The 95,194-nt window shown below is 65.0% G+C and carries 87 protein-coding genes and 1 tRNA gene (1 of these 88 running past the window's edge); 46 read left to right on the top strand and 42 right to left on the bottom strand.

Annotated features, from left to right (window positions below):
- Positions 1-299: 299 nt before the first annotated feature.
- Positions 300-1,259, bottom strand: a complete 960-nt coding sequence (locus tag AC0L3U_RS20190; RefSeq protein WP_473362931.1) for an N-carbamoyl-D-amino-acid hydrolase — start codon at positions 1,257-1,259, stop codon at positions 300-302.
- A 190-nt stretch (positions 1,260-1,449) separates the two neighbouring features.
- Positions 1,450-1,863, bottom strand: a complete 414-nt coding sequence (locus AC0L3U_RS20185; RefSeq protein ID WP_473362930.1) for a hypothetical protein — start codon at positions 1,861-1,863, stop codon at positions 1,450-1,452.
- 182 nt (positions 1,864-2,045) lie between these two features.
- Here AC0L3U_RS20185 and AC0L3U_RS20180 point away from each other — a divergent pair, with 182 nt between their 5' ends.
- From AC0L3U_RS20180 to AC0L3U_RS20170, 3 genes are all read left to right on the top strand, one after another.
- Positions 2,046-2,306, top strand: a complete 261-nt coding sequence (locus AC0L3U_RS20180) for a hypothetical protein (RefSeq protein WP_027516488.1) — start codon at positions 2,046-2,048, stop codon at positions 2,304-2,306.
- 155 nt (positions 2,307-2,461) lie between these two features.
- The gene (locus AC0L3U_RS20175) at positions 2,462-2,686 is read left to right on the top strand and encodes a hypothetical protein (RefSeq protein ID WP_007594875.1); all 225 of its coding nucleotides are present in this window, start codon (positions 2,462-2,464) and stop codon (positions 2,684-2,686) included.
- A 214-nt stretch (positions 2,687-2,900) separates the two neighbouring features.
- The gene (locus AC0L3U_RS20170) at positions 2,901-3,227 is read left to right on the top strand and encodes a hypothetical protein (protein WP_473362929.1); all 327 of its coding nucleotides are present in this window, start codon (positions 2,901-2,903) and stop codon (positions 3,225-3,227) included.
- 33 nt (positions 3,228-3,260) lie between these two features.
- Here the strand turns inward: AC0L3U_RS20170 and AC0L3U_RS20165 are convergent, their stop codons facing one another.
- A complete protein-coding gene (locus AC0L3U_RS20165; RefSeq protein WP_473362928.1) occupies positions 3,261-4,235 on the bottom strand; it encodes a tripartite tricarboxylate transporter substrate binding protein in 975 nt (324 codons plus the stop codon).
- Between the two features lie 417 nt (positions 4,236-4,652).
- Positions 4,653-4,729: transfer RNA gene (locus AC0L3U_RS20160), tRNA-Pro, on the bottom strand.
- A gap of 68 nt (positions 4,730-4,797) precedes the next feature.
- Here AC0L3U_RS20160 and AC0L3U_RS20155 point away from each other — a divergent pair.
- The 6 genes from AC0L3U_RS20155 (at position 4,798) to AC0L3U_RS20130 (ending at position 10,716) form a co-directional block, all read left to right on the top strand.
- Positions 4,798-5,787, top strand: a complete 990-nt coding sequence (locus AC0L3U_RS20155; protein WP_473362927.1) for an L-threonylcarbamoyladenylate synthase — start codon at positions 4,798-4,800, stop codon at positions 5,785-5,787.
- 22 nt (positions 5,788-5,809) lie between these two features.
- Positions 5,810-7,237 carry an FAD-binding oxidoreductase gene (locus tag AC0L3U_RS20150; protein WP_473362926.1) on the top strand — a complete coding sequence of 476 codons (1,428 nt, stop codon included), beginning with the start codon at positions 5,810-5,812 and terminating at the stop codon, positions 7,235-7,237.
- Positions 7,234-7,677 (top strand): GNAT family acetyltransferase, encoded by a 444-nt coding sequence (locus AC0L3U_RS20145; RefSeq protein ID WP_473362925.1) that lies wholly within the window; start codon positions 7,234-7,236, stop codon positions 7,675-7,677. The genes AC0L3U_RS20150 and AC0L3U_RS20145 overlap by 4 nt, the downstream gene beginning before the upstream one ends.
- 9 nt (positions 7,678-7,686) lie before the next feature.
- Entirely contained in the window at positions 7,687-8,268 is a 582-nt protein-coding gene (locus AC0L3U_RS20140; RefSeq protein WP_473362924.1) for a GDP-mannose pyrophosphatase, read from the top strand.
- 288 nt (positions 8,269-8,556) lie between these two features.
- Entirely contained in the window at positions 8,557-9,486 is a 930-nt protein-coding gene (locus AC0L3U_RS20135) for a glycine reductase (RefSeq protein WP_473362923.1), read from the top strand.
- Positions 9,487-9,522: 36 nt separating this feature from the next.
- Positions 9,523-10,716: a CaiB/BaiF CoA transferase family protein gene (locus AC0L3U_RS20130; protein WP_473362922.1), complete on the top strand. Its 1,194-nt coding sequence runs from the start codon at positions 9,523-9,525 to the stop codon at positions 10,714-10,716.
- Positions 10,717-10,728: 12 nt separating this feature from the next.
- Here AC0L3U_RS20130 and AC0L3U_RS20125 read toward each other — a convergent pair whose 3' ends face one another.
- Positions 10,729-11,493, bottom strand: a complete 765-nt coding sequence (locus tag AC0L3U_RS20125; RefSeq protein ID WP_473362921.1) for an SOS response-associated peptidase — start codon at positions 11,491-11,493, stop codon at positions 10,729-10,731.
- 63 nt (positions 11,494-11,556) lie between these two features.
- Here AC0L3U_RS20125 and AC0L3U_RS20120 point away from each other — a divergent pair, with 63 nt between their 5' ends.
- The 4 genes from AC0L3U_RS20120 to AC0L3U_RS20105 all read left to right on the top strand — a co-directional run bounded on the left by AC0L3U_RS20120 (position 11,557) and on the right by AC0L3U_RS20105 (position 13,490).
- The gene (locus AC0L3U_RS20120; RefSeq protein ID WP_027516476.1) at positions 11,557-12,057 is read left to right on the top strand and encodes a hypothetical protein; all 501 of its coding nucleotides are present in this window, start codon (positions 11,557-11,559) and stop codon (positions 12,055-12,057) included.
- 18 nt (positions 12,058-12,075) lie between these two features.
- Positions 12,076-12,510 (top strand): NUDIX hydrolase, encoded by a 435-nt coding sequence (locus AC0L3U_RS20115; RefSeq protein WP_027516475.1) that lies wholly within the window; start codon positions 12,076-12,078, stop codon positions 12,508-12,510.
- Between the two features lie 48 nt (positions 12,511-12,558).
- On the top strand, positions 12,559-12,936 hold the full coding sequence (locus AC0L3U_RS20110; RefSeq protein ID WP_473362920.1) for a TIGR02301 family protein: 378 nt from the start codon (positions 12,559-12,561) through the stop codon (positions 12,934-12,936).
- A 287-nt stretch (positions 12,937-13,223) separates the two neighbouring features.
- Complete coding sequence (locus AC0L3U_RS20105) at positions 13,224-13,490, top strand: hypothetical protein (RefSeq protein ID WP_007594892.1); 267 nt, start codon at positions 13,224-13,226, stop codon at positions 13,488-13,490.
- Positions 13,491-13,581: 91 nt separating this feature from the next.
- Here AC0L3U_RS20105 and AC0L3U_RS20100 read toward each other — a convergent pair whose 3' ends face one another.
- The 5 genes from AC0L3U_RS20100 to AC0L3U_RS20080 form a co-directional block, all read right to left on the bottom strand.
- The gene (locus AC0L3U_RS20100; RefSeq protein WP_027568641.1) at positions 13,582-13,899 is read right to left on the bottom strand and encodes a cupredoxin domain-containing protein; all 318 of its coding nucleotides are present in this window, start codon (positions 13,897-13,899) and stop codon (positions 13,582-13,584) included.
- A 10-nt stretch (positions 13,900-13,909) separates the two neighbouring features.
- Positions 13,910-14,443 (bottom strand): DUF4142 domain-containing protein, encoded by a 534-nt coding sequence (locus AC0L3U_RS20095; RefSeq protein WP_473294499.1) that lies wholly within the window; start codon positions 14,441-14,443, stop codon positions 13,910-13,912.
- A 91-nt stretch (positions 14,444-14,534) separates the two neighbouring features.
- A complete protein-coding gene (locus AC0L3U_RS20090) occupies positions 14,535-15,239 on the bottom strand; it encodes an RNA polymerase sigma factor (protein ID WP_473362919.1) in 705 nt (234 codons plus the stop codon).
- 86 nt (positions 15,240-15,325) lie between these two features.
- On the bottom strand, positions 15,326-16,195 hold the full coding sequence (locus tag AC0L3U_RS20085; protein ID WP_473362918.1) for a sulfurtransferase: 870 nt from the start codon (positions 16,193-16,195) through the stop codon (positions 15,326-15,328).
- 192 nt (positions 16,196-16,387) lie between these two features.
- Positions 16,388-17,722 carry a dihydroorotase gene (locus tag AC0L3U_RS20080; RefSeq protein ID WP_473362917.1) on the bottom strand — a complete coding sequence of 445 codons (1,335 nt, stop codon included), beginning with the start codon at positions 17,720-17,722 and terminating at the stop codon, positions 16,388-16,390.
- Positions 17,723-17,823: 101 nt separating this feature from the next.
- Here AC0L3U_RS20080 and ygfZ point away from each other — a divergent pair, with 101 nt between their 5' ends.
- The 6 genes from ygfZ (at position 17,824) to AC0L3U_RS20050 (ending at position 24,536) form a co-directional block, all read left to right on the top strand.
- The gene (ygfZ, locus tag AC0L3U_RS20075; RefSeq protein ID WP_473362916.1) at positions 17,824-18,705 is read left to right on the top strand and encodes a CAF17-like 4Fe-4S cluster assembly/insertion protein YgfZ; all 882 of its coding nucleotides are present in this window, start codon (positions 17,824-17,826) and stop codon (positions 18,703-18,705) included.
- Positions 18,702-19,328, top strand: coding sequence for a DNA-3-methyladenine glycosylase I (locus AC0L3U_RS20070; protein ID WP_473362915.1), 627 nt, complete (start codon positions 18,702-18,704; stop codon positions 19,326-19,328). Before ygfZ ends, AC0L3U_RS20070 begins: the two co-directional genes overlap by 4 nt.
- A complete protein-coding gene (locus AC0L3U_RS20065) occupies positions 19,325-19,939 on the top strand; it encodes a YfbR-like 5'-deoxynucleotidase (RefSeq protein WP_473362914.1) in 615 nt (204 codons plus the stop codon). Before AC0L3U_RS20070 ends, AC0L3U_RS20065 begins: the two co-directional genes overlap by 4 nt.
- Before the next feature lie 131 nt (positions 19,940-20,070).
- Positions 20,071-20,577: a tyrosine phosphatase family protein gene (locus AC0L3U_RS20060; protein WP_473362913.1), complete on the top strand. Its 507-nt coding sequence runs from the start codon at positions 20,071-20,073 to the stop codon at positions 20,575-20,577.
- Between the two features lie 220 nt (positions 20,578-20,797).
- A complete protein-coding gene (locus AC0L3U_RS20055) occupies positions 20,798-21,766 on the top strand; it encodes an NUDIX hydrolase (protein WP_473362912.1) in 969 nt (322 codons plus the stop codon).
- Positions 21,767-21,815: 49 nt separating this feature from the next.
- Positions 21,816-24,536: a DUF2339 domain-containing protein gene (locus AC0L3U_RS20050; RefSeq protein WP_473362911.1), complete on the top strand. Its 2,721-nt coding sequence runs from the start codon at positions 21,816-21,818 to the stop codon at positions 24,534-24,536.
- Positions 24,537-24,539: 3 nt separating this feature from the next.
- On the opposite strand, the gene AC0L3U_RS20045 is transcribed toward AC0L3U_RS20050, so the two are convergent.
- The 8 genes from AC0L3U_RS20045 to AC0L3U_RS20010 form a co-directional block, all read right to left on the bottom strand.
- On the bottom strand, positions 24,540-26,228 hold the full coding sequence (locus AC0L3U_RS20045; protein WP_473362910.1) for a methyl-accepting chemotaxis protein: 1,689 nt from the start codon (positions 26,226-26,228) through the stop codon (positions 24,540-24,542).
- Positions 26,229-26,512: 284 nt separating this feature from the next.
- Entirely contained in the window at positions 26,513-28,483 is a 1,971-nt protein-coding gene (locus AC0L3U_RS20040; RefSeq protein ID WP_473362909.1) for a methyl-accepting chemotaxis protein, read from the bottom strand.
- A gap of 199 nt (positions 28,484-28,682) precedes the next feature.
- Positions 28,683-30,839, bottom strand: a complete 2,157-nt coding sequence (locus AC0L3U_RS20035; protein ID WP_473362908.1) for a methyl-accepting chemotaxis protein — start codon at positions 30,837-30,839, stop codon at positions 28,683-28,685.
- A 329-nt stretch (positions 30,840-31,168) separates the two neighbouring features.
- Entirely contained in the window at positions 31,169-32,902 is a 1,734-nt protein-coding gene (locus AC0L3U_RS20030) for a methyl-accepting chemotaxis protein (protein WP_456765554.1), read from the bottom strand.
- Between the two features lie 208 nt (positions 32,903-33,110).
- Positions 33,111-33,362, bottom strand: a complete 252-nt coding sequence (locus AC0L3U_RS20025) for a DUF6894 family protein (protein WP_007594936.1) — start codon at positions 33,360-33,362, stop codon at positions 33,111-33,113.
- A 162-nt stretch (positions 33,363-33,524) separates the two neighbouring features.
- Positions 33,525-34,124 carry a hypothetical protein gene (locus tag AC0L3U_RS20020; RefSeq protein WP_473362907.1) on the bottom strand — a complete coding sequence of 200 codons (600 nt, stop codon included), beginning with the start codon at positions 34,122-34,124 and terminating at the stop codon, positions 33,525-33,527.
- Between the two features lie 112 nt (positions 34,125-34,236).
- Positions 34,237-35,223, bottom strand: a complete 987-nt coding sequence (acuI, locus tag AC0L3U_RS20015; protein WP_473362906.1) for an acrylyl-CoA reductase (NADPH) — start codon at positions 35,221-35,223, stop codon at positions 34,237-34,239.
- 40 nt (positions 35,224-35,263) lie between these two features.
- On the bottom strand, positions 35,264-36,517 hold the full coding sequence (locus AC0L3U_RS20010; RefSeq protein ID WP_473362905.1) for an MFS transporter: 1,254 nt from the start codon (positions 36,515-36,517) through the stop codon (positions 35,264-35,266).
- Between the two features lie 329 nt (positions 36,518-36,846).
- Here AC0L3U_RS20010 and nadA point away from each other — a divergent pair, with 329 nt between their 5' ends.
- The 3 genes from nadA to nadC are packed head-to-tail and all read left to right on the top strand — an operon-like array spanning position 36,847 to position 40,454.
- Positions 36,847-37,953, top strand: coding sequence for a quinolinate synthase NadA (gene nadA / locus AC0L3U_RS20005; protein ID WP_473362904.1), 1,107 nt, complete (start codon positions 36,847-36,849; stop codon positions 37,951-37,953).
- A 9-nt stretch (positions 37,954-37,962) separates the two neighbouring features.
- Positions 37,963-39,564: an L-aspartate oxidase gene (locus AC0L3U_RS20000; RefSeq protein ID WP_473362903.1), complete on the top strand. Its 1,602-nt coding sequence runs from the start codon at positions 37,963-37,965 to the stop codon at positions 39,562-39,564.
- Between the two features lie 11 nt (positions 39,565-39,575).
- A complete protein-coding gene (gene nadC / locus AC0L3U_RS19995) occupies positions 39,576-40,454 on the top strand; it encodes a carboxylating nicotinate-nucleotide diphosphorylase (protein ID WP_473362902.1) in 879 nt (292 codons plus the stop codon).
- Between the two features lie 162 nt (positions 40,455-40,616).
- Here the strand turns inward: nadC and AC0L3U_RS19990 are convergent, their stop codons facing one another.
- The 3 genes from AC0L3U_RS19990 to AC0L3U_RS19980 all read right to left on the bottom strand — a co-directional run bounded on the left by AC0L3U_RS19990 (position 40,617) and on the right by AC0L3U_RS19980 (position 45,748).
- Positions 40,617-42,071, bottom strand: coding sequence for a cell wall hydrolase (locus AC0L3U_RS19990; protein WP_473362901.1), 1,455 nt, complete (start codon positions 42,069-42,071; stop codon positions 40,617-40,619).
- A 446-nt stretch (positions 42,072-42,517) separates the two neighbouring features.
- A complete protein-coding gene (gene ppdK / locus AC0L3U_RS19985; protein ID WP_473362900.1) occupies positions 42,518-45,496 on the bottom strand; it encodes a pyruvate, phosphate dikinase in 2,979 nt (992 codons plus the stop codon).
- Between the two features lie 96 nt (positions 45,497-45,592).
- Positions 45,593-45,748: a DUF3096 domain-containing protein gene (locus tag AC0L3U_RS19980; protein ID WP_007594951.1), complete on the bottom strand. Its 156-nt coding sequence runs from the start codon at positions 45,746-45,748 to the stop codon at positions 45,593-45,595.
- Between the two features lie 222 nt (positions 45,749-45,970).
- On the opposite strand from AC0L3U_RS19980, the gene AC0L3U_RS19975 reads away from it, so the two are divergent.
- Positions 45,971-46,324: a DUF1236 domain-containing protein gene (locus AC0L3U_RS19975; RefSeq protein ID WP_027568617.1), complete on the top strand. Its 354-nt coding sequence runs from the start codon at positions 45,971-45,973 to the stop codon at positions 46,322-46,324.
- Positions 46,325-46,588: 264 nt separating this feature from the next.
- Here the strand turns inward: AC0L3U_RS19975 and glyS are convergent, their stop codons facing one another.
- The 6 genes from glyS to AC0L3U_RS19945 form a co-directional block, all read right to left on the bottom strand.
- Positions 46,589-48,955 carry a glycine--tRNA ligase subunit beta gene (gene glyS, locus AC0L3U_RS19970; RefSeq protein WP_473362899.1) on the bottom strand — a complete coding sequence of 789 codons (2,367 nt, stop codon included), beginning with the start codon at positions 48,953-48,955 and terminating at the stop codon, positions 46,589-46,591.
- Entirely contained in the window at positions 48,955-49,890 is a 936-nt protein-coding gene (locus AC0L3U_RS19965) for a glycine--tRNA ligase subunit alpha (protein ID WP_473362898.1), read from the bottom strand. The genes glyS and AC0L3U_RS19965 overlap by 1 nt, the downstream gene beginning before the upstream one ends.
- A gap of 134 nt (positions 49,891-50,024) precedes the next feature.
- Positions 50,025-50,216, bottom strand: a complete 192-nt coding sequence (locus tag AC0L3U_RS19960; RefSeq protein ID WP_007607173.1) for a hypothetical protein — start codon at positions 50,214-50,216, stop codon at positions 50,025-50,027.
- Positions 50,217-50,334: 118 nt separating this feature from the next.
- Positions 50,335-51,243 (bottom strand): S49 family peptidase, encoded by a 909-nt coding sequence (locus tag AC0L3U_RS19955; protein WP_473362897.1) that lies wholly within the window; start codon positions 51,241-51,243, stop codon positions 50,335-50,337.
- A 211-nt stretch (positions 51,244-51,454) separates the two neighbouring features.
- Positions 51,455-52,225, bottom strand: coding sequence for a tRNA1(Val) (adenine(37)-N6)-methyltransferase (locus tag AC0L3U_RS19950; protein WP_473362896.1), 771 nt, complete (start codon positions 52,223-52,225; stop codon positions 51,455-51,457).
- Complete coding sequence (locus AC0L3U_RS19945; protein ID WP_007607161.1) at positions 52,218-52,445, bottom strand: putative signal transducing protein; 228 nt, start codon at positions 52,443-52,445, stop codon at positions 52,218-52,220. The genes AC0L3U_RS19950 and AC0L3U_RS19945 overlap by 8 nt, the downstream gene beginning before the upstream one ends.
- Before the next feature lie 132 nt (positions 52,446-52,577).
- Here AC0L3U_RS19945 and AC0L3U_RS19940 point away from each other — a divergent pair, with 132 nt between their 5' ends.
- The 5 genes from AC0L3U_RS19940 to AC0L3U_RS19920 all read left to right on the top strand — a co-directional run bounded on the left by AC0L3U_RS19940 (position 52,578) and on the right by AC0L3U_RS19920 (position 57,376).
- Complete coding sequence (locus AC0L3U_RS19940) at positions 52,578-53,585, top strand: polyprenyl synthetase family protein (protein WP_007594965.1); 1,008 nt, start codon at positions 52,578-52,580, stop codon at positions 53,583-53,585.
- A 441-nt stretch (positions 53,586-54,026) separates the two neighbouring features.
- Entirely contained in the window at positions 54,027-54,542 is a 516-nt protein-coding gene (locus AC0L3U_RS19935) for a winged helix-turn-helix transcriptional regulator (protein WP_456765567.1), read from the top strand.
- A 1-nt stretch (position 54,543) separates the two neighbouring features.
- Entirely contained in the window at positions 54,544-55,800 is a 1,257-nt protein-coding gene (fabF, locus tag AC0L3U_RS19930) for a beta-ketoacyl-ACP synthase II (protein WP_473294473.1), read from the top strand.
- Between the two features lie 60 nt (positions 55,801-55,860).
- Positions 55,861-56,493, top strand: a complete 633-nt coding sequence (locus AC0L3U_RS19925; protein WP_473362895.1) for a LysE family translocator — start codon at positions 55,861-55,863, stop codon at positions 56,491-56,493.
- Positions 56,494-56,500: 7 nt separating this feature from the next.
- Entirely contained in the window at positions 56,501-57,376 is an 876-nt protein-coding gene (locus AC0L3U_RS19920) for an alpha/beta fold hydrolase (protein ID WP_473362894.1), read from the top strand.
- Positions 57,377-57,490: 114 nt separating this feature from the next.
- On the opposite strand, the gene AC0L3U_RS19915 is transcribed toward AC0L3U_RS19920, so the two are convergent.
- From AC0L3U_RS19915 to AC0L3U_RS19905, 3 genes are all read right to left on the bottom strand, one after another.
- Entirely contained in the window at positions 57,491-58,375 is an 885-nt protein-coding gene (locus AC0L3U_RS19915; RefSeq protein ID WP_473362893.1) for a 4-(cytidine 5'-diphospho)-2-C-methyl-D-erythritol kinase, read from the bottom strand.
- Between the two features lie 28 nt (positions 58,376-58,403).
- The gene (locus AC0L3U_RS19910) at positions 58,404-60,206 is read right to left on the bottom strand and encodes a tetratricopeptide repeat protein (protein WP_473362892.1); all 1,803 of its coding nucleotides are present in this window, start codon (positions 60,204-60,206) and stop codon (positions 58,404-58,406) included.
- 335 nt (positions 60,207-60,541) lie between these two features.
- On the bottom strand, positions 60,542-62,203 hold the full coding sequence (locus AC0L3U_RS19905) for an electron transfer flavoprotein-ubiquinone oxidoreductase (RefSeq protein WP_473362891.1): 1,662 nt from the start codon (positions 62,201-62,203) through the stop codon (positions 60,542-60,544).
- A 135-nt stretch (positions 62,204-62,338) separates the two neighbouring features.
- Between AC0L3U_RS19905 and AC0L3U_RS19900 the strand changes: the two genes are divergently transcribed.
- Positions 62,339-63,148, top strand: a complete 810-nt coding sequence (locus tag AC0L3U_RS19900) for a uracil-DNA glycosylase (RefSeq protein ID WP_456765572.1) — start codon at positions 62,339-62,341, stop codon at positions 63,146-63,148.
- A gap of 123 nt (positions 63,149-63,271) precedes the next feature.
- Here AC0L3U_RS19900 and AC0L3U_RS19895 read toward each other — a convergent pair whose 3' ends face one another.
- The 4 genes from AC0L3U_RS19895 to AC0L3U_RS19880 form a co-directional block, all read right to left on the bottom strand.
- Positions 63,272-64,780, bottom strand: a complete 1,509-nt coding sequence (locus AC0L3U_RS19895; RefSeq protein ID WP_456765573.1) for a glycosyltransferase family 39 protein — start codon at positions 64,778-64,780, stop codon at positions 63,272-63,274.
- 98 nt (positions 64,781-64,878) lie between these two features.
- On the bottom strand, positions 64,879-65,736 hold the full coding sequence (locus AC0L3U_RS19890; protein WP_473362890.1) for a ribonuclease HII: 858 nt from the start codon (positions 65,734-65,736) through the stop codon (positions 64,879-64,881).
- 77 nt (positions 65,737-65,813) lie between these two features.
- A complete protein-coding gene (locus tag AC0L3U_RS19885) occupies positions 65,814-66,269 on the bottom strand; it encodes a VOC family protein (RefSeq protein ID WP_473362889.1) in 456 nt (151 codons plus the stop codon).
- 24 nt (positions 66,270-66,293) lie between these two features.
- Entirely contained in the window at positions 66,294-67,457 is a 1,164-nt protein-coding gene (locus AC0L3U_RS19880; protein ID WP_247438855.1) for a PA0069 family radical SAM protein, read from the bottom strand.
- Between the two features lie 212 nt (positions 67,458-67,669).
- Between AC0L3U_RS19880 and AC0L3U_RS19875 the strand changes: the two genes are divergently transcribed.
- On the top strand, positions 67,670-70,084 hold the full coding sequence (locus AC0L3U_RS19875) for a phosphoketolase family protein (protein WP_473362888.1): 2,415 nt from the start codon (positions 67,670-67,672) through the stop codon (positions 70,082-70,084).
- 8 nt (positions 70,085-70,092) lie between these two features.
- On the top strand, positions 70,093-71,277 hold the full coding sequence (locus tag AC0L3U_RS19870) for an acetate/propionate family kinase (RefSeq protein ID WP_473362887.1): 1,185 nt from the start codon (positions 70,093-70,095) through the stop codon (positions 71,275-71,277).
- On the opposite strand, the gene AC0L3U_RS19865 is transcribed toward AC0L3U_RS19870, so the two are convergent.
- Positions 71,271-72,110 (bottom strand): RMD1 family protein, encoded by an 840-nt coding sequence (locus tag AC0L3U_RS19865; protein ID WP_473362886.1) that lies wholly within the window; start codon positions 72,108-72,110, stop codon positions 71,271-71,273. The genes AC0L3U_RS19870 and AC0L3U_RS19865 overlap by 7 nt on opposite strands.
- 334 nt (positions 72,111-72,444) lie before the next feature.
- Here AC0L3U_RS19865 and AC0L3U_RS19860 point away from each other — a divergent pair, with 334 nt between their 5' ends.
- A complete protein-coding gene (locus tag AC0L3U_RS19860) occupies positions 72,445-73,020 on the top strand; it encodes a glycosyltransferase family protein (protein ID WP_473294456.1) in 576 nt (191 codons plus the stop codon).
- A gap of 62 nt (positions 73,021-73,082) precedes the next feature.
- On the top strand, positions 73,083-74,009 hold the full coding sequence (locus tag AC0L3U_RS19855) for a bifunctional helix-turn-helix transcriptional regulator/GNAT family N-acetyltransferase (protein WP_473362885.1): 927 nt from the start codon (positions 73,083-73,085) through the stop codon (positions 74,007-74,009).
- Between the two features lie 189 nt (positions 74,010-74,198).
- Here the strand turns inward: AC0L3U_RS19855 and moaB are convergent, their stop codons facing one another.
- Positions 74,199-74,762: a molybdenum cofactor biosynthesis protein B gene (moaB, locus tag AC0L3U_RS19850; RefSeq protein WP_473362884.1), complete on the bottom strand. Its 564-nt coding sequence runs from the start codon at positions 74,760-74,762 to the stop codon at positions 74,199-74,201.
- Between the two features lie 135 nt (positions 74,763-74,897).
- Positions 74,898-75,833 (bottom strand): KPN_02809 family neutral zinc metallopeptidase, encoded by a 936-nt coding sequence (gene ypfJ, locus AC0L3U_RS19845; RefSeq protein WP_027516429.1) that lies wholly within the window; start codon positions 75,831-75,833, stop codon positions 74,898-74,900.
- On the opposite strand from ypfJ, the gene AC0L3U_RS19840 reads away from it, so the two are divergent.
- From AC0L3U_RS19840 to AC0L3U_RS19825, 4 genes are all read left to right on the top strand, one after another.
- The gene (locus tag AC0L3U_RS19840) at positions 75,832-76,122 is read left to right on the top strand and encodes a hypothetical protein (RefSeq protein ID WP_473362883.1); all 291 of its coding nucleotides are present in this window, start codon (positions 75,832-75,834) and stop codon (positions 76,120-76,122) included. The genes ypfJ and AC0L3U_RS19840 overlap by 2 nt on opposite strands.
- 120 nt (positions 76,123-76,242) lie before the next feature.
- Entirely contained in the window at positions 76,243-77,373 is a 1,131-nt protein-coding gene (locus AC0L3U_RS19835) for a site-specific DNA-methyltransferase (RefSeq protein WP_106945123.1), read from the top strand.
- A gap of 177 nt (positions 77,374-77,550) precedes the next feature.
- Positions 77,551-77,877: a hypothetical protein gene (locus tag AC0L3U_RS19830; protein WP_456765584.1), complete on the top strand. Its 327-nt coding sequence runs from the start codon at positions 77,551-77,553 to the stop codon at positions 77,875-77,877.
- Positions 77,878-78,008: 131 nt separating this feature from the next.
- A complete protein-coding gene (locus AC0L3U_RS19825; RefSeq protein WP_456765585.1) occupies positions 78,009-78,695 on the top strand; it encodes a glutathione S-transferase family protein in 687 nt (228 codons plus the stop codon).
- 58 nt (positions 78,696-78,753) lie between these two features.
- On the opposite strand, the gene AC0L3U_RS19820 is transcribed toward AC0L3U_RS19825, so the two are convergent.
- Entirely contained in the window at positions 78,754-80,763 is a 2,010-nt protein-coding gene (locus AC0L3U_RS19820; protein WP_473362882.1) for a HAMP domain-containing methyl-accepting chemotaxis protein, read from the bottom strand.
- Between the two features lie 336 nt (positions 80,764-81,099).
- Positions 81,100-81,543, bottom strand: coding sequence for a nuclear transport factor 2 family protein (locus tag AC0L3U_RS19815; RefSeq protein WP_473362881.1), 444 nt, complete (start codon positions 81,541-81,543; stop codon positions 81,100-81,102).
- Positions 81,544-81,633: 90 nt separating this feature from the next.
- Here AC0L3U_RS19815 and AC0L3U_RS19810 point away from each other — a divergent pair, with 90 nt between their 5' ends.
- Complete coding sequence (locus AC0L3U_RS19810; RefSeq protein WP_473362880.1) at positions 81,634-82,551, top strand: LysR family transcriptional regulator; 918 nt, start codon at positions 81,634-81,636, stop codon at positions 82,549-82,551.
- 125 nt (positions 82,552-82,676) lie between these two features.
- Here the strand turns inward: AC0L3U_RS19810 and AC0L3U_RS19805 are convergent, their stop codons facing one another.
- Positions 82,677-83,297, bottom strand: coding sequence for a glutathione S-transferase family protein (locus AC0L3U_RS19805; RefSeq protein WP_027568589.1), 621 nt, complete (start codon positions 83,295-83,297; stop codon positions 82,677-82,679).
- Positions 83,298-83,422: 125 nt separating this feature from the next.
- Between AC0L3U_RS19805 and AC0L3U_RS19800 the strand changes: the two genes are divergently transcribed.
- Positions 83,423-84,700, top strand: a complete 1,278-nt coding sequence (locus AC0L3U_RS19800; RefSeq protein WP_473362879.1) for a flavin-dependent oxidoreductase — start codon at positions 83,423-83,425, stop codon at positions 84,698-84,700.
- Between the two features lie 191 nt (positions 84,701-84,891).
- Here the strand turns inward: AC0L3U_RS19800 and AC0L3U_RS19795 are convergent, their stop codons facing one another.
- Positions 84,892-85,311 carry a PaaI family thioesterase gene (locus AC0L3U_RS19795; RefSeq protein ID WP_473362878.1) on the bottom strand — a complete coding sequence of 140 codons (420 nt, stop codon included), beginning with the start codon at positions 85,309-85,311 and terminating at the stop codon, positions 84,892-84,894.
- Positions 85,312-85,379: 68 nt separating this feature from the next.
- Positions 85,380-86,480, bottom strand: coding sequence for an A/G-specific adenine glycosylase (gene mutY, locus AC0L3U_RS19790; protein ID WP_473362877.1), 1,101 nt, complete (start codon positions 86,478-86,480; stop codon positions 85,380-85,382).
- A gap of 122 nt (positions 86,481-86,602) precedes the next feature.
- On the opposite strand from mutY, the gene AC0L3U_RS19785 reads away from it, so the two are divergent.
- The 7 genes from AC0L3U_RS19785 to AC0L3U_RS19755 form a co-directional block, all read left to right on the top strand.
- Entirely contained in the window at positions 86,603-87,097 is a 495-nt protein-coding gene (locus AC0L3U_RS19785; RefSeq protein ID WP_106945134.1) for a DUF721 domain-containing protein, read from the top strand.
- Between the two features lie 127 nt (positions 87,098-87,224).
- Entirely contained in the window at positions 87,225-87,899 is a 675-nt protein-coding gene (locus tag AC0L3U_RS19780) for a DsbA family protein (RefSeq protein WP_456769691.1), read from the top strand.
- Between the two features lie 217 nt (positions 87,900-88,116).
- Complete coding sequence (locus AC0L3U_RS19775) at positions 88,117-91,581, top strand: chromosome segregation SMC family protein (RefSeq protein ID WP_473362876.1); 3,465 nt, start codon at positions 88,117-88,119, stop codon at positions 91,579-91,581.
- A gap of 57 nt (positions 91,582-91,638) precedes the next feature.
- Positions 91,639-92,616, top strand: a complete 978-nt coding sequence (locus tag AC0L3U_RS19770; RefSeq protein ID WP_473294435.1) for a small ribosomal subunit Rsm22 family protein — start codon at positions 91,639-91,641, stop codon at positions 92,614-92,616.
- A 137-nt stretch (positions 92,617-92,753) separates the two neighbouring features.
- Positions 92,754-93,314, top strand: coding sequence for a LemA family protein (locus AC0L3U_RS19765; RefSeq protein WP_456765595.1), 561 nt, complete (start codon positions 92,754-92,756; stop codon positions 93,312-93,314).
- A gap of 32 nt (positions 93,315-93,346) precedes the next feature.
- A complete protein-coding gene (locus AC0L3U_RS19760; protein WP_473362875.1) occupies positions 93,347-94,609 on the top strand; it encodes a M48 family metallopeptidase in 1,263 nt (420 codons plus the stop codon).
- Positions 94,610-94,814: 205 nt separating this feature from the next.
- On the top strand, positions 94,815-95,194 hold the 5' portion of the coding sequence (locus AC0L3U_RS19755; RefSeq protein WP_027516412.1) for a P-loop NTPase family protein. Its footprint extends 376 nt past the window's final position; only the first 380 of its 756 coding nucleotides appear in the window; the start codon lies at positions 94,815-94,817; its stop codon lies beyond the right edge, outside the window.

Below are 95,194 nucleotides of genomic sequence, written 5' to 3'. Positions count from 1 at the left end.
ACGGGCTCACAGGGACTACCCGCCCTGCCCGCACCTCTCATGCCGACGCTGCCGCGTCCACCGCAAGCCCGGCTCGCGATCAAGACGACAACGAGATCGCCCCTCAAGGATGAGCCGGGATGACCGACACATACGCCAAAACCGAATTTCGGTAAAGTGGAATATTTTTGCGACGACGGATTGACACCCGCCGGCTGTTTTGCCCGACGGCAAGGTCTTGTAGCCCGGATGAGCGAAGCGACATCCGGGACTCTCGCAGCGGTCCCGGGTATCGCTTCGCTCACCCGGGCTACAGGAGCTCACCCTGTCGTTCGCACCGGCGTTCCGTCCGCCATCAGGGTCACGCCCTTCCGTTCGACAATCATGCCGTAGGCCTGCGGCTGACGGTGAACGTCGAAATTGAAGGTGGTGCGCTTGTAGGAGTTGCAGAGATCGAGATCGCAGCGGGCGAGCGCGATCTCGTCGCCCTTGGTCGTGCATCGCGCCATGATCTCGCCCGAGGGCGCGATCACGCAGCTTCCGCCGATGTGGTCGACGCCCTCCTCGACACCCGCCTTGGCGACGCCGACCACGAAGGTGCCGTTCTGATAGGCGCCGGCCTGCATCACCAGATGATTGTGGAACAGCGAGAGATCGTCATGCTCGGGCGCGGGCGGATTGTGCACCGGCGTGTTGTAGCCGATCATCACCATCTCGACGCCCTGCAGCCCCATCACCCGATAGGTCTCGCTCCAGCGGCGATCGTTGCAGATCGCCATCCCCATCACGCCGCCAAAGGCCTCGGTCACGCCGAAACTGCTGCCCGGATCGAAATAGCGCTTTTCCAGATGCTGGAATTCGCGCCAGGGCTCGTGCTCGGCATGCCCGGGCAGATGGACCTTGCGATATCTGGCGACGATGGCGCCGCTCTTCTCGACCAGGATGGAGGTGTTGTAGCGCCTGACCATTCCGGCCTCGACCGTCAGCTCGGCATAGCCAAGATAAAATCCGATGCCGATCTCGCGCGCGAGATCGAACAGGCCTCTCGTCTCCGGCCCCGGCATCTCGCGCTCGAAGAAGCTGTCGATCTCGGCTTGATCCTCGAAATACCAGCGCGGAAAGAACGTGGTCAGCGCGAGCTCGGGATAGACGATCAGGTCGCAGCCGTTGGCGTGCGCCTGGCGCATCAAGGCCATCAGGCGCGCCACGACCGCGGTTCTGGTCTCTGTCCGCGCCACAGGGCCAAGCTGGCCGGCCGCGATCGTCACAAATCTCGCCACGAATCTTTCCCTCGTCCGCTTCCTGGGTCAGGTCGCGGCAGAGACTATCGCGCGATGCGTCGCGCGCACAGCCTCGCTGTCCGGCACGGTGCCCAACCGAGAGGCAGTTCGACCGTCACGTGGGGAGCGCCGAGGATGAATGGCGATCGACCGCATCACGTCGCGCGAAAACACCGTCGCAGAGCGGCACTCACCATTCTGCGGCGACGGGCTCGTTGAAGAACTGACTGCGCGCCGCCATGCGCGACGGCTGGCGGCGACGATGCCGCTCCGCGACGCGCTTGTTCGGAGCGGCCGCCTTGGCCTGCCTGGGCTCTGCGGCGGGCTGCGCCGCCATGGCAAATGCCTGGCGCGTACCGTCCGGCGCGACTGGCGCCGCCGCATCTGACGTTGACACCACGGTTTTGGTCAACGGAATCTGTCGGACGTTGGTGTCGAAGACGATCTTCTCCGGCCAGGTCTGTGCAGAATGAATTCGGGCGATCGAGAGGTCCGGCCCGGTTTCGGCGGCGGCGCTCATGGGGCCGGCCAGGTAGTAATCAGCAAGGTACAGGAGGGCGAGCAGAGCGCCGCCGGTGAATACGAAATAGCGGATGAGCGGCATGGGTCCCTCGATCGCCTCGTTATCGAGGCCCTGCAGCAACGGGAAAGAGTGGCAATCGTTCCGGCGCAACGTCGTAGCAATCGCGCGAGGAACTCGCTCAGCCGGTGCACTGGCATTCCGCTTGCTGCGAGGGAGTCAAATCCCTCAGACCCGCAGTGGGTCTGTCTCATCGTGAGGCGATCATGCACCCGACGTCCCGTTTCGAAGCGACCATGCCAACCCAACTCCACGCATTGATCTCCGATCTGCGCTGGCGCATGCGAATGATCGACGCCGACATTCTGGAGGAAGAGCGGAAGGCCGGAATCTCCGATCCCCAGAACGTGGCCTACCCCATGCTCGCGCAGAACCTGAGGGCCCGGCGCGACAATATCCGGGTGAGCATCGCGATTCTCGAAAGCCGGCTTGAAAAGCAATCGACCGAGTGGCCGCGCGCGGCCTGATGCGGTGACGGCCGAGCTCCAGACGCACGCTAACGCGAGGGAACTCCCGTTGCCGATCTGCAACGGTTCCCGTCCGTCTGAAGCCGGACAAAAGAAACTCCCATTGCGGCCACGAACCCCTCTCACAACCCCGTGAGACGAGCAGGGGAACTACGATGCGTGCGCAACGAGTCTGGGTGGTGAATGGGGCCGCCAGCGTCGAACAATTGCAAACCAGATTGGACGATCTGAACAAGCGGCTCGGTCAACTCGAGACCCAGCACCCGGAGAGCTGGAAAGTCGAAGAGCTCAGATCGAGCGCCCTCAGCCTGTCGCGCGAGATCGACGACATCCGCTGCGCCGAGGCGACGGCGGCGCTGAGCGAGCTGCTGCGGAAATAGCCGGCGTTCGCCCGTCGGGCAAGGAACCAACGCCGCCTCCCCGCCATTGCCATGCCGAGCATGGAGCAAAATCATGACCAGGCACCTGACGCGGGCCGATCTCGCGCGCGGCGTGGCCGGCGCGGTATCCACGCTGGTCCTGTGCGCGACGATGGCCTTCACCATCGCGCGCCATTTCGCGCTGTAGAGCATTTCGCGCTGTGAGGGATTTCCGATGACGTCCGACCCCGAGGAATCGGTCAGGCTGCAAGGCTACGGCGAGATGACCCTGCGTACGGCCGTCACGACGATGATGTTGCTGGCGCCGCGCGAGCGCGCGGACGCCGCCATCTTCCGCGTCCGCGACGGCGTGCGGCTCGCCTCAAGCGAGATTGCCGAACTCGCCTCCGAATGGGGCATCACGCCAACGCCGGAGATCAGGTCTCCGAACCTCGTCCCGGAGCAAAATTGGACACATGTCGTTCGCGGCATGGTTCGCGAGGCGCCGCTGCCCGCGCTGATGATTGCGTTCATGATCGGCGTGCTGGTGGCGAGGCGGTAGGCCCGCGACAACCGCCGGCGACAGCAGGGTTGATTACTTCTGCTCGTTCGCGCGCATGTCTTCAGCATAAGGACGCAACGCCTCAGACATGCCGTCGAGGCGTTTCTGCCACTCAGCGCCAGTCAGGAAGGCGATCACCGGCTCGTCGCCGGGCGAATTCGTCAGGTACTCGGGATTGCGCAGGCCTTCGGCAATCCCCGCTTCCAGCTTCTTGACGATGTCGTCCGGAACGCCCTTCGGGACCGCGAAGCCGCGTTCTGCCGTCGTGGTGACCGGAAAGCCCACTTCCTCCGCCGTCGGAACTTCGGGCAGCGATGGAAAGCGCTTCTTCGACAGGATCGCGATGACGCGAAGTGGTCCCTTGTTGGTGCCATGCAATTCGGGAATCTCACTGAGGGTGACCATCCCGACTTCCAGGTGCCCACCCAACAGATCGGTCCGCTGCGCGGCCGTTCCTCTATAGGAGATTTCGTTGGGCTCGACCTTCGCGGCTGCTGCCAGCATGCGAATGGCCAAATGACCGTTCGTGCCGGCACCGTTGTGACCAAACGTCACCGAGCCCGGCTTGCTGCGAAGTGCGGCAATGACATCCGGCAGATTCTTGAATCTGCTGTCCGCGGGAACCACCATGACGTTTGGATCTTCAACGATCCGTGCGACCAGCCGGATTTCATCTGTCGTGTATTGGGTTTTGCGCGTCATCGGCAGAAAGTTATAGCCCGGCACATTAACGACGCCGATCGAATAGGCGTCGGGCGCCGCGCGCGCGATCGCAGCAAACGCGATCTCTCCACCAGCGCCAGGCTTGTTCAGGACGACAAACTTCGCCTTGCCGCCCAGCGCGCGCTCAACAAAGGGAAGAAGTTTGCGAGCCATGACATCGGTACCGCCGCCGGGCGCAAAGCCGACGACGACTTCGATTGGCTTGTCTTCCGGCCACGCGGCCCATGCCGATCCGCAAGCAGCGAAACCAAAAGCTGCAACGATCGCGACGATTTTCTTGTTCATGATTTCCTGCCCTGTTTTTTGTTATTGGCCGATTGCGCTGCTTGAAAGCTGCGATCGCGTGCAGGTTCATCTAACCGGCGGCCTGACCGGATGGCAACCGATCGTCCCGAGCGCGAGCGCTTAATGAGCTCCGGCGGTTTCGAGGCAATTGCGGAAGGGTCAGAGGAGGGCCGCGTGGGAGCCGCGCCTGGCGGTGCTTTTGATTGGCTCGCTCGCGGCGAGACGGTAATTCTCTGACCTACCGTGCAACGCCGGATCAGGGATGCCGGCGAAAAGAAAGCCATGCCGCTGCGGCACACGCCTCTGCCCGGCCAAATCGGCCGTGGACCCGCGCCCTAAATCGTTGCAATAAGGCGCTTCCGAGGCCCCGGCGACCGGTCCGCCGAGCCTCAAGAAAAACGTCGACTTTTGGAAGAATGGTCGGAGTGGCAGGATTCGAACCTGCGACCCCTGCGTCCCGAACGCAGTGCTCTACCGGGCTGAGCCACACTCCGACAAGAGGCCGGCTTATAGCGTCGGGTTTGGCGCACCGCAAGCGGCCGAGCTGAGGAATCTTATCCCTGTGAAAACGGGTCTTGAAACGCTGATTTTACCGGCCGGCGAGGCCGGCGCGGAAGCTGCCGCCCGGACATTGGCCGCCGGCGGGCTGGTCGCGTTCCCGACCGAGACGGTCTACGGGCTCGGGGCGGACGCCGGAAATGCCGGCGCGATCGCCCATCTTTACGCCGCCAAGGGGCGGCCGGCCTTCAATCCGCTGATCGCGCATGTCGCCGACCTCGCGGCCGCGCGCAGGATCGGGCGATTCGACGCCTGCGCCTTGCGTCTCGCGGAGGCGTTCTGGCCGGGGCCGCTGACGCTGGTGGTGCCGAAGACGGAGAACTGCCCGGTGGCCGAGCTTGCCACCGCGGGCTTGGACACGGTCGCGATCCGCATTCCGGCCCATCCGGTGGCGCAGGCGATCCTGCGCGCCTTTGGCGGGGCGGTGGTGGCGCCATCCGCCAACCTCTCCGGCCACGTCTCGCCGACGCTAGCCGCCCATGTCGAGGGCGACCTTGCGGGGCGGATCGACCTGATCGTCGACGGCGGGCCGGTTACGGTCGGCGTCGAATCGACCATCGTCGGCTGCTTTGCGGCGCCGATGCTGCTGCGGCCCGGCGGGCTGTCACGCGAGCGGATCGAGGCCGTGCTCGGTGCGCCGCTGGCGCGACTGCCCGCGGAGGCCGACAGCGACGACAGCCAGCCGCTGGCGCCGGGCATGCTGGCCTCGCATTACGCGCCGCGCGCCAATGTGCGGCTCAATGCGCAGGACGTCGCGCCGGGCGAAGCGCTGCTGGCGTTCGGCTCCGCGCGCCTGCCCGGCCTGGAGGCCGCCACCGCGGTCATGAATTTGTCGCCCAGCGGCGATCTCGATGAAGCCGCCGCCAATCTGTTCGGCTATCTTCGCGCCCTCGATGCGAGGGGGCCGCGGGCGATCGCGGTGATGGCGATCCCCGAACAAGATCTGGGCGAAGCGATCAACGACCGGCTGCGCCGGGCGGCTGTCGCGAGGTAAGAGCGAAGCAAGAGACAAGACAATGAACGTCAATCATTCCGCCGCCCCACCGCTTGCGTCCGAGCTGATCGAACAATTCCGCAAGATCGTCGGCGAGAGGCACGCCATCACCGATGCGGCCGACATCGAGGCCTATGTCACCGAGGAGCGCAATCTGTTCCACGGCCGCTCGCCGCTGGTGCTGCGCCCCGGCTCGACCACCGAAGTCGCCGCGATCTGCAAGCTCGCTTCAGAGCACAAAATCGCGCTGGTGCCGCAGGGCGGCAATACCGGGCTCGTCGGCGGCCAGACCCCGCACAATGGCGAGGTGGTGGTGTCGCTGCGCCGGTTGGACAAGATCCGCGAGGTCGACACCGCGTCGAACACCATGACCTGTGAGGCCGGCGTCGTGCTGCAGATCGCGCAGCAGAAGGCCGCGGACGTCGACCGGCTGTTTCCGCTCTCGCTCGGCGCGGAAGGGAGCTGCACCATCGGCGGCAATCTCTCGACCAACGCCGGCGGCACGGCCGCGCTCGCCTATGGCGTCGCGCGCGAGATGGCGCTTGGGCTCGAGGTGGTGCTGGCCGACGGGCGCGTGCTCAACGTGCTCTCCAAGCTGAAGAAGGACAATACCGGCTACAATCTGCACAACCTCTTCATCGGCGCCGAAGGCACGCTCGGTATCATCACCGCGGCGACGCTAAAACTGTTTCCGAAGCCGCGGTCGATCGAGACCGCCTTCGTCGGGCTGAAGTCGCCGGACGCCGCGCTGAAACTGCTGACGATCGCGCAAAGCGAGGCCGCCAATGCGCTGACGAGCTTTGAGCTGCTGTCGGAGATGGCGGTCGATTTCTCGATTCGCCACGGCATCGACGTGCGCGATCCGCTCGCGCAAAAGCATGCCTGGTACGTGCTGATTGAATTGTCCTCGCCCGGCGACGACGCCCGCACGCCACTGGAAACCATCCTCGGCCGCGCCATGGAGGACGAGATCGTCGACGACGCGGTGATCGCGGCCAATCTGACCCAGCGCGCCGGCTTCTGGAAGCTGCGCGACGAGATGTCGTCGGCGCAGAAGCCGGAGGGCGGCTCGATCAAGCACGATATTTCCGTACCGGTGGCCACCGTGCCCGCCTTCATCGCCGAGGCCAATGAAGCCGTGGTGAAGCTGATCCCCGGCGCGCGGCCGGTGCCGTTCGGCCATCTCGGCGACGGCAATCTGCACTACAATGTCAGCCAGCCGATCGGCGCCAACACCGCGGACTATCTGGCGCGCTGGCACGAGATGAACGCGGTCGTGTTCGCCATCGTGCTGCGCATGGGCGGCTCGATCTCGGCGGAGCACGGCATCGGCGTGCTCAAGCGCGACGAACTGCCCGAGGTGAAGGACAAGACCGCAATCGAGCTGATGCGACAGTTCAAGGCGATGCTCGATCCGCTTGGAATTATGAACCCGGGCAAAGTGCTGTGAGTGCGCTCAGGATCGAGGCGATCACCGAGGCCGATGTCGAGCCCGTGGTCGCGCTGTGGCAGCGCTGCGGCCTGACCCGGCCGTGGAACGATCCGCAGGCCGACATCGCGCTGGCGCGGCGGCGCGACAATTCCACGATCCTGCTCGGCCGCGACGGCGGCGCCATCGTCGCCACCGTGATGGTCGGCCATGACGGCCATCGCGGCTGGGTCTATTACGTCGCCGTCGATCCGGACAGCCAGAAGCGTGGCTACGGACGCGTCATCATGGCGGCGGCCGAGGACTGGCTGCGCCAAGCTGGAATTCTGAAGCTCCAGCTGCTGGTCCGGCGCGGCAATGAGCAGGCCAATGCGTTCTACCAGTCGCTGGGCTTCGAGGAATCGACCTCGGTGATGTTCCAGAAGTGGCTCGACGGCCGCACCACAACGCCCAGCAATTGAGATCGAGCCATGACGATTTCCGACCGCGTCCGCATCAAGGACGTCCGCGTGCTCTCGGACGGCTGGACCACGCTGAAGAACACCACGTTCGAGTACCGGCGCGCCAATGGCGAATGGCAGACCCAGCACCGCGAGACCTATGAGCGCGATAACGCCGCCGCCGTGCTGCCGTATAATCTGGCACGCCGTACGGTGATCCTGGTGAAGCAATTCCGCTTGCCGGCGTTCATTCGCGGCTACGACGATTTGCTGATCGAGGCGGCCGCCGGCGTGCTGGACGATGCCTCGCCCGAAATGCGCATCCGCGCCGAAGCGGAGGAAGAAACCGGCTATCGCCTGCACCACGTCCACAAGGTGTTCGAAGCGTTCATGAGCCCCGGCGCCATCACCGAGAAGCTGCATTTCTTCGTCGCCGAATACGAGCCGGAGATGCGGGTCAGCGACGGCGGCGGCCTCGAACATGAAGGCGAGGACATCGAGGTGCTGGAGCTGGACATCGACGAGGCGCTGGCGATGATCGCGGACGGCCGCATCATCGACGCCAAGGCAATCATGCTGCTGCAGCATGTGGCGCTGCATGTGTTTCGGTAGCTCGCGAGCTGCTTTCTTCCCTTCTCCCCTTGCGGGAGAAGGTGGCGCGAAGCGCCGGATGAGGGGTTTCTGTCCGCGCGCGCATCTTATGCAGTCGAGCACGCGGAGAGATACCCCTCACCCGTCTCGCCGCTTCGCGGCGAGCCACCCTCTCCCGCAAGGGGAGAGGGGAAAAAGCGGGACTCGCTGTATCAGCGCTGCAATTCTGACCTGCATTGCCCAGCCCCCCGTTGAGCTCACCCCCGACTATCTCTAGTCTGTCGCCAACAAGAACCAGGAGACGCGCCCATGTCCGCTTCGCGCGACGACGAATTCGGCTTTGCGCCCGACTATGACGCCCCCGTGCCCTATATGCAGCGCACGCGGGACTATTACGCCGCGATTGGCTACACCACGGCGTATCGCTGGGCGCACTACACCGAGGCGCCGTTCCAGCCGCTGAAGAAGCCGCTGTCGCAGTCGCGCGTCACCATCATCACGACGGCCGCGCCGTACGATCCCACCAAGGGCGACCAGGGGCCGGGCGCGGCGTATAATGGTGGCGCGAAATTCTACCAGGTCTATGACGGCGACACGGCGAAGCCACACGACCTTCGCATCTCGCATATCGGCTACGACCGTAAGCACACCACGGCCACCGACAACGGCACCTGGTTTCCGCTGCCGCAGCTTTTGAAGGCAAGCGCTGCGGAGCGCATCGGCGAGGTGGCCCCGCGCTTCTTCGGCGCGCCGACCAACCGCAGCCATCGCGTCACCCTCGACACCGACGCGCCGGAGATTCTGGCGCGCTGCCTTGCCGACGAGGTCGATGTCGCCGTGCTGGTGCCGAACTGTCCGGTCTGCCATCAGACCACGGCTCTGGTGGCGCGGCATCTCGAGGCCAACGGCATTCCGACCGTGATCATGGGTTGCGCCAAGGACATCATCGAGCACGCCGCCGTGCCGCGCTTCCTGTTCTCGGATTTCCCGCTCGGCAATTCTGCCGGCAAGCCGCACGACGTCGCTTCGCAGGCACAGACGCTCGAGCTGGCGCTCCGATTGCTGGAGACCGCAAGCGGCCCACAGACCACGATGCAGTCGCCGCTGCGCTGGAGCGAGGACGCCGCCTGGAAGCTCGACTACAACAACGTCGCGCAGCTCTCAGCCGAAGAGCTGGCGCGCCGCCGTGCGGAATTCGACAAGCAGAAGGAGATCGCGCGCGGCAATCGCGCCGCCTGACGTCCTCCGACAACCAAAACAAACAGGGAGAGCGACGTGACGCGACCGTTCGAGGGCGTGAAGATCCTGGACTTCACGCAAGTGCTGGCCGGCCCCTATGCGAGCTACCAGCTCGCGCTCCTGGGCGCCGACGTCATCAAGATCGAGCGGCGCGAGGGCGAGGACATGCGGCGCACGCCGCTCTCGCGCGAATGGGCTGAGCGCGGTCTCGCGCCGGCGTTCCAGGCCATCAACGGCAACAAGCGCAGCCTGACGCTCGATCTGCAAAAGCCCGATGCGATCGCGATCGTGAAAAAGCTCGCCGCGCAGATCGACGTGGTCATGGAGAATTTCCGCCCCGGCGTGATGGACAAGCTCGGCATCGGCTATGAGGCGCTGTCCGCGATCAATCCGAAGCTGATCTACTGCGCGGTCTCAGGTTTCGGCCAGACCGGTCCGGACCGGCTGCGCCCCGGCTATGACGGCAAGATGCAGGCGCTATCAGGCATCATGGCCATCACGGGTCATCCCGAAACCGGCCCAACGCGTGCGGGCTTTGCCGTGTGCGACGTGCTGTCGGGCGCGACCGCTGCGTTCGGCGTGTCGAGCGCGCTGTACCAGCGCGACCGCACCGGCAAGGGCCAGCTCATTGACGTCTCCATGCTGGAGGCGACGATGGCGTTTCTGTCGGGGCAGATCGCGGACTGGTCGGTCGCCGGCCATCGCCAGCAGCTGTCGGGCAATCAGGCCGTTAGCCGCAGGACCACGGCGAATTTGTTTAGATGCGGCGACGGTCACATCCTGCTCGCCGTCAACAACGAGAAGCAGTATCGCGCGCTGGTGTCTGCGCTCGGCCGCGAGGACACGCTCAGCGATCCGCGCTTTGCCGACTGGTTCGCGCGCAACGAGAACGAGCCGGCGCTGCGCGCCATCATCGAACAGGCGCTCGCGACAAGGCCTGCGCGCGAATGGGAGACCATCCTTGAAGATGCCGGCGCGCCCTGCGCCAGCATCTGGAAAGTCGAAGAAGTGATCGACCATCCGCAGATCAAGGCGCGCGGCGCGATCCAGGAGCTCGATACGCCCTATGGGCGGCTTCGTTTCGCCGGCAGCGGCTTCAAGCTCGCGCATGGCGGCGGCAGGCTCGACCGCATGGCGCCGGAGCTCGGTGCGGATACGGACGCGGTACTGGGCGAGCTGGGATTTGACGCAGCGGAGATTGCGGCGTTGAGGGCGCGGGAGATCGTGTAAGGGTGAAGCCGACTAGAACAACGATCCCTGCCCGTCATCGGCCGGCCCGGCCGCGGCCTTCCGCACCGCCCGCTTCGGTTTCGCGGCCTCTACCTCCGCCTCCATCTCCTCCGCGCTGATCGGAAGCAGCAACTGGTCGTCGTCATTGGCGACGCGGTTGACGCGGGTGGAGACCGGGTGCCATGCGAATTCGCCGATGCGCGGGGCGGTCATCAGCGGCAACACGGCATCGACGTCATCGCTGCGGGAATCGAGCCAGCGCTCGAAATCGCGCGGGCTGATGGTGACGGGCACGCGATCATGCAGCGTGGCGAGATCTTCGCCCGCGGCCGCCGTGACGATCGCGACCGTGTCGAGCTCCTCGCCGTTCGGCCCGACCCAGGTCTCGAACAATGCGGCAAAGCCGAGCGGCGCGCCGTCGGCGCGATGGATGAAGAAGGGCTGCTTGCGGCCATCCTCCGTCTTCCATTCGTAATAGCCGTCGGCCGGAATCAGGCCGCGGCGCCGGCGAATCGCGCGTTTGAAGGCGGGCTTCTCCAGCACCGTCTCGGAACGCGCATTGATCAGGAGCGTAAACCCGCGGGGATCCTTGACCCAGCCCGGCAGCAGTCCCCAGCGCATCAGGCGGAAATGACGCGCGCCGTTCTCGGCCAGCACGACCGGAATCGGTTGCGTCGGGGCCACGTTGAACCGGGGCGGGAAATTCGGCTGCTCAATGTAGCCGAACAGTTGCCGCAAAGCCGCGGGGGCCGAAGTTATGACGAAGCGTCCACACATCCTTGAGGGCCTATATAGGGTCCGTTCAGGTCCTTTTAACCCCGAACGTTAACACTGCGGCAGATGAGCTCAACGGTCTCCCAGCCGGCGCGAATGCATGGACAGACGGCGCCAGAGGCCGCGGCCTGGGCCGAGCGGCTGCGCGTGGCCAACATCAACCCGCGGACCGGGCTTGCCACCGACTATCTCAACCATTTCAATGAAGCCGTAATGCTGCTGGAAATGGTCCCCGACATGCCGGAATGCGCGGAAGATTTTCTGACCTGGTCGCCGCTTTCCTATGCCGAGCATTTCACGGCCTCGAATTTCAAGGCCCGGGATCTGGCGATCGAGGCCTATGAAAAGGCCGACCCGAACGTGCGCGCCCAGTTCGATCACCTCACCGACACCATGACCTCGATCCTGACGGCGGTCGGCTCGGCCATGCGCGAGGTCGAGAAGGACACGACCCGCGTTCGCCTCGCCGAGCAGGCCGCCCACTGGGTCAAGCCGCTGATCGCGGCCTGCGGCGGCATCATCAATGGCGGCGCGGAAGCCGACGTCGACAACATCATGGCGAACTAGGCCCCAGCAGGTGAAGTCATGGCTGCGATCGTTCAGCCCACCCGTCCCCAGATCGCGGTCAGTGCCGCGATTTTTCGTGACGGCAAGGTGCTTCTGACCCGTCGCGCACGCTCGCCGGCAAAGGGGTTCTATTCGCTGCCCGGCGGTCGGGTCGAGTTCGGCGAATCGCTGCACCAGGCGCTGGCGCGCGAGATCGACGAGGAGACCGGGCTCGATATCGACGTCATCGGCCTCGCGGGCTGGCGCGAAGTGCTCCCGGCCGCGGCCGGCGCCGGCCACTATTTGATCATGTCCTTTGCTGCCCGCTGGGTGGCCCGGGAGCCGGTTCTCAACGACGAGCTCGACGACTACCGCTGGATCGCTCCGGAGGCCCTGGCGGGCCTTGGCGACCTCAAGCTGACCGGCGGGCTGGAAGAGGTCATCCAGTCCGCCCACCGGCTGATCGGCCCCTGACCGCCCCCGCCTTGCGTCCACCGCCCCGAGGAGGCATACACCCCGCCGATGTCGACGCGATTTCTGGCCATTTTTGCCGTGATTCTCGCCTGTGCCTCGGTGCCCACGAGGGCTCAGGACGGGGCAGCGCCGTTTGACGGCGATTTGCAGCGGCTGGCGGAGATCCTCGGTGGGCTGCACTATCTGCGCGGCATCTGCGGGTCCAACGAGGGCAACAAATGGCGCAGCGAGATGCAGGCGCTGATCGATGCCGAAACCCCCGCGGGCGAACGCCGCACCCGCATGATCGCCGGCTTCAACCGCGGCTATAACGGTTTTCAGCAGACCTACCGGAGCTGCACGCCGGCCGCGACGGTGGCGATCCGCCGCTACATCGAGGAAGGCGCGAAGATCTCGCGCGATCTCACGGCGCGTTACGCGAACTGAACTACTGCCAATCACATCCAGACTTGTAAATTCCTCATCCTGAGGAGCGCGGAACGCGCGTCTCGGAGGATGAAAGGGCTGGCTGCAGCAGCGGGGCCTCTATGGTTCGAAACGCGTGCTTCGCACGCTCCTCACCATGAGGGTTGGGCATCGGGGAACCCTGTCATCGACTTTGTACACAGCCGTTAACCGTTCCTAAAGATGTGGCCTAGCGGTCGTTAACGCGCGTGCTACACCTCTCGCACAGCGCATCGCCGTGGATCGCGCCCCAGCCCTGATCGAGTTTCATGAGCCATCCAGTGTCCTACGCCCCCGCACGCGCGCCGCTGCCCGATCACGAGCAGAAGCAGGCCGCACTGAGCTATCTCAACGAGGCCTGGGCCGAAGCGCGCCATGACGGCGTCGACGGCGACTGCCTGGCGCAGGCGAGCCTGTTTGCGGCCCTTGCCGAGCTCGTCGGCACCTATGGCGAGGACGCGGTGGCGAAGTTCGTCGAAGGCTTTCCCGGCCGCATCCGCAACGGCGAATTCTCGGTCGATATTTCCAGACAGTAAGTCTTCCTCCAGGCAGTAAGCCTTGCCGAAATGCCCCCGCCACGCGGGCGGGGCCAGTTTCCGCTGCCGTCGGGAGTATGCTCCCCAGCCGTTACGGCTCGATCTTGAGCGTCGCTTTCATGTTGGGGTGATAGCGGCAGTAATAATCGACCGTGCCTGCCTTCTTGAGAACCAACGTCCCTGATTTTTTCGCAGGCAGGTTGACGTCGAAATCGCCGTTCCCAGCAGTCGCGGTGTGGGCGAAGACGTCCTTGTTGATCCATTCAATGGTGTCGCCGACCTTGGCCGAAGCGTCTTTCGGCGACACTTCGAGATTCTCCATCGTGATCTCGATGGTCGCAGCATGCGCCGGGACGGCCAACGCCACGAGCAGGACCGCTGACACGATCGCAGACAATCGTCCCGGCATCATCGCCTCCCTATTTCAGCTCCGCCGCGACATGCTCGGCATGCTGCTGATGCCCCTGGAAGATTTTCAGACCGGTCTGCAGCAGGCTCTTCAGCTCGGCATTGCTGGCGGATGGAATGAGCTGGGTTTCCAGCGCGCCGTTGACTGTCTTGTGGTAGGCGACCTCGTTCGCGACATAGGCCTTGTCGAAGGCAGCACCATTTAGCTTGTCGAGTTCGGCGAGCTTATCGCTCGCCTGCTTTGACAGCGCCTTGCTGGTGTCGTTGTCTTCAGGCGTGACGTTCAGCTTCTTGACCAGCGCGAGCGCCTGCTTGTTGACGGCCTCATGGTCGCGCAGCATGTCCTCGGCAAATGCCTTCACGTCCTTGTTCTTGGCCTTCTTCTGCGCCTGCTTGGCTGCGTTGATGTCGATCACGCCCGCGGTGTAGGCGATGTGGGCGATCTGCGGATCGGTCGGCTTGTCGGCTGCTCTGGCACCTTGCAGCAGCGCGGGGCTCGACAACAAAATTGCAGCGGCGATCGCCGTGGTCCAACGAACGAACATGGTTTGACACTCCTGTGGTGCCGGACGTTTTGCCGGCGCGTTGCTTCACAGGCGTTGGATGGAATTCTCGCGCGAACGTTCCCGAAAAACTTCAGCCGCCGATGCCGAGCCGCTTCAGCACCGACACGGTCAGCCGCTCGCAGCGCCACCCGGCGAACGGGAACGCATCCATCACCACCGGACCGATCTCCTTCTCGACGTTCTCGCGCAGCATGGTCCGCGCACGGTGCAGCCGCGTCTTCACGGTTTCGGGCTTGACGCCGAGCAGCTCGGCAGTCTCCTCGATGTTCATGCCTTCCATGACGCGTGCGACGAAGACCATGCGGAAGACATCCGGCAACTCGTCGATGGCGCGCTCGACGACGCGCTGGATTTCACGTTGGGCCATGGTCCTTTCCGGATCGCCTGCGGAAGAAACGGGAAATTTGATGATCTGCGCCTCGAGCATCGCTTCGGGCACCGAGCCGAGCTCGACATACGGCCTGGCGTTTCGCGCCCGGCCAAGCGCCTCGTTGATGGCGATGCGCGACAGCCAGGTCGACAACCCGGACTCGCCGCGGAAGCTGTCGAGATGGGTGAAGGCGCGGACATAGGTTTCCTGAACGACATCCTCGGCTTCGCTGTCGCTGCGCAGAATTCCGCGCGCCAGACGATAGAGCCTGCGATTGTTGGCCTGCATGATCTCGCGCAGCGCCGCCTCATCACGGCCCCGCGCCCGCTCGACCAGTTCGGCTTCCAAGGTCCGGATTTCCGATGTTTTGGCGCCGGCGGATAGGCCGGCTGCGGTCCGTGGCATGGCGGTCACCTGCTCGTTTGGCTTCGTCCGGACATTGGATGCCTCCCTAAGGGAAAGGTTCCCAACTTTCTGGCCTCCCCGGAGGCCTAATCCGTCTCGATCGGCAGCGCCGGTTCCCTCGCCCACTCGCCCATCGAGGCATCGTACAGCGTCAGCTTGTCGTATCCGAGCTGCGTCAGCAACAGCAGGTCGATCGTCGCCGAGATGCCGCCGCCACAATATAGGATCACATTCTTGTCGCGGGTGACGCCTGCCGCGGCGAATTTGGCTTCGGCATCGGCGAGCGTCGTCAGCGTCTTGTCGGCATTGGTGAGAACCGCCGCGGGAACGTTGACGCTGCCGGGAACACGACCGGGCCGCCCGTAGCGGCTCGGCTCGAGGCCGCGATGAAATTGCGGACCGAGCGCGTTGACGATAACAGTCGTGGGATCGCCGAGCCGTGCCTTCACCGCATTCTTGTCGACGAAGAAGCCCGCACGCGGCGCCGCCTTGAAGGTCGTGGCCGGATAGCCCTTCGGGGCGCCCGTTACGACCGGCCGTCCCTCTTTCTTCCATTTGTCGAGGCCACCGTCGAGCACCCGCGCGTCGACGCCGAGCGAACGCAGCATCCACCAGAACCGCGTCGACCACATCATGGTGCCGATGCTGTAGAGCACGACGGACTTGGATGCATCGAGGCCGTGGCGGCCGAAGGCGGCCTCCAGCTGGGCCACATCAGGCATCATGAAGAATTGCTGCGCGGAGGCGTCGGAGAACTCGCCTTGCAGGTCGAGAAAATCAGCGCCCGGGATGTGGCCGGCCTCGAACGTCTTGTCGCCGGGCACCGCGCGATAGGGCACGTCGCTGCCCGGCGGCACCGGCTCGTTGTAGGTCGTGCAGTCGTAGAGGCGGAGATTGGGATCGCCGAGCTGGGCTGCGAGTTGCTCGGTGGTGATGAGGGGTGTCGGTTGGGTCATTGGTGCACTCCCATGTCCCCCAATGTCGTCCCGGCGAAGGCCGGGACCCATACCCCCGGGAAGAAGTTATGCGGAGGCTAGTCATTCGGTACTGCGACTTTCGCAACCGAGACACCTCGCGGTATGGGTCCCGGCCTTCGCCGGGACGACATCGAGTGTGCTGCGCGCTCGTGCTGCCTAACCGCAAATTACTTACGCCTTCAACGTCTCCAGAAAACGCACCGGCTCACCTTGCGCGGCCGTCACGAGCTCGCCCTGCCACATCACACGGCGGCCGCGGATGAAGGTGCCGACGGGCCAGCCGGTGACGCGCAACCCGTCATAGGGGGTCCAGCCGGCCTTGGAGGCCACCCATTTGTTGGTGATGGTCTCGCTGCGCTTGAGATCCACGACGGTGAAGTCGGCGTCGTAGCCGGAAGCGATGCGGCCCTTGCAGGCCATATTGTAGAGGCGCGCGGGGCCCGAGCTGGTGAGATCGACGAACCTTGCCAGCGACAGGCGGCCGGCATTGACGTGATCGAGCATGAGCGGCACCAGCGTCTGCACGCCGGTCATGCCGGAGGGCGAGGCCGGATAGGTCTTCTGTTTCTCTTCAAGCGTATGCGGGGCGTGGTCGGAGCCGAGCACATCGATAATGCCCTGCTCGATGCCGCGCCAGATCCCGGCGCGGTGATCGGCGCCGCGCACGGGCGGGTTCATCTGCGCCAGCGTGCCGAGCCGCTCGTAGCATTCGGGCGCGACCAGCGTGAGATGATGCGGCGTCGCCTCGCAGGAGGCGACATCCTTGTGGTCGCGCAAAAATTCGATCTCTTCCTTGGTCGAGATGTGCAGCACGTGGATGCGCTTGCCCGTCTCGTGCGCGAGCTTGACCAGCCGCTGCGTCGCCATCAGCGCCGCGGTCTCATCGCGCCACACCGGGTGCGAGCGCGTGTCGCCCTCGATACGCAGCGATTTGCGGTCGTTGAGGCGGTATTCGTCCTCGGCGTGGAACGCCGCGCGGCGACGGATCACCTGGAAGATGCGGCGCAGGCTTTCGTCGTCTTCCACCAAGAGCGCGCCGGTCGAGGAGCCGATGAACACCTTGACGCCTGCGCAACCCGGCGCACGCTCCAGCACCGGCAGGTCCTGCACGTTCTCGCGGGTACCGCCGATGAAGAAGGCGAAGTCGCAATGCATGCGGTGATGAGCTCGCTTCACCTTGTCGGTGAAGGTGGCCTCCGTCACGGTCAATGGCGAGGTGTTCGGCATCTCGAACACGGCGGTGACGCCGCCCATCACGGCGCTGCGCGAGCCGGTCGCGAGGTCTTCCTTCTGCTCCAGCCCGGGCTCGCGGAAATGCACCTGCGTGTCCATCACGCCGGGCAGGATGTGCAGGCCCTTGCAGTCGATCACCTCCGCGGCGGAAGCCTGCGACAGCGCGCCCATCTCGGCAATGCGGCCGTTGACGACGCCGATATCGCGGGCTCCCTCGCCGTCCTGGTTGACGACAGTGCCGCCCTTGAGGATCACGTCGAAACGCTGGGTCATGGCTGAAGGCCCCTCTCGTCCCCAAGCGCAGGGCTTGAGGTCTTGTCGTTTTTGCCTTGCGGGCTTACGTTCCGGAGCAACATGTCGCAAGAGATTTTCGTATGAAATCAGCGTTTCTTCCGGACCGGGGCGTGATCAAGGTCGCGGGCGAGGATGCGCGCAACTTCCTCAATGGCCTCGTCACGACCGACATCGACAAGCTGAAGCCGGGCCTGGGCCGATTCGGCGCGCTGCTGACGCCGCAGGGCAAGATCATCGTGGATTTCCTGATCACGGAAGCGCCTGCCGGCCATGGCGGCGGGTTCCTGATCGATTGCCCGAAGCCGCTTGCCGACGGCCTCGCCACCAAGCTGAAATTCTACAAGCTGCGCGCCAAGGTCACGGTGGAAAACCTGTCCGAGGATCTCGGCGTGCTCGCGGCCTGGGCCGGCAAGCCCGCGGCCCAGCCCGACCTCGCCTTTGCCGATCCGCGCAATGAAGACCTCGGTACCCGCATCCTGATCCCCGAAGATCTCAAACAGAAGCTGTCCGATCTGATCGGCGCCGAGCTCGTCGACGCCGCCGCATACGAGGCCCACCGCATCGCGCTCGGCGTGCCGCGCGGCGGGCTCGATTTCACGTACAGCGATGCGTTCCCGCACGAGACCAACATGGATCGCCTTTCCGGCGTCGATTTCGACAAGGGCTGCTATGTCGGCCAGGAGGTCGTCTCGCGCATGCAGCATCGCGGCACCGCGCGAACCCGCAGCGTCAAGGTGCTGCTCGAGGACTCCTCGCCTGAGCCCGGCGTCAGCATTCTCGCCGGCGACAAGCCGGTCGGCACAATGGGCTCGTCGGCGCAGGGCAAGGGTATCGCGCTGGTGCGCATCGACCGCGTCGCTGATGCGCTCGATGCAGGACAGGCGCTGACTGCCGGTGGCCTCGCTGTGAGGCTTGCGGAACCAGACGTCGTGCGCATTCCAACGAAGCAACCCATCGCATGAGCCGTGCTCCCCGCCTGCATCCCGACGGAAAGACGCGTTGCCCCTGGCCCGGCGAAGATCCGCTCTACGTCGCCTATCACGACACTGAATGGGGCGTGCCGGAATATGACGACCGCGCGCTCTATGAGAAGCTGATCCTCGACGGTTTCCAAGCCGGCCTGTCCTGGATCACCATCCTGCGCAAGCGCGACAATTTTCGCAAAGCCTTCGACGATTTCCAGCCGGAAAAGATCGCACGCTACAACGAGAAGAAAGTTCACGCGCTGATGAACGATGCCGGCATCGTGCGCAACAATGCCAAGATCGACGGCGCGATATCAAGCGCGAAATCCTATCTCGACATCATGGAGAGGGGCCCCGGCTTCTCGAAATTCCTGTGGGACTTCATGGACGGAAGGCCCAAGGTCAATCATTTCAAGACCACCGCGAGCGTACCGGCCTCGACGCCGCTCTCCATGCAGATCTCCAAGGAGCTGTCCTCGCGCGGCTTCAAGTTCGTCGGCCCGACGATCGTCTATGCCTTCATGGAGGCGACCGGCATGGTCAACGATCATCTCGTCGACTGCCATTGTCACGCGAGCTGCGGCAAGACGCAGCGCAAGCCCCGCCTCAAGGCCAAATGAGCGCGAAGAAGACCGAACGCGGCGCCGACACCCGCGCCTGGCAACGCATGCTGTCGGGCCGGCGGCTCGATTTGCTCGATCCCTCCCCGCTCGACATCGAGATCGCCGACGTCGCACATGGGCTGGCGCGTGTCGCCCGCTGGAACGGCCAGACCATTGGCGCGCACATCTTCTCGGTCGCGCAGCACACGCTGCTGGTCGAAACCGTGATGCGGCACGAGAACCCGCGCGTGGATCAGCGCATGCGGCTTGCGGCGATGCTGCATGACGCACCCGAATATGTGATCGGCGACATGATCTCGCCGTTCAAGGCCGTGCTCGACGGTCATTACAAGGCGGTCGAGAAGCGCCTGCTCGGCGCCATCCACATCCGCTTTGGCCTGCCGCCGGTACTGCCGGAGGAGATCACGCTGGCGATCAAGGCCGCCGATCGCGGCGCGGCCTATCTGGAGGCGACGACGCTGGCCGGCTTCAGCGAGAGCGAGGCCAGGCGCCTGTTCGGCAAGGATCCCGGCCTCTCCGACAGCGTCCGGCGCGACTATCTCACCCCCTGGACGGCTGCCCGGGCCGAGAAGCAGTTTCTGGAGCGGTTTGGCGCCCTGTTTGCGTAGGTCCTGCAGGGCGGGCAAAGGGCCCTTGCGCCGCCCCCAACTGATTTTGCGCAATGAGACGAAAGTGGTGGGTACGCTTCGCTTTGCCCACCCCGCCAACGCTCGCTATAATCTGCGGAAAAAGGTCCGCCATGATCCACGTCTGTTCCCTCGCCGCCCTTCCCGAAACCGTCCGCCTCACCAAGGCCAGCCACGTGCTGACCGTGATGGCCAATGTCGAGCAGGTGGCCCGGCCGGTCTCGGTGCTGCCGGCCAACCATCTCAGGGTGTCGATGGACGATATCACCGAGGAGATGGACGGCTTCGTCGCGCCATCGGAAACGCATATCGAGCAGGTGCTGAACTTCGTGCGCGGCTGGGACCGCGACGCGCCGCTGGTGGTGCATTGCTATGCCGGCATCAGCCGCTCCACCGCGAGCGCCTTTGCCGCCGTGTGCGCACTCAATCCGGATCGCGACGAGACCGAGATCGCGAAGAAGATCCGGGCAGCTTCCCCGATCGCCTCGCCGAACCGCCGCATCGTCGGTCTTGCCGACCGTGCGCTGGGGCGCAACGGCCGCATGCTGCGCGCACTCGACGAGATGGGCCCAGGCGCGATGATGGTCGAGGGCCGCCCTTTCGTGATCGAGCTCGAATGACAGTTGCGCACCACAGCACAGGTGCGCTCCCTCTCCCGCTTGCGGGAGAGGGGTGGGGAGAGGGTATCTCCGCATCGGGACAGTCCCCTAGAGGAGAAAGCCCTCACCCGGCGCTGCGCGCCGACCTCTCCCGCAAGCGGGAGAGATTACAGCGAGCCCGCGGCGAGACCGACTCAAACAATTGGTATACCTATCTCATCACTCACGCGACCGCCGTCGCATGAGCGAAAAGCTGCTGACGCCGATCGAGATCGGCCTGACTGCCGCGATCGTCGCGATCGAGAATCATGAGCCACTGATCCTCACCGCGCGCGACAGTGACGGACTGGCGGGCCTGCCGTTCGGCCCGTTCGATGCGCCGAGCCATCGCACTTTCGAGATCGGCCTGCGGGCCTGGGTCGAGCAACAGACGGGGCTGCGGCTCGGCTATGTCGAACAGCTCTACACGTTCGGCGATCGCGGCCGGCATGCCGAGGCCGGCGACACCGGCGCGCACATGGTGTCGATCGGCTATCTCGCACTGACACGCGCTATCGGCGGCGAACTGGCAGCCACGAGTGCGAGCTTCGCGCCATGGTATCGCTTCCTGCCTTGGGAGGACCGGCGCGAGGGCCCGCCTGCGATCATCGCGGACGACATCATCCCGGCATTGACGGAGTGGGCCGAAGAGGAGACGCCGGAGACGACGCGCGCATTGCCGCGCAAGGATCGGGTGCGGTTCTATTTCGGTCTCGACGGCGCGTCCTGGGACGAGGAGCGCGTGCTCGACCGCTACGAGCTCCTGTACGAGGCCGGGCTGGTCGAAGAAGCGCGGCGTGACGGTCGCCCTGCGGCATTAGCGCGCAAGGCACTGCCCGCGCTCGGCACGTCCATGCGCTTCGACCACCGCCGGATTCTTGCGACAGCGATCGCGCGGCTGCGTGCCAAACTGAAGTATCGTCCTGTGGTCTTTGAACTTTTGCCCGCCGAGTTCACACTCACGGAATTGCAGTATACGGTGGAGGCGATCTCCGGCCGACACCTGCACAAACAAAATTTCCGCCGCTTGGTCGAAATGGAAGCCCTGGTCGAACCGACCGGGGTGATGTCGACACAGACGGGCGGACGTCCGGCGGCGCTCTACCGCTTCCGTCGCGACGTGCTCCAGGAGCGGCCCGCGCCGGGCTTGCGCGTACGCTCCCGGCGCTAACCCGAGATATGTGTGATCGGCCCCTGCCCGCCGATTGCCTGGAGGCTTTATGTCTGACGGCCCGTTTGACGTCTTCGCGCTGATCATCGCGGTCATCGCTTTCATCATCGCGATCAAGGCCTCCAGCCAGGCGGCTGAGCTGCGACGACGGCTGAGCTCGCTCGAAGAGACGTTCCGCGCGCAACGGCCCGTGCAGCCGCCGCGGATCCCGGCAGATGTGTGGGCTGAAGCGTCCGCGACGACTTCCGCAGCGCCGCCGCCGCTTGTGCCCCACGCCGAAGCGGAAGCCGAAGCGGAAGCCGAGGCGCCGCCCCCGCTCGTCACCGAGGATGTTTCACCGCCCCCGCTCGCAGCGAGCACCGGGGCCGACGCGACGCCGCCGCTGCCCGCACCCGCGCCCGGCTTCGAGGAACGGCTCGGCACGCGCTGGGTGGTGTGGATCGGCGGCCTTGCGCTCGCGCTCGGCGGCTTCTTCATGGTGCGCTATTCGATCGAGGCCGGCCTCGTCGGCCCCGGCGTGCGCGTGTTCCTTGGCGGCGTATTCGCGCTGGCGCTGCTGGGGGCCGGCGAATGGTCACGCCGCAAAGAGAGCATCTCCAATATCGCCGCGTTGCCGATCGCCAACATTCCCGCGATCCTCACCGCGGCCGGCACGGCGGTGGCGTTTGCGACCATCTACGCGGCTTACGCGCTCTATGGCTTCGTCGTGCCCGCGACCGCCTTCGTGCTGCTCGGCCTCGTCGCGCTCGGCACGTTGGCCGCGGCGCTCTTGCACGGGCCCGCGCTCGCGGGCCTCGGCGTGGTCGGCGCGTTCGTGACGCCGATCCTCGTCTCCAGCGACAAGCCGGACTATTGGGCGCTCTACATTTATCTCGCGATCGTCACCGCCGCGAGCTTCGGCCTCGCCCGTATCCGGCTGTGGCGCTGGCTTGCAGTCACCACCATCGCCTTTGCCGTGCTCTGGATCTTTCCGGGTCTCGACACCAGCGACTTGCAGGTCGCGCCGCACGCTTTCCATGTGATCGCGGGCTTCGTTCTTGCCGCTCTTCTCGTCGTCTGCGGCTTCATGTTCGGCCCGACGATCGAGGACGGCGAGATCGAACCGGTCTCGTCCGGCTCGCTCGGTGCCTATCTGTTCGGCGCGATGCTGATCGTGCTGTCGAGCGCGCATGCGGACCTCGCGCTGATCGCCTTCGCGCTGCTGGTCGGCGCGACGCTGCTTGTCGCCTGGCGCGCGCCGGCGGCCACCGGCGCGCTCGGCGCGGCGGCCGCAACCGTCTTCGTCGTGTTCGCCGAATGGGCGGTGCGCGCCAATCCCGACATGCTGGTGCTGCCGGGCGGCCCCATCGCCGGCATCGCACCGACGGCGATCGACAGTGCGGTGACACTGCATCTGGTGATGGCGGCGATCTTCGCCGCCGGCTTCGGCATCGCGGGCTTCCTCGCGCAGGGCCGTTCGAACTCGGCGATCATTCCGGTGGTGTGGTCGGTCGCCGGTGTCGCGACGCCGATCGCGATCCTGGTCGCGCTCTACGCACGGATCGCGCATCTCGACCGCTCGATTCCGTTCGCCATCCTCGCGGTGCTGCTCGCCGCCGCCTTTGGCGCTGCCACCGAAGCCCTTGCGCGCCGCGAGTCCCGGCCGGGCGCCATGATCTCCACGGCCTTGTTCGCGACCGGCACGCTCGGTGCGTTGGCGCTGGCGCTGACGTTTGCACTGGAGAAGGGCTGGCTCACGATCGCACTGGCGCTGATGTCGCTCGGCACCGCCTGGATCTCGATGCAGCGGCCGATCCCGTTCCTGCGCTGGCTGGCCGCGATCTTCGCAGGCCTCGTCACCGCCCGGATCGGCTACGATCCGCGCATCGTCGGCGACGCCGTCGGAACCACGCCGATCTTCAACTGGCTGTTGTGGGGCTACGGCCTGCCGGCGGCATCGTTCTGGGCGGCGAGCCTGTTCCTGCGCCGCCGCGGCGACGACGCCCCTCTGCGCATGGTCGAGAGCGCCGCGATCCTGTTCACCGCGCTGCTCGCCTTCATGGAGATCCGCCATTTTGCGACCGGCGGCGACGTGACGTCGGCACCGTCGCTGCTCGAATGCGCGCTGCAGGTCTGCGTCATGCTCGCCATGGCGATCGGGTTGGAGCGTCTGCGGCAGCGCAGCCGCAGCATCGTGCACAATGTCGGCGCGGTCGTGCTCACGGCAATCGCTGGGCTCGTCGGCGTGTTCGGCCTCTTGATCCTGGAGAATCCGCTGCTGCGGCGCACCGACGTTGGCGGCGCCGTGTTCAACCTGCTGCTGCTCGGCTACGCGCTGCCGGCGGTGCTGATGCTGCTGCTGTCCTATGCCGTGGCTGGCGAACGCGGCAAGGCCTACGCCAACACGATTGCGGGCGGCGCACTGCTGTTCGCGCTGACCTATGTTACGCTGGAGATCCGCCGCTTCTATCACGGCCCGATCCTCTCCGCCGGGGCGACGACGGGCGCCGAGCAATATACCTATTCGATCGGCTGGCTCGGCTTCGGCGTGGTGCTGCTCGGCGTCGGCATTCTCGTCAATTCCGAGCGGGCGCGACTGGCGTCGGCCGTCGTGATCGCGCTGACGATCCTGAAGGCCTTCGTCATCGACATGTCGACGCTGACGGGCGTCTACCGCGCGCTGTCGTTCATGTGCCTCGGCATCGTGCTGGTCGCGATCGGCTGGCTCTACCAGCGTATCCTGTTCCGGCGGCAGGTCGCACCGCCGCCGGCTCCGCAGACGAGCATTTGAGGATCAGGCCGCGCGAACCGATTCCAGGAATTGCGCGACCTCGACCTTGAGACGGGTGCTGTCCGTCGCCAGCGATTTCGCCGCCGACAGCACCTCGTTCGAGGCCTCGCCGGTCTCGATCGCACCGCGCTGCACGTCGGTGATGTTCGACGAGACCTCCTGCGTGCCGACCGAGGCCTGCTGCACGTTACGCGAGATTTCCTGCGTCGCCGCGCCCTGCTCCTCGACGGCGGCGGCAATGGCCGCAGCCACCTCGGACAGCCGCTCGATGGTGCCGCCGATCTCCTGGATGGCACTGACTGATTCCTGCGTCGCTGCCTGGATGCCCGAGACCTGCGCCCCGATCTCACCGGTCGCCTTTGCCGTCTGCTCGGCCAGCGCCTTGACCTCGGAGGCGACGACCGCGAATCCGCGGCCCGCTTCGCCGGCACGCGCGGCCTCGATGGTCGCGTTCAGCGCCAGCAGATTGGTCTGCCCTGCGATGGTGTTGATGAGCTCGACGACATCGCCGATGCGGGACGCCGCCTGCGACAGTGCGTTGACGCGGTCGTTGGTCCGCGCCGCCTGCTCGACGGCCTCCGCCGCCATCCGCGCCGAATCCTGCACGCGGCGGCTGATCTCGGTGATGGAAGACGACAGCTCCTCGGAAGCGGATGCCACCGCCTGGACGTTGGTCGAGGCTTCCTCGGAGGCGGCTGCGACGACGGTCGCGAGTTCCTGTCCGCGCTGCGCGGTGTTGGTCAGCGTCGAGGCGGAGGCCTCGAGCTCGGTCGAGGCCGAGGACACGGTCCCGACCACCTCGCCGATCATGGCTTCGAACTTGCGGGTGATGGCGTCGACGCGGCGGCCGCGTTCGATCTTGGCTTCGGCGTCGCGCGCAGCGGCCTCGTCGGCGGCTTTCTTGGCGATCAGCGCCTCCTTGAAGATCTGCAGCGCATCCGCCATCGATCCTATCTCGGTCTTCTCGCCGCGATGCGGCACGTCGGCCGAAAGGTCGCCCTCGCCGAGCGACTGCATCGGGCGGATGATTGAGGCAATGCCACGGGAAACGTCGCGCACGAGATAATAGGCGGCGCCGATCGCGATCACGACCGAGAACACGATGATGCCGACCAGCACGCGGAAGATCATGGCGTAGCTGTCGGCGGCCTGCTTGGTCTCCAGCTCGGCGCCGCGATTGTTCATCTCGATGCCCTTCTGAAGCAGAGGGTCGGCGGCCTGGGCCATCTTCGCGACCTTGGTCTGCAACAACTCGTTGGCGTCGGCCGGGAAATGGCCAATACCCTTGCGCGACAGGGCCATCACGTCCTGCACGCCGTTCAGATACTCGGCCCACGCCGTGCTCCATTGCCCATAGAGCGAGCGCTCGTCGGCGGAGGTGATCAGCGGCTCGTAGACCTTGCGCGTCTGGTCGATGCGCGCCCGGAGCGAGGCGAGGCGCTTCTCGGCGGCGTCCTTGCCCTCAACGGTGTCCTGCATCAGATGCAGACGCAGCGCGACGCGCAGCTCGTTGATGTCGGCGCGAAGCGAGCCGAGCGCGCGCACGCTGGGCAGCCAGCTCTCCGCGATCTCGACCGTATGGGAATTGATGTTCTGCATGGTGCCGATCGCCGTCACGCCGACTCCGGCGAGCGAAAGAACGAGGACCGACAGCACGGCCAGAAGCTTGAAGACGATGGACAATTTCGACATCACGACAAATCCCGATGTTACCTGACAACGCGCAAATCACCTGCGCCGTGATCGCCACGACGGTGGCGAGACGGATGTCAGTTCAACAATGCTGGCTGGTTCTTATCCCGTGAGATTGCACACATAATCGCAAGCAGGCGTTAACAGGGACCTACGTAAAATTACGGGACACTTCCGACAGTCGTTATTTCACATGCAACCATCTGTTGCAGCTCACAGCCACCTCATGCTGCCACGCGCAGCCGGTCCGCTTGCGCCGCAACATGCGACCGATGCTGCGGCTGTCACGCCGCCCGTACCGATTCCAGGAAGCGCGCGACCTCGCTCTTCAACCGGTTGCTCTCCTGCGAGAGCGATTGCGCTGCCGAATGCACCTGCGCCGAGGCAGCTCCGGTTTCGCCTGCCCCGCGCTGGACGTGGCCGATGTTCGCCGAGACTTCGGAGGTGCCATTCGCGGCGTGCTGGATATTGCGGGAGATCTCCTGCGTGGCGGCGCCCTGCTCCTCGACCGCGGCGGCAATGGTCGACGAGATCTCCGACATCCGCGCGATGGTGTCGCCGATCTCCTTGATCGCCCCGGCCGAGTCTTGCGTTGCGGTCTGGATCGCACCGATGTGCTGGCTGATCTCGCCGGTCGCTTTCGCAGTCTGCTCGGCGAGCGCCTTCACTTCGGTCGCGACCACGGCAAAACCCTTGCCGGCTTCGCCCGCCCGCGCCGCTTCGATCGTCGCGTTGAGCGCCAGCAGATTGGTCTGGCTGGCGATGGTGTTGATCAGCTCGACCACGTCCCCAATGCGGGAGGCGGCCTTGGTCAGCTCGGCGACGCGCGCATTGGTGCGCTGGGCTTGTTCGACGGCGACATCGGCGACACGCGCCGATTCCTGCACCTGACGGCTGATCTCGGAGATCGAGGAGGTCATTTCCTCGCTCGCTGAAGACACCGACTGCACGTTCGCGGAGGCCTCTTCGGAGGCGGCCGCCACGACGGTGGCAAGCCCGTTGCCGCGCTCGGCGGTCTGCGTCAGCGTGTTCGAGGACGCCTCCAGCTCGGTTGCCGCCGACGAAACAGTATCGATGATCTCGCCGACGGCGCCTTCGAAATTATCGGCGAGCCGGTGCATGTCGGCCTTGCGCTGCTGGCGCCCGCGTGCCTCGGCTTCGATCTGCTCGGTGCGCAGCCGCTCGGCTTCCGCCATGTTGGTCCTGAACACCTCGACGGCACCGGCCATCTCGCCGATCTCGTCCCTGCGCCCGATGCCGGGAACGGAAATCGAAAGCTCGCCGCGCGCAAGCCGCGTCATCGCCCCGACCATGCCGGCAAGCGCCTTCGAGATCGAACGCCCCAGAAGGAAGCCGACCGCGGCGAGGACGACGACGGTAACGCCGAAGGCGACCGCCATCCACAGCCGCACGGAATCGCGGGTTGCAGCCTCTGCAGCTTCGGCTTTCCTGTAGAGGTCTTCGACTGTGTTGCGCACCTCGATCATGCCCGGTTCCAACCCACGGAAGGTTTTCATCATGCTGGCGTCGAGGGCCGCAGTTTGCTGCGCGGTCTCAACCCAGGACGCGAACTCGGACTGGTATTTCTGCAGCTTGGCTGTGATGTCGTTCATCACGGCCGTAGGGACTGCGACGACCTCTATCGCCTTGGAGAATTCGGCTGCGGCCTTCTTCATCTCGGCGATGTATTTTGGATCGCGCCGCAGCATGAAGTCCTTCTCATGCCGGCGCATCATCAGCATCCAGCTCGTGCTCCTGGGATCGTCGATCTCCTTGAGCTTGGCTTCGATGTCGTGCACCGCGGCGCGGAGCGAGCCGGATAGGCCCAGCGTCTCGTTCAGGCCGAGCCGGGTCTCCGCGGCCACCAATTTGCCGAAGTCCGAGGCGTATCGCTTGAAGTCGTCCTGGGCCTGCTTCATCCGGTCGGACAGCGCGCTCATGCCGCCGGCCGCCATCAGACGCTCGATTTCTTCGAAATCGCGATTGATCGGCCCGATCAACTCCGCGTGGGCCTTGGCGTAGCTCTCGTTGCGGCGCTGCTGAAAATTCTTCTCGTTGCGGCGCGCCTCCAGCATCTCGATCGAGAGCTGCTTGTCGAGATCCGCAATCGCGCGAGCCCGGTTGGCAACGTCGCGCGAGGCGTCCTGGGAGAGACTGCCCATCTCATAGATCGCGCCGAAGGCGACGAGACCCAACAATCCGAACAGTCCGATCGCCATGACCTTATGGGTGAGGCGAATGGAAGGGCCACTCATGGGATGTGCTCCAATACGATGGATACGCAATGCAAGGAGGGCGACTCGGCACCCGGAATATTGCGGAGATCATGACTGAATCGGTTTTCCGGAAGGTTAACCGTGCGGCTCTTCGCACCGCGGCATCCAGCTGCGAACGCATGCGAGCCACCGGGCGTCTTCGCACGGCGGTTGCAGTCGGTCGATGACGGCGGCCGCGTCACGCTGCGCGCACGGTATCGAGGAAGTTGCCGACCTCGAGCTTGAGGCGGTTGCTGTCGCCTGACAGCGACTGCGCCGCCGCCAGCACTTGCGACGACGCCGAGCCGGTCTCGCTCGCCCCGCGCTGCACGTCGGTGATGTTGGACGAGACCTGATGGGTGCCTTCCGCCGCCTGCTGCACGTTGCGCGAGATTTCCTGCGTCGCCGCGCCCTGCTCTTCCACGGCAGCCGCGATGGTGGAGGAAATCTCCGAGAGCTTCTCGATAGTGCCGCTGATGTCCTTGATTGCGCCGACCGAATGCTCGGTCGCGGTCTGGATGCTGGCGATCTGCTGCCCGATCTCGCCGGTGGCCTTCGCGGTCTGTTCGGCGAGTGCCTTGACCTCGGAGGCGACGACCGCAAAGCCGCGACCGGCTTCGCCGGCGCGCGCGGCCTCGATGGTCGCGTTGAGCGCCAGGAGATTGGTCTGACCTGCGATAGTGTTGATCAGCTCGACCACGTCGCCGATCCGCGTCGCCGCCCTGGACAATTCGCTGACACGCTCGCTGGTGACACGCGCCTGGCCGACAGCTTCGTTGGCCACGCGGGCCGATTCCTGGACCTGCCTGCTGATCTCGGTGATAGAAGACGACAGCTCCTCGGTCGCCGACGCCACCGCCTGCACGTTGGTGGACGCCTCCTCGGAGGCCGCAGCAACCATGGTCGTGAGCTGCTGCCCGCGCTCCGCGGTCGATGTGAGCGTCGACGCCGAGGCTTCGAGCTCGGTCGCTGCCGAGGACACGGTGTCGACGATCTCCCCGATCGCGGCTTCGAAGCCGTCGGCCAGCTTCCGCATCTCCGCCTTGCGCTGCTCGGCTGCCCGCCGCTCGGCCGCAACGTGATCGCCGCGCATGCGTTCGACTTCGAGGCCGTTTTGCTTGAAGACTTCAACGGTCCGCGCCATCTCGCCGACCTCGTCACCTCGGCGGGTGCCTGGCACGACCGTCGTGAAGTCGCCATTGGCGAGCCCACCCATCGCAATCGAAATGGCTGAAAGCGGCTTGAGGATCCGGCCAAAGGTGATCCAGAAACTGAGGCCAGCGAGCATCACCGAGGCGCAGAGCAACACGACCGTGAAAGCGAAATTACGAGTGCTGCCTTCTGCCTGCATCGTGGCTTCGCGGTCAGCGGCCGCGCCGATGGCTTCACCGAGCTTCAGCACCGCATTGATGCCGGCGGTGGCCCGCGTGAAGTACTCGGGTCCCGTGATCTTGTAGTCCCCGGCTTCGCCACCGGCGAGCACAAGCGCCCGCGTTTCACCGTAGGCTCCAAAATAGGACTTCTCGACCTCCGTCATCGCCTCGCCTATCTGCACGGCGAGGTCCGCGCGCAGCCGCACCGGCAATACCGTGTCCCATGCGAGTTCGACCTTGGCCCGCAGCGCCGAAAGGCGCTCATAGCCCTCCATCCCGAGCTTCGCGCGCGCACCGACGACCCCAGCGAGCAGGGCCCGCTCCCTTCCGGCATTCTCGGCCATCTGAGCTGTCAGATGTCGCAAGCCGATGAGCTGGGCCAGCCTTGCCACAGGCGGGCTGGTGAGCGTCTCGAGCGTCAGCCTCAAGCGGTTGCTCGCGACGTCGATCACCTCCGTAATTGTTGGCGCGAAGCCATCTACGAGGTCAGCCTCGCGTTCGACGCGCGGGCGCGACATTCCCGCGTCGGCTTTCTCACGCAAGAGACGCAGCGCCTCGAATTTCGCCGCGGCGTCCGCAATTTGTCTTTGCCCCGCTGTCATTTCGGGAATCGCGCTGATATCGAGGACGGCTTGGCGAAAGGCCTCGTCGGCCGTCGCGCGCGCCTTTGCGATTTCGGCACGGCGCTCGGCGCTGACGACATCAGGAGACTTCAGCACGGCGTTGGTCAGCCCGCGTTCAATGGCCCAATGTCCTGCGCTGCGCAGCAGCAGATGGGCAACTGCATTGACCTTCAGGAATGCCTCGGACTCTCGCCGCTTGAGGATGGCCTCATAGGCGATGAATCCAGCCGAGGCCAACCCCAGCAAGACCAGGGCAGAGATGATGATCGGCAAGATCGTGCCGATCCGAACATTTCCAAGCCGACTCCACGCGCTGACGGCCTGAGTTCGGACCTGCTGATGATGAGCAGGGCTCAACATGCTACGTTTCCCCCAAAGGAAACACGCAGCCAAGTCCTTGCCGGCTGCATGGACGTTGATCGCCCTTGCCGGAGAATCTAGTCCTCGAGCTTCGCATTCTGGTTAACGGGGGGGGGCCCGGAGAAATACTGGGATTTCAGCCCAAATAATTGAAATGGAAGAGATAATTTCGCGAGCAAGTTGTAAATTTCAGCTTGAGGTCGCCACTGTTTACTTTTGCAGCCGACGTTCGCCGAAGGCATGCGCGAGACGTTCGCGGCGACGATCGGATGCAAAAACGCCCCGCCTAAGGAGGCAGGGCGTCTTCCGAACTGTCTGGAACGAGGTTCTTAGGCGGCGCGCACGGAATCGAGGAACTTGCCGACCTCGAGCTTGAGGCGGTTGCTGTCGCCGGACAGCGACTGCGCTGCTGCCAGCACTTGCGAGGATGCCGATCCAGTTTCGCCCGCACCGCGCTGCACGTCGGTGATGTTGGACGACACTTGATGGGTACCTTCCGCCGCCTGCTGCACGTTGCGCGAGATCTCCTGCGTCGCCGCGCCCTGCTCTTCGACGGCCGCAGCGATCGTGGATGATATCTCGGACAGCTTTTCGATGGTGTTGCTGATGGCGCTGATCGCGCTGACCGAGTCCTGCGTCGCGGCCTGAATGCCGGAAATCTGCTGGCCGATCTCGCCGGTCGCCTTCGCAGTCTGCTCGGCAAGCGCCTTGACTTCGGAGGCGACGACGGCAAAGCCGCGGCCGGCCTCGCCGGCGCGCGCGGCCTCGATGGTGGCATTGAGCGCCAGCAGGTTGGTCTGGCCGGCGATGGTGTTGATCAGCTCGACCACGTCGCCAATGCGAGCCGCCGCCTTGGACAATTCGCCGACACGGTCGGTCGTGGTTCGGGCCTGGGTCACCGCCTCGCTCGCGACCCGCGCCGATTCCTGCACCTGGCGGCTGATCTCGGTGATCGAGGACGACAGCTCTTCGGTCGCGGAGGCAACCGACTGCACGTTGGTCGACGCCTCCTCGGAGGCCGCAGCCACAACTATCGTCAGTTCCTGTGCCCGCTCCGCCGTCGAAGTCAACGTCGAGGCCGAAGCCTCGAGCTCCGTCGCGGCCGAGGAGACGGTATCGACGATCTCGCCGACGGCGCCTTCGAAACTATCGGCAAGCCTGCGCATATCGGCCTTGCGCTGCTCGGCCGCCACCTGGTCCTGCCGCATCTTGGCTTCCGCTTCCCCGCGCGCCTTCTGCTCCGATACGACCTTGAATTTCTCGACAGCCGCAGCGACGCCGCCGACCTCGTCCTTGCGGCCGAGACCCGGCAGGACAACAGAGAAGTCACCACCAGCGAGCTTGTCCATGGCAACCGTGAGCGCGCGGATCGGCCGCGCGATGGTCAGGAAGGACATCAGCCACGAACCAATGAGAACGAGCACGGCGCACGCGCCGACCACCATGCCGAGACGCTCGCTCGCGGCCATCTCCTGTGCCGCGGCCGCGATTTCTTCGTCGCCTTTGTGCTTGGCGAAATCGGCAATCTCGCTGGTCAAATTATCCAGCTGCGTAGCGAGCGGCAGCGTCACCTCACGGATGTGGCGCGCGCCTTCCTCGGAAATCTTGGCGGCGCGGACCGGGTCCGTGGCCGCAACGGCAATGGCCTCGCTGCGAACAGAGGCGTTCTGCTGCGCGCCCTTCAGGTAATCGGCGGACGTAGACTTGAGCTTCTCCATCCGCGCGCGATTTTCCGGTGAGTGCGCCAATCTGAGCATGGAATCGACGACGCCGTTCAGCGCTTTCGACCGCTCCAGCAGAGTCTCGCTCGCCTTTTGCAAGTCACCCTGATTGTTGGCGAGACGCATGTCCCGTACGGCGAGCTGCATGCCGCGTATCCCAAGCTTGGCTTCGGTGGCCTCGCGCACCAATTCCTGCTGCGCAAGCGCGCCTTGGTTGGAATGACGCACGGTGTTGTTGCCGATGACCTGGCTCGCGATCATGGCGCCGACGAGAACAACGCCGAACACCGAAGCGAGCGCGAGCTTGGTACCGATTTGCAGATTCTGGATGAGTCTCGACATGAGGGCGTTTCCCGGGATTGCGCGGCCAAGTCATTGTCGGCCGCCCTCGGCGTTGATCGCCCTTGCCTAAAAACTGAGCTTCAGGTGTGGTTATCCGGTTAACAACCGTCCCCGGACAAATACCGGACTCACCGGAAAATCCCTTGAAAAATGGCACGGTCCGCGCGCTTAACAGGTTAACCACACGCGGCGGTAGGATGCCCGATTTCTAACCAGTACGACCAAGGGCCTTCTGGCTCTCGCCGATCAGGCTGATCCGGAACACCGGCTCCTTGTTCTCGTCGAGCAGCTCCATGCGCCATTCGGCGTCCTGTTTCAGGCCGCGCGAGATGCCGCCGAGCAAATTGGCACAGACTTCGGTCATCTCGGTCCAGGCCGCAGCGCGATCCTCGAACTCATACGGCTGGTCGGCAGCACCGGAATAGCGGCCCGTGCTGATACGGAAGAAGTACAGCGACATCGTTGAACCCTTTTATCGGGCCGCGCCCCCGGCCGTACGCAAACTGGGGTGCGAACAGCTACCAACGCATGAAAGCCGCCGTCCGTATGACTACGGCGCGGCGGCTTCGTGTTTGACGGCAGCTCTCAACGACAAAGTGCGCGGGCTGTCCCGCGACCCAACTCACTGGGTGGAGCGACGAAGCTCCAGTGGAGCGTCGTCCCTGGCGGGCTCCGATTTGGCTTGCGGCTTCACCGGCTCGAGCCGGCTACTCTCGACACGCGGGGTCTCGACACGCGCGGCGACTTCGGTGTTGGGCGTGCCGACCGAACCCGTGTGTTCCGAAGTGCGCAGCGAGCGTGGCCGCGCCACGGCGCGCGCCATCAGCATCTGGTTGCCGCCCTGGTGATGGAAGTCGCAATAGGCGAAGCCCATCCCCGATACCGATCCGCGGAAACTGCGATCGTCGGTCTTTTCAAGGTTGAAACAGGGCTCGAACGGAATGCCCTTGATGGAGGCGCAGACGTTCTGGCCGCGGATCTGAAGCGTGTTGCCCGGCAGGCGGAGATGTTTCACCGGACCTGCACCCGAGAACTGCACGGCCCCGGCGGCGCCGAGGTCGTCCATGATGCGGCCAGCGCCGCGGGTGCCGTCAAAACAGGTGAAAGCAAACACCTTCCCGGCGACGAAGCGGCGCGCCTCATCGGCGTTCATGCTTCCAGCAATGGCCGGCGCAAGCGTCGCTACCGCCGTGACCGCCCCCAACACAATACGCGCAAGCATGCTCAACTCCGAACCAACCCCGCAGCGGGCTATGCCTTATCTCTTTACCCGCTGCTTACCATACTAACCATGGCGACATTGAAGCAGCATGGTTGGTAAAGTCTGAACGCCGTTAGACAATTTTTACAACGGTGCGACCGCGGACCTGGCCGGCCAGGATTTTTGCGCCCCACTCCGGAACGTCGGAAAGCGGAATTTCGTGAGTGATTTCAGCTAGTTTTGACCGATCCAGATCGGACGCCAAGCGTTGCCAGGCGGCTTTCCGCGGCTCGATCGGACACATCACGGAATCGATGCCGAGAAGGCACACCCCGCGCAAAATGAAGGGTGCGACGGAAGACGGCAGGTCCATGCCGGCCGCCAAGCCGCAGGCCGCGATCGCGCCGCCGTACTTCGTCATCGACAGCAGGTTTGCGAGCGTGGTCGAGCCGACGCTGTCGACGCCACCCGCCCAGCGCTCCTTGGCGATGGGCTTGGCGGCCGCCGACAATTCGTTGCGGTCGATCACCTCGGTCGCGCCGATCTCTTTCAGGTAGTCCGCTTCGGACGAACGGCCGGTGGACGCGATGACATGATAGCCGAGCTTCGACAGCACGGCGGTCGCAACCGAGCCGACGCCGCCCGCCGCGCCCGTCACCACCACCGGACCGCTGTTCGGCGACACTCCATGCTTCTCCAGCGCCAGCACGGACAGCATCGCGGTGAAGCCGGCGGTGCCGATCGCCATGGCGTCGCGCGCCGACAGGCCCTGCGGAAGCGCGACCAGCCACTCGCCTTTCACCCGCGCCTTCTCGGCATAGGCGCCGAGATGGGTCTCGCCCATGCCCCAGCCGGTGCAGACGACCTTGTCGCCCGCCTTCCATTGCGGATGCGAGGACTGCTCAACCGTGCCGGCGAAATCGATGCCGGCAATCATCGGGAAACGGCGCACTACCGGCGCCTTGCCGGTGAGCGCGAGGCCGTCCTTGTAGTTCAACGTCGACCATTCCAGGCGGACGGTGACGTCGCCCTCCATCAGCTCGGCTTCGTCGAACTGCGTGAGCTGCGCGGTGGTGCCCTTGTCCGCCTTGTCGATCCGGATCGCCTTGAACGTCGCCACAGCAAAACTCCCTGACTTGTTTCAGGGGATGTTTAGCCGATCAGGCAGGCTGCGCAACCGCCCGCTGGACCGGTTTCTCCACGATCGGAAGATTGATCAGCGCCGAGAGCACGCCGAACAGGATCGAGAGCCACCAGATCGGCGTGTAGGAACCGAACCGCTCGAACACGATGCCGCCGAGCCAGACGCCGAGGAAGCCGCCGACCTGATGGCTGACGAAGGCGAAGCCATAGAGGGTGGCGAACCAGCGCGTGCCGAACATGATCGCGACCAGCGCCGAGGTCGGCGGCACGGTCGACAGCCAGGTCAGGCCGGAGACCGCGCCGAACGCAATCGCCGAGAACGGCGTGATCGGGAACGAGATGAAGGCAAGCGTCGCAAGCGCGCGGGTGAAATAGATGGTCGAGAGGATGTAGCGCTTGGGCAGTGAGTTCTGGAGATAACCGACGCTCAGCGATCCCATGATGTTGAACAGTCCGATCGCCGCGATCACCCAGCCACCGATTTGCGTGGAGATGCCGTTATCGACCAGGAAGGCCGGCAGATGCACCGTGATGAAGGCAAGCTGGAAGCCGCAGGTGAAGAAGCCGAGCACAAGCAGCACGTAGGAGCGATGGCCGAAGGCTTCCGCGAGCGCTTTGGTGAAGGTCTGCTGGTCCGCAGGCGCCGCGTTTGCGGTGCTTGCGACCGGCGGCGTCGAGAGCGCCAGCGCCAGCGGGATGATCAACAGCATCAGGAAGCCGAACACGGTGAGCGCCTGCTGCCAGCCGAAATTGTCGATCAGGGCCACACCGATGGGTGCGAACAGGAACTGCCCGAACGATCCCGCCGCAGTGCCGGCGCCGAGTGCAAGGCCGCGCTTCTCGGCCGGCAAGAGCTTGGTAAAGGCCGACAGCACCAGATTGAACGAGCAGCCGGCGAGACCGAAGCCGACCATGACGCCAGCGCCGATGTTGAGCGACAACGGCGTCGAGGAATAGCGCATCAGGAGCAAGCCGCCGGCATAGAGCAGAGCGCCGACGCACATCACCCGGAACAGGCCGAAGCGATCGGCGACCGCGCCGGCGACCGGCTGGCCCAGTCCCCACAGCAAATTCTGAAACGCGATCGCGAGGCCGAACACGTCGCGGCCCCAGGCATATTCACGACTCATCGGCTGCACGAAGAAGCCGAGCGCCGAGCGCGGGCCGAAGCCGAGCATCCCGATCGCGCAGCCGCAGAGAATGATGATCGCCGGCGTGCGCCAGGAGGAGGAACGGGAGACCGAACCGAACTCGCCCATCTGTGTCGACATGCTGTTCCTCGTGCGTCGTCGCGGATTCGCAAATGGCAGCCGCGAGCCAGCTCGTTTAATGCATCTGCATGAAAACCCCAAGCCAAAAGCGATTGCATTCCACGAAGAGCTGGCGCGGCAGCATTGCATTTCCTCACGGCCTCAGCCGACGCGCCGAGGGGCCGGACTTGACGCAAATGTGTGCGGCGAGATCTGGCGGCTCCAAACACGACGTGCTATTTGTTATTTGCTCATATCGAGCATATTAAATGGATCCCGGCCTGTCGGCCGGATTTCTCAGGCCCGATATATGCTCATATTGGGTATAAGTGACGTGCACGGAGGCTTCGATGCCGCTAACTGGAATTTACGGCCCCGACGACTTTGCCAGCCGGCCCCAAAGCCAGCTCATCCCCCCGGTACGGACCGAGCAGGCGCGAAGCGGACCTCCGCTGCCGATGCCTTCGCTGGAATGGACGCCGGAGGTCGAGCGAGCCACCGCACCGCTTTACGAGCGCGTGAAACACGTCATCCCGCCGATCGAATGGCCGCTGATGGCCCCGACGATCAAGGCGATCAACGAGCTGAAGCAGGCCCGGGGCGCGGTGATCCTCGCGCACAATTACCAGGCGCCGGAGATCTTCCACTGCGTCGCCGATATCGGCGGTGATTCGCTCCAGCTCGCGGTCGAAGCCACCAGGGTGAAGGCCGGCATCATCGTCCAGTGCGGCGTGCACTTCATGGCGGAAACGTCGAAACTGCTCAATCCAGACAAGACGGTGCTGATTCCTGATACGCGCGCCGGCTGCTCGCTCGCTGCCAGCATCACCGGCGCCGACGTCCGCCTGCTCCGCGACAGATTTCCCGGCGTGCCTGTCGTTGCCTATGTCAACACCTCCGCGGAGGTGAAGGCCGAGGTCGACATCTGCTGCACCTCGTCGAACGCGGTGCAGGTGGTCGAGAGCCTCAGAGCGCCCAGCGTGATCTTCCTGCCCGACCGCTATCTCGCCACCTACGTGGCCTCGAAGACCGACGTGAAGATCATCGCCTGGAAGGGCGCCTGCGAGGTGCACGAGCGTTTCACTGGCGCCGAGCTGCGCAGCTATCGCGAGGCCGATCCCTCCGTACAGATCATCGCCCATCCCGAATGCCCACCGGACGTGCTGGCCGAGGCCGACTTCACCGGCTCGACCGCGCACATGATCAACTGGGTGCGCGAGCGGCGGCCGCGTCGGCTGGTGATGATCACGGAATGCTCGATGGCCGACAATGTCCGCGCCGAGCTGCCCGATGTCGAGATGCTGCGTCCCTGCAATATCTGCCCGCACATGAAGCGCATCACACTCGCCAACATTCTGGAGAGCCTGCTGACGCTTCGCGAGGAAGTGACGATCGATCCCGCACTTGCGGACCGCGCAAGGCGCTCGGTTGAACGGATGATCAATTTAAAGAATTGAGATAAAGCCATGACAAACAACATCAACACGCTCACCCGCTCCGACGACGTCATCATCGTCGGCGGCGGCCTTGCCGGATTGTTCTGCGCGCTCAAGCTCGCGCCGCGGCCCGTGACATTGATCTCGGCTGCGCCGCTCGGACAGGGCGCGTCGTCCGCATGGGCGCAAGGCGGTATCGCCGCGGCCGTGGGTGAAGGCGATACGCCGGAAGCGCACGCCGCGGACACGGTTGCCGTTGGCGGCGGCATCGTCGATCAGGCGGTCGCATTGGAAATCGCGCGCGAGGCAGCACCGCGGATTCACGATCTTCTCGCCTACGGCGTGCCGTTCGACCGCGATCTCGAAGGCAGGCTCGCAGTCGGGCGCGAAGCCGCACACTCGGCGCGGCGCATCGTGCATGTGCGCGGCGACGGCGCGGGCGCAGCCATCATCGCGGCGCTGAGCGACGCCGTGCGGCGCACGCCGTCGATCCGACTGATCGAAGGTTTCGTCGCCGAGGCGCTGTTGACCGAGGACGGCGCCGTCACCGGTCTTCAGTTGCGCGAAGCTGGCGACGCGGCAGCACGCCCGGTCCTCATCGCCGCGCGCACCGTGGTGCTGGCCACGGGCGGCATCGGCCATCTCTATGCCGTCACCACCAATCCGCGCGAGGCCAGCGGATCCGGCCTCGCGATTGCCGCACGCGCGGGCGCGGTCATTGCAGATCCCGAGTTCGTGCAGTTTCACCCGACCGCCATCATGGTCGGCCGCGATCCCGCGCCGCTCGCCACGGAAGCGTTGCGCGGCGAAGGCGCGACACTGATCAACGGCCGTGGCGAGCGTTTCATGGCGGCGCGTCATCCGCTCGCCGAGCTTGCACCGCGCGACATCGTGGCCCGCGGCGTGTTCGCGGAGATCTCGGCCGGGCGCGGCGCCTTCCTCGATGCGCGGCAGGCGCTCGGCGCACGCTTTGTCGACAAATTCCCGACCGTTCATGCGAGCTGCATCGCCGCTGGCATCGATCCCGCCACGCAGGTCATCCCGATCGCACCGGCGTCGCACTACCACATGGGCGGCATCGCGGTGGACGATCGCGGCCGCAGCTCGATCGACGGACTGTGGGCCGGCGGCGAAGTGTCGTCCACCGGCGCGCATGGCGCGAACCGGCTTGCGTCGAATTCGCTGCTGGAGGCCGTGGTCTACGCCGCGCGCATCGCCGACGACATCGCCGGCCGCGCCATTCCCTCGCCCGCCCGCCTTGCGGACGTGGCGACGCCGCGGGACGGCGCGCCGGATGCCGCGGCCGTGAAGCGGCTGCGGATGCTGATGAGCACGCATGTCGGCGTGATCCGCGATGGTGACGGGCTTACGGAAGCAGTTCGCGGCTTCGCCGCGCTCGAACGCGAGGCCACGAGCATTGCGGTGCGCAACATGGCAACGGCAGCCCTGCTCGTGGCCGCGTCGGCCTGGAACCGGCGCGAGAGCCGCGGTGCGCATTTCCGCTCCGACCATTCCGCGGACGTTCCCGCGCTCGCGCAACGCACGATGACGACGCTCGCAGCAGTGCGCGAGATCGCAGATGGCCTGACCGAACGCCCGACACCACGCACCACGCAACCCATGATCGCCTGACGGAGTCTGCCATGATCACCCCGATCTCTGTGCTCTATCCCGACGCCTTCCTTTCCCCGCTCGCGCTCGACGAGGCTGTGCACCGCGCGCTCGATGAGGATCTCGGCCGCGCCGGCGACATCACCTCGCTTGCGACGATTCCCGAGGCAACGAAGGCGCAAGCGATCCTGGTCGCACGGCAATCCGGGGTGATCGCCGGCTTGCCGCTGGCGCTCGCCACTCTGCAAAAGCTTTCGCCGGACATCGAGATACGGGCACATGTTCGCGACGCCGCGCGCATCGCCCGCGGGCAGCAGGTGCTGACGATCTCGGGGCCGGCACGCGCCATCCTCACGGCGGAGCGGACCGCGCTGAATTTCGTCGGCCGCCTGTCGGGCGTCGCGACGCTCACGGCGGACTATGTTGCGCGCACCGAGGGCAGCCGGATGCGGATCTGTTGCACGCGAAAAACCACGCCGGGACTGCGGCCGTTGGAGAAATACGCGGTACGTTGCGGCGGCGGCTTCAATCACCGCTTCGGGCTCGACGACGCGATTCTGATCAAGGACAACCACGTCGCGGTCGCCGGCGGTATCCGCCCCGTGCTGGAGCGCGCCCGCGCCCATGCCGGCCATCTCGTCAAGATCGAGATCGAGGTCGACACGCTGACGCAGTTGCGCGAGGTGCTCGACACCGGCCTTGCCGACGCCGTGCTGCTCGACAACATGGACATTGCGACGCTGCGCGAAGCCGTTGGGATCAACGAGGGACGCCTCAAGCTGGAGGCATCCGGCGGCGTCACCCTGGACTCGATCGCAGCCATCGCGGCGACCGGCGTCGACTACGCTTCAGCCGGCGCGCTGACGCATTCGGCACCGAATTTCGACTGCGCGCTGGATATCGAGGCGTGAGGCGGGTCTTCTCCCTCGCCCCGCTTGCAGGGAGAGGGTTGGGGTGAGGGGGAGCCTCCACAGGGAAGGTGAGAGTTGGACTCGTGGAGAGTCCCCCTCACCCAGATTGCATCTTCGATGCAATCTGACCTCTCCCCGCAAGCGGGGCGAGGTAAAGAACGCCTACCGCCGCTCGGTCGCGCCCATCTCGGCGGAGCTCTTGGCTTCCTGGGTGAGTTCGGCGGACAGCGCGGCGGTCTGCGCCGGGGTGCCCCAGCTCGGCTCCTCGCTGCCGTCGCCCCAGGCGCGTGGGCGATAGAAGGTGTGGACGCCGGTCTTGTACATCTTCTTCATCTCGGCGACCCAGGACGGGCGCACCCAATAGGCGTGGTAGTGCGTGGACTTGCCGACCTCGGGCAGCCAGATCTGGCCGTCGAGCATGGCCTTCGAGATCTTTTTCGCACGCTCCCACATCTCGGGCTCGCGGATCACGTCGGCATTGTTGTCGCAGGCAAAGGTGAACTGGCAGGCGAGATGCCGGTGCTTGTTCTGATAGACGGCGCCGCACACCGTGTCCGGATATTTGCCGGAGAACACGCGGTTCATCACCACCTGCGCAACCGCCATCTGACCGCGCACGGCCTCGCCGCGGGACTCGAAATAGACGGCCTCTGCAAGGCATTTTTCGGACTTCGCGCGCGACTTGTCGTCGAGCGCGAGCCGTTCCGCCGGCGATCTGGCGCGCTGATTGTCGACGTTGACCTCACCCTTCGGCGCGACGCTCTCGCCGCTTTCGATATCCTTCGCAATATCCTCCGACGGCGGCGACAGCGAGGCCGTCACCTTCATTTCGGGGTCGGGCATCACGATCAGCGGCTCCGCACCCGGTTGCCAGCTCTCGATGCTCTCGACATTGCCACCAAGCGAGGAACTGCCGAAGAACAGGTTCGAGGTCTTGACGCGGAACGGATCGCGCGGCGGTGCGGCCGGAATGGTGGCCTGCTTCAGGGCTTCGAGCGGTTGGAGCGCGAGCGAACGCGCAGCGTCGCTGGCTTGTGGCGCATTGGTGTATTGCGGCAGCGGCGGTGCGCGCAGCGCTTCCGCAAGTTCGGGATCGAGCGCGGCCGCGGACTCCGGCGACATCGCCGGTGGCAGCGCGACCGTCTTGGCGCCGAACACCGAGCTGTTCGACGTCGCGGGATCTTCCTGCGTCGGCGCTGCCGTCGGCGCGCCCGCTTCGGGAGCCTGCGTTGGTGTGACCGTTGCGAGCCGATCACCCTTCATAGAGCGATCGACCTTGGGAAAATCGGCGGCCTGGTAGCGCGGCGGCGCCTGCAGCGCCGGATTGCGGCTGATCGCGCCGGTGACGTCGCGGCCATCGAGGCTCGCGAGGCGAACCATCGCGCTCTGCGGAGCCGAAGTGCCGATCGGCCGGGAAAAACTGTAGGTGGCGAGCTGTATGGAGGACGCAGCAGAGAACACCTGCTTCTGCCAACGCTCCGCGACGCCGGGTTGCCGCGCCAGCAGCGAGGCAATGTCCTGATAGCCGGTCTCTCTCGGCATCAATGCGAAGATGCAGAGACCGATGCCGAAGGACGCGAACCGCGCGCCCTTCGGATGGGTACGCAACAAAAACATCGATACGCTCACGCTACGCTTACGCTAGAAAAATCGAGCCGCAGTACATCCGTGCAATTCGATCTTTATCGTGAGTATCTAATTTAGGTTGCCGGGGCGTTAATCGGCGTTGCGCATGCGGCACACGCAAGCAATCGCAGGTGTTTTCACGGAGTGATGATGCACCTTGGTAAATGCGCCCTCACGCGACGGGGTAAACAATTGGTCAACGCGAATGGTGAAGGAACTCTTGCGCGCACGTGTCATTACGGGACGCGCGATGGGTTCCCGGTGTTGCAAACGCGTCATTGCGAGCGCAGCGAAGCAATCCAGACTGCCGCCGGGGTAAGATTCTGGATTGCTTCGCTGCGCTCGCAATGACGGCGTGGAAAGAGCGGTGCGTGAAATGAAAGAGGCGGGGTTTGCCCCGCCTCTTTCGCTCTCAACATTTCAACTCGCCGCTCCGCTTACGCCTGGCTTGCAACCGCTTTGCCAAGCGCGGCTTGCGCGGCGGCGAGGCGGGCGATCGGGACACGGTAGGGCGAGCAGGAGACGTAGTCGAGGCCGATCGCGTGGCAGAAGGCGACGGAGGCAGGATCGCCGCCGTGCTCGCCGCAGATGCCGACCTTGAGCGAGGCGCGCGTCTTGCGGCCCCGTGCGACGCCGATCTTGACGAGCTCGCCGACGCCTTCCTGGTCGAGCGCGACGAAGGGATCGATCGGCAGGATGCCCTTGGACACGTAGGTGCCGAGGAAGCTCGCGGCATCGTCACGGCTGATGCCGTAGGTCGTCTGCGTGAGATCGTTGGTGCCGAACGAGAAGAACTCGGCGCTCTCCGCGATCTCGGCCGCGAGCAGGCAGGCGCGCGGCAGCTCGATCATGGTGCCGACCTGATAGGTCAGCTTGGTGTTGGTGTCGCGCATCACCGCCTTCGCGGTGGAATCGATGCGCGCCTTGACGAGGTCGAGCTCCATCTTGGTGGCGATCAGCGGCACCATCACCTCGAGGCCGACGGCCTTGCCGGTGCGCTTCTCGGCCTCGACCGCCGCTTCGAAGATCGCACGCGCCTGCATCTCGGCGATCTCGGGATAGGCGATCGCGATACGGCAGCCGCGGAAGCCGAGCATCGGATTGAACTCCGACAGCTCGCGCGCGCGGTCGGCCAGGCGCCGCGGGTCGGTGTTCATGGCGCGCGCCACTTCCTCGACCTCGGCATGGGTGTGCGGCAGGAACTCGTGCAGCGGCGGATCAAGCAAGCGGATCGTGACGGGGAGGCCCTTCATGATCTCGAACAGCTCGACGAAGTCGGCGCGCTGCATCGGGAGCAGCTTTGCCAGCGCAGCGCGGCGCGACTGCTCGTCCTCGGAGAGGATCATCTCGCGCACCGTGCGGATGCGCGTCTCCTCGAAGAACATGTGCTCGGTACGGCACAGGCCGATGCCTTCCGCGCCGAACTTGATCGCAGTGTGCGCGTCCTCCGGCGTGTCAGCGTTGACGCGCACGCCGATCTTGCGGACTTGGTCGGCCCATTTCATCAGCGTGCCGAACTCGCCGGACAGCTCGGGCTCGATCATCGGCATGCGGCCGGCGAGCACCTGGCCGAGCGAGCCGTCAATGGTGATGACGTCGCCGGTCTTGAAGGTGCGCGAGCCGATGCTCATGGTGCCGCGGCCGTAATCGACGCGGATGGTGCCGCAGCCGGAGACGCAGGGCTTGCCCATGCCACGCGCGACCACCGCAGCATGCGAGGTCATGCCGCCGCGGGTGGTCAAGATGCCTTCGGCGGCGTGCATGCCGTGGATGTCCTCGGGGCTGGTCTCGATCCGGACCAGAATCACCTTGCGGCCGTCGGCCTGAAGCTTGGCCGCCTCGTCCGAGGAGAACACGATCTCGCCGGAGGCCGCACCCGGCGAGGCCGGCAGGCCGGTCGCGATCACGTCGCGCTTGGCATTGGGGTCGATGGTCGGATGCAGCAGCTGGTCGAGCGAGGCGGGGTCGATCCGCGTCACCGCTTCCTTCTTGGTGATCAGGCCTTCATTGGCGAGCTCGACCGCGATGCGCAGCGCCGCTTTCGCGGTGCGCTTGCCGCCGCGGGTCTGGAGCATCCAGAGCTTGCCCTGCTCGACCGTGAACTCCATGTCCTGCATGTCGCGGTAGTGCTTCTCGAGTAGCGTGTAGATCCGGGTCAGCTCCTTGAAGGCCTCCGGCATCGCCGATTCCATCGACGCCTTGTCGGAGCCCGAGTCCTTGCGCGCTTCCTCGGTGATGTCCTGCGGCGTGCGGATGCCCGCCACCACGTCCTCGCCTTGCGCGTTGATCAGGAACTCGCCGTAGAGCTTGCTCTCGCCGGTCGAAGGATTGCGCGTGAAGGCAACGCCGGTCGCCGAGGTCTCGCCCATGTTGCCGAACACCATGGCCTGCACGTTGACCGCGGTGCCCCAGGATTCCGGAATGTCGTGCAGCCTGCGATAGGTCACCGCGCGGGCGTTCATCCAGGATGAAAACACCGCGCCAATCGCGCCCCAGAGCTGGTCGTGCGGATCCTGCGGAAAATCCTTGCCGGTTTCGCGCGCGACTGCGTCCTTGTACTTGCCGACCAGATCGACCCAGTCGTCGGCGGTGAGATCCGTGTCGAGCGTGTAGCCCTGGCTGTCCTTGAAGGTGTCGAGGATTTCCTCGAAATGATGATGCTCGAAGCCGAGCACCACGTCCGAATACATGGTGATGAAGCGGCGATAGCTGTCATAGGCGAAGCGGCGATCGCCCGACAGTTCCGACAGCGCTTCCACGGTCTCGTCGTTGAGGCCGAGATTGAGCACCGTGTCCATCATGCCCGGCATCGAGGCGCGGCCGCCGGAACGTACGGAGACGAGCAGCGGGTTCCTGGAATCGCCGAAGATCTTGCCGGTCAACTTGCCGACATGGTCGAGCGCCTTCTCAACCTGCGACTTCAATTCTTTCGGATAGGATTTGTCGTGCGCGTAGAAGTAGGTGCAGACCGAGGTCGGGATGGTGAAGCCAGGAGGCACCGGCAGCCCGAGATTGGCCATCTCGGCGAGGTTGGCGCCCTTGCCGCCGAGCAGGTCGCGCATCTCCGCTTTGCCCTCGGCCTTGCCGTCGCCGAACGTGAACACCCACTTGCCGGCCTTGGCCGCAACAGGCGCGGCCTTGCTTGAAGCAGCCTTGCTCGGTGCCGGCTTCACGGCAACCTTCGGCGCAACCGGTTTGGTCGGTGCCTTAGCAACAGCCTTGGAAATCGACTTGGCGGCAGGCTTCACAGCCGGCTTGGCAGCAGCCTTGACGACCGGCTTCACAGCGGCCTTGGCCACGGGCTTCGGGGCGCGCTTGGCAAGTGCCTTGCGGGCCGCCGGCGCGGCTTTCGCCTTGGCGGAGGACTTTGATTTCGCTGGCATTTTCGCTGGAGTTTTCGAGGCGGCTTTGGCCATAGCTTGCACACAACCTGCGAGAGGAATGGGTAATTGCGGGCCTTACACCACTTTGGGCAGGTCCGCGCAAGTCGAAGAGTTCCGTAGAATGAAGGCCTAGAGATGGAGCCACTTCAACAATCCGAGCCCGATCGCACCATTTATGATGAGAAAAATCGCGACGATCAGGTTCAGGAGGCGCGGCATGATCAGGATGAGCACACCCGCAAGCAGCGACAGGATCGGCGAGATATGGGCGACGGTGATGTGCATGAATTTTCTTTCCGTGGGTGGGGGCGAATCGCGGCGGGATCATAGCGGACTGGGTTCCGCGGGTAGAGACGCACTGGGCCCGCGCGAGTTCCCGGCTTCGCGAAAACTGCCCGAAAATGCCGCGAATGCGGCGGCCGTTTTCCGGAACATCGTGAAGACGCATGCATTGGCAACCGGTCGCGCCATTGGCGCTTCCCGAAAACCTTCTCGAAGGAGTTGCCCATGCGGAACAGGATTCTTGCTCTTGCAGCGCTCGCGGCCGCGATCGGCTCGCCCCTTGCGGCGCAGGCGCAAAGCGGCGTCACAGTGGGACGCGCGCCCGTCGTCGTCGACAGCGGCCCGACCATTGCCGTCGAGCAGCGGCCGGCGTTCCGCGACTATGTCGTCGAACAACGCGTGCCGGCTTTCCGCATCCCGGATCGCGTGGTGGTCGGTGCCACCTTACCTGAAAGCGGCGTCACCTATTATGACGTGCCGCAGCGTTTCGGCGCCACCACCTATCGCTACACCGTCGTGAACGGCGAGACTGTGCTGGTCGAGCCGCGCTCGCGGCGCATCGTCGAGGTGATGGACTAGCGTCTTCAGGGATCGACTAGGTGTCCGGCGCGTCACATCAATCAGGCTGACGCGAGCAGTAGAGTCGGACATCAGGCCCCGCCCGGTCCTCCCCCCGCCGGGCGGGGCTTTTTGTGCTTGGTGTGCGGGTGCTCTCGTGTCCCGGACGCGACGCAGCGCGTCCCGTTGCGGCGCGGAGCGGGACCCAGAATCTTTTGCGGCTGCATGGGCCCCGGCTCTGCAGCGCACCGCCAAGAAGCGCTGCGCTGCGTCCGGGGCGCGAGATCAATCCTGGATCTTCGAGAAATCCGCCACCGCACGCGTGGCGCTGCGGATCTCGTTGAGCAATTTCAGGCGGTTCTCGCGGACTTTGGGATTGTCATCGTTGACCATAACATTAGCAAAAAAAGCGTCGACCGAACCGCGCAACTTGGCGATAGGCACCATCGCCGCTTCAAAGTCACCTCGCTCAACGGCCGCAGCCGATTCTCGCTTGGTGAGTTCGATTACGCGCGCAACATCCATCTCAAAAGCAGTCCGGAACAGCTCTGGAGACGGGTGCCCCCCGTAGCTTCTTTTATCCTTTTTCTCTTCAATCGCGAGGAGGTTACTCGCCCGTTTCGTAGCAGCCAGCATGTTCTTGCCGTCGTCGGTTGACAAGAAAAATGCAAGTGCATCGATGCGCCGGATCACCATCAAGAAGTCGTCGCCGTAGAGTCCTCCAAAGGTAAACACTGCATCAACCAGGTCGTGCCGCGCGCCCCTATCTCGGAGATAAAATTTCAGGCGCTCCGCCATGAAGTGAATAAAGCTGAAGTACTCCTTCATTGCTCGGGCACTTCGATATTTTTCATTGATGGTTGGGAGCACTTCAACACGAGATCTGATCTCGTCAGAGAGTTCTGTCGTAGCTATCGATGCAAGCAACTTATCGAAATCACCTTCATCACCGTTGAACGGCGAGACTCGATCAAGCATCGCGCCGATAACCCCAAATAAGAAGGCTACAAAAGGCAGACGAATTGAATTTTCCGAGATGATGCGTATTACACCAAGCGCCGCGCGTCGCAACGCATATGGGTCCTTGCTACCTGTTGGTTTTTCGCCAATCGCCCAGAAGCCCACAAGCGTATCGAGTTTGTCTGCCAGTGCGACCGCGACACTTACGGGATCGGTTGGGACGCGATCACTTGGCCCCTGCGGCTTGTAGTGCTCTTCGCATGCAGCAGCGACCAACGGGTGTTCGCCCTGCGATCGAGCGTAGTATTTTCCCATGAGCCCTTGCAGTTCGGGAAATTCGCCGACCACCTCTGTAAGCAGATCGGCTTTTGCAAGAATGGCAGCTCGCTGAACCAAGCGGATGTAGTCCTCTTCTGTGCGTAAGCCGTCCGCACCGAGGAATCGCTCTCCAAAGAAAGCGTCACGCTGCTGCCATAAGAGGCCAGCAATCACACTGGAAAGATCTTTGATGCGCTCGATGCGCGCAGCCTGCGTGCCCAGCTGCTCGTGGAAGACGATGTCGTCAAATTTCCCCAGCCGATCCTGAAGCTTGGTTTTCCGGTCCGCCTCGTAGAAGAATTTTGCGTCCGACAAGCGCGGGCGGATGACGCGTTCGTTACCGGCGACGATAACCTTGCCGCCGTCGGCCGCCTCGATATTCGCAGTCAGAACGAACTTGTTGGTTAGCTTATCTGTCTTGGGATCCTTGACCACAAAACACTTCTGGTTGTTGCGGATGGTGGCGCGGATCACCTCGTCCGGAATCTCGAGATATTCCTTCTCGAACGAGCCCATCATTACGACTGGCCATTCGACCAGACCCGAAACCTCGTCAAGCAGCACTTGATCCTCGACCAGTTCAAGTCCCTGCGCGAACGTCAACTCTTTGGCGTCCGCGAGGATAATGTCCTTGCGCGTCTGCGGATCAAGAATAACCTTCGCAGCTTTCAGCTTGGCTTCATAGTCTTCGAAGCGACGGACTTGAATTGGCTCCGGGGCCAGAAAACGATGACCGCGCGTCACATTGCCAGCGCGCACCCCACCAACTGTAAACGGAACGATCTCGGGCTCCTCTGTCTCAAGGCCAAATGTCGCAACGATTGAATGCAACGGCCTAACCCACCGCAGCCAGGTATCGACGACTATTTGATCCCCCGATTCCGTGACAATCCTATCTCCGCTCTCGGTGACTAAGAAGGCCACTTCCTTGTTCTGTTCCACGGAGCCCCAACGCATCGATTTAGGCCACGGGAAGGACATAACGACGGTCGAGATAATTTCCGCGAGCACGTCGATGGCATCGCGGCCGGGTTTCTCGATCAGCGCGATGTAGAAGTCGCCCTTCGGGTCGCGCTGGATCTTGGCCTCATCCAGCGACGTCAAACCTGTCGCTTTCAGAAAACCCTGCACGGCCGCGTCGGCCGCACCGATCTTCGGTCCGCGGCGTTCGGTCTTCAGATCAGGCTGGCGCGCAGGGATGCCGTGCACGGTGAGTGCGAGCCGGCGCGGCGTCGCGAACGCCTTCGCGCCTTCGTAGACGAGACCTTCGGCGACGAGCTTGTCGGTGACCATGCGGCGCAGATCGTCGGCCGCCTTGGCCTGCATGCGCGCGGGGATTTCTTCGGAGAACAGTTCAAGCAACAAATCAGGCATCAGGCCGCTCCGCCCGCTTCAGTATGTATCCAGGCCTCGCCGCAAGCCTTTGCCAATTCGCGCACGCGAAGAATGTAGCTCTGCCGCTCCGTCACCGAGATCACGCCGCGCGCGTCGAGCAGGTTGAACACGTGGCTCGCCTTGATGCACTGGTCATAGGCCGGCAGCGACATCAGATGCGCCTCGCGCTTACTATCTTTCCAGCCGGCCTCGAGATATTTCCGGCAAGCGGCTTCCGCCATCTTGAATTGCTCGAACAGCATCGCGGTGTCGGCCACTTCGAAATTGTGCTTCGAATATTCCCGCTCGGCCTGCAGGAAGACGTCGCCATAGGTGACCTTGGCATCACCGTCGCGGCCGTTGAAGTTGAGGTCGTAGACCCGATCGACGCCCTGCACGTACATCGCGAGCCGCTCAAGCCCGTAGGTGAGCTCGCCCGCGACCGGCGCGCATTCGACACCCGCGACCTGCTGGAAATAGGTGAACTGGCTGACTTCCATGCCGTCGCACCAGCACTCCCAGCCGAGGCCCCAGGCGCCCAGCGTCGGGCTCTCCCAATCGTCCTCGACGAAGCGAATGTCGTGCACGGCGGAATCGATCCCGATCGCGGCGAGCGACTTCAGGTACAGCTCCTGAAGGTTCGGCGGCGACGGCTTCATGATCACCTGGAACTGGTAGTAGTGCTGCAGCCGGTTCGGATTCTCGCCGTAGCGACCGTCCTTGGGGCGGCGCGAAGGCTGCACATAGGCCGCATTCCACGGCTTTGGCCCAAGCGCGCGCAGCGTGGTCGCCGGATGGAAGGTACCCGCACCCATTTCCATGTCGTAGGGCTGCAGGATCACGCAGCCCTGCTCGGCCCAGAACCGCTGGAGCGCGAGGATAAAACCCTGGAACGAGCGTTCCGGGCGCATATGGGCGGGCAAGGAGGCGTCCATCGTCAGATCGGGCTCTCGCGGGGGGTTGAATCGCGCGGGACCGTATCGACGGCAGGGGTGGGAATCAAGGTGAAGGGGTTGAATGGCGTCATTCTGGGCGATGCGAAGCATCGAACCCAGAAGAAAGACGCCGGCTAACCCGGCCGATAGGCTCCGGTCACCGGATCCTGTTTCAGCGTCTGGACGGCCCCCCTATGGGCGGCCTCGGCGACGCGTGAGAGGCGCATCTCCTCCAGCTCCTGGTTGATCCTGACAGCGGTCTTGTAGGCCCAGCGGACCACGGCAAGCCCGCCCAGGACGCCCGCGAAAGCGACGAACGGCGGCATCGGTCGATCCTTGTTCACAATGCTCAGCCCCCACGCGCATTCTTGCGCAGACCGGGCCGCACCGCAATTGGCACGGCTTCAAGTCTCCTTGGGGCCAAATGGCGCGGCAGGGCTCCGTCTAGAACCCGAATTTCGCCCAGATCGCGCGCGTCTCGACCGCCGAGATCAGGTCGTCCGGCAGGCCGGCCATTGATTCCAAGGCCGAAAGCTGCCCCGCGCCAGGCGATTTCCGGCCCAAAAGGCCGGAGAGCAGACCGGTCGGCTGGGCAATCACGGGGGTGAGAACCTTCTCGCCATAGCGGGCACGAAGAGTTGAGCGGAGATCGCCGATGCTGTCGGCGAGCCCCAGCGCGATCGAACTCTCGCCGGCCCAGTATTCGCCCGTGAACAGCGTGTCGTCGGAGCCCTTCAACCGCGCACCGCGGCTCTCCTTCACCAGCGCGATGAAGATCTGGTGGATCTCGCGCTGGAGCGCCTTCAGCTTGGCGACGTCGTCGGGGTTTTCAGGAAGGAACGGGTCGAGCATCGCCTTGTGCGCGCCGGCGGTGTAGAGACGCCGCTCGATGCCGAGCCGCTTGATCGCCTCCTGGAAACCAAAGCTGCCGCCGACCACGCCGATCGAACCGAGGATCGAGGACGGATCGCAGATGATCTCGTCGCCGGCGCAGGCGATCATGTAGCCGCCGGAGGCCGCGACGTCCTCGACGAACACCAGCACCGGCAGCTTCTTCTCCGCCGCGAGCTGCTTGATGCGCAGGTAGATCTGGCGCGACTGCACCGGCGAGCCGCCGGGCGAATTGATCACCAGCGCCACCGCCTTGGCGTTGCGCGTCGAAAACGCCCGCTCCAGCACCCGCGAAACGGTCGCGAGTGTCATGCCCGGGCGCAGCGGCGTCACTGCGCCGATCACACCGGACAGCCGCACCACCGGCACCACGGCCGTGCCTGGACGGAAGCGCGCCGGCAGATATTGCATGAGCTTGTCGGCCAGGCCGGAACTCTCACGATCGTTCAATTGTTCGGCCATGCCGTTACCTCTGATTAACCATTTCTTATCACGCGACTGTCATTGGAAGGGCCCGGAACGTGTTTTGCAGAAACCCCGTTGAGAGGCTGCAATGGGCCAGCGGAGAACACCATGAAAATCTATCTGCTGATGCTGCTGATCGGTGCGCTGTTCATGGCGATCCGCCTGACGACTCCGCAAGAGCAGCAGTCGGAATCGCTTCCGCAATAGCTCAGCACGGTTCCACCAGGGGTAGAACCGCCCTTCCCTCCAGAATATCCACCACCTCTTTTTTAGGCACGCGTGACTCCTCGTTGAGGACGAGGCCCGGCAACAATCGTGCCGGGGCCCTCCCGCCCTTGAGCGCGCGAACCAGCACGCGGATCGCGGGCCGCCCGGCTTCACCGTGAACCGGCAGAATCGCGAGACTGCCGAAGCCGCGAGACAGTGCCGCCAAAACCTCCGCGATCCCATCTGCGCGCCAAATCAATGTCAGCGCGCCGTGCGATCGGAGGATGCGCCGCGCCGCATGCACCCAGGCATTCAGCGTCTCATCCGTCGCCACATGCGCGATCTGGCGCGCCTGATCGGGCGAGCCGCGATGGCGAGCAGGATCGTTGAAGGGCGGGTTCATCAGCACCACGTCGACGCTGTCGGGCGCGAGCCCGCCGGCCGCGAAGGCCTGCGCGTCCGCGGTGATGTCGAGCACGATCGTCTCGGCGGCAATCGCATTCGCTGCCGCATTGGCGCGCGCAAGCTCCGCCAGCTCGGGATCGATCTCGACCAGGCCGAGCCTGATCCCGGCAACGCGCCGCGCTAACGCAAGCCCGGCCGTGCCAATGCCGGCGCCGAGATCGACGACGCGGTCGCCCGCCCTCGCCTCCGTCGCCGCCGCGAGCAGAATGGCGTCGTGCCCCGCGCGATGGCCGGACCGCTTCTGCTTCAGCCGCAATTGCCCGCCGAGAAAGGCGTCCTCGGTGAGGTCTGCCAGGGCTTCACTCATCGCCGCGCAGTTCGTGGCTGAGGCCGGCCTCGGTCAGAAGCTGCCGGGCCTCAATGGCGTCGTCCTCGTGGACCAGGATCCGCCGCGGCAAAATGCCGAGCGAGCCCTCGATGATGCTCATGTTCTGGTCCAGCACCAGATGATGGATGTTGGCGCCGTCGAGCAGCGCGCCAATCGCCGACACCAGCACCATATCGTTGGTCCGAACCAGTTCTCGCAAAACACAGGCCTCCTGCCTGACGGGGATTAAGCGCCAAATGTCAATGGTTCCACGGCCCTTGCCGCATCCCCGTCCAGTTTCTATTGTCTTTCCATCAGAATAGCCCTTCCGGGGCAAATATTGGAGACCGGCGTGGCCGTCATCGTACCTTTCGAAACTCCCGGCGCGTCGATCGAAGAGCTGGTTGCCCTTGTCGCCGGTGACATGGAGCGCGTCAACGCCACGATCCTGTCGCGGACCGGTTCGGACGTGACCATGATCCCGGAGGTCGCCAACCATTTGATCTCCTCCGGGGGTAAGCGCCTGCGCCCGATGCTGACACTGGCCATGGCCAACCTCGCCGGTTACACCGGCGACGGCCATATCAAGCTCGCAGCCAGCGTCGAGTTCATGCATACTGCGACCCTCCTCCATGACGACGTCGTCGACGAGAGCGAGATGCGCCGCGGCAAGCTGTCGGCGCGCATGCTCTGGGGCAATGAGGCGAGCGTGCTGGTCGGCGACTTCCTGCTCGGCCAGGCCTTCCGCATGATGGTCGAGGTCGGCTCGCTCCGTGCGCTCGATATTCTCTCCGCGGCCGCAGCGACCATCGCCGAGGGCGAGGTGATGCAGCTTGCCGCCGCCAAGAACACCGCGACCACCGAGGACGAATATCTCGCCGTGATCCGCGGCAAGACCGCCGAGCTGTTCGCGGCCGCCTGCGAGGTCGGGCCCGTGATCGCCAACCGTCCGAAGGCGGAGCAGACCGCCTGCCGTTCGGTCGGCATGAATCTCGGCATCGCTTTCCAGCTCGTCGACGACGTGCTCGACTATGGCGGCAAGAGCGCCAAGCTCGGCAAGAACACCGGCGACGATTTCCGCGAGGGCAAGATCACGCTGCCCGTCGTGCTCGCCTTCCGCCGCGGCAACGACACCGAGCGCGCCTTCTGGATCCGCGCGCTCGAGCGCGGCGAGATCGGCGACACCGACCTCGACCACGCCATCGGGTTGATGAACAAGCATCGTGCGCTCGAAGACACCCGCAGCCGCGCCCAGCACTACGGCGCCATGGCGGTGGACGCGCTGGCGCTGTTCCCGTCCTCGCCGATGAAGAGCGCGCTGGAGCAGGTCGTGGCGTTCTGTCTGGCACGGTCGCATTAGCTACTTGCATCCTTAGCGCTTGCTGGTAGCCACACCCTCAGTGTCGTCCCGGCGAAGGCCGGGACCCATACCGCGTGATCTGTCGGTCTTCGCGCGGTGTTCATACCGCGCGAAGGCATCTTCACTACCAGTGTTCGCCAAACTACTCCCTGTGGTTATGGGTCCCGGCCTTCGCCGGGACGACGGTGGGGAAGCAGTGTGCGCACCGCATCAACATCGTCATTGCGAGCGCAGCGAAGCAATCCAGAATCCCTCCGCGGCGACAGTCTGGATTGCTTCGCTGCGCTCGCAATGACGGGGCAAGATGCGCGCGAGTGCGGTCCTCCAACTCGCATTCAGACTCGTAGTCACGATTCTCGCCATCGTGTGGCAAGCCGTTGCCAACCTCCTGAAGTCGCCCACTGACTTGCATTTTGCAAGTTACATCCCTACCTTCCCCTCATGCAGCCCAAATCCCCCTCCATCCAGGAATGTCCGGTCGGCCGCGCCGTGGAGACGGTCGGCGAATGGTGGAGCATTTTGATCCTGCGAGATGCGTTCCAGGGCGCAACGAAGTTCGACGAGTTTTCGCAAAGCCTCGGGATCGCGCCGAACATCCTGTCGCGGCGGTTGGCCCATCTCACCGAAAGCGGCATGTTCGTTCGCCGCCGCTATCACGAACGGCCGCCGCGCTACGAATATGTGCTGACGGACAAGGCCCGGGACTTCTTCCCCGTGGTCGCAACTCTGCTCGCGTGGGGCAACAAGCATCTCGCACCGAAGGGCGAAGCCATCCTGCTCGCGAACCGCTCCGATCGTCGTCCATTCAATCCGGTCGTGGTCGATGCCGCCGACATGCAGCCGATCACGCTCACCAATGCGGTCATCATCGCCGGTCCCCGCGCCAGCCGCCTCATGCGTAAACGGCTGACCTCGCTCAAAGCCATGAACCCGGCCGTCGCGCCGGCTGGAGACTGACATGCGTCGTATCGTCGTGACGGGAATGGGCGCGGTGTCGCCGCTTGGCTGCGGTGTCGAGCTGTCCTGGCGCCGGCTGCTGGCCGGCCAAAGCGGGCTGCGCCCGCTGCCGGAATGGTCGCAGGCGCTGCCCGCACGCATTGCCGGCCTCGTGCCCGACAAGGCCGATGACGCCGACGGCGGCTTCGATCCCGCCCAGGCCGCCGCGCCGAAAGACCAGCGCAAGATGGACCGCTTCATCCTGTTCGCGCTGCTCGCCACCGCAGAAGCGGTGGCGCAGGCCGGCTGGACGCCGCAGGACGCGGCGGCGCAGGAACGAACCGCAACGATCATCGCCTCCGGCGTCGGCGGCTTTCCGGCGATGGCGGAAGCGGTGCGCATCACCGAACAACGCGGCCCGCGCCGGCTGTCGCCGTTCACGATCCCCTCCTTCCTCGCCAACCTCGCGGCCGGCCACGTCTCGATCAAATACGGCTACAAGGGAGCGCTGGGCACACCGGTCACGGCGTGCGCCGCCGGCGTTCAGGCGATCGGCGATGCAGCGCGCATGATCCGCGCGGGCGAGGCCGATGTGGCGATCTGCGGCGGCGCGGAAGCCTGCATCGACATCGTCAGCCTCGGCGGCTTTGCTGCGGCCCGCGCACTGTCGAGCGGGTTCAATGACGCGCGCGCCTCGCGCCCGTTCGATCGCGATCGCGACGGTTTTGTCATGGGCGAAGGTGCCGGCATCCTGGTGATCGAGGAGCTGGAGCATGCCTTGGCGCGCGGCGCGACGCCGATCGCGGAGATCGTCGGATACGGCACGACCGCCGACGCCTATCACATGACGTCGGGACCGCCCGACGGCGACGGCGCCCGGCGCGCCATGGAGATCGCGCTCCGGCAGGCCAAGCTTGCGCCTGCGGATTTACAGCACCTGAACGCGCATGCGACGTCGACGCCGGCCGGCGACGAGAGTGAACTCGGCGCGATTGCCGCGCTGTTCGGTCGTCACCGCGGCATCGCCGTGAGCGCAACCAAGTCGGCCACCGGCCATCTGCTCGGTGCCGCCGGCGGCTTGGAAGCGATCTTCACCGTGCTCGCCCTGCGCGACCAGATCGCACCGCCGACGCTTAATCTCGAAAACCCCGATCCCGCCGCTGACGGCATCGACATCGTCGCCGGTGCGGCGCGCCCGATGCCGATGCAGCACGCGATCTCGAACGGGTTCGGCTTCGGCGGGGTGAATGCCAGCGTGATCTTCCGCCGGATGGGCTAAACGCAAGCCTTGCAGAACGACGGGCCTTGCAATCGCGGCAAGCATCGCTACCAAAGCAGGATGATCAACACGAATTTCTGGCTGTTCCTGGCCGCTGCTTGTCTCATCGCCGCCGTTCCCGGCCCCGGCATTTTCTACGTGGCGGCACGGACCTTGTCGGAAGGGCGCGCCAGCGGCTTTGCATCGACCGCGGGCACCGCGCTCGGCGGTCTGGTTCATGTGGTCGCGGGCAGCCTCGGCATCTCCGCGATCATCCTTGCCAGCGCCGAGCTGTTTGCCGCCGTGAAATTTGTCGGCGCACTCTATCTGGTCTGGCTCGGCATCAGGACTTTTCGCAGCGCCAGCCGCGCGCTGTCATTCGACAGCGAGCCCGTCGGCGACAAGCGCGCCTTTCGCGACGGCGTGCTGGTCGAGGCGCTGAACCCGAAGACCGCCGCATTCTTCCTCGCCTTTATTCCGCAGTTCCTCGACCCGGCGGGATCGAACCCGACGCTGCAATTCATCATGCTGGGTGCAATTTCGGTGACGCTGAACACGCTCGCCGATATCGTTGTGGTGCTGATGGCCTCCGCGACACGCACGCAGTTGATCGGAAGGCCGCATCTGATGCGACGTCTCACCCAGGGCTCCGGCGTCTTCATCGCGGGGCTCGGCCTGTCGCTCGCACTGGCGCGGCGGCCCGCGAATGGATAGCTCCACCATGCTCGCCCCGCAAAGCCGCACTTTCGAGTCTCACGGCCTGCGGCTGCACTATGCCGATTGGGGCAACGATGGCGCGCCCGTCGCCATCCTGGTCCATGGCGGGCGCGATCATTGCCGGAGCTGGGACGTCATCGCCCGGTCGCTACAGCCGCATTTTCACGTGCTCGCACCCGACCTGCGCGGTCACGGCGATTCCGACTGGACCAAAGGCGGCAGCTACGCGCTGACGGAGTATGTGTACGATCTCGCCCAGCTCGTCCGTGCCATAGCGGCCCCTCAAGTCACTCTCGTCGGCCATTCCATGGGCGGCATGGTCAGCCTGATCTTTACGGGGGCATTCCCCGAACAGGTCTCGAAGCTGGTCGTGCTCGACGGCGTGACGATGTTGCCGGATACACCAAAACCGCCGGTGCATGAGCGGATCGGCAAATGGGTCGGTCAGCTCGACAAGCTGCACGACCGCGCACCGCGCCGCTATCCGACCCTCGAAGACGCCGCGGCGCAGATGGTGCTTCACAACAAGCGGCTGTCCCGCGACCTCGCGCTGCATCTCGCCACCCACGGCGCGCGGCAGAACGAGGACGGCACCTATAGCTGGAAGTTCGATCCCTACCAGCGCGCCTCTGCGCCGCACCGGCTCTGGCCGGACGATCACATCGCGCTGTGGTCGCGCATCACCTGCCCGACGCTGCTCTTGAATGCCGGCGAAAGTTTTCTGGCTGGCGCGAGGGCCGCGGGCCTGGAGCGCTACTTTCCGCAGGCGCGCGTCGAGACCATCGCCGGCGCCGGACACTGGCTGCAACATGACAAGCCGCAAGAGGTGTTGGGCGAAATCCGGCGGTTTCTCGGACTGGCGGAGGAAAGCGGCGGCTAGCTCAACTGCCGTAGCCCGGATGGAGCGTAGCGTAATCCGGGACCGCCGCAGCCGAACCATCCCGGATTGCGCTTCGCTCCATCCGGGCTACCGGCACCGTCGTCGGCGAAATACCTAGCTCAGCGTTCCCGCGTGCACCCACCAGCCGGAATGATCCCTGCGGATCTTCTCGGCGGCGGCATGCGCCTCGGCAAATGCGCCATAGATCGCAAAACACGTTGCACCCGAGCCGGACATGCGGGCGAGCTTGACGCCGGCGGAGCCACGCAAGGCTTCCAGCACGTCACCAATCACCGGCTCGATGCGCATCGCAGGCGCTTCGAGATCGTTGGCGACGGTCTCGAGCGTGTCGACCCAATCGGCAATGGAGGCGCCCTCGCCCGGCCAGGCCGGACCGTCGAAGACGGAGGTGGCGCCGACCAGGAGTTCGCCGTTGCGCAGGCCCAGCGCCTGGAACACATCCTTGGTCGCGACCGGCACGCGAGGATTGACCATCACGCAGGGCATGCTCGGCAACGCGAGCGGCAGCAGCTGTTCGCCGACACCGGTCATGTCACAGGCGCGCGAGAACAGACACACCGGCACGTCGGCGCCGGTCGCAAGCGCAACCTTCTGCAGCCGCGGATCTTCGAGCGAAAGATCGTTGAGACGCGCCAGCAACCGCAGCGCCGCCGCGGCGTCGGCCGAGCCGCCGCCGATGCCGGCAGCGACAGGGAGCACCTTGTCGAGCGCGAAGGCGCCCAGCTTCAGGTTCGGGACGGCTTCGGCCAGGAGCTTGGCCGCCTTGAACACGAGGTTGTCGGCCATATCGCCGCAGGCCGCCGCAAGCGGCCCCGTCGTGGTGAGCTTCAGCTCGCCGCCGGGCTCCAGCGTGAGCCGGTCGGCGCAGTCGGCAAAGGCGACCACGCTTTCGAGATCATGATAGCCGTCGGCACGACGGCCGACCACGCGAAGGCTCAGATTGACCTTCGCGCGCCCTTCTTCAATCAACGCCGGCATTGACGACACGCCCCCAACTTCAACTCGCTCAGCCGCCCTTGCCGTCGTCCTTCTTCTTCTCCTTCTCCGCCTGCGCAGCCGAGGAGTTCGAATTGTCGTCGGTCATACCGTTTGCAATCTTGGCCTCGATCTTCGGAAGCTCATCCGCTTCGGGCTTGAGATCGCGGGCGTGCGCCCACTGGAACTTGGCTTCCAGCGTGCGGCCGACGCGCCAGTAGGCGTCGCCGAGGTGATCGTTGATGGTGGGATCCTCGGGCTTGAGGTCGATGGCGCGCTCGAGGTTCTTCACCGCGTCCTCGTAATTGCCGATGCGATAATAGGCCCAGCCAAGGGAGTCGACGATGTAGCCGTCGTCCGGGCGCTGCTCGACGGCCCGCTTGATCATCTTCATGCCTTCGTCGAGATTGATGCCCTGGTCGATCCAGGAATAGCCGAGATAGTTGAGAACGTGCGGCTGGTCGGGCTGCAGCTCGAGTGCCTTCTTCATGTCGGCTTCGGCCTTGCCCCACTGCTTGGAGCGCTCCTCGCAGATGCCGCGATAATAATACCAGACGCTGTTGGCCTTGTCGTTGCCGGCCGGCAGCACGTCGACGCCTTGCGAATAGGTCGCGCCGCATTCGCCGAACTTCTTGCGGCCGCGCTCGATGTTGCCCAGCGCCATGATGGCTTCGAGATCCTTGGAATCCTCGGTGGTGACCCCCTTGAGGATCTTGATCGCCTCGTCGGTGCGGTCGGCGGAATCCAGATCGATGGCGAGCTGAATCTGGGCGTTGCGCTTGAGCGGCGAGGACGCCGGCACCCGCTCATAGACCTTGATCGCCATCTGCGGTCGCTTCACCGATTCATAGAGATCGGCGAGCGACAGCAGCGCCAGGGGATGGGTGGGCTGGAGGTAGAGCGAGAGCTGGAGATAGACCAACGCCAGATCCTCGCCGCCGCGGCGGGTCAGTGTGGCGCCGATGCCGTAGAGTGCTTCGGCGGCGCCGGCTTGCGCGCTATCGACCAGCGGCGGCATCTTCTTGCCGGCCTTGGTGTCGCGCAACCCTTCCACGATCAGCGGATGGCGGGCGAGCTTCTTGTCGAAAGCCTGGTAGACGGTGGTCGCGGCGGCCGAGTCCTTGTTACGCGAAAGCCAGCGCGCATAGGCCTCGGTGACGCGCAGCATGGAATCGTCGAGCTTGTAGGCACGTTCGAACCGATTGCCCGCGTCCTTCTCCTTGCCGGCGAGCTCGAGGATCATGCCGGCATGGAGATCCTTGAACAGCGGATACCATTCCGGACCGGCCAGCTTGTCGATGGTGGCGACACCGCCCTTGGCATCGCCCGCACCATAGGCGGCCCAGCCCGACAGCAGCGTGGCGACGAGATCGGTGATCGGACCGCGGATCGACTGGTTGATGTTGGTCTGCGCGGTCGCGTACTTCTTGAACTTGAGATCGTGCACGCCGACGACGAGGCGCGCAACGCGGTTGGTCTTGTCGATGGTCAGGATGCGCTCGGCGAGCTTGACGGCTTCGTCGATGTCACCGTCGGCGACCGAAGAGATGAAGGCGCGGTCGAGCAGCTCGTTGTTCTTGGGATCGGTGCGCAGGGCCGAGCGATAGAACGCGGCGGCGGAGGCCGCATCGCGCTCGACGCTGGCGTGGCGGGCGGCGAGATAGCTGCCGGAAGTGGTCAGCGCCTTCAGATCGTTTCGGGTCGGAAACTGCGCCGCCGTGTCGGACGGATGGTCGGGCGTCTGCGCCAGGACCGCGCCGGGGACCGTCGCGATCGCTGTGCCCATGAGGGCGATGGCGGCAACAGTCCAGCGGTTGAAACGATTTGAAAACATCAGGGCTCGCCTTGAGTTGGTAGTGCCTGGGTCTGAAGAAGGCCGTATCGCATGCGAACGCGGCCGGTGGCATGGGGACCCGGAACCGTCGGGCCGACAATGCCGCTTTTGGCGCTTCACCGCAAGGATTCGGGCCGGGCGGTCCCCTCCGCACGCCCCAAATCGGCCAAGTCACCGGTCAAGAGCGCCCCAAGACGCCGCCAGTATGGCCTTATCGTGACCACGGAGCGGGACCGCGGCCGGGTTCTCACGCGAACGTGCGTCGCAGGGCCAAGGTCACGCAATATTGGTCGCCTTGGGCCTTGGTCACCTGGATTGTGGCTTGCTGACCCCGCCTACATCGCCTCGTAGTTCGGACCGCCGCCGCCCTCCGGGGGAACCCAGGTGATGTTGCCGTTGGGGTCCTTCACGTCGCAGGTTTTGCAGTGGACGCAGTTCTGAGCGTTGATCTGGAAGCGCGGACCCGAACCTTCCTCTATCCACTCATAGACGCCGGCCGGGCAATAGCGGTTCGACGGACCTGCAAACACGTCATGCTCGGAGGTCTTCTGGAGGTTCATGTCCGTGACCTTGAGATGGACCGGCTGGTCCTCCTCATGATTGGTATTGGACAGGAACACCGACGAGAGCTTGTCGAAGGAAATCTTGCCGTCCGGCTTCGGGTAGGTCCGCGGCGCGTGGGTCTTGGCCGGATCGAGCGTCGCGCGATCGGGCTTCGCGTGCGACTGGGTGCCAAACAGCGAGCCGCCGAACAGCGTGTTGCACCACATGTCGAAGCCGCCGAGCGCAACGCCGAGCACCGTGCCGAACTTCGACCACAACGGCTTGACGTTGCGGACCAGGAACAAATCCTTGCCGACTGAGGAGGAGCGCCAGGCGTTCTCGTAATCGACGATCTCGTCATTGGCGCGACCGGCGGCAATGGCGGACGCAACGTGCTCGGCGGCGAGCATGCCCGTGCCCATCGCGTTGTGCACGCCTTTGATGCGGGGAACGTTGACGAAGCCCGCCGCGCAGCCGATCAGGGCGCCGCCGGGGAAGCTGAGTTTCGGGACCGACTGATAGCCGCCCTCGGTGATGGCGCGCGCGCCATAGGCGAGCCGCTTGGCACCTTCGAAGGTGGAGCGGATTGACGGATGGGTCTTGAAACGCTGGAACTCGTCGAACGGTGACAGATACGGGTCGTCGTAGTTGAGATGCACGACGAAGCCGACGGCAACGAGGTTGTCGTCGTAGTGATAGAGGAACGAGCCACCGCCGGTCTTCAGATCGAGCGGCCAGCCGAACGAATGCTGGATCATGCCCTTCTGGTGCTTGGCGGGATCGATCTGCCAAACTTCCTTGAGCCCGATGCCGAATTTCGCCGGCTCGCTCTTGGTATCCAGCGCGAACTTCGCGATGAGCTGTTTGGTCAGGCTGCCGCGCGCGCCTTCCGCGAACAGCGTGTACTTGCCGAGCAATTCCATGCCACGGGTAAAGGAGTCTTTCGGCTTGCCGTCCCGGCCGATACCCATGTCGCCGGTGGCAATGCCCTTCACCGCGCCCTGCTCGTCATAGAGCACCTCGGCCGCGGCAAAACCGGGATAGATCTCGACGCCTAGCGCTTCCGCTTTGCGCGCCAGCCAGCGGCAGACATTGCCCAGCGAGCCGATATAGCAGTGATGATTGTCCATCAGCGGCGGCATGATGAAGTTAGGCAGCCTGATCGCGCCGCCGCCCGTCATCCAGTAGAAGCGGTCGTCCTTCACCTGGGTCTTCAGAGGACAATCGGAATCCTCGCGCCAGTCCGGGATCAGCTTGTCGAGCCCGGCCGGATCGATCACGGCGCCGGAGAGAATATGCGCACCGACCTCGGAGCCCTTCTCCACCACGACGACGTTGAGATCGGCATTGATCTGCTTCAGCCGGATCGCTGCAGCCAGACCCGAGGGGCCGGCGCCGACGATGACGACGTCGAATTCCATGGATTCGCGCGGGGGAAGTTCTTCGGTGCTCATCTGATCTCAGCCCTTGAGACGGTCCTTGGTCGATTGCGCCCTCTTGTTTCCGATTTTTCCGGGTAGGACAACCTCGGAAATGCGTTTCGCCGGGGTGCAAGGCGCCCCAAACTGGACTAATAGTCAGACTTTCCGATGATCCCAGAACCCGCACCCACGGTCCGAGAGCTTCTCGCCTTCTATCTGGAGGCCGGAGTCGATTGCACGCTCGCGGAGGAACCGATCGACCGCCTGGCGGAATTGGATGTTCCACCTCCGGCCCCGCGCGCGCCGCCTCCGGTCGAAGCCCCACGGCCGGCCGCCGCGCCGGCAGTGTTGCGCGGCGAGGCGGCCCCCGCGCCCGACATCGCGATCGCGTCGGCGCGCGAGGCCGCACGCACCGCGCCGACCTTGGAGGCGCTGCGCGAGTTGATGCAGAGCTTCGACGGCTGCGCGCTGAAGCACACGGCGACACGGCTGGTTTTCGCCGACGGTAATCCGCAGGCGCGCATCATGTTCGTCGGCGAGGCACCGGGCCGCGACGAGGACATCGAAGGGCTGCCCTTCGTCGGGCGCAGCGGCAAGCTGCTCGACTTGATGATCGGAGCCATAGGCCTCAACCGCACCACCGCCTACATCGCCAACGTGATTCCCTGGCGGCCGCCCGGCAACCGCACGCCGACGCCGCAGGAGACGCAAATCTGCCTGCCCTTCATCCAGCGCCAGATCGAGCTGGTGAATCCGGATGTGCTGGTGACGCTCGGCAATCCCTCGACCCAGACGCTGCTATCGACCCGCGAAGGCATCATGCGCACCCGCGGCCGCTGGTTCGACTACGAGACGGGCGCGCGCACCATCCGCGCGCTGCCGACCTTCCATCCCGCCTATCTGTTGCGCTCGCCGTCGTACAAGCGGCTCGCCTGGCAGGATCTCCGCGCGATCGCGAAGGTGCTGGCGGGCGCGTAAGGAGCCGTACGACCTCTCCCCGTCATTGCGAGCGCAGCTAAGCAAATCCAGAATCTTTACGCGGAGGGATACTGGATTGCTTCGTCGCAAGGGCTCCTCGCAATGACGACGAAGAGCGAGAGACTAAGTCCCCTTCGGCCGCACGATGGCCCAGCCGATGCGCAGCAGTTGCTGGCGTCCGGTCACCAGCCATTCGAAGGCGCGCGGGACTTCCGGGACGATGCCGGGAAAGCGCGCGAGAATGTCCGGCGGTGGGGTGCCGGCGGTGTCGGAGGCACGCCAGACCACGACGCCGCCGGTCTCGCTGAATTTGGCCTGGTTGATCCACGGCGTGCGTGAAGGCTGGGCATCGATGAACAGATGGGGCCGGCCGGAATGCAGCGTGATCAGGCTGGCAAGCTGGGTCTCGCCCGCGACCGCGCGCAGACGATGATTGGTGCGGCGGGCAAAGCTCTCGTCGAAGAAGTCCGAAATCGCGCGCGCCGGCATCGAGGTCGCGATCTCGTTGGCACCGGTCCACGGCAGGAGCAGGACGGCGAGCACGACGCCGATTGCGGGCGCGATGACGGCGGCCGCCCAGACCATCCGCAGCATCCTCGCGCGGCGCATCGCGATGAGATCGCCGGCTCCCACGACCACGGCAAGCCCCGACAACACCAGCACGACGCCGGCGCCGCCGACGACGGCGTCGAGGCCCAGCAGGCCGGAGATCAGCACCGCGCCGAGCGCCGGCGCCAACGCGAAGAAATAGACGAAATTGCGCGCGAGCGGCTCGACCGGCGGGCGGTAGATGATCGGCGCCTCCTCGCTCTTGGGAACGAACAGGCCGGTGTTGAGCACGGTCAGCGCCGGGATCGCCGCCGCGCCGAGCAGGAGCCCCCCGAGCAGCCAGGCCGCGTGCAGCGCGCGGGCATTGAGCTCGCTGACCGCAGGCAAGGCCGGCAGGACGAGCACCTCGGCGCGCATCAGCCAGACGGCATAGGGCAATGCCAGCACGGCGACGACCACCAGCGCAAACAGCGGGTCGAATGCGCGCAGCGTGCGGCGGCCGTCCGCGGTTGCGAGTGCGAAGACGACAATCAGCAACAGCAGGAAGATCGCAGCCGGCGTCGTCAGCAGCAGGAGGCCCGCCTCGATCGACCAGGCAAACCAGGCGTTGCCGCGGCGCTGTCCGATGATCTGCCAGGAATGCAGCAGCAGCAGTGCCCAGAGCGGCCGCGCCAGCACCAGCGGGCCGAAGTCGAGTACGGGCGAGGAGAAGGCCAGCAGCGTCATGGTCAGCAGCACGGCCAGCACAGCCTGCTGGGGGCCGACCACCGCGCGGGACAGATGATAGAGCGCGATGAAGGTCGCGACCCCACAGAGCTCCGCCAGGATGTAGACGCCGAACACGTGGCCGCCGGCAGCGCGATAGGCGATGTCGGCGAGCCAGACCGGCAAGGGCGGGCCTAAATCAGTGCCGACCTGGTATTCGCGGCCGAAGGCCAGCAGCGTCGCGAGGCTGCCGGGCGGGCTGCGATAAAACACCAGCGCCACGAACAGCCACATCGCGGCCTGGAGCAGCACGGCGATCCAGACGATCAGCCGCGGCCGCGCGCGAATGAGCTCGATGACCAGGGAGGTAAACCGCATGCAACGTCCGAAAGATGCAGCCAACCCGTGAAGCCGGCCCTATTCGCTCACGACTATTTTGATAGAGGGCGCGACGCGTCGTGGCAACCGAGTCTCGTCTAGAGATTTGCCGACGCGTCGATTTCCGAGCTCGAGTCCACCTGCAGCTCGATCTCGGTCACCGCAAACAGATCCTGCGCCGGCTCGACCGTCCAGGGCATGTGCTTGGCGCGTGCGGCGGCTACGGGGGCGAAGAAGCTGCGGTGGTGGACAGTGGGGCCGAGGCGGTTGAGCGCATCGAGGTGCTCGGGCACGGCGTAGCCCTTGTGCTGCTCGAAACCGTAGCCAGGACAGTCCTGAGCCAGCGCGCACATCAGGCGGTCCCGCGTCACCTTGGCGACGATCGAGGCCGCTGCGATCGACAGGACGATGCCGTCGCCGCCGATCACGGCCTCGCAATCGCATGCCGTGTCGAGCCGGTCGCGGCCGTCGACGAAGACGTGCCGGGGCTGCTGGGGCAGCGCCACCACCGCGCGCTTCAGCGCCCACAGCGAGGCGCGCAGGATGTTGTCGCGGTCGATGCGGGCGCGGGAGGCGACGGCCACCGAGACCTGGGCGGTGGCGCAGATCTTGTCGAACAGCCTTTCGCGCTCCTCGGCCGTCAGGCGCTTGGAATCGTCGATGCCGCGCGGGATGCGGTCGGGATCGAGAATCACCGCCGCCGCCACCACAGGACCGGCCAGCGGCCCGCGGCCGGCCTCATCGCAGCCCGCCACCGGCCAGACGCCGCGCTTCATCAGCGCGCGCTCGCGGCGGAAGCTTGGGGCGACGATGATGGCGCTCTTGGTGCCGGCCAGCGCCTTGGCGATTTTTTTCGGCGCAGCCTTCTCGTTCTTGGGCGCAACCTTCTTGTTCTCAGGCGCAGCCTTCTTGGACGCGCCTTTGGCCGGCTTCTTGGCGGATTGATCCCGAATCATGGCCAGGATCGTGCGCAAGCGGGATGGCCTGCGCAACCGGGAACCTCGGACAATTCCCGTTATTCAAGTCAGCCGCCCTATTCCGCCAGATGCACCCGCCGGTCCTCGCCGACTTCGATGCCGGGCGCGGCCACGACTTCCCAGGGATGGCCGTCAGGATCGGCGAAATAGCCGGAATAACCGCCATAGTCGGTCTCATGCGCGGCCTTCAGCAGCGCGGCGCCATTGCTGACGGCGAAGGCCAGCACCGCATCCACCTCCTCACGCGCGCGGCAGTTCCAGGCGAGCGTCATGCCGCGGAACGTCGATGGCCTCGGATGATCAGGCAATGTGGCGTCGGCCGCGAGCTGATCCCAGGGAAACAACGCGAGCACCGGACCGCCGGTGTCATAGAACGCCACGGCCTCGCCGGTCACCTTGAGCCGGCGCGAGAAACCAAGCGCGTCGTAAAAGGCAATGCTGGCGCGGATGTCATTCACGCCCAGCGTGATGACGGTAAGTCGCGGGATTGGAGCTGGCAGTTCCTTACTCATACGACGCCTCTCTCACTTCGTCCCTCAGAACAGGCTGAGTTGATCGCCATTCCGCTTCGGCTTGGCAAAATGATCCGTCGTCAGCTTGGAGCGCCGCTTGTTCAGCCCGAGCCTGTCGCAGGCGATCTCGAAGCGGCGGCCGATGGTCCAGGCCATCGGGCCGGTGCCCTTCATGCGCTCGCCCCATTTCGCGTCGTAGTCCCGGCCGCCGCGCATGTCGCGGATCAGCGTGAAGACGTGGCGATAGCGGTCCGGATAGTTCGCCATCAGCCATTCCCGAAAGAGATCGCGCACCTCGAGTGGCAACCGCAGCAGCACGTAGGAGGCTTCCTTGACGCCGGCATGGGCCGCAGCATCCAGGATACGTTCGATCTCGGAATCGTTCAGCGCGGGGATGACGGGCGCGACCATGACGGTGGTCGGAATGCCGGCCTCGGAAAGCTGCTTCAGCGCCTCCAGCCGCTTCGGCGGCGTGGACGCCCGCGGCTCCATGGTGCGCGCCAGTTTCGGATCGAGCGACGTCACGGAGATGCCGACCTTGGCGAGGTTGCGCTTGGCCATGCGCGCGAGAATGTCGATGTCGCGGGTCACCAGCGCCGACTTGGTGACGATCCCGACGGGATGGCCGGCGCGCTCCAGCACCTCCAGAATGCCGCGCATGATTTTGCGCTCGCGCTCGATCGGCTGATAGGGATCGGTGTTGGTGCCGATCGCGATCATTCGCGGCTCGTAGCCGGGCGCTGCAAGCTCCTTCTCGAGCAGCGCCGGTGCCTCGGGCTTCACGAACAGCTTCGACTCGAAGTCGAGCCCCGGCGACAGGCCGAGATAGGCATGCGTCGGCCGCGCGAAGCAATAGACGCAGCCGTGCTCGCAGCCGCGGTAGGGATTGATCGAACGGTCGAAGCCGATGTCGGGAGATTCGTTGCGGGTGATCACCTTGCGCGAGGTGTCGATCCCGACCGTGGTCTTGAACGGCGGCAGTTCTTCAAGGCTCTGCCAGCCATCGTCGAATGCGACGCGCGCCTCGGCCTCAAAGCGGCCGCTGGCGTTGGACTGCGCGCCCCGGCCTCGCCTGCGCTGGCGGTCGATGGCGACCGCCAGCTCAGGGAAGTCAGAAGGCGCACCCGCCGGCTCGGAGGGCGCCGTGACCGGCGGGTGCTTGAGAGCATGAGAGGATGCTGGACTCATGAAGCCAAGATAGCACGCCGAAGGAACAAATCAAGAACACAAACCAAAAAACGTGAAAACAACCCCATGCACAGTAGAGCTGCCCAAACTTCGCGCGCCCGCTTTTGACCTCACGCAACAGTGGCGTCACGGCGATCTCGTTTGATGCTGCCGAAGGATCGATCTCGCCGAAACTCGGTTGGTGACGATCCCGGGTGAAGGTCGGCAGGAACATGACAAATCAACAACAATCGGCCGCAGCGAGCAGCGACCTCGATCTGCTCGACCGCTATTGGCGCGCCGCGAACTATCTCTCCGTCGGGCAGATTTACCTGCTCGACAATCCGCTGCTGCGTGAGCCGTTACGGCCCGAGCACATCAAGCCGCGTTTGCTCGGCCATTGGGGCACGACGCCCGGGTTGAACTTCATTTATGCCCATCTCAACCGCGTCATCCGCGCGCTGGACCTGAGCGTGATCTATGTCTGCGGTCCCGGCCACGGCGGCCCCGGCATGGTCGCCAACACCTATCTTGAAGGCAGCTACAGCGAGATCTATCCCGATATCGCGCGCGATGCCGACGGGTTGCGCAAACTGTTCAGGCAATTCTCCTTCCCCGGAGGCATCCCGAGTCACGCGGCGCCGGAGACGCCGGGCTCCATCCACGAAGGCGGTGAGCTCGGTTACGCGCTGGTGCATGCCTATGGCGCGGCATTCGACAATCCCGACCTGATCGTCGCCTGTGTCGTCGGAGACGGCGAGGCCGAGACCGGCCCGCTCGCGGCGTCCTGGCACTCCAACAAGTTCCTCAATCCCGGGCATGACGGCGCGGTGCTGCCGATCCTGCATCTCAACGGTTACAAGATTGCCAACCCAACCGTGCTCGGGCGGATGCGCGACGGCGAGATCCGCGATCTCTTCCACGGGCTCGGCCACGAGCCGCTATTCGTCGAGGGCGACGATCCCAAATTGATGCACCAGGCCATGGCAGACGCGCTCGACGTCGCGCTCGTCAGCATCCGGTCGATCCAGCAGCACGCCCGCGACGGCCGCGAGAGCGTCGAACGCCCGCGCTGGCCCATGATCGTGCTGCGCAGCCCGAAGGGCTGGACCGGCCCCAAGGAAGTCGACGGCAAGAAGGTCGAGGGTTTTTGGCGGGCGCATCAGGTGCCCGTCGCGAACTGCCGCGACAATCCGGCGCATTTGAAGATTCTCGAAGACTGGATGCGCAGCTACGAGCCAGAAAAGCTGTTCGACGTGAGCGGCGCGCTCATTACGGAGCTCCAGGAGCTCGCGCCCGAAGGCAACCGCCGCATGGGCGCCAATCCGCACGCCAATGGCGGCCTTCTGAAGAAGGAGCTGAAGCTGCCGGACTTCCGCAGCTTCGCCCTCGAGGTGCCTCAGCCGGGCGGCATCGTGGCGGAGGCAACCCGCGAGCTCGGCAAGTTCCTGCGCGACGTCATCCGCCTCAACGCCGAGGCCCGCAACTTCCGCATCATGGGCCCGGACGAAACCGCCTCAAACCGGCTCGATGCAGTGTTCGAGGCCACCGAACGCGTCTGGATGGAGCCGACAAAATCTTACGACGTGCATCTCGCCCAGGACGGACGCGTGATGGAAGTCTTGAGCGAACATCTGTGCCAGGGCTGGTTAGAGGGCTACCTGCTCACGGGCCGGCACGGCTTCTTCTCCTGCTACGAGGCCTTCATCCACATCGTGGATTCCATGTTCAACCAGCACGCCAAATGGCTGAAGGTGACCCGGCATCTGCCGTGGCGGCGACCGATCGCCTCGCTCAACTATCTGCTGACATCGCATGTCTGGCGCCAGGACCACAACGGCTTCAGCCATCAGGACCCCGGATTCGTCGATCTCGTCGCCAACAAGAAGGCCGACGTCGTCCGCATTTACTTCCCACCGGACGCCAACACGCTGCTGTGGATCGCCGATCACTGCCTGCGCACCTATGACCGCATCAACGTCATCGTGGCCGGCAAGCAGCCGGCGCCGCAATGGCTGTCGATGCAGGAGGCAGCCACGCACTGCGATGCCGGCATCGGCATCTGGAGCTGGGCCGGCACGGAAGACGCGAATGGCGAGCCCGATGTCGTGATGGCCTGCGCCGGCGACGTGCCGACACTGGAAACGCTCGCCGCCGTCGACCTGCTGCGCAAGGCGCTGCCCGAGCTGAAGATCCGCGTCGTCAACGTCGTCGACCTCATGACGCTGCAACCCAGGGAGCAGCACCCGCACGGCTTGTCCGACCGCGACTTCGACGGCCTGTTCACCCGCGACAAGCCGGTGATCTTCGCCTATCACGGCTATCCCTATCTGATCCACCGGCTGACCTATAACCGCACCAACCACGCCGGCATGCACGTCCGCGGCTTTGCCGAGGAAGGCACCACGACGACGCCGTTCGACATGGTCGTGCTCAACGAACTCGACCGCTATCACCTCGCGATCGGGGCGATCGAGCGCGTACCGGGGCTCGCGACCAAAGCGGCGCAGGTGAAGCAGCAATTCCGTGACAAGCTGATCGAGCATTCGCGCTACGTGCGCGAATACGGCGAGGACATGCCGGAAATCCAGGAATGGGTCTGGCAGAACAGCGCCGGCGGCAACACGCCGGCGGAGGCAGGCGACTGACAGCAGCCATGTTGAACACCGTTCTCGTTCTCAACTCGGGATCGTCGAGCATCAAATTCGGCCTGTTCGAGATCTCGGCGGCCGAGCCCACCCTGCTGTGCAAGGGCCTGCTCGACGAGCACGAGACGAAGCCGCGGCTCGTCGTGAAGAGCCCCGCGGGCGAAGACCTGTTCCAGCAAGGGAGGGAAGCATCGGATGCGAACAGCGATCATCTGTTCGCCGACGTGCTCGGCTTCATCGAGGATCGCTTCGGCGACCACCGCTTGCGCGCCGTCGGCCATCGCGTCGTCCATGGCGGTCCGGACTATTCCGCTTCGGTCGAGCTGACGGACGATGTCACCGCAAAACTGGAGGCGTTGACGCCGCTGGCGCCGCTGCACCAGCCGCGGTGTCTGGCGCCGGTCCGCGCCATCAGGGCGATCAGGCCCGACCTGACGCAGATCGCCTGCTTCGACACCGCTTTCCATCACCGTATTGCGCCGCCCGCCAGCCGCTTCGCCATTCCGCGGCGTTATGAAGAGCGCGGCGTCCGGCGCTACGGATTTCACGGCCTCTCGTTCGAATATGTCGCGGGACGGCTCGCCCGAATCGCGCCGCAGCTCGTGGCGAAGCGCACTGTGATCGCGCATCTCGGCAATGGCGCGAGCCTGTGCGGCTTGCGCGACGGCCGCAGCATCGACACCACGATGGGACTGACGCCGCTCGACGGGCTGGTGATGGGCACGCGGTGCGGCAGGATCGACCCGGGCGTGCTACTCTATCTGCAACAGCACGAGAAGATGTCGGTCGACGATGTCCAGCACCTGCTCTACCACGAATCGGGCCTGCTCGGCGTCTCCTGCATCGCGTCGGACATGCGCACGCTGCTTGCGAGCAGCGAAGCTGCGGCACGGGAGGCGGTCGAGCTCTTCACCTTCCGCGCCGCGCAGGAGGTGGCGGCGATGGCGACAACACTTGCCGGGCTGGACTGCCTGGTCTTCACCGGCGGCATCGGCGAGCATGCCGGGGAAATCCGCAGCGCGATCGGTGAGCGTCTCGACTGGCTCGGTGTTCGCATCGATGCGGCTGCCAATGATGAGGGATGCGAGCGTATCAGCGGCGGCGACAGCGCAGTCGATGTCTTCATCATCCCGACCAACGAAGAACTGACGATCGCGCGCAATTGCGCGGCGCTGTTGCAAGGCGCTCAGTGAATGCCGGCAAGGATCTGAAAACATCCGATCGCGACCTCGATCACGATCAGCACCACCACCGCGATCTCGAGGCGGAGCGAGCGCTGGGTGTCGATGATGTCGGTGAGCGCGTTGGCGGTCTCGGACACGGCTGTGAGCTTGCGTTCGAGCGTGTCGAGGCGCTCCTTCAGTTCGTACTCGTCTTCAAGGCGGGCATAGAGCCGGTCGAGCTCGGGTTTCTCCCAGAGCACGTCGGGCTTCTCGGCCACAGCGACACGGCCGGCGACGCGCTGCTGGACGAGAAGCGCATTGCCGATCAATTGCAAGATGCCCTTCCGCCGGGGCGGTGTGCGGCCTTGCTCGGCGAGCTTGCGCGCAAACGGCTCGATGACGTCGAAGACCGCGGCGACACGGCGCTCGTCGCGCGCAAGAGAAGTGCTCTTGGCGAGCGCGTCCGCGATCAGCAGCAGCCGGTCGTCGGAGAATTTGGCGAGGCAGATCGGGCCGCCCGGCAGGATCGCCTCGGCGCTTTCATCCTTGCAGAGTTGCGCCTGCGCGATTTCCTCCTCGTAGGGGCTGAATTCGCCGATCACGCGGGGCTTCAGGCTGTCGATCAGCACCTTCTCCTCCGAAGGGAGGAGACCGATCAGCACCACGACGCCGTAGCGGAAGATTACCGCGAGGCCGGCATGGACGCGGAAGGCGGCCGGGGTCGAGGAGAGGGTCGCACCCAGCTCGAGGCCGGAGGGATTGATGCGTTCACCCAGCATCACCGCCCGAATCCGCAAGATCGGCGCGCTGTCCGGCCTGGGAGATGTCGCCGGCGTGTTAACAGCAAGTTGATCAGCGTTCATACGAAGCCCTCGTCAGCGGCGTGCTTGCACGTTTTTCCCGTTCCCGCGCTCGTCAGTCAGCTATCGCATCCTCTTCATGCAGGATTGCGAACGGCCTGCGCGTCGCGCAATGTTGCGGCAACCTCCGGACTAATACGGTCAAGCAAGGGCGGCGCCGACACATTCGGCAATATCGCCGCCCCGTACGGGACATATTTGGATGCGACGGCTGCAGCGGTTTACCATCGTATACCGAAGCACGGCCGGAAAGTTGCACTCGGCAGCGCCACATGTTTTATGACGCCCTGACAATGAGCTACGCTTCTCCCGAAGTGTGGACACTGAAGCCTCAATCATGCTGAGCGTCATCATTCCGACCGAAGGCGTCGAGCAGACCGCGGTCGCAACTCTGGCCGCGCTGGTACCCGGTGCCGCCGCAGGCATCGTCCGGGAAGTGCTCCTCGTCGATAGCACCCGCAATGGCGTCATCGAGCGCGTTGCCGACGTCGCGGGCTGCCGTTTCATCGGCTTCGAAGGATCCACGCAAGGCGCCGCGCTCGCCGCCGGCGCACTCCAGGCCCGTTCGTCCTGGCTGATGTTCCTTCCCGCGGGCGCCGTGCTGGAAACCGGCTGGATCGAGGAAACCGCTCAGTTTATCCAGTCCGTCTCGACCAGCGGCCGGGATCGTGCGGCCGTCTTCCGCTATGCCCGCTCACCCTACGCCGATGCCGGCTTCCGCGATATTCTCTGGGCCCTGATGCGCAAGCTCGTCGGTCCCTTCGGCGATCAGGGACTTTTGATCGCGCGTGATCACTACGACCGCATCGGCGGCTACCCGCCCCAAGCCCGCCGCTCCGAGGCGCGGTTGCTCCGGCGGCTCGGCCGCTCGTCACGGATCATGCTGCGCAGCCGGATCGTCATGGTCGGCTGAAGCACTTCAATACTTGCCAAAGTCAAATAATTATTTGACAATAGCAAGTATTGAGGTGAGCCATGTCATTTGACGGTACCGAGAACCACGTCGCAGCGGTTCGCGCCTTCAACCGCTTCTATACCCGCAAGCTTGGCGTGCTCGACCAGCACCTTGGCAAGAGCCCGTTCTCGCTCAGCGAGGCCCGCGTGCTCTACGAGCTCGCACAACGGGACGACCTTGCCGCAAAGGAGATAGGCAACGAGCTTGGCCTCGACCCCGGCTATCTCAGCCGCATCGTGCAGAGCTTCGACGAAAAGGGGCTGATCACCCGCAGACCCCTGCCCGCGGATCGCAGGCAATACCAGCTCAGCCTCACCGCCAAGGGGCGCCAGAGCTTTGCCAAGCTGAACCTGGGCTCGCAAAACGAGGTCGCCGCAATGCTGGCTCAGCTTTCGGCCAGCGACGCAACGCGGCTCACGCAGGCTATGGCGACCATCGAAGCTGTGCTGGAGCATCGAAGCCAGCCCGCGGCTTTCATGCTGCGCAGCCATCGCGTCGGCGACATGGGCTGGGTCATCTCCCGCCAGGCCGCCGCCTATGCGGCCGACTACAACTGGGATATCAGCTACGAGGCCCTGGTCGCCGAGATCTGCGCACAGTTCATCAAGAACTATGACGCCGCTCGCGAGCACTGCTGGATTGCGGAAGTGGATGGCGAGCCGGTCGGCTCGATCTTCCTGGTCAAGGCCACGGATGAGATTGCCAAGCTGCGCCTGTTGCAGGTGGAGAAGAAAGCGCGGGGATTCGGTGTCGGCCGCGCGTTGGTCGAGCAATGCATCCAGGGCGCACGCGAGAGGGGCTACAGCAAGATGACGCTGTGGACGCAAAGCATCCTGGTCGCCGCGCGTGGCATCTATCAAAGTGCAGGCTTCAAGCTCGTGAAGGAAGAGAAGCACCACAGCTTCGGTGTCGATCTGATCGGCGAGACCTGGGAGCGAGATCTGTAGCACTCTCGCAACGAGCGAGATGCAAGTAAATGTGCCCTCGCCCCTTGCGGGAGAGGGCAGCAGCACTGGCGGACGCGCGCTCAGTAAGGTGAGGGGTATGTCTCCGCGAGCGTTCGTGCCTGCGGAGAAAACCCCTCATCCGGCGCTTCGCGCCACCTTCCCCCACAAGGGGGGAAGGGAAGCAAGCACTCACACCGTCGCGCCTTGCGCCTTTGGCCGGCGCAGGTGCTCGTCCAGGCGCGGCATGATCTCCACGAAATTGCAGGGACGCGTGCGGTAGTCGAGCTGGGCTTTGAGGATGCCGTCCCAGCCGTCGCGGCAGGCACCGGGCGAACCTGGGAGGCAGAAGATGTAGGTTGCGCCCGCGACGCCGGCCGTGGCGCGGCTCTGGATCGTCGACGTGCCGATCTTGGCGTGGCTCAGCATGTGGAATGCGATCGAGAAACCGTCCATGCGCTTCTCGAACAAGGGCTCGATCGCCTCCGGCGTGACGTCGCGCCCGGTGAAGCCGGTGCCGCCGGTGGTGATGACGACGTCGACGCCTGCGTCCGCAATCCAGCGGCGAATGACGGCGCGGATCGCCTCGATGTCGTCGGTGACGATCTCGCGCGCGGCGAGATGGTGGCCGGCCGCAAGGAGGCGGTCGGCTAGGGTCTGGCCGGATTTATCATCCGCGAGCGCGCGCGTGTCCGACACGGTGAGCACCGCGATGTCGAGCGGGACGAACTGTTTTGTTTCGTCGATGGAGGTCATTGCAACGCACCTTCTTCACAGACCACTGACATCATCCTGAGGTGCGCGCTCTTGCGCGCCTCGGAGGATGCGCCACGGGCTCGCCATCCTTCGAGGCTCGCCAATTGGCGAGCACCTCAGGATGACGGACAACCCCTACTGTCCGCCCCCAAACGTGTTGCAGGCCTGGACGGTGCCCTGCTGGTAACCGGTCATGAACCACTGTTTGCGTTGCGCGGCCGAGCCGTGGGTGAAGGAATCGGGCACGACGCGGCCTGTGGACTGGCGCTGCAGCGTGTCGTCGCCGATCGCGCTCGCCGTGGTGAGTGCGGCGTCGATGTCGCCCGGCTCCAGGAAGTTCGGCCGCTTCTTCGCCTCGCGATTGACCCAGACACCGGACAGGCAGTCGGCCTGCAATTCGACCTTGACCTGGAGCGCATTCGACTCCGCCTTGCTGCCGGCCTGCTGCTGCAGGCGCGTCACGCGCGGAATGATGCCGAGCAGGTTCTGGATGTGATGGCCGGCCTCATGGGCGATGATGTAGGCGGTGGTGAAGTTACAGGCGGACTTGCCGGAGCAGCCGCGAAAACGTGTCTCGACCTCGCGGAAGAAACCGGTGTCGAGGAAGATGGTCCTGTCGGGCGGACAATAGAACGGTCCCATCGCCGACTCCGCCCGGCCGCAGCGCCCGCCATTGGTGACATTGCGGAACAGCACGACCTTCGGACCGGTAAAGGATTGGCCCGAGGCCTGGAAGATCTCGCTCCAGCGATCGTCGATCTCGCCGAGGATGCCGGAGATCATGCTGCCCATCTCGTCGGTCGGCGCGCCGCGCTTGGCGTTGGACGACGACTGGCGATCGGTCTGGTAGGACGGCGCCTGGCCGCCACCGGTGAGGATCTCGGCGCCGCCGATCAGGATGCGCGGATCGATGCCGAAGGCGTAGCCGACCAGGCCGAGCACGATGATGGTGCCGATGCCGAGGCCGCCGCCGCCCATGGGGAGGCCGAACCCGCCTCCTCCACCGCCGCCGCCACCATCGTCGCGACGATCCTCGATGTCGTCGCTGCGGCGGAAATCATCGTAGCGCATGGCGGCTTCCCTCAGTCCTGGCTGGCATCATTGGGCGCAAAGGCGGCAAAGCTCAACGGACCATGCACGTAAAATTTCCATTGCGTTAATCAATATCCCGCTCGGCAATTATTGCCTAGTGCGACAGCATGGCAATGCCAGCAATTTTTTCCGGGCATCGAGCAATTTTTTCCGAGAGGAATTTCGAGTCTTTTTGCGCTCCGATCACAGCCGCAACGCGAAGAAACGCGAAATACACTGCAAAACACGGCGAATGCGCGAAGCGAACCGCGTGCAAGGCGCGATGTGAGAGCTATTCATGAAAGCGGCGGGTTAAGTCGATTTTTACTTTGCCGCTTCAATGTAGCGGTCAGTCGGTTGTTTGGTCCCGCGTCGCCGACAGCGTCGCCTGAGTCAGAGTTCTTGAGTCATGGTAGAGTCGCGTCGCGGGGCGTCTGCAAGGGCGCCCCGCACAAATTTTGAGTCTTCATCGCATCGCATCATTCTCGGTGATTGCGTCGCCGAGATGTCGAAGCTTCAGGCTGGTTCGGTCGACCTGGTGTTCGCCGATCCACCCTACAATCTCCAGCTCAAGGGCGATCTCAAGCGCCCCGACGAATCCCATGTCGATGCGGTCGACGACGACTGGGACAAGTTCGATTCGTTCTCCGCCTATGACGATTTCACCCGCGCCTGGCTGCTTGCCGCCCGCCGCGCGATGAAGCCGTCGGCGACGATCTGGGTGATCGGCTCCTATCACAACATCTTCCGCGTCGGCGCGATCATGCAGGACCTCGGCTTCTGGCTCCTGAACGATATCGTCTGGCGCAAGACCAACCCGATGCCGAATTTCCGCGGCCGTCGCTTCACCAACGCGCACGAGACCATGATCTGGGCCGCGCGCGACGAAAAGGCCAAGGGCTACACCTTCAACTACGAGGCGCTGAAGGCCGCCAACGAGGACGTGCAGGCACGGTCCGACTGGCTGATCCCGCTCTGCACCGGCGAGGAGCGCCTCAAGGGCGCCGACGGCAAGAAAGTGCACCCGACGCAGAAGCCGGAAGGCCTGCTCGCGCGCGTGCTGCTGTCGTCCTCCAAGCCCGGCGATCTCGTGATCGACCCCTTCAACGGCACCGGCACCACCGGCGCGGTCGCCAAGCGCCTCGGCCGCTCCTATATCGGCTTCGAGCGCGACAAGACCTATGCGAAAGCGGCACAAGCGCGCATCGCCGCGGTCGAGCCGCTGCCGGAGGCAAGCCTTGCCCCGTTCATGACGGCGCGCGAAGCGCCGCGGGTTGCGTTCTCGGAATTGATCGAGCGTGGCATGATCATGCCCGGTACCAAGCTGTTCGACGCCAAGAAGAAGCTCGGCGCGCTGGTCCGCGCCGACGGCGCCATCATGTTCGGCGACAAGGTCGGCTCCATCCACCGCATGGGCGCGGTGGCGCAAGGCGCGCAAGCCTGCAACGGCTGGACTTTCTGGCACATCGAGACCAAGAAGGGTCTCAAGCTGATCGACGAGCTCCGCGCCGAAATCCGCGCCGGAATGGCGGCGGGGTAGCTCAGTCCAACAGTCGCGTAGGGTGGGCAAAGGCGCTCTTGCGCCGTGCCCACCATCGTGCCTCGGGGATACAGATTTGGTGGGCACGCTTCGCTTTGCCCACCCTACGGTGCCTTGAATGACGCGATGGCCGGGGCTAGATTTGACGAGTCAGTCCCCGTCTTGACCGGTCGAGCCATGCGACGACAGTCCGAGACATTGCTGCTGGTGCCGCTGCTGCCGATCTTCCTGCTCGGCATGTTTCCGATGTTCCTGATCGCGCTGCTGGGATTTTTCGGCCTCGCCTTGTTCGGCGTGCTCGTGGTCTGCGTCGGGCTCGCCAGCAGCAACGAGGCCCATGACAGCTTCAATCACGACGTCATCGTTCACGGCTACGCGCGCGGATCGGAGCGCGCGGCGCGGGCCTCCGACATGCATATCGCGACCCGGCTCGGGCTGCGCCTGGAGGTCGTGGGCGCGGCCATGGTCATTACGGCGGCGATCGGCCTTTGTTACGCCGGCTGATCTGCGTGGCGCGCAGATACCGCCCGGCAAACTCGCCGGTTGCCCTCCCCGATAAGGTTCAGGCAAGACAAGGCCGCTTGCGGACATGTTGCTGCTTCCACTCTCGGCCAACAACACAGGGGAGATGCCCGATGCTCAAATTCTATTTCAACGGTTCGCCGAACCCAACCAAGGTCGCGCTTTATCTCGAAGAGTCCGGCCTGCCCTTCGAGCCGGTGAAGATCGACACCCGCAAGGGCGAGCAGTTCACGCCGGACTATCTGAAGATCAATCCGAACGGCAAGGTGCCGGCGATCGACGACAACGGCACCATCGTGTTCGATTCCAATGCCATCCTGCTCTATCTCGCCGAGAAGTCCGGTAAATTCCTGCCCGCCGCCAATGTACGCGGCGAGATGCTGTCATGGCTGATGTTCATCGCCACCGGCGTCGGGCCGTATTCGGGTCAGGCCGTGCACTTCAAGCATTTTGCGCCGAAGGACCAGAACCACGACTACGCGCATAACCGCTACCAGTTCGAGACCGATCGTCACTACAAGATTCTCGACGGTCACCTCGAAGGCCGCCGCTACATGGTCGGCGACGGCTATTCGATCGTCGACATGGCGTTGTGGGGTTGGGCACGGATGGTGCCGTTCAAGCTCGGCGACGACGCCTTCGCGCGATATCCGAACGTGAAGCGGCTGGTGGACGAGATCTCGGCGCGGCCCGCGGCGGCGCGCGCGATTGCTCTGAAGGACAAGTTCACCTTCAAGGCGGAGATGGACGACGAGGCCCGCAGCAACATGTTCAAGCACATGACGACGAAAGTCGCCTGATCGCGTCAGGTCACAACGCGAGGCCACGCGCATGCGCGTGGCCTTTTGCTTTTGAGGCTCAGGCGGCGTGGACCGAGCTCAGGAAGTTGGCGACTTCCTGCTTCAAGCGATTGCTGTCGGCCGACAGCGAGCGTGCCGCCGAGAGCACCTGCGAAGAAGCCGAGCCGGTCTCGGACGCCCCGCGCTGCACGTCGCCGATGTTGGACGACACGAGCTGCGTGCCCTGGGCCGCCTGCTGGACGTTGCGGGAGATCTCCTGCGTCGCCGCACCCTGCTCCTCCACGGCGGCGGCGACCGTCGACGAGATCTCCGACAGCCGCTCGATGGTGCCGCTGATCTCCCTGATCGAGCCGACCGATTCCTCCGTCGCGGCCTGGATGCCCGAGACCTGCTGGGCGATCTCACCGGTGGCCCTCGCGGTCTGCTCGGCAAGCGCCTTGACCTCCGAGGCGACCACGGCAAAGCCGCGGCCGGCTTCACCCGCGCGCGCCGCCTCGATGGTGGCGTTCAGCGCCAGGAGGTTGGTCTGGCCGGCGATGGTGCTGATCAGCTCGACCACGTCGCCGATGCGGGCCGCAGCCTTGGAGAGCTCGCTGACGCGCGCGTTGGTCTTGCTCACCTGACCGACGGCTTCGCCCGCGATGCGCGCCGATTCCTGCACCTGGCGCGCGATCTCCGATACCGAGGAGGACAACTCCTCGGTCGCGGAAGCGACCGCCTGCACATTGGCCGAGGCTTCCTGGGAGGCGGATTGCACCTCGGTGGAGAGATCCTGAGCGCGCCTCGCGGTCGCGGTCAGGGTGCCGGCCGAGCCCTCGAGCTCGTGCGATGCCGAGGATACGGTATCGACGATCTCGCCCACCGCCTGCTCGAACTGGCTGGCGAGCCGGGCCATGTCGGCCTTGCGGCCCTCGGCCTGCCGGGCCTCGGTTGCGGTCTGCTCATGGCGCAGCCTTTCGGTCTCGATCATGTTGGTCTTGAAGACGTCGATCGCCTTGGCCATGTCGCCGATCTCGTCGGCCTTGCCGCGCGAGGGGATCTCGACGGCGAGATTGCCCCCGGCAAGCAGCCCCATTGCGCGCGTCATCGAGGTCAGCGGCCCCACGATGCTGCGGGCGGTCAGGAAGGCGACGATCAGTCCGAACAGGACGGCGAGGCCGCCCGCGATCGCCTGGAGCGAGGTCGTGCCGTCGATCACAGCATCGGCCGCGGTGCGCGAATCCCTGTAATCCGTCTTCAAGGCCGTTTCCGTGACCTTGAGCTTGGCGATGCTCGCGGAGATGAGCGGTGCGAGATCCTTGTGGTAGATCTCGTCGGACCGCAACATCGCGGCAGAGGTCGTTTCGAACGCGGATTTGTAGATTCCGAGGGCGGTCTTCACGGGCGTCAGAGACGAGCGAAGGTCCGCCGCCTGCGGGCTCCTTTCGACGGCTGCCAGCCGCTGCACCGCCCTGTCGACATTGGTTCTGAAGGCGGTGGGCCCGTTGGTGTCGCGCAGAGCGAGGAAGCGCCAGTTCGCGATTCGAACCAGCAGGACCCGGGACTCGAGGTCCGCGACGAGCGACACCGTGTCGTCGTCGGCGGCGGCGCGGGCCACGTCGACCAGCTTGGCCATCTTGACCGTCAGCTCCTCGCCACTCGGTAACAGCGTCGCCTTGCCGGTCCGCGCCTCGTTGACGGCGTCGCCGAGACTGTCGCGCAGGCTTTTCATTTTCGCGATGTCGGCGATCAGATCGTTGTAGAGCTTCCGCCGCTCCTCCGAGAGGGTGCCCTTTGCTCCGAGCTGCAACAGCCCGGTCGCCGCGGTCTCTCGCTCGGCAGCCTCCCGCATCGCAGGCTCGTTGGCGTCGTAAATGTAGCGCAGATTGGCCCGCTGGATGGCCTGAAGATGGGTCGATATCTCCAGGATACGCGCCGTGCTGTCCGACAACGCGGAGAGTTTTGCGACCTGATCCTGGACGGACCGCAAATTCCAGATGGCGACCACCGCCATCACAAGACCAACCGCCACCAAGGCCATGAAACCCGCGTACAGGCGTCCCCTGATCCGCAAACGAAACTTCGGCATTCCCACTGTCCACTCAGAAGCATGTCAATTCGGGCGGACGAACAACTCCGGCGATTTGTCGGGCCACCCCGGCAGCCGCGGGTCGCGTTGTTCGCGAACCACGCTGCACTGCGACACAATGGGGGACACTCGTTAATTGAACCTTCAAATTTTTCGCGCGCGCATGCATCAGACGGCACAACATCTGCTGATTTTATCGGCAGGTGAGCAAGGTATTGGCGCGAAGTCCGCAGCGCCGTGCATGCCGCTGCAGCCTGTCCGCCTGCGCCACCGACACGATCATCGCCGACCGCGGCGGATAGCACCGGTCGGCGGACGCGACGCCGCTCAATCCGCTCAGCTCGCGGCCCTCACGGCCGTTTGCGGAAACGGGCCGAGGGCCTTCTCGGTCAGCACCGAGTCGCAATATTCGCGGATCTCCTTGATCTTGCCGTCCTCGAGCCGAAACACGAGACAATAGTCGTTGTCGTAGCGCACGCCCTCGGGCGTGACGTTGTCGCCCTTCGCTTCGACGACGACGACATCGCCGTCGGCGATGAAGCGCTGGGCGACCGTCCGTGTCCGGTCGACAAGGCGGGTCCGCACATAGGCGTGCAGATCGTTGAGGATCGCCTGTTTGCCCGAAAAGGTGCGCGACCAGGAGTATTGGCCGGTCACGATCCATTTGGCGTCGTCGGCAAGACTTTCGGTGAACAAGCCGCGGTCGCGCGCAGCCGGATCGGGGCTGGCGGCGGCGGCAAAGATATCCTGCATCAGTTTCTTGTTGGCGCTCGCGCTCATGGCGGCATCTCCTTTGGTGAGAACACCGAAATCATCGCCGCCCACTCGAAATTCTTCAAATCGATAGTAGGTATGATATCTATTCGCCTCATGAATTTGAATTCGCTCGACCTCAATCTCCTGACCGCGCTCGACGCACTGCTGCGCGAGGCCAGCGTCAGCCGCGCCGCTTTGCGGATCGGGCTGTCGCAGCCGGCGGCGAGTCATGCGCTCCAGCGTTTGCGCGACATCCTTCGCGATCCGCTCTTGGTACGCACAGGCGCGCGGATGGAGCTGACGCCGCGAGCGCAAGCCTTGCGTGCGCCGCTGGCGCAGGCGCTCGACCAGGTGCGCGGGCTGTTCGTATCGGACGAATTCGATGCGGCGCGTAGCGAGCGGCAATTCCGACTGATGATGCCGGATCTCGCGGTCGAGCTGTTGATGCCGCCCTTGATGCAAAAGGTGACGCAGGCTGCCCCCAACGTCCGCATCGACGTGGTGCCGTGGCGGGGACCGGCGATCTTCCACGCCGAGTTCGCCCGCACCATCGATCTCGTGATCTCGATCGGCAACGCCTTCAAGGGCTTTCACCGCCAGCTGCTCTACACCGACAGCGACGCGCTGGCGGTGCGGCGCGGCCATCCCATGGCTGCGAAGCTCAAACGGCGCGAGACGTTCCTGACCGCACGCCATGTCGGCGTGATCATCCGCGGCCAGCCGGAGGACTTAATCGACACCTGGCTGCGCACCAAGGGCATCGACCGGCACATCACTCTCGTCGTCCCGGGCTATCTCGAAGCTCTGCACGTCGCCGCCCGCACCGACCTCGTCGCCTTCGTGCCGCGCCGGCTGATCGGGGCGCTGTCCAAGCAGCTCGGCCTCGTCACGGTGACGCCGCCGCTCGACCCCGGCATCGACGAGCAGTTCATGTTCTACCCGACCCGCGCGCAGATGGATCCGGGCTCGATCTGGCTCAGGCGGCTGATGCTGGAGACGGGACGGGAATTGGAAAAGCCGAAGGCTTCGTAGAGTGGGCAAAGCGACTTGTCCCCCATAGCTCGAAGAGCGAAGGCGGAAGCGTGCCCACCACTTCCTTATGGCTTGGAAAGATGGTGGGCACGGCGCTTGGCGCCTTTGCCCACCCTCCAAGAGCCCTACGCCTTCTGCGCGTCCATCACCTTGCGCACGGCAGGGCGATCGGACATGCGCTTGAAATGATCGGCGATCTTCGGCGTCGCGTTGATGTCGACGCTATCACCTTCGAGCCAGGTCGACAGGGTGTAGAGATAAGGATCACAGATCGTGAACTGCTCGCCCATCACCCAGGGCCCCTTGTACATCTTCTGCTCGATCAGGGCGAAGCAGGCGCCCATGGTCTTTGGGATCATCGCCTTCATGTCGGCGAACGAGCTCTCTTCGCTCGCCCAGCGTGCGCCGCGCATCTTGTGGGCATGGTTGATGTGCACGGTCGAGCAGAGGTAGGAGTTGAACGACTGTACCTGGGCGAAGTCGAAGGGATCGTCGAGCGGCGCGAGCTTGGCCTTGGGGAAGGTCTGCGCGAGATAGGCCAGCATCGCCGGGGTCTCGGTCAGGACGCCACGATCGGTCACCAGCGCGGGCACGCGGCCTTTCGGGTTGATCGCGAGGTACTCCGCGCTGTTCTGCTGGTTGGTCTTGAAGCTCAGCCGCTCAGCCGCGTAGTCGGCGCCGGCTTCTTCCAGGGTGATGTAGGTGGCGAGCGCGCAGGTGCCGGTGGCGTAGTAGAGCTTGAGCATGTCGGACCTCATGGGAAAGCCGGAAGGTAACGGCTGCGGGCCCCGAGGTCCATAGCACGAACTTCTCTTCGCAGTTGCTCACCGGCGCCCGGCTGTGCCAAGACGCCCGAGTTGGAGGGGCTCCCATGACCGTACTCATCGCCGGCGGCGGCATCGGCGGGCTGACGCTTGCGCTCAGTCTGCACGGAATCGGCATTCCCGTGAAAGTGTTCGAGAGCGTCGCCGAGCTGCGGCCGCTCGGTGTCGGCATCAACGTGCTGCCGCACGCGGTGCGCGAGCTGATTGAGCTCGGCCTGATGGACAAGCTCGATGCCAGCGGCGTGCGCACCCGCGAGTTGGCCTATTTCTCCAAGCACGGCAAGCCGATCTGGAGCGAGCCGCGCGGACTGGAGGCCGGCTATAAATGGCCGCAATTCTCGATCCATCGCGGCACGCTCCAGCAGCTCCTGCTCGACACCGTGGTCGAGCGCCTCGGTCGCGACAACATCCTCACCAGCCATCATCTGACCGGCTGGAGCGAAACCGCAGACGGCGTACGCGCCGATTTCATCGACAAGGCCACCGGCAAGACCGCGGGGACTTACGACGGCACGATCCTGATCGCCGCCGACGGCATCCATTCCGCCGCCCGAGAAAAACTCTATCCCGACGAAGGCCCGCCGATCTGGAACGGCCGCATCCTCTGGCGCGGTGTCACGCCTGCAAAAGCCTTCCTCAGCGGCCGCACCATGATCATGGCCGGCCACGAGATCCTGAAATTCGTCTGCTATCCGATCTCGAAGGAACCGGACGCCGCGGGCAACCATCTGATCAACTGGGTTGCCGAGCGCCACATGCCGCCGACCTATCAATGGCGGCGCGAGGACTATAACCGCACCGCCCGGCTGGAAGAGTTTTTGCCCTGGTTCGAGAGCTGGCAGTTCGACTGGCTCGACGTGCCCCGCCTGATCAAGAACTGCCCGCACGCCTATGAATATCCGCTGGTCGATCGCGATCCGGTGTCACAATGGACTTTCGGCCGCGTCACGCTGATGGGCGACGCCGCACATCCGATGTACCCGATCGGCTCCAACGGTGCCTCGCAGGCGATCCTCGATGCGCGCACCATCACCCGCGAGATCCTGGCGCACGGCCCGAGGCAAGCGGCCCTGCTGGCCTATGAGGCCGAGCGGCGGCCCGCAACCACCAGTCTCGTCCTGCTCAACCGCAAGAACGGCCCCGAGCAGGTGATGCAGCTCGTCGAAGAGCGCGCGCCCGACGGCTACAAGGTGGTCACCGACGTGCTGTCGCAACAGGAGCTCGAAGATGTTGCCGCCAACTACAAGCGCGTCGCCGGCTTCCAGGTCGAAGCGCTGAATGCGAAGCCGCCGATCGTGAGCAAGGACGCGCGCGCGAAGGTGTGAGGGTTTGGCAGAGCATTCGCCGCGAACTCCTCTTCACCTCGCCCCGCTTGCGGGGAGAGGTCGGATTGCATCGAAGATGCAATCCGGGTGAGGGGGTACAGGTCTCACGGAGAGCTCACTCGCGGAGAGGCCCCTCACCCCACCCTCTCCCCGTAAGAACGGGGCGAGGGAGTGAGAGCGCGTTGCCCGCCTTACTTCACCACCCTCGCCGCTTCGAGCAGCCGCTCGCTCGCGCTTGCCGTCGCCAGCAGCGTTCCGTCTTCCGCCGTCAGCTTTGCCTCGACGAACGCAATCGTCCTGCCGAGCTGCGTCACCTTGGCCTCGCCGATGATCGGTCCGGGCTTTGCGGGCGCCAGGAAATTCACGGTCATGCTGATGGTCGTGGTGTAGAGCCGGCCCTCGCTCATCACCAGCACGGCGGGGCCCATCGTGTCGTCGAGCATGGCCGAGAGCATGCCACCCTGGATGAAGCCGGCCGGATTGCAGAACTCCGGCTTGCCGTCGAAGGCGAGCTTGATCCAGCCTTCCCCGGGGCGGGCATCGAGCAGGCGCCACCCCAATAGCTCAGCACAGGGCGGCCTGGGAAAGTTGTCCAGGGCGGTCTTGATCATGCGAGCCTCCGTTGCCGACCACAGCTAACGCAGGCCTGCTGCCAGCATGTTGTCAGCAGGATGGGCTGCTAGGGGTCCAATCCATGCGCAATCACCTTGCGCATGACGTTGGGCAATGCTTCGTCGGCGAGTGTGGCGATGGGCACCCAGCGCATGCCCGCGGGTGCCCGCGTCCGCGCTTCGGCCCTCGCCGTGTAGACCACCAGCTCCAGCGGAAAATGCGTGAAGACGTGGGTAACCACGCCGATCTTGCGCTGCCAGCGCGACAGCCCCTTCAGCTCGGGTGCCTGCTGTTTTGCCTTGGCATCGTCCTGCCCGGCCAGCCAATCCGATCCCGGTACCTCGGTCATGCCGCCGAGCAGACCCTTTTCGGGACGGCTGCGGACGAGAAGCTCGTCGCCGCGCGTGACAACGAAGGCGGCGCCGCGCCGTAGCGCGCCGCTCTTCTTCGGCGCCTTGCGCGGAAACGTTTCCTGCGTTCCCAGCGCGCGCGCCGTGCAGTCCTCGTTCAGCGGGCATAACGAGCAGGCCGGCTTTTTCGGCGTGCAGATCGAGGCCCCCAGATCCATCAGCGCCTGTGCGCTATCACCGGCGCGAGAATCGGCGAGTAGCGTCGCAGCCAACTCCTGAATCAGCGGCTTGGCCTGCGGGAGCTCTTCTTCAACTGCAAAGAGCCGCGAGACCACGCGTTCGATATTGCCGTCGACCGGCATGGTGCGGCGGTCGAACGCGATCGCCGCGATCGCTGCCGCCGTATAGGGCCCGATGCCCGGCAGCGCACGCAGGCCCACTTCGGTGTCGGGAAAGGCGCCTCCGTGCCCGCGCGTCACCGCGACCGCGCAGGCATGGAGATTACGGGCACGAGAATAATAGCCGAGCCCGGCCCACATCCGCAGCACGTCGTCTTGCGAGGCCCGTCCGAGCGCGGTGACATCAGGCCAGCGCGCGACGAATCTTTCGAAATAGGGCCCGACCGCCTTCACCGTGGTCTGCTGCAGCATGATCTCGGACAGCCAGACGCGGTAAGGATCGGATGCCTCGCCGGGCGCAGCGCGCCAGGGCAATCGGCGGCGGTGGCGATCGTACCAATCGAGCAGCGCGAGCGGGCGCGACGAGGTCTCCGGCGGAACTGGTTCCGATTTCGCCTTGAGGGCGGATTTGGGGCTCATGTTCGCATTGTAGCGGCAATGAACCGATCTCTCCACGTCGTGCCCACGCTGGTCGCGGGCATCCACGTTTTTCTTCGCGGCGAAGAGCCTGTGGCCGACGCGCCGGAGTGCTATAAGGTCCCATGTCCAAGCTTCGCCCCATGAAACCCGGTCCTATCAGCGCCAAGCCGTTGTCGCTCCTGCTCAACGACGTCTTCGCCGAGGCCTATGCCAAGCAGGGTTTTGCCGCGCGCGAACTGGTGACGCGATGGGCGCAGATTGCCGGGCCGGAGATCGCGGCCCATGCCGAGCCGCTCAAGATGCAATGGCCGCGGCCGGTCGAGGGCCAGCCGCAGGAGCCGGCCACGCTGGTGCTGCGAGTCGAGGGGCCGATGGCGCTGGAGATCCAGCACTCCGCCGATGTGATCCTGCAGCGGGTCAACCGCTTCTTCGGCTGGAGCGCGGTCGGCAAGCTGGCCTTCCGCCAGGCCCCTCTGTCGCGCGCCCGGCGGCCAACCCGACCCGGCCCGCCGGACGCCAAATCGGTGGCCGAGGTGGCTGAGCGCCTGGGCGACATCGAAGATGAACAATTGAAGTCGGCGCTGGCGCGCCTCGGGGCCGCCATCAAGCGAAATTGAGCCTTATTCTGCGGCCAAACTGGACCTCTCCTTGCCGCTCGCCATTGCCTCAAGCGACGTTTCAAGCTAGCGACAGGCCGTCTGAATGGGAATTTCGGGCGAGACCACGCCAATCCGGGAGCCGACCTTGATCATCACCCGCCGCGCCTTCACCTCGATGCTGTCGCTGACCGGGCTTGCCGCACTCGCCGGGTTCTCGCCACTGCGGTTCATCTCCGATGCCATGATCCCTGAAGCCATGGCGCAGGCGGCGGCTGGCGACGTGGCCAAGCCGGTGTCGCTTCCCGACATGGCGCTGGGCCCGAAGGACGCCGCCGTCACCATCACCGAATACGCCTCGATGACCTGCCCGCATTGCGCGGCCTTCAATGAGCAAGTGTTTCCCAAGATCAAGTCGGAATACATCGACACCGGCAAGGTGCGTTACGTCTTCCGCGAGTTCCCGCTCGACATCAAAGCCGCCGCCGGCTCGATGCTGTCGCGCTGCATCGCCAATGGCGATGCGCCGAAATACTTTGCCGTCACCGACATGCTGTTCCGCCAGCAGAACGACTGGGTGATGAAGAACACCACGGAGACCCTGACCCGGATCGGCAAGCAGGCCGGTCTCACCCAGCAGCAGGTCGAGGCCTGCCTGAAGGACCAGGCGCTGCTCGACAAGATCGCCGCCGACCAGAAATATGCCAGCGACGTTCTGAAGGTCGATTCGACGCCGACGTTCTTCGTCAACGGCGAGAAGATCAAGGGCGAGACCTCGTTCGAGGAATTCGCCAAGAAGATCAATCCGCTGCTGAAGAGCTGATTCGCTCGTCAAGATTCTGATTCGCATCTCGATAACCGTATCTTTCCCGGCATAAATCCCTTGGGAAAAGCGGCTTTCGCCGGTTGCCCTCGCGGCGCACCGCGGCCATTGTCCAGCCGCATGAGGCGCCTCGCGCGACTCGCCCGGATAGCGACATTGCCTTCCATGGTATTGTCCCGGCAGGGGGATTCGCGCCTGCCAACAGAGATGCGTGCTTATGAAAATCACCCGCCTGCGCCTTCACGGCTTCAAGTCCTTCGTTGAGGCCACCGACTTCGTCATCGAGCCCGGCCTGACCGGCGTGGTCGGCCCCAACGGCTGCGGCAAGTCGAATCTCGTCGAGGCGCTGCGCTGGGCGATGGGCGAGACCTCGTACAAGTCGCTGCGCGCCGCCGACATGGACGCGGTGATCTTCGCCGGCTCCGGCAATCGTCCGGCACGCAACCACGCCGAAGTGACGATGACGATCGACAATTCCGATCGCACCGCGCCGGCGGCAATGAACGACAGCCAGCTGCTGGAAATTTCCCGCCGCATCGAGCGCGAGGCCGGTTCGGTCTATCGCATCAACGGCCGCGACGTGCGTGCCCGCGACGTGCAGATTCTGTTCGCCGACGCCGCCACCGGCGCGCGCTCCCCCGCCCTCGTCCACCAGGGCAAGATCGGCGAGATCATTCAGGCCAAGCCCGAGCAGCGCCGCCGCGTGCTGGAAGACGCCGCCGGGGTCGCCGGCCTGCACGCCCGCCGCCACGAAGCCGAGCTGCGGCTCAAGGCGGCCGAAACCAATCTCACCCGCGTCGAGGACGTGATCGGCCAGCTCGCGGGGCAAATGGAAGGCCTCAAGAAGCAGGCCCGCCAGGCCGTGCGCTATCGCGAGGTCGCGGCCAAGGTCCGCAAGGCGGAAGCCACCCTGTTCCACCTGCGCTGGATCGGCGCCCATGCCGACGTCAACGAGTCCGGCCACACCCACGATCTCGCGGTCCGCGAGATGGCCGAGCGGACCCAGCACCAGGCCGAGGCCGCCCGCATCCAGGCGATCCGCGCTGCCGAAATGCCGGCGCTGCGCGATGCCGAAGCCCGCGCCGCGGCGGGGCTGCAGCGCCTGACCAACGCCCGCGAGCTGCTCGATCGCGAGGAAGAGCGCGCCAAGGAGCGCGTCGCGGAGCTCGAGCGGCGCCTCGCCCAGTTCGAAGGCGATATCTCGCGTGCCCAGCAGCAGACCATGGACGCCGATGTCGCGCTGCAGCGCCTCGACGCGGAAGATGCCGAGCTGAAGGAAGAGATCAAGTCGCGCGTCGAGAAGCGCTCCGGCGTCGACGAGCGCGTCGCCGAAGCCGAGGCGGTGCTGACCGAAACCGAGCAGCAGTTCGCCGAGCTCACCACCGCGCTCGCCGACCTCACCGCCAAGCGCAATCAACTCGAAGCCAACGTTCGAACCCACCGCGACAAGCTCGCCCGGCTCGACCAGGAGATTTCGAACGTCGCGGCGGAAGAGCAGAAGCTCACCGAGGCGACCGGCGGCTTCGGCGATCTCGACGAGCTGACCGCGACGGTCGAGAACGCCGAGCAGACGCTGGCGGCCTCGGAAGCCGCGGCTCAAGCCAGCGAAGCCGCGCACGTCGCCGCACGGCAGACGCTGGAATCCTCGCGCTCGCCGCTGGTCGAAGCCGACAAGCGCGTGCAGCGGCTCGACACCGAGGCGCGCACGATCTCCAAGATCCTCAACGGCGAGACCAAGAATCTGTGGCCGCCGATCATCGACGGCATCACCGTCGACAAGGGATTCGAAAAGGCGATCGGCGCAGCCCTTGGCGACGATCTCGACGCGCCGGTCGATCCGTCCGCACCGATGCGCTGGACCAATGCCGGCGTCACCGACGGCGATCCGGCACTGCCCGAAGGCGTCGTGCCGCTCGCCAGCCACGTGCAGGCCCCGGCCGAGCTGACCCGCCGCCTGGCGCAGATCGGCGTGGTGCCGCGCGAACGCGGCGCCGAGCTGGTCTCGCAGCTCAAGACCGGCCAGCGGCTGGTGTCGCCCGAAGGCGACGTCTGGCGCTGGGACGGTTTTGTCGCAGCCGCCCACGCGCCGACCGGCGCAGCACGGCGGCTTGCCGAGCGCGCCCGCCTCGTCGACATCGAGAACGACCTGGAGCAGGCGCGCATCGACGCGCAGATCAAGCGTCAGGCGCTGGAGAACGCCGAGGCCGAGCTGCAGATGGCCGCCAGCACCGAAGGTGCGAGCCGCGAAGCCTGGCGCGCCGCGCAGCGCGAGCTCAACGTCGCGCGCGAGCGCCATGCCACGGTCGAGCGCGAAATCAGCCGCCACGCCGCGCGCAAGGCGACGCTCTCGGAAGCGCACAGCCGCCTGGCCGCCGACCGTGCCGAGGCCGAAGCCGCCTACGAATACGCCGAAGCCGGGATCTCCGAGCTGCCGTCGAGCGAGGACACCGAAACCCGTCTCGCCGCCGTCCGCAGCGACATCGAAGGTCATCGCCGCATGGCCGCCCAGGTCCGCGCCGAGGCACAGGCGCTGGCGCGCGAAGCCGAGCTGGCCGACCGCCGCCTGCAGGCGATCCTCGCTGAACGCACCGAGTGGCAGAACCGCAAGGAGAGCGCCGCCTCGCACATCGACACCATTCAGGCCCGCATTGCCGAGCTTACGATCGAGCGCAGCGATCTCGAGAACGCGCCGGCGGTGTTCGCGGAGAAGCGCAGCGCGCTGATCACCGAGATCGAATACGCCGAGAACGACCGCCGCATGGCCGCTGACGCGCTGGCGACCGCGGAAAACGCGATGGCCGAGACCGATCGCGTCGCCAAGCTGACGCTGGAGGCGCTGTCGAGCTCGCGCGAGGCCACCGCCCGCGCCGAGGAGCGCATGGAAGGCGCGCGGCGCCGGCTCGAGGACATCGAGCGCGAGATCCGCGACATGCTGGAAGTCGAACCGCAGGCCGTTGCCGGCCTCGCCGAGATCGAACCCGGCGCGGAGCTGCCGCCACTGCACGATATCGAGGAAGACCTCGAAAAGATGCGCCGCGATCGCGAGCGACTGGGGGCGGTCAATTTGCGCGCCGAGGAAGAGCTGCGCGAGGTCGAGACCCAGCACAACGGTCTGGTCACCGAGCGCGACGACCTCGTCGAGGCCATCAAGCGGTTGCGCCAGGGCATCCAGAGCCTCAACAAGGAGGCGCGCGAGCGGCTGCTGACGTCGTTCGAGGTCGTCAACAACCACTTCAAGCGCCTGTTCGTCGAGCTGTTCGGCGGCGGTGAAGCCGCGCTGCATCTGATCGAGAGCGATGACCCTCTCGAAGCCGGCCTCGAAATCATCGCCAAGCCGCCGGGCAAGAAGCCGCAGACGCTCTCGCTGCTCTCCGGCGGTGAGCAGGCGTTGACCGCGATGGCGCTGATCTTCGCGGTGTTCCTCACCAATCCCTCGCCGATCTGCGTGCTGGACGAAGTCGACGCGCCGCTCGACGACCACAACGTCGAGCGCTATTGCAACCTGTTGCACGAGATGACCGCCTCGACCGACACGCGCTTCATCATCATCACCCACAACCCGATCACGATGGCGCGGATGAACCGCCTGTTCGGCGTCACCATGGCCGAACGCGGCGTCTCGCAGCTGGTGTCGGTGAACCTGCAAGAGGCGGTGGACATTCTCGACCAGAACGTGGCGTGAACCCGCGCCCGTCACGCACCCATTGACGTCGTCATCCGCGAAAGCGGATGATCAAACATGATCTCTCCGACGCTCCCCGCCGAACTGAAAGCGGCCCTCGACGGCAAGCTGCAGGGCTTTTCCCGCACCGACGCCGCGCAGCGATCGCAGAAAATCTCGACGACCTATCGCACAGGCGGCGGCTCCGGCACGATCAAGTCGGAGGCCGATGCGCTCGCCTATGCGCTCGCGCGCATGCCGGCGACCTACGCGGCGGTGGCGGCGAGCCTGAATGCGCTGACCGAGATCGCACCGGGCTTCGCTCCGGAAACATTGCTCGACGTCGGCGCAGGTCCGGGCACCGCGAGCTGGGCCGCGGCGGAGGCGTTTTCGTCGCTGCAGGATTTCACCCTGCTCGACGCCAACGACACGCTCAGCCGTCTCGCGCTCGACCTGGCGCGCGACAGCACGCGTCTGGCGGATTGCCGCTATCTGCCGGGCGATGCTGGCGCGAACCTCGCCGAGGTCTCGCAAGCCGATCTCGTCGTTGCGAGCTATGTCATCGGCGAGCTCAGTGAGGGCGATCAACGCAAGCTCGCGGAAACGATGTGGGCGAAAGCGCGCCACGCGCTGGTCGTGATCGAGCCCGGCACGCCTGCCGGCTACGCCCGCATCCTCGCTTTGCGCCAGCAACTGATCGCGGCGGGCGCCTATGTCGCCGCACCCTGCCCGCACGAAAAACCGTGTCCGCTGACGGCGCCCGACTGGTGCCATTTCTCCCAGCGCTTGCCGCGCTCGCAGGCTCACCGCCAGATCAAGGGCGCCGAGGTGCCGTTCGAGGACGAGCGATTCATCTACGTGGCGCTGACCCGTACGCCGCCCGCAACCCGCGCCGCGCGCGTGCTGGCGCCGCCGGATGTCGGCAAGGCCGAGATCACGGCCAAGCTCTGCACCGGGGAAGGCCTCGCGATCACGAAGGTGCCGCGCCGTGACAAGGCCGCCTATGCGAGCGCTCGGCGCTGGCGCTGGGGCGATGCCGCCATTGCCGAAAGTTAACCTCCTCCGGCTCTTTCACCTTGAACTCGGATAGTCCTTCATCCGACCAAATCCTACCTTCCCTCTGCGCCGGGGCTCTCGCTCCGCGCCAATTTGGTCTACCCTAGCGCCCGCCCTTCCCCCTTCAGGAGTTCTCCATGTCGACCGGCTGGATCGTCCTCGGCGTTATCGTCGTCCTCGTGTTCTTTGCCTTCGCCGCCTACAACCGGCTGGTGGCGCTGGGCCAACGCGTCGGCCAGGCCTTTGCCGACGTCGACGTGCAGCTCAAGCAGCGCCACGATCTGATCCCGAACCTGGTCGAGACGGTGAAGGGCTATGCCTCGCATGAGCGCGGCACGCTCGACGACGTCGTCAAGGCGCGCAATTCGGCGATGTCGGCGCAGGGACCGGCGCAAGTGTCCGCGGCCGAGACCCAGCTCTCCGGCGCGCTCGGCCGCCTGATCGCGCTGTCGGAGGCCTATCCCGACCTGAAGGCCAACGCCAATTTCCAGCAGCTCGCCAGCGAGCTGTCCGATCTCGAGAACAAGATCGCGGCCAGCCGCCGCTTCTTCAACAACGCGGTCCAGGAATACAACACCGGCATCCAGCAGATGCCCGCCGCTCTGTTCGCCGGCATGTTCGGCTTCACCAAAAAGGACTTCTTCGATCTCGGCGCCAGCCGCACCGAGGTCGAGGCCACGCCGCAGGTGAAGTTCTGAGTTGAGCCGATAGGCCGGCAGGGCATCGCGTCATGGCCGCGTATGGTCTCTACACGCACATCGCCTCGAACAAGTTTCGTTCGATGCTGCTGCTCGCCGGCCTGTTCGCGCTGGTCTATGTGCTGGTCTATGCCGGCGCGCTGATCGCCGAAGTCGTCATCAATGGCGACGAGACCGTGGTCCATTATCTGAGACGCGCCTTCTATGATCTGAAAGTCGCCGCACCGGTTGCGACCGTCGTGGCAGCGGCCTGGATCGTGATCGCCTATTTTTTCCACCAGTCGATGATCGATGCGGTGACCGGCGGCCACGACGTCACCCGGCAGGAGGAGCCGCGGCTCTACAATCTGCTCGAAAATCTCTGCATCTCGCGCGGCATCACGATGCCGAAGCTGAAGATCATGGAGAGCCCGGCGTTGAACGCGTTCGCGACCGGCCTCAATCCGCGGCAATATTCGGTCACCGTCACCACAGGTCTCCTCAATGCGCTTGATGACAAGGAGATCGAGGCGGTGCTGGGCCATGAGCTGACCCACATCAAGAACGGCGACGTGCAGCTCATGGTGGTCGCCGTCATCATCGCGGGTGTGGTCGGGTTCTTCGGCGAACTGTTCTTCCGCCTGTTCACGAATTTCAGCTGGGGTTCCGGCGGCTCGTGGTCGTCGGGCTCCTCCTCGTCGTCACGATCGTCCTCGTCGTCGAGCGACAGCAAGAGTTCGGGCGGCGGCGCGGTGGTCGTCATCATCATCGCGGTCGTGCTGATCGTGGTGGCCTGGCTGCTGTCGCAGGTGGTGAAGCTCGCGCTGTCGCGCTCGCGCGAATATCTCGCGGACGCGGGCTCCGTCGAGCTGACGAAAAACCCAGACGCCATGATCTCGGCCCTGCGCAAGATCGAGAACCGCGGCGAACTACCGGGCGCAACCTCGGCAGTGATGGAGCTCTGTGTGGACAATCCACGCGAGGGTTTTGCGGATTTGTTCGCGACCCACCCTTCGGTGCAGTCCCGGGTCGACGCACTGGTCAAGTTCGCCGGCGGCCATGATCCTGGCCCGCTGCCGCCTTCCGCCGACCAGACCGAGGAGGCCGAGGAGCCAGACACGCAAGCTGACCGGCGGGACGCTCCACCGCCGCTGCGCCAGGGTCCCAGGCAAGGTCCTTGGAACGACGCAGGCGGCGCAGCCAGCCCGCCGCCCGTGCCCGCACCCAGCTCAGCCGGAACCGCCAGCAGCAACCCGAGAGGTAATTCCTTGGGCAATCCCACAGGAAATCCTATGGGTCCTTGGGGCCGCCATTGAGCGTGATTTGATGCCATGCGCGGCGGGTTTCGTCGCGATTGGGAAAAACCTCGGGAATTGCCGTAACTGGGCCCTGCGGAATTGAATTATCCCTTGTTTCTGCCATGTTCGCGCCCAACAGCAGACTTGGGACATCTTTGCGACATCGATTTGGGGCCCGGCCGATTGCGACTTCGCGATCGGGGGCGCGCGTTAGGGGACAGCAATGGCAAAGCCGGCAGTGGTTGTGGTGGGCGCAGACAAGGGCGGGGTCGGCAAGACCACTGTGTCGCGCACCTTGCTCGATTATTTTTCCGCCAACAACGTGCCGACGCGCGCCTTCGACACCGAGTCGCCGCGCGGAACCCTGAAGCGCTTCCACCCCGACATCACCGAGATCGTCGACATGACGACGACGTCGGATCAGATGAAGATCTTCGATACGCTCAACGCGACGAGCCCGTCGGTCACCGTGATCGACGTCCGCGCCGGCCTGCTCTCGCCGGCGCTCGCCTCCTTGCGCGACATCGGTTTCCTCGACGCCGCCAAGGCCGGCCAGATCACCTTTGCCGTGTTCCACATCCTCGGACCCTCGATCGCCTCTCT

Source organism: Bradyrhizobium sp. Kon69 (genome assembly GCF_055807515.1).
The sequence above is the reverse complement of the archived record's forward strand: the minus strand, read 5'-3'. Positions and strand labels throughout refer to the sequence as shown.

Excerpts from the sequence above, each read along its gene's own strand:
- AC0L3U_RS20185 (WP_473362930.1), bottom strand. The coding sequence starts at position 1,863 with ATGCCGCTCATCCGCTATTTCGTATTCACCGGCGGCGCTCTGCTCGCC.
- AC0L3U_RS20180 (WP_027516488.1), top strand. The coding sequence starts at position 2,046 with ATGCACCCGACGTCCCGTTTCGAAGCGACCATGCCAACCCAACTCCAC.
- AC0L3U_RS20175 (WP_007594875.1), top strand. The coding sequence starts at position 2,462 with ATGCGTGCGCAACGAGTCTGGGTGGTGAATGGGGCCGCCAGCGTCGAA.
- AC0L3U_RS20170 (WP_473362929.1), top strand. The coding sequence starts at position 2,901 with ATGACGTCCGACCCCGAGGAATCGGTCAGGCTGCAAGGCTACGGCGAG.
- AC0L3U_RS20165 (WP_473362928.1), bottom strand. The coding sequence starts at position 4,235 with ATGAACAAGAAAATCGTCGCGATCGTTGCAGCTTTTGGTTTCGCTGCT.
- AC0L3U_RS20150 (WP_473362926.1), top strand. The coding sequence starts at position 5,810 with ATGAACGTCAATCATTCCGCCGCCCCACCGCTTGCGTCCGAGCTGATC.
- AC0L3U_RS20140 (WP_473362924.1), top strand. The coding sequence starts at position 7,687 with ATGACGATTTCCGACCGCGTCCGCATCAAGGACGTCCGCGTGCTCTCG.
- AC0L3U_RS20135 (WP_473362923.1), top strand. The coding sequence starts at position 8,557 with ATGTCCGCTTCGCGCGACGACGAATTCGGCTTTGCGCCCGACTATGAC.
- AC0L3U_RS20125 (WP_473362921.1), bottom strand. The coding sequence starts at position 11,493 with ATGTGTGGACGCTTCGTCATAACTTCGGCCCCCGCGGCTTTGCGGCAA.
- AC0L3U_RS20120 (WP_027516476.1), top strand. The coding sequence starts at position 11,557 with ATGAGCTCAACGGTCTCCCAGCCGGCGCGAATGCATGGACAGACGGCG.
- AC0L3U_RS20115 (WP_027516475.1), top strand. The coding sequence starts at position 12,076 with ATGGCTGCGATCGTTCAGCCCACCCGTCCCCAGATCGCGGTCAGTGCC.
- AC0L3U_RS20110 (WP_473362920.1), top strand. The coding sequence starts at position 12,559 with ATGTCGACGCGATTTCTGGCCATTTTTGCCGTGATTCTCGCCTGTGCC.
- AC0L3U_RS20105 (WP_007594892.1), top strand. The coding sequence starts at position 13,224 with ATGAGCCATCCAGTGTCCTACGCCCCCGCACGCGCGCCGCTGCCCGAT.
- AC0L3U_RS20100 (WP_027568641.1), bottom strand. The coding sequence starts at position 13,899 with ATGCCGGGACGATTGTCTGCGATCGTGTCAGCGGTCCTGCTCGTGGCG.
- AC0L3U_RS20095 (WP_473294499.1), bottom strand. The coding sequence starts at position 14,443 with ATGTTCGTTCGTTGGACCACGGCGATCGCCGCTGCAATTTTGTTGTCG.
- AC0L3U_RS20090 (WP_473362919.1), bottom strand. The coding sequence starts at position 15,239 with ATGCCACGGACCGCAGCCGGCCTATCCGCCGGCGCCAAAACATCGGAA.
- AC0L3U_RS20085 (WP_473362918.1), bottom strand. The coding sequence starts at position 16,195 with ATGACCCAACCGACACCCCTCATCACCACCGAGCAACTCGCAGCCCAG.
- AC0L3U_RS20080 (WP_473362917.1), bottom strand. The coding sequence starts at position 17,722 with ATGACCCAGCGTTTCGACGTGATCCTCAAGGGCGGCACTGTCGTCAAC.
- ygfZ (WP_473362916.1), top strand. The coding sequence starts at position 17,824 with ATGAAATCAGCGTTTCTTCCGGACCGGGGCGTGATCAAGGTCGCGGGC.
- AC0L3U_RS20070 (WP_473362915.1), top strand. The coding sequence starts at position 18,702 with ATGAGCCGTGCTCCCCGCCTGCATCCCGACGGAAAGACGCGTTGCCCC.
- AC0L3U_RS20065 (WP_473362914.1), top strand. The coding sequence starts at position 19,325 with ATGAGCGCGAAGAAGACCGAACGCGGCGCCGACACCCGCGCCTGGCAA.
- AC0L3U_RS20060 (WP_473362913.1), top strand. The coding sequence starts at position 20,071 with ATGATCCACGTCTGTTCCCTCGCCGCCCTTCCCGAAACCGTCCGCCTC.
- AC0L3U_RS20055 (WP_473362912.1), top strand. The coding sequence starts at position 20,798 with ATGAGCGAAAAGCTGCTGACGCCGATCGAGATCGGCCTGACTGCCGCG.
- AC0L3U_RS20050 (WP_473362911.1), top strand. The coding sequence starts at position 21,816 with ATGTCTGACGGCCCGTTTGACGTCTTCGCGCTGATCATCGCGGTCATC.
- AC0L3U_RS20045 (WP_473362910.1), bottom strand. The coding sequence starts at position 26,228 with ATGTCGAAATTGTCCATCGTCTTCAAGCTTCTGGCCGTGCTGTCGGTC.
- AC0L3U_RS20040 (WP_473362909.1), bottom strand. The coding sequence starts at position 28,483 with ATGAGTGGCCCTTCCATTCGCCTCACCCATAAGGTCATGGCGATCGGA.
- AC0L3U_RS20035 (WP_473362908.1), bottom strand. The coding sequence starts at position 30,839 with ATGTTGAGCCCTGCTCATCATCAGCAGGTCCGAACTCAGGCCGTCAGC.
- AC0L3U_RS20030 (WP_456765554.1), bottom strand. The coding sequence starts at position 32,902 with ATGTCGAGACTCATCCAGAATCTGCAAATCGGTACCAAGCTCGCGCTC.
- AC0L3U_RS20025 (WP_007594936.1), bottom strand. The coding sequence starts at position 33,362 with ATGTCGCTGTACTTCTTCCGTATCAGCACGGGCCGCTATTCCGGTGCT.
- AC0L3U_RS20020 (WP_473362907.1), bottom strand. The coding sequence starts at position 34,124 with ATGCTTGCGCGTATTGTGTTGGGGGCGGTCACGGCGGTAGCGACGCTT.
- AC0L3U_RS20010 (WP_473362905.1), bottom strand. The coding sequence starts at position 36,517 with ATGTCGACACAGATGGGCGAGTTCGGTTCGGTCTCCCGTTCCTCCTCC.
- nadA (WP_473362904.1), top strand. The coding sequence starts at position 36,847 with ATGCCGCTAACTGGAATTTACGGCCCCGACGACTTTGCCAGCCGGCCC.
- AC0L3U_RS20000 (WP_473362903.1), top strand. The coding sequence starts at position 37,963 with ATGACAAACAACATCAACACGCTCACCCGCTCCGACGACGTCATCATC.
- nadC (WP_473362902.1), top strand. The coding sequence starts at position 39,576 with ATGATCACCCCGATCTCTGTGCTCTATCCCGACGCCTTCCTTTCCCCG.
- AC0L3U_RS19990 (WP_473362901.1), bottom strand. The coding sequence starts at position 42,071 with ATGTTTTTGTTGCGTACCCATCCGAAGGGCGCGCGGTTCGCGTCCTTC.
- ppdK (WP_473362900.1), bottom strand. The coding sequence starts at position 45,496 with ATGGCCAAAGCCGCCTCGAAAACTCCAGCGAAAATGCCAGCGAAATCA.
- AC0L3U_RS19980 (WP_007594951.1), bottom strand. The coding sequence starts at position 45,748 with ATGCACATCACCGTCGCCCATATCTCGCCGATCCTGTCGCTGCTTGCG.
- AC0L3U_RS19975 (WP_027568617.1), top strand. The coding sequence starts at position 45,971 with ATGCGGAACAGGATTCTTGCTCTTGCAGCGCTCGCGGCCGCGATCGGC.
- glyS (WP_473362899.1), bottom strand. The coding sequence starts at position 48,955 with ATGCCTGATTTGTTGCTTGAACTGTTCTCCGAAGAAATCCCCGCGCGC.
- AC0L3U_RS19965 (WP_473362898.1), bottom strand. The coding sequence starts at position 49,890 with ATGGACGCCTCCTTGCCCGCCCATATGCGCCCGGAACGCTCGTTCCAG.
- AC0L3U_RS19960 (WP_007607173.1), bottom strand. The coding sequence starts at position 50,216 with ATGCCGCCGTTCGTCGCTTTCGCGGGCGTCCTGGGCGGGCTTGCCGTG.
- AC0L3U_RS19955 (WP_473362897.1), bottom strand. The coding sequence starts at position 51,243 with ATGGCCGAACAATTGAACGATCGTGAGAGTTCCGGCCTGGCCGACAAG.
- AC0L3U_RS19950 (WP_473362896.1), bottom strand. The coding sequence starts at position 52,225 with ATGAGTGAAGCCCTGGCAGACCTCACCGAGGACGCCTTTCTCGGCGGG.
- AC0L3U_RS19935 (WP_456765567.1), top strand. The coding sequence starts at position 54,027 with ATGCAGCCCAAATCCCCCTCCATCCAGGAATGTCCGGTCGGCCGCGCC.
- fabF (WP_473294473.1), top strand. The coding sequence starts at position 54,544 with ATGCGTCGTATCGTCGTGACGGGAATGGGCGCGGTGTCGCCGCTTGGC.
- AC0L3U_RS19925 (WP_473362895.1), top strand. The coding sequence starts at position 55,861 with ATGATCAACACGAATTTCTGGCTGTTCCTGGCCGCTGCTTGTCTCATC.
- AC0L3U_RS19920 (WP_473362894.1), top strand. The coding sequence starts at position 56,501 with ATGCTCGCCCCGCAAAGCCGCACTTTCGAGTCTCACGGCCTGCGGCTG.
- AC0L3U_RS19915 (WP_473362893.1), bottom strand. The coding sequence starts at position 58,375 with ATGCCGGCGTTGATTGAAGAAGGGCGCGCGAAGGTCAATCTGAGCCTT.
- AC0L3U_RS19910 (WP_473362892.1), bottom strand. The coding sequence starts at position 60,206 with ATGTTTTCAAATCGTTTCAACCGCTGGACTGTTGCCGCCATCGCCCTC.
- AC0L3U_RS19905 (WP_473362891.1), bottom strand. The coding sequence starts at position 62,203 with ATGAGCACCGAAGAACTTCCCCCGCGCGAATCCATGGAATTCGACGTC.
- AC0L3U_RS19900 (WP_456765572.1), top strand. The coding sequence starts at position 62,339 with ATGATCCCAGAACCCGCACCCACGGTCCGAGAGCTTCTCGCCTTCTAT.
- AC0L3U_RS19895 (WP_456765573.1), bottom strand. The coding sequence starts at position 64,780 with ATGCGGTTTACCTCCCTGGTCATCGAGCTCATTCGCGCGCGGCCGCGG.
- AC0L3U_RS19890 (WP_473362890.1), bottom strand. The coding sequence starts at position 65,736 with ATGATTCGGGATCAATCCGCCAAGAAGCCGGCCAAAGGCGCGTCCAAG.
- AC0L3U_RS19885 (WP_473362889.1), bottom strand. The coding sequence starts at position 66,269 with ATGAGTAAGGAACTGCCAGCTCCAATCCCGCGACTTACCGTCATCACG.
- AC0L3U_RS19880 (WP_247438855.1), bottom strand. The coding sequence starts at position 67,457 with ATGAGTCCAGCATCCTCTCATGCTCTCAAGCACCCGCCGGTCACGGCG.
- AC0L3U_RS19875 (WP_473362888.1), top strand. The coding sequence starts at position 67,670 with ATGACAAATCAACAACAATCGGCCGCAGCGAGCAGCGACCTCGATCTG.
- AC0L3U_RS19870 (WP_473362887.1), top strand. The coding sequence starts at position 70,093 with ATGTTGAACACCGTTCTCGTTCTCAACTCGGGATCGTCGAGCATCAAA.
- AC0L3U_RS19865 (WP_473362886.1), bottom strand. The coding sequence starts at position 72,110 with ATGAACGCTGATCAACTTGCTGTTAACACGCCGGCGACATCTCCCAGG.
- AC0L3U_RS19860 (WP_473294456.1), top strand. The coding sequence starts at position 72,445 with ATGCTGAGCGTCATCATTCCGACCGAAGGCGTCGAGCAGACCGCGGTC.
- AC0L3U_RS19855 (WP_473362885.1), top strand. The coding sequence starts at position 73,083 with ATGTCATTTGACGGTACCGAGAACCACGTCGCAGCGGTTCGCGCCTTC.
- moaB (WP_473362884.1), bottom strand. The coding sequence starts at position 74,762 with ATGACCTCCATCGACGAAACAAAACAGTTCGTCCCGCTCGACATCGCG.
- AC0L3U_RS19840 (WP_473362883.1), top strand. The coding sequence starts at position 75,832 with ATGGCGGCTTCCCTCAGTCCTGGCTGGCATCATTGGGCGCAAAGGCGG.
- ypfJ (WP_027516429.1), bottom strand. The coding sequence starts at position 75,833 with ATGCGCTACGATGATTTCCGCCGCAGCGACGACATCGAGGATCGTCGC.
- AC0L3U_RS19835 (WP_106945123.1), top strand. The coding sequence starts at position 76,243 with ATGGTAGAGTCGCGTCGCGGGGCGTCTGCAAGGGCGCCCCGCACAAAT.
- AC0L3U_RS19830 (WP_456765584.1), top strand. The coding sequence starts at position 77,551 with ATGCGACGACAGTCCGAGACATTGCTGCTGGTGCCGCTGCTGCCGATC.
- AC0L3U_RS19825 (WP_456765585.1), top strand. The coding sequence starts at position 78,009 with ATGCTCAAATTCTATTTCAACGGTTCGCCGAACCCAACCAAGGTCGCG.
- AC0L3U_RS19820 (WP_473362882.1), bottom strand. The coding sequence starts at position 80,763 with ATGCCGAAGTTTCGTTTGCGGATCAGGGGACGCCTGTACGCGGGTTTC.
- AC0L3U_RS19815 (WP_473362881.1), bottom strand. The coding sequence starts at position 81,543 with ATGAGCGCGAGCGCCAACAAGAAACTGATGCAGGATATCTTTGCCGCC.
- AC0L3U_RS19810 (WP_473362880.1), top strand. The coding sequence starts at position 81,634 with ATGAATTTGAATTCGCTCGACCTCAATCTCCTGACCGCGCTCGACGCA.
- AC0L3U_RS19805 (WP_027568589.1), bottom strand. The coding sequence starts at position 83,297 with ATGCTCAAGCTCTACTACGCCACCGGCACCTGCGCGCTCGCCACCTAC.
- AC0L3U_RS19800 (WP_473362879.1), top strand. The coding sequence starts at position 83,423 with ATGACCGTACTCATCGCCGGCGGCGGCATCGGCGGGCTGACGCTTGCG.
- AC0L3U_RS19795 (WP_473362878.1), bottom strand. The coding sequence starts at position 85,311 with ATGATCAAGACCGCCCTGGACAACTTTCCCAGGCCGCCCTGTGCTGAG.
- mutY (WP_473362877.1), bottom strand. The coding sequence starts at position 86,480 with ATGAGCCCCAAATCCGCCCTCAAGGCGAAATCGGAACCAGTTCCGCCG.
- AC0L3U_RS19785 (WP_106945134.1), top strand. The coding sequence starts at position 86,603 with ATGTCCAAGCTTCGCCCCATGAAACCCGGTCCTATCAGCGCCAAGCCG.
- AC0L3U_RS19775 (WP_473362876.1), top strand. The coding sequence starts at position 88,117 with ATGAAAATCACCCGCCTGCGCCTTCACGGCTTCAAGTCCTTCGTTGAG.
- AC0L3U_RS19770 (WP_473294435.1), top strand. The coding sequence starts at position 91,639 with ATGATCTCTCCGACGCTCCCCGCCGAACTGAAAGCGGCCCTCGACGGC.
- AC0L3U_RS19765 (WP_456765595.1), top strand. The coding sequence starts at position 92,754 with ATGTCGACCGGCTGGATCGTCCTCGGCGTTATCGTCGTCCTCGTGTTC.
- AC0L3U_RS19760 (WP_473362875.1), top strand. The coding sequence starts at position 93,347 with ATGGCCGCGTATGGTCTCTACACGCACATCGCCTCGAACAAGTTTCGT.